The 109,955-nt window shown below is 68.8% G+C and carries 106 protein-coding genes, 1 tRNA gene and 1 riboswitch (2 of these 108 cut by a window edge); of the genes, 57 read left to right on the top strand and 50 right to left on the bottom strand.

Features of this window, described 5'->3' with window-relative positions; all coding sequences use genetic code 11:
• The 14 genes from EJO66_RS10185 to EJO66_RS32530 form a co-directional block, all read left to right on the top strand.
• On the top strand, positions 1 to 601 hold the 3' portion of the coding sequence (locus EJO66_RS10185) for an IclR family transcriptional regulator (RefSeq protein ID WP_027730328.1). 137 nt of this gene lie to the left of the window's left edge; only the last 601 of its 738 coding nucleotides appear in the window; its start codon lies beyond the left edge, outside the window; the stop codon is at positions 599 to 601.
• A gap of 8 nt (positions 602 to 609) precedes the next feature.
• Positions 610 to 993 (top strand): cupin domain-containing protein, encoded by a 384-nt coding sequence (locus tag EJO66_RS10180; protein WP_015867476.1) that lies wholly within the window; start codon positions 610 to 612, stop codon positions 991 to 993.
• A 26-nt stretch (positions 994 to 1,019) separates the two neighbouring features.
• Entirely contained in the window at positions 1,020 to 2,030 is a 1,011-nt protein-coding gene (locus EJO66_RS10175) for a Bug family tripartite tricarboxylate transporter substrate binding protein (protein ID WP_125965216.1), read from the top strand.
• A 118-nt stretch (positions 2,031 to 2,148) separates the two neighbouring features.
• Positions 2,149 to 3,375: a CaiB/BaiF CoA transferase family protein gene (locus EJO66_RS10170; protein ID WP_125965215.1), complete on the top strand. Its 1,227-nt coding sequence runs from the start codon at positions 2,149 to 2,151 to the stop codon at positions 3,373 to 3,375.
• Complete coding sequence (locus EJO66_RS10165) at positions 3,372 to 4,541, top strand: acyl-CoA dehydrogenase family protein (protein WP_124958760.1); 1,170 nt, start codon at positions 3,372 to 3,374, stop codon at positions 4,539 to 4,541. The genes EJO66_RS10170 and EJO66_RS10165 overlap by 4 nt, the downstream gene beginning before the upstream one ends.
• A 13-nt stretch (positions 4,542 to 4,554) precedes the next feature.
• The gene (locus tag EJO66_RS10160; RefSeq protein WP_125965214.1) at positions 4,555 to 4,848 is read left to right on the top strand and encodes an acylphosphatase; all 294 of its coding nucleotides are present in this window, start codon (positions 4,555 to 4,557) and stop codon (positions 4,846 to 4,848) included.
• A 139-nt stretch (positions 4,849 to 4,987) separates the two neighbouring features.
• Entirely contained in the window at positions 4,988 to 5,908 is a 921-nt protein-coding gene (locus EJO66_RS10155; RefSeq protein WP_124958758.1) for a hydroxymethylglutaryl-CoA lyase, read from the top strand.
• A gap of 3 nt (positions 5,909 to 5,911) precedes the next feature.
• Positions 5,912 to 6,361 (top strand): hypothetical protein, encoded by a 450-nt coding sequence (locus EJO66_RS10150; protein ID WP_124958757.1) that lies wholly within the window; start codon positions 5,912 to 5,914, stop codon positions 6,359 to 6,361.
• The gene (locus EJO66_RS10145; RefSeq protein WP_124958756.1) at positions 6,358 to 6,810 is read left to right on the top strand and encodes a GNAT family N-acetyltransferase; all 453 of its coding nucleotides are present in this window, start codon (positions 6,358 to 6,360) and stop codon (positions 6,808 to 6,810) included. Before EJO66_RS10150 ends, EJO66_RS10145 begins: the two co-directional genes overlap by 4 nt.
• A 36-nt stretch (positions 6,811 to 6,846) precedes the next feature.
• Entirely contained in the window at positions 6,847 to 7,335 is a 489-nt protein-coding gene (locus EJO66_RS10140; protein ID WP_124958755.1) for a YbaK/EbsC family protein, read from the top strand.
• A gap of 1 nt (position 7,336) precedes the next feature.
• Entirely contained in the window at positions 7,337 to 7,615 is a 279-nt protein-coding gene (locus EJO66_RS10135) for a DUF1289 domain-containing protein (protein WP_223262259.1), read from the top strand.
• Positions 7,612 to 8,256, top strand: a complete 645-nt coding sequence (locus EJO66_RS10130; protein WP_124958753.1) for a 2-hydroxychromene-2-carboxylate isomerase — start codon at positions 7,612 to 7,614, stop codon at positions 8,254 to 8,256. The genes EJO66_RS10135 and EJO66_RS10130 overlap by 4 nt, the downstream gene beginning before the upstream one ends.
• Before the next feature lie 166 nt (positions 8,257 to 8,422).
• Complete coding sequence (locus EJO66_RS10125) at positions 8,423 to 10,117, top strand: MFS transporter (protein ID WP_125965213.1); 1,695 nt, start codon at positions 8,423 to 8,425, stop codon at positions 10,115 to 10,117.
• A 123-nt stretch (positions 10,118 to 10,240) separates the two neighbouring features.
• Positions 10,241 to 10,387 (top strand): hypothetical protein, encoded by a 147-nt coding sequence (locus EJO66_RS32530; RefSeq protein ID WP_164547807.1) that lies wholly within the window; start codon positions 10,241 to 10,243, stop codon positions 10,385 to 10,387.
• Between the two features lie 32 nt (positions 10,388 to 10,419).
• Here the strand turns inward: EJO66_RS32530 and EJO66_RS10120 are convergent, their stop codons facing one another.
• Together EJO66_RS10120 and EJO66_RS10115 are read right to left on the bottom strand one after the other, a co-directional pair.
• Positions 10,420 to 11,535: an ABC transporter substrate-binding protein gene (locus EJO66_RS10120; RefSeq protein WP_124958751.1), complete on the bottom strand. Its 1,116-nt coding sequence runs from the start codon at positions 11,533 to 11,535 to the stop codon at positions 10,420 to 10,422.
• Between the two features lie 137 nt (positions 11,536 to 11,672).
• A complete protein-coding gene (locus EJO66_RS10115) occupies positions 11,673 to 12,779 on the bottom strand; it encodes an ABC transporter substrate-binding protein (protein WP_124958750.1) in 1,107 nt (368 codons plus the stop codon).
• A gap of 171 nt (positions 12,780 to 12,950) precedes the next feature.
• Between EJO66_RS10115 and uvrA the strand changes: the two genes are divergently transcribed.
• Complete coding sequence (gene uvrA / locus EJO66_RS10110; RefSeq protein WP_125965212.1) at positions 12,951 to 18,704, top strand: excinuclease ABC subunit UvrA; 5,754 nt, start codon at positions 12,951 to 12,953, stop codon at positions 18,702 to 18,704.
• Between the two features lie 39 nt (positions 18,705 to 18,743).
• Here the strand turns inward: uvrA and EJO66_RS10105 are convergent, their stop codons facing one another.
• The 7 genes from EJO66_RS10105 to gabT form a co-directional block, all read right to left on the bottom strand.
• Positions 18,744 to 20,222, bottom strand: coding sequence for an NAD-dependent succinate-semialdehyde dehydrogenase (locus tag EJO66_RS10105; protein WP_125965211.1), 1,479 nt, complete (start codon positions 20,220 to 20,222; stop codon positions 18,744 to 18,746).
• A gap of 37 nt (positions 20,223 to 20,259) precedes the next feature.
• Positions 20,260 to 21,216: an agmatinase gene (speB, locus tag EJO66_RS10100; RefSeq protein WP_125965210.1), complete on the bottom strand. Its 957-nt coding sequence runs from the start codon at positions 21,214 to 21,216 to the stop codon at positions 20,260 to 20,262.
• 15 nt (positions 21,217 to 21,231) lie between these two features.
• Positions 21,232 to 22,050, bottom strand: coding sequence for an ABC transporter permease (locus tag EJO66_RS10095; RefSeq protein ID WP_125965209.1), 819 nt, complete (start codon positions 22,048 to 22,050; stop codon positions 21,232 to 21,234).
• A 22-nt stretch (positions 22,051 to 22,072) separates the two neighbouring features.
• The gene (locus tag EJO66_RS10090) at positions 22,073 to 23,329 is read right to left on the bottom strand and encodes an ABC transporter permease (RefSeq protein WP_125965208.1); all 1,257 of its coding nucleotides are present in this window, start codon (positions 23,327 to 23,329) and stop codon (positions 22,073 to 22,075) included.
• Positions 23,330 to 23,348: 19 nt separating this feature from the next.
• Entirely contained in the window at positions 23,349 to 24,377 is a 1,029-nt protein-coding gene (locus tag EJO66_RS10085) for an ABC transporter substrate-binding protein (RefSeq protein WP_125965207.1), read from the bottom strand.
• Between the two features lie 61 nt (positions 24,378 to 24,438).
• Positions 24,439 to 25,533 (bottom strand): ABC transporter ATP-binding protein, encoded by a 1,095-nt coding sequence (locus EJO66_RS10080; protein ID WP_125965206.1) that lies wholly within the window; start codon positions 25,531 to 25,533, stop codon positions 24,439 to 24,441.
• A gap of 23 nt (positions 25,534 to 25,556) precedes the next feature.
• Positions 25,557 to 26,849 carry a 4-aminobutyrate--2-oxoglutarate transaminase gene (gene gabT / locus EJO66_RS10075; RefSeq protein WP_125965205.1) on the bottom strand — a complete coding sequence of 431 codons (1,293 nt, stop codon included), beginning with the start codon at positions 26,847 to 26,849 and terminating at the stop codon, positions 25,557 to 25,559.
• Positions 26,850 to 27,011: 162 nt separating this feature from the next.
• On the opposite strand from gabT, the gene EJO66_RS10070 reads away from it, so the two are divergent.
• The 4 genes from EJO66_RS10070 (at position 27,012) to EJO66_RS10055 (ending at position 31,766) form a co-directional block, all read left to right on the top strand.
• Positions 27,012 to 28,421, top strand: a complete 1,410-nt coding sequence (locus tag EJO66_RS10070) for an aminotransferase-like domain-containing protein (protein ID WP_125965204.1) — start codon at positions 27,012 to 27,014, stop codon at positions 28,419 to 28,421.
• Between the two features lie 161 nt (positions 28,422 to 28,582).
• Positions 28,583 to 29,632 carry an ornithine cyclodeaminase gene (locus EJO66_RS10065; protein WP_125965203.1) on the top strand — a complete coding sequence of 350 codons (1,050 nt, stop codon included), beginning with the start codon at positions 28,583 to 28,585 and terminating at the stop codon, positions 29,630 to 29,632.
• An 8-nt stretch (positions 29,633 to 29,640) separates the two neighbouring features.
• Positions 29,641 to 30,690, top strand: coding sequence for a histone deacetylase family protein (locus EJO66_RS10060; protein WP_206168843.1), 1,050 nt, complete (start codon positions 29,641 to 29,643; stop codon positions 30,688 to 30,690).
• Positions 30,691 to 30,791: 101 nt separating this feature from the next.
• A complete protein-coding gene (locus EJO66_RS10055; RefSeq protein WP_124958746.1) occupies positions 30,792 to 31,766 on the top strand; it encodes a tripartite tricarboxylate transporter substrate binding protein in 975 nt (324 codons plus the stop codon).
• 30 nt (positions 31,767 to 31,796) lie between these two features.
• On the opposite strand, the gene EJO66_RS10050 is transcribed toward EJO66_RS10055, so the two are convergent.
• Positions 31,797 to 32,624 (bottom strand): HAD-IIB family hydrolase, encoded by an 828-nt coding sequence (locus EJO66_RS10050; protein WP_124958745.1) that lies wholly within the window; start codon positions 32,622 to 32,624, stop codon positions 31,797 to 31,799.
• Between the two features lie 97 nt (positions 32,625 to 32,721).
• Between EJO66_RS10050 and EJO66_RS10045 the strand changes: the two genes are divergently transcribed.
• From EJO66_RS10045 to EJO66_RS10025, 5 genes are all read left to right on the top strand, one after another.
• Positions 32,722 to 33,717 carry an ABC transporter ATP-binding protein gene (locus EJO66_RS10045; protein ID WP_124958744.1) on the top strand — a complete coding sequence of 332 codons (996 nt, stop codon included), beginning with the start codon at positions 32,722 to 32,724 and terminating at the stop codon, positions 33,715 to 33,717.
• On the top strand, positions 33,714 to 34,556 hold the full coding sequence (locus tag EJO66_RS10040; RefSeq protein ID WP_125965201.1) for an ABC transporter permease: 843 nt from the start codon (positions 33,714 to 33,716) through the stop codon (positions 34,554 to 34,556). Before EJO66_RS10045 ends, EJO66_RS10040 begins: the two co-directional genes overlap by 4 nt.
• A 190-nt stretch (positions 34,557 to 34,746) precedes the next feature.
• Complete coding sequence (locus EJO66_RS10035; RefSeq protein ID WP_124958742.1) at positions 34,747 to 35,880, top strand: hypothetical protein; 1,134 nt, start codon at positions 34,747 to 34,749, stop codon at positions 35,878 to 35,880.
• Positions 35,877 to 36,917 (top strand): DNA methyltransferase, encoded by a 1,041-nt coding sequence (locus EJO66_RS10030; protein ID WP_124958741.1) that lies wholly within the window; start codon positions 35,877 to 35,879, stop codon positions 36,915 to 36,917. The genes EJO66_RS10035 and EJO66_RS10030 overlap by 4 nt, the downstream gene beginning before the upstream one ends.
• Positions 36,918 to 36,996: 79 nt before the next feature.
• On the top strand, positions 36,997 to 37,800 hold the full coding sequence (locus EJO66_RS10025) for an ABC transporter permease (protein ID WP_125965200.1): 804 nt from the start codon (positions 36,997 to 36,999) through the stop codon (positions 37,798 to 37,800).
• Positions 37,801 to 37,807: 7 nt separating this feature from the next.
• Here the strand turns inward: EJO66_RS10025 and EJO66_RS10020 are convergent, their stop codons facing one another.
• Positions 37,808 to 39,436 carry a peptide chain release factor 3 gene (locus EJO66_RS10020; RefSeq protein WP_125965199.1) on the bottom strand — a complete coding sequence of 543 codons (1,629 nt, stop codon included), beginning with the start codon at positions 39,434 to 39,436 and terminating at the stop codon, positions 37,808 to 37,810.
• A gap of 77 nt (positions 39,437 to 39,513) precedes the next feature.
• Positions 39,514 to 40,005, bottom strand: a complete 492-nt coding sequence (gene phaP, locus EJO66_RS10015) for a TIGR01841 family phasin (RefSeq protein WP_124958738.1) — start codon at positions 40,003 to 40,005, stop codon at positions 39,514 to 39,516.
• A 283-nt stretch (positions 40,006 to 40,288) separates the two neighbouring features.
• Positions 40,289 to 40,357: riboswitch (S-adenosyl-L-homocysteine riboswitch) on the top strand.
• Between the two features lie 66 nt (positions 40,358 to 40,423).
• Between phaP and ahcY the strand changes: the two genes are divergently transcribed.
• The 4 genes from ahcY to EJO66_RS09995 all read left to right on the top strand — a co-directional run bounded on the left by ahcY (position 40,424) and on the right by EJO66_RS09995 (position 44,189).
• Positions 40,424 to 41,863, top strand: a complete 1,440-nt coding sequence (gene ahcY / locus EJO66_RS10010; RefSeq protein WP_124958737.1) for an adenosylhomocysteinase — start codon at positions 40,424 to 40,426, stop codon at positions 41,861 to 41,863.
• Positions 41,863 to 42,654, top strand: coding sequence for a TlyA family RNA methyltransferase (locus tag EJO66_RS10005; RefSeq protein ID WP_124958736.1), 792 nt, complete (start codon positions 41,863 to 41,865; stop codon positions 42,652 to 42,654). Before ahcY ends, EJO66_RS10005 begins: the two co-directional genes overlap by 1 nt.
• A 9-nt stretch (positions 42,655 to 42,663) precedes the next feature.
• Entirely contained in the window at positions 42,664 to 43,488 is an 825-nt protein-coding gene (metF, locus tag EJO66_RS10000) for a methylenetetrahydrofolate reductase [NAD(P)H] (RefSeq protein ID WP_124958735.1), read from the top strand.
• Between the two features lie 89 nt (positions 43,489 to 43,577).
• A complete protein-coding gene (locus EJO66_RS09995) occupies positions 43,578 to 44,189 on the top strand; it encodes a septal ring lytic transglycosylase RlpA family protein (RefSeq protein ID WP_124958961.1) in 612 nt (203 codons plus the stop codon).
• A gap of 30 nt (positions 44,190 to 44,219) precedes the next feature.
• Here EJO66_RS09995 and EJO66_RS09990 read toward each other — a convergent pair whose 3' ends face one another.
• Positions 44,220 to 45,170 carry a 23S rRNA (adenine(2030)-N(6))-methyltransferase RlmJ gene (locus EJO66_RS09990; protein WP_125965198.1) on the bottom strand — a complete coding sequence of 317 codons (951 nt, stop codon included), beginning with the start codon at positions 45,168 to 45,170 and terminating at the stop codon, positions 44,220 to 44,222.
• A gap of 194 nt (positions 45,171 to 45,364) precedes the next feature.
• Here EJO66_RS09990 and rplM point away from each other — a divergent pair, with 194 nt between their 5' ends.
• The 3 genes from rplM to erpA all read left to right on the top strand — a co-directional run bounded on the left by rplM (position 45,365) and on the right by erpA (position 46,746).
• On the top strand, positions 45,365 to 45,796 hold the full coding sequence (gene rplM, locus EJO66_RS09985) for a 50S ribosomal protein L13 (RefSeq protein ID WP_015867439.1): 432 nt from the start codon (positions 45,365 to 45,367) through the stop codon (positions 45,794 to 45,796).
• A gap of 12 nt (positions 45,797 to 45,808) precedes the next feature.
• Entirely contained in the window at positions 45,809 to 46,201 is a 393-nt protein-coding gene (gene rpsI / locus EJO66_RS09980) for a 30S ribosomal protein S9 (protein ID WP_021012545.1), read from the top strand.
• Positions 46,202 to 46,380: 179 nt separating this feature from the next.
• Positions 46,381 to 46,746, top strand: a complete 366-nt coding sequence (erpA, locus tag EJO66_RS09975; RefSeq protein WP_007827949.1) for an iron-sulfur cluster insertion protein ErpA — start codon at positions 46,381 to 46,383, stop codon at positions 46,744 to 46,746.
• Between the two features lie 106 nt (positions 46,747 to 46,852).
• Here erpA and EJO66_RS09970 read toward each other — a convergent pair whose 3' ends face one another.
• Together EJO66_RS09970 and EJO66_RS09965 are read right to left on the bottom strand one after the other, a co-directional pair.
• A complete protein-coding gene (locus EJO66_RS09970; RefSeq protein ID WP_125965197.1) occupies positions 46,853 to 47,980 on the bottom strand; it encodes an anhydro-N-acetylmuramic acid kinase in 1,128 nt (375 codons plus the stop codon).
• Positions 47,981 to 48,023: 43 nt separating this feature from the next.
• Positions 48,024 to 49,364 carry a M23 family metallopeptidase gene (locus EJO66_RS09965; RefSeq protein ID WP_124958732.1) on the bottom strand — a complete coding sequence of 447 codons (1,341 nt, stop codon included), beginning with the start codon at positions 49,362 to 49,364 and terminating at the stop codon, positions 48,024 to 48,026.
• Positions 49,365 to 49,521: 157 nt separating this feature from the next.
• Between EJO66_RS09965 and tyrS the strand changes: the two genes are divergently transcribed.
• Complete coding sequence (tyrS, locus tag EJO66_RS09960) at positions 49,522 to 50,754, top strand: tyrosine--tRNA ligase (RefSeq protein WP_125965196.1); 1,233 nt, start codon at positions 49,522 to 49,524, stop codon at positions 50,752 to 50,754.
• A gap of 40 nt (positions 50,755 to 50,794) precedes the next feature.
• On the opposite strand, the gene EJO66_RS09955 is transcribed toward tyrS, so the two are convergent.
• Together EJO66_RS09955 and EJO66_RS09950 are read right to left on the bottom strand one after the other, a co-directional pair.
• Positions 50,795 to 51,412, bottom strand: coding sequence for an OmpA family protein (locus EJO66_RS09955; RefSeq protein WP_124958730.1), 618 nt, complete (start codon positions 51,410 to 51,412; stop codon positions 50,795 to 50,797).
• On the bottom strand, positions 51,409 to 51,903 hold the full coding sequence (locus EJO66_RS09950; RefSeq protein ID WP_125965195.1) for a FecR family protein: 495 nt from the start codon (positions 51,901 to 51,903) through the stop codon (positions 51,409 to 51,411). Before EJO66_RS09950 ends, EJO66_RS09955 begins: the two co-directional genes overlap by 4 nt.
• Before the next feature lie 140 nt (positions 51,904 to 52,043).
• Here EJO66_RS09950 and EJO66_RS09945 point away from each other — a divergent pair, with 140 nt between their 5' ends.
• Both EJO66_RS09945 and dtd read left to right on the top strand, forming a co-directional pair.
• Entirely contained in the window at positions 52,044 to 52,958 is a 915-nt protein-coding gene (locus EJO66_RS09945) for a cation diffusion facilitator family transporter (RefSeq protein WP_185738308.1), read from the top strand.
• Positions 52,955 to 53,395: a D-aminoacyl-tRNA deacylase gene (gene dtd / locus EJO66_RS09940; protein WP_125965194.1), complete on the top strand. Its 441-nt coding sequence runs from the start codon at positions 52,955 to 52,957 to the stop codon at positions 53,393 to 53,395. Before EJO66_RS09945 ends, dtd begins: the two co-directional genes overlap by 4 nt.
• 30 nt (positions 53,396 to 53,425) lie before the next feature.
• Here the strand turns inward: dtd and ybeY are convergent, their stop codons facing one another.
• Positions 53,426 to 53,884, bottom strand: a complete 459-nt coding sequence (gene ybeY, locus EJO66_RS09935; protein ID WP_047783972.1) for an rRNA maturation RNase YbeY — start codon at positions 53,882 to 53,884, stop codon at positions 53,426 to 53,428.
• Position 53,885: 1 nt separating this feature from the next.
• Positions 53,886 to 54,836 carry a PhoH family protein gene (locus EJO66_RS09930; RefSeq protein WP_196232525.1) on the bottom strand — a complete coding sequence of 317 codons (951 nt, stop codon included), beginning with the start codon at positions 54,834 to 54,836 and terminating at the stop codon, positions 53,886 to 53,888.
• 20 nt (positions 54,837 to 54,856) lie between these two features.
• On the opposite strand from EJO66_RS09930, the gene ruvA reads away from it, so the two are divergent.
• Complete coding sequence (gene ruvA, locus EJO66_RS09925; protein ID WP_124958725.1) at positions 54,857 to 55,429, top strand: Holliday junction branch migration protein RuvA; 573 nt, start codon at positions 54,857 to 54,859, stop codon at positions 55,427 to 55,429.
• Between the two features lie 22 nt (positions 55,430 to 55,451).
• Here ruvA and EJO66_RS09920 read toward each other — a convergent pair whose 3' ends face one another.
• From EJO66_RS09920 to EJO66_RS09890, 7 genes are all read right to left on the bottom strand, one after another.
• Entirely contained in the window at positions 55,452 to 56,444 is a 993-nt protein-coding gene (locus EJO66_RS09920) for a Bug family tripartite tricarboxylate transporter substrate binding protein (protein WP_240648562.1), read from the bottom strand.
• A 25-nt stretch (positions 56,445 to 56,469) separates the two neighbouring features.
• Positions 56,470 to 57,741: an alkyl sulfatase dimerization domain-containing protein gene (locus EJO66_RS09915; RefSeq protein ID WP_125965193.1), complete on the bottom strand. Its 1,272-nt coding sequence runs from the start codon at positions 57,739 to 57,741 to the stop codon at positions 56,470 to 56,472.
• Positions 57,738 to 59,078 carry a DUF1254 domain-containing protein gene (locus EJO66_RS09910; protein WP_125965192.1) on the bottom strand — a complete coding sequence of 447 codons (1,341 nt, stop codon included), beginning with the start codon at positions 59,076 to 59,078 and terminating at the stop codon, positions 57,738 to 57,740. The genes EJO66_RS09915 and EJO66_RS09910 overlap by 4 nt, the downstream gene beginning before the upstream one ends.
• Positions 59,079 to 59,082: 4 nt before the next feature.
• Entirely contained in the window at positions 59,083 to 60,471 is a 1,389-nt protein-coding gene (locus EJO66_RS09905; protein WP_125965191.1) for a DUF1254 domain-containing protein, read from the bottom strand.
• 49 nt (positions 60,472 to 60,520) lie between these two features.
• Positions 60,521 to 61,480 (bottom strand): Bug family tripartite tricarboxylate transporter substrate binding protein, encoded by a 960-nt coding sequence (locus tag EJO66_RS09900; protein WP_240648569.1) that lies wholly within the window; start codon positions 61,478 to 61,480, stop codon positions 60,521 to 60,523.
• Between the two features lie 71 nt (positions 61,481 to 61,551).
• Positions 61,552 to 63,669 (bottom strand): acetate--CoA ligase family protein, encoded by a 2,118-nt coding sequence (locus tag EJO66_RS09895; protein ID WP_125965189.1) that lies wholly within the window; start codon positions 63,667 to 63,669, stop codon positions 61,552 to 61,554.
• A gap of 8 nt (positions 63,670 to 63,677) precedes the next feature.
• Positions 63,678 to 64,739: a porin gene (locus EJO66_RS09890; RefSeq protein ID WP_125965188.1), complete on the bottom strand. Its 1,062-nt coding sequence runs from the start codon at positions 64,737 to 64,739 to the stop codon at positions 63,678 to 63,680.
• A gap of 283 nt (positions 64,740 to 65,022) precedes the next feature.
• On the opposite strand from EJO66_RS09890, the gene EJO66_RS09885 reads away from it, so the two are divergent.
• Positions 65,023 to 65,646 (top strand): Crp/Fnr family transcriptional regulator, encoded by a 624-nt coding sequence (locus tag EJO66_RS09885; RefSeq protein WP_240648561.1) that lies wholly within the window; start codon positions 65,023 to 65,025, stop codon positions 65,644 to 65,646.
• Positions 65,647 to 65,661: 15 nt separating this feature from the next.
• On the opposite strand, the gene EJO66_RS09880 is transcribed toward EJO66_RS09885, so the two are convergent.
• From EJO66_RS09880 to EJO66_RS09850, 7 genes are read right to left on the bottom strand one after another with little or no spacing between them, the layout of a single operon-like run.
• Positions 65,662 to 66,291 (bottom strand): YdeI/OmpD-associated family protein, encoded by a 630-nt coding sequence (locus tag EJO66_RS09880; RefSeq protein ID WP_125965186.1) that lies wholly within the window; start codon positions 66,289 to 66,291, stop codon positions 65,662 to 65,664.
• A complete protein-coding gene (locus EJO66_RS09875) occupies positions 66,279 to 67,232 on the bottom strand; it encodes a phosphatidate cytidylyltransferase (protein WP_125965185.1) in 954 nt (317 codons plus the stop codon). The genes EJO66_RS09880 and EJO66_RS09875 overlap by 13 nt, the downstream gene beginning before the upstream one ends.
• Complete coding sequence (locus EJO66_RS09870; protein WP_223262257.1) at positions 67,229 to 67,948, bottom strand: lysophospholipid acyltransferase family protein; 720 nt, start codon at positions 67,946 to 67,948, stop codon at positions 67,229 to 67,231. The genes EJO66_RS09875 and EJO66_RS09870 overlap by 4 nt, the downstream gene beginning before the upstream one ends.
• Positions 67,945 to 68,385 (bottom strand): hypothetical protein, encoded by a 441-nt coding sequence (locus EJO66_RS09865; protein ID WP_124958723.1) that lies wholly within the window; start codon positions 68,383 to 68,385, stop codon positions 67,945 to 67,947. Before EJO66_RS09865 ends, EJO66_RS09870 begins: the two co-directional genes overlap by 4 nt.
• On the bottom strand, positions 68,378 to 69,727 hold the full coding sequence (locus EJO66_RS09860; RefSeq protein WP_125965184.1) for a phosphatase PAP2/dual specificity phosphatase family protein: 1,350 nt from the start codon (positions 69,725 to 69,727) through the stop codon (positions 68,378 to 68,380). The genes EJO66_RS09865 and EJO66_RS09860 overlap by 8 nt, the downstream gene beginning before the upstream one ends.
• 19 nt (positions 69,728 to 69,746) lie before the next feature.
• Positions 69,747 to 71,519, bottom strand: a complete 1,773-nt coding sequence (locus EJO66_RS09855; RefSeq protein WP_125965183.1) for a bifunctional alpha/beta hydrolase/class I SAM-dependent methyltransferase — start codon at positions 71,517 to 71,519, stop codon at positions 69,747 to 69,749.
• Positions 71,520 to 71,549: 30 nt separating this feature from the next.
• The gene (locus EJO66_RS09850; protein ID WP_125965182.1) at positions 71,550 to 72,164 is read right to left on the bottom strand and encodes a CDP-alcohol phosphatidyltransferase family protein; all 615 of its coding nucleotides are present in this window, start codon (positions 72,162 to 72,164) and stop codon (positions 71,550 to 71,552) included.
• Positions 72,165 to 72,249: 85 nt separating this feature from the next.
• Here EJO66_RS09850 and ruvB point away from each other — a divergent pair, with 85 nt between their 5' ends.
• The 3 genes from ruvB to EJO66_RS09835 all read left to right on the top strand — a co-directional run bounded on the left by ruvB (position 72,250) and on the right by EJO66_RS09835 (position 75,321).
• Positions 72,250 to 73,314, top strand: coding sequence for a Holliday junction branch migration DNA helicase RuvB (gene ruvB, locus EJO66_RS09845; RefSeq protein WP_124958719.1), 1,065 nt, complete (start codon positions 72,250 to 72,252; stop codon positions 73,312 to 73,314).
• A gap of 6 nt (positions 73,315 to 73,320) precedes the next feature.
• Positions 73,321 to 74,277: a CDF family Co(II)/Ni(II) efflux transporter DmeF gene (gene dmeF / locus EJO66_RS09840; protein WP_124958718.1), complete on the top strand. Its 957-nt coding sequence runs from the start codon at positions 73,321 to 73,323 to the stop codon at positions 74,275 to 74,277.
• A gap of 174 nt (positions 74,278 to 74,451) precedes the next feature.
• Positions 74,452 to 75,321, top strand: coding sequence for a UDP-2,3-diacylglucosamine diphosphatase (locus EJO66_RS09835; protein ID WP_124958717.1), 870 nt, complete (start codon positions 74,452 to 74,454; stop codon positions 75,319 to 75,321).
• Between the two features lie 28 nt (positions 75,322 to 75,349).
• On the opposite strand, the gene EJO66_RS09830 is transcribed toward EJO66_RS09835, so the two are convergent.
• Genes EJO66_RS09830 through EJO66_RS09820 form a run of 3 tightly spaced genes read right to left on the bottom strand, consistent with a single transcriptional unit; the run spans position 75,350 to position 77,554 of the window.
• Complete coding sequence (locus EJO66_RS09830) at positions 75,350 to 76,639, bottom strand: c-type cytochrome (protein ID WP_124958716.1); 1,290 nt, start codon at positions 76,637 to 76,639, stop codon at positions 75,350 to 75,352.
• A gap of 7 nt (positions 76,640 to 76,646) precedes the next feature.
• A complete protein-coding gene (locus tag EJO66_RS09825) occupies positions 76,647 to 77,369 on the bottom strand; it encodes a c-type cytochrome (RefSeq protein WP_124958715.1) in 723 nt (240 codons plus the stop codon).
• Positions 77,366 to 77,554 (bottom strand): DUF2970 domain-containing protein, encoded by a 189-nt coding sequence (locus tag EJO66_RS09820; protein WP_124958714.1) that lies wholly within the window; start codon positions 77,552 to 77,554, stop codon positions 77,366 to 77,368. The genes EJO66_RS09825 and EJO66_RS09820 overlap by 4 nt, the downstream gene beginning before the upstream one ends.
• A gap of 101 nt (positions 77,555 to 77,655) precedes the next feature.
• Here EJO66_RS09820 and EJO66_RS09815 point away from each other — a divergent pair, with 101 nt between their 5' ends.
• Together EJO66_RS09815 and alkB are read left to right on the top strand one after the other, a co-directional pair.
• Complete coding sequence (locus tag EJO66_RS09815; RefSeq protein WP_124958713.1) at positions 77,656 to 79,110, top strand: aminotransferase-like domain-containing protein; 1,455 nt, start codon at positions 77,656 to 77,658, stop codon at positions 79,108 to 79,110.
• Positions 79,107 to 79,769, top strand: coding sequence for a DNA oxidative demethylase AlkB (gene alkB, locus EJO66_RS09810; protein WP_124958712.1), 663 nt, complete (start codon positions 79,107 to 79,109; stop codon positions 79,767 to 79,769). Before EJO66_RS09815 ends, alkB begins: the two co-directional genes overlap by 4 nt.
• A gap of 236 nt (positions 79,770 to 80,005) precedes the next feature.
• On the opposite strand, the gene EJO66_RS09805 is transcribed toward alkB, so the two are convergent.
• Positions 80,006 to 80,082: transfer RNA gene (locus EJO66_RS09805), tRNA-Met, on the bottom strand.
• A 148-nt stretch (positions 80,083 to 80,230) separates the two neighbouring features.
• Between EJO66_RS09805 and EJO66_RS09800 the strand changes: the two genes are divergently transcribed.
• Complete coding sequence (locus tag EJO66_RS09800; protein WP_124958711.1) at positions 80,231 to 80,902, top strand: sigma-70 family RNA polymerase sigma factor; 672 nt, start codon at positions 80,231 to 80,233, stop codon at positions 80,900 to 80,902.
• Positions 80,899 to 82,107, top strand: a complete 1,209-nt coding sequence (locus EJO66_RS32950; protein ID WP_223262256.1) for a hypothetical protein — start codon at positions 80,899 to 80,901, stop codon at positions 82,105 to 82,107. Before EJO66_RS09800 ends, EJO66_RS32950 begins: the two co-directional genes overlap by 4 nt.
• Positions 82,108 to 82,158: 51 nt before the next feature.
• On the opposite strand, the gene EJO66_RS09790 is transcribed toward EJO66_RS32950, so the two are convergent.
• On the bottom strand, positions 82,159 to 82,938 hold the full coding sequence (locus EJO66_RS09790) for an enoyl-CoA hydratase (RefSeq protein WP_124958710.1): 780 nt from the start codon (positions 82,936 to 82,938) through the stop codon (positions 82,159 to 82,161).
• Positions 82,939 to 83,106: 168 nt separating this feature from the next.
• On the opposite strand from EJO66_RS09790, the gene EJO66_RS09785 reads away from it, so the two are divergent.
• The gene (locus tag EJO66_RS09785) at positions 83,107 to 83,712 is read left to right on the top strand and encodes a DUF2325 domain-containing protein (RefSeq protein ID WP_124958709.1); all 606 of its coding nucleotides are present in this window, start codon (positions 83,107 to 83,109) and stop codon (positions 83,710 to 83,712) included.
• A gap of 9 nt (positions 83,713 to 83,721) precedes the next feature.
• On the opposite strand, the gene EJO66_RS09780 is transcribed toward EJO66_RS09785, so the two are convergent.
• Genes EJO66_RS09780 through EJO66_RS09770 form a run of 3 tightly spaced genes read right to left on the bottom strand, consistent with a single transcriptional unit; the run spans position 83,722 to position 87,457 of the window.
• Positions 83,722 to 85,578 carry a M61 family metallopeptidase gene (locus EJO66_RS09780; protein ID WP_124958708.1) on the bottom strand — a complete coding sequence of 619 codons (1,857 nt, stop codon included), beginning with the start codon at positions 85,576 to 85,578 and terminating at the stop codon, positions 83,722 to 83,724.
• Entirely contained in the window at positions 85,578 to 86,300 is a 723-nt protein-coding gene (locus EJO66_RS09775) for a DsbC family protein (protein ID WP_124958707.1), read from the bottom strand. The genes EJO66_RS09780 and EJO66_RS09775 overlap by 1 nt, the downstream gene beginning before the upstream one ends.
• 20 nt (positions 86,301 to 86,320) lie before the next feature.
• Positions 86,321 to 87,457: an FAD-dependent monooxygenase gene (locus EJO66_RS09770; protein ID WP_124958706.1), complete on the bottom strand. Its 1,137-nt coding sequence runs from the start codon at positions 87,455 to 87,457 to the stop codon at positions 86,321 to 86,323.
• Positions 87,458 to 87,555: 98 nt separating this feature from the next.
• On the opposite strand from EJO66_RS09770, the gene EJO66_RS09765 reads away from it, so the two are divergent.
• The gene (locus EJO66_RS09765) at positions 87,556 to 88,437 is read left to right on the top strand and encodes an MOSC domain-containing protein (RefSeq protein WP_124958705.1); all 882 of its coding nucleotides are present in this window, start codon (positions 87,556 to 87,558) and stop codon (positions 88,435 to 88,437) included.
• On the top strand, positions 88,434 to 89,447 hold the full coding sequence (locus EJO66_RS09760) for a glycerophosphodiester phosphodiesterase family protein (protein WP_124958704.1): 1,014 nt from the start codon (positions 88,434 to 88,436) through the stop codon (positions 89,445 to 89,447). The genes EJO66_RS09765 and EJO66_RS09760 overlap by 4 nt, the downstream gene beginning before the upstream one ends.
• A gap of 12 nt (positions 89,448 to 89,459) precedes the next feature.
• On the opposite strand, the gene rbsD is transcribed toward EJO66_RS09760, so the two are convergent.
• Genes rbsD through EJO66_RS09730 form a run of 6 tightly spaced genes read right to left on the bottom strand, consistent with a single transcriptional unit; the run spans position 89,460 to position 95,548 of the window.
• Positions 89,460 to 89,852 carry a D-ribose pyranase gene (rbsD, locus tag EJO66_RS09755; protein ID WP_124958703.1) on the bottom strand — a complete coding sequence of 131 codons (393 nt, stop codon included), beginning with the start codon at positions 89,850 to 89,852 and terminating at the stop codon, positions 89,460 to 89,462.
• A complete protein-coding gene (rbsK, locus tag EJO66_RS09750; protein WP_125965181.1) occupies positions 89,849 to 90,817 on the bottom strand; it encodes a ribokinase in 969 nt (322 codons plus the stop codon). The genes rbsD and rbsK overlap by 4 nt, the downstream gene beginning before the upstream one ends.
• Positions 90,814 to 91,932: a LacI family DNA-binding transcriptional regulator gene (locus tag EJO66_RS09745; RefSeq protein ID WP_125965180.1), complete on the bottom strand. Its 1,119-nt coding sequence runs from the start codon at positions 91,930 to 91,932 to the stop codon at positions 90,814 to 90,816. The genes rbsK and EJO66_RS09745 overlap by 4 nt, the downstream gene beginning before the upstream one ends.
• A gap of 24 nt (positions 91,933 to 91,956) precedes the next feature.
• Positions 91,957 to 92,940, bottom strand: a complete 984-nt coding sequence (locus EJO66_RS09740) for an ABC transporter permease (protein ID WP_124958700.1) — start codon at positions 92,938 to 92,940, stop codon at positions 91,957 to 91,959.
• The gene (locus tag EJO66_RS09735) at positions 92,937 to 94,556 is read right to left on the bottom strand and encodes a sugar ABC transporter ATP-binding protein (RefSeq protein WP_125965304.1); all 1,620 of its coding nucleotides are present in this window, start codon (positions 94,554 to 94,556) and stop codon (positions 92,937 to 92,939) included. Before EJO66_RS09735 ends, EJO66_RS09740 begins: the two co-directional genes overlap by 4 nt.
• A 35-nt stretch (positions 94,557 to 94,591) precedes the next feature.
• A complete protein-coding gene (locus tag EJO66_RS09730) occupies positions 94,592 to 95,548 on the bottom strand; it encodes a sugar ABC transporter substrate-binding protein (protein WP_125965179.1) in 957 nt (318 codons plus the stop codon).
• Positions 95,549 to 95,751: 203 nt separating this feature from the next.
• Between EJO66_RS09730 and ychF the strand changes: the two genes are divergently transcribed.
• Entirely contained in the window at positions 95,752 to 96,843 is a 1,092-nt protein-coding gene (gene ychF, locus EJO66_RS09725; RefSeq protein ID WP_125965178.1) for a redox-regulated ATPase YchF, read from the top strand.
• A 138-nt stretch (positions 96,844 to 96,981) separates the two neighbouring features.
• Complete coding sequence (locus EJO66_RS09720) at positions 96,982 to 97,656, top strand: glutathione S-transferase (protein WP_125965177.1); 675 nt, start codon at positions 96,982 to 96,984, stop codon at positions 97,654 to 97,656.
• A 10-nt stretch (positions 97,657 to 97,666) separates the two neighbouring features.
• On the opposite strand, the gene EJO66_RS09715 is transcribed toward EJO66_RS09720, so the two are convergent.
• Positions 97,667 to 98,137, bottom strand: a complete 471-nt coding sequence (locus EJO66_RS09715; RefSeq protein WP_124958696.1) for a YqaA family protein — start codon at positions 98,135 to 98,137, stop codon at positions 97,667 to 97,669.
• Between the two features lie 181 nt (positions 98,138 to 98,318).
• On the opposite strand from EJO66_RS09715, the gene dusB reads away from it, so the two are divergent.
• Genes dusB through purH form a run of 3 tightly spaced genes read left to right on the top strand, consistent with a single transcriptional unit; the run spans position 98,319 to position 101,262 of the window.
• On the top strand, positions 98,319 to 99,377 hold the full coding sequence (dusB, locus tag EJO66_RS09710; RefSeq protein ID WP_124958695.1) for a tRNA dihydrouridine synthase DusB: 1,059 nt from the start codon (positions 98,319 to 98,321) through the stop codon (positions 99,375 to 99,377).
• Positions 99,378 to 99,397: 20 nt separating this feature from the next.
• Positions 99,398 to 99,634, top strand: coding sequence for a Fis family transcriptional regulator (locus tag EJO66_RS09705; protein ID WP_007838304.1), 237 nt, complete (start codon positions 99,398 to 99,400; stop codon positions 99,632 to 99,634).
• Between the two features lie 20 nt (positions 99,635 to 99,654).
• Positions 99,655 to 101,262, top strand: a complete 1,608-nt coding sequence (gene purH / locus EJO66_RS09700; protein WP_124958694.1) for a bifunctional phosphoribosylaminoimidazolecarboxamide formyltransferase/IMP cyclohydrolase — start codon at positions 99,655 to 99,657, stop codon at positions 101,260 to 101,262.
• Between the two features lie 48 nt (positions 101,263 to 101,310).
• Here purH and hemL read toward each other — a convergent pair whose 3' ends face one another.
• Both hemL and thiD read right to left on the bottom strand, forming a co-directional pair.
• Complete coding sequence (gene hemL, locus EJO66_RS09695) at positions 101,311 to 102,606, bottom strand: glutamate-1-semialdehyde 2,1-aminomutase (protein WP_124958693.1); 1,296 nt, start codon at positions 102,604 to 102,606, stop codon at positions 101,311 to 101,313.
• The gene (gene thiD, locus EJO66_RS09690; RefSeq protein WP_124958692.1) at positions 102,606 to 103,571 is read right to left on the bottom strand and encodes a bifunctional hydroxymethylpyrimidine kinase/phosphomethylpyrimidine kinase; all 966 of its coding nucleotides are present in this window, start codon (positions 103,569 to 103,571) and stop codon (positions 102,606 to 102,608) included. The genes hemL and thiD overlap by 1 nt, the downstream gene beginning before the upstream one ends.
• Before the next feature lie 111 nt (positions 103,572 to 103,682).
• Here thiD and EJO66_RS09685 point away from each other — a divergent pair, with 111 nt between their 5' ends.
• From EJO66_RS09685 to EJO66_RS09660, 6 genes are all read left to right on the top strand, one after another.
• Positions 103,683 to 103,853, top strand: a complete 171-nt coding sequence (locus EJO66_RS09685) for a rubredoxin (RefSeq protein WP_007838397.1) — start codon at positions 103,683 to 103,685, stop codon at positions 103,851 to 103,853.
• An 81-nt stretch (positions 103,854 to 103,934) separates the two neighbouring features.
• Positions 103,935 to 104,333, top strand: a complete 399-nt coding sequence (locus EJO66_RS09680; RefSeq protein WP_015867390.1) for a response regulator — start codon at positions 103,935 to 103,937, stop codon at positions 104,331 to 104,333.
• Positions 104,334 to 104,699: a response regulator gene (locus EJO66_RS09675; RefSeq protein ID WP_015867389.1), complete on the top strand. Its 366-nt coding sequence runs from the start codon at positions 104,334 to 104,336 to the stop codon at positions 104,697 to 104,699.
• Positions 104,700 to 104,718: 19 nt separating this feature from the next.
• Positions 104,719 to 105,252: a chemotaxis protein CheW gene (locus EJO66_RS09670; protein WP_124958691.1), complete on the top strand. Its 534-nt coding sequence runs from the start codon at positions 104,719 to 104,721 to the stop codon at positions 105,250 to 105,252.
• Between the two features lie 42 nt (positions 105,253 to 105,294).
• The gene (locus EJO66_RS09665) at positions 105,295 to 107,601 is read left to right on the top strand and encodes a methyl-accepting chemotaxis protein (RefSeq protein ID WP_124958690.1); all 2,307 of its coding nucleotides are present in this window, start codon (positions 105,295 to 105,297) and stop codon (positions 107,599 to 107,601) included.
• A gap of 185 nt (positions 107,602 to 107,786) precedes the next feature.
• Positions 107,787 to 109,955: the 5' portion of a hybrid sensor histidine kinase/response regulator gene (locus EJO66_RS09660; RefSeq protein ID WP_125965176.1), read on the top strand. Its footprint extends 3,903 nt past the window's final position; only the first 2,169 of its 6,072 coding nucleotides appear in the window; the start codon lies at positions 107,787 to 107,789; the stop codon falls past the right edge of the window.

Genomic DNA, 109,955 nt, shown 5'->3' with positions numbered 1-109,955 from the left:
CGAAGAGCAGGGCTACATGTACGAGACCGGCCGCCGCCAGGGCTACTACCCGACCGGCCGGCTGCTGGCCATGGCGCAGGTCATTGCGGCGCACGACCCGGTGCTCGACCGCGTGCGGCCCGCGCTCGAAGAGCTGCGCGACGGCGCGCGCGAAACCGTGCTGTTCGGCAAGTTCCGCGACCCGAACACTGTCGTCTACCTCGAGGTGCTGAGCGCGCCGCAGAGCATCCGCTATTCCGCCGAAGCGGGCGAGACGCGCCCGGCCTACGCCAATTCGATGGGCCGCGCGCTGCTTTCCACGCTCGCGCCCGAGGCGCGCCGCAAGCTGCTGGCCGCCACGCCGCTGGCGCCGCTGACCGACGCCACGCTGACCACGCCCGAGGCCATCGAGCAGGAGCTCGAACGCTCGCCCGCGCGCGGCTGGTACGGCAACCTCGGCGAAAGCATTCCCGACCTTGTCGGCCTCGCGTGGCCGCTGCGCATCGGGGGCGAGGCCTACGCCATTTCGGTGGCGGGCCCGCGCTACCGGCTCGAGCCGCGCATCGACGAGGTGGCGGCCATGCTGCGCTCCGCCTGCCTGGCCATCGAACACAAGGGCTGATTGAAAAAATGACCTCTCCACGCTACTTCGTCCGCGAAAGCGACATTGCCGGCTACCACCCGGCGAACCACACCGGCACCCTCAACAAGCGGCTGATCGGCCCCGAGACCGTGGGTGCGAAGCAGCTCGAGGTACTGGTCGGCCACATCCAGAAGGGCAAGGGCGCGCTGCCCCATGCGCACCCGGGCATCGAGCAGGTCTGCTACATGCTCGAAGGCCGCGCCGTGGCAGAGGTGGGCGGCCAGCGGCAGGAGCTGCACCCGGGCGACAGCTGCTTCTTTCCGGCCGATGCGATGCACACCTTCACGGTGGTGAGCGACGAGCCGGTGCGCGTGCTGGTCATCTACAGCCCGCCGTACGAGGAATCGCCGGAGCGCGTGATCCGGCCCTGAACGACAACCACCCGGAGACAAGAACCATGCAGACGAAGAACGCGACAACAACGGTCGCGGTGGCAAGCCGCCGCCGCTTCATTTCCATCGGCGCCGCCGCGGGCCTGGCCGGCGCGGCGCCCTGGGCCTTTGCGCAGGAGGGCTACCCGAAGCAGCCGATCAAGCTGATCGTGCCCTTCGCGGCCGGCAGCGGCACCGACGCGGTGGCGCGCATCACGGCGCAGATGCTGGGCGAGGCGCTCAAGGCCTCGGTCATCGTGGACAACCGCGCGGGCGCCAACGGCGTGATCGCCGCCGAGTTCGTGGCCAAGGCGCCGCCCGACGGCTACACGCTCTTCATGACCACCAACACCACGCACTCGGCCAACCCGAGCCTGATGAAGTCGCTGCCCTACGACCCGGTGAAGGACTTCGCGCCCGTGAGCCGCATGGGCAACCTGCCTTTCATGCTGGTGGTCAACAACGACCTGCCGGTGAAGAGCGTGGCCGAGCTGCTGGCCTGGGGCCGGGCGCATCCGGGCAAGCTGACCTATGCGAGCGGCAACAGCACCGGCATCGTGAGCGGCGCCACGCTCTCGCGCATGAGCGGCGTGCCGATGTTGCACGTGCCCTACAAGAGCACGCCGCCCGCGATTGCCGACCTGATCGGCGGACAGGTGTCGATGATGGTGGTCGACCTCGCCGCGGGGCTCGCCACGGTGAAGGCCGGCAAGATGCGCGCGATTGCCGTCACCACGCAGGAGCGCACCAAGCTCTTCCCCGAACTGCCGCCGCTGGCCGAGACGCACGAGCTCAGGGGCTTCGACATCACCTCGTGGAACGGCGTGTTCGCGCCGGCCGGCACGCCGCGCGATGTGGTGCTGAAGCTCAACAAGGTGCTGTCGGAGATGGCGAACGGCGCGGCCTTCCGCGAGCGGGTGGCGAAGCTGGGCTTCGATGCGTTCGGCAGCACGCCGCAAGAGCTGGGGGCGTTCACCGTGGCGGAGCTGGCCAAGTGGAAGAAGCTGATCCAGGCCGCAGGCATCCAGCCCGAATGAAAGCAGGCTTGACTTTCTCCCTCCCCTTCCGGGGGAGGGCCGGGGTGGGGGCCGGCGGCGCCGCCATCGCGCGCCCTGCCTGCCCCCATCCCAGCCTTCCCCCGGAAGGAGCAAAGACATGAAGACCACGGGACCTCTCGACGGCATCCGCATCCTCGACCTCACGGCCGTGGTGATGGGGCCCTATGCCACGCAGACGCTCGGCGACCTTGGTGCCGACATCGTCAAGGTCGAGCCGCCCTCCGGCGACAACCTGCGCGCCGTCGGCCCGATGCGCCATGCCGGCATGGGCGCGATGGCGCTGCACCTGAACCGCAACAAGCGCTCGATCGTGCTCGACCTCAAGCAGCCCGAAGGCCGCGAAGCGTGCCTGCGGCTCGCGGCGGGCTGCGATGCGCTGATCTACAACACGCGCCCTCAGGCGATGGCGCGGCTCGGGCTCGGCTACGAGGCCGTGGCAGCCGCCAATCCGAAGATCGTCTACCTCGGCGCCTTCGGCTATGGCGAAGAGGGCCCCTATGCCGGCAAGCCCGCCTACGACGACCTGATCCAGGGCGCGGCCGGCGTGGCCTCGCTGTTCGCGCAGCAAAGCGGCGATGCGCCGCGCTACGCGCCCGTCACGCTGGCCGACCGCGCCGTGGGGCTGCAGGCGGCCATCGCGCTGCTCGCGGCCGTGCTGCACGCGCAGCGCACGGGCCGCGGCCAGGCGGTCGAGGTGCCGATGTTCGAGGCGCTCTCGCAGTTCGTGATGGGCGACCACCTGGGCGGTCACAGCTTCGAGCCGCCGCTCGGCCCCACCGGCTATGCGCGCCTGCTCGCGCCGCATCGCAAGCCCTACGCCACGGCCGACGGCTACCTCAGCGTGCTGATCTACAACGACAAGCACTGGCAGGCCTTCTTCGACCTGATCGGCCGGCCCGAACTGCGCAGCTCGCCGATGTTCGGCACGCACACGGCGCGCGCCGCGAACATCGGCGCGGTCTATGCGTTCGTGGCCGAGGTGATGGCCACGCGCGGCAGCGACGAATGGATGGCGCTGCTGGAGGCGGCCGACATCCCGGTCGCGCGGCTGCACAGCACCGAGAGCCTGATCGACGACCCGCATTTGCGTGCGGTCGATTTCTTTCCGGAGTTCGACCATCCGAGCGAAGGCCGCATCCGCACGCTCGCGCCGGTCGGCCGCTACAGCGCCACGCCCGCGGGCATCCGCCGCATGGCGCCGCGCATCGGCGAGCAGAGCGTCGAGCTGCTGCGCGAAGCGGGCTACGGCGATGAAGAGATCGACCGCCTGCTCGCACGCGGCATCACGCTGCAACCGGCTCCACCCAAGGACAACGACGAATGAACTTCTCCCTTAACGAAGACCAGCGCTCGCTGGTGGCCGCCATCGAACGGCTGTGCGAAGACTTCTCCGCCGACTACTGGCGCGACCACGACGACCGCGCCGCGTTCCCGCACGCGTTCCACCGCGCCGTGGCCGACAGCGGCTGGCTCGGCATCGCGATGCCCGAGGCGCAGGGCGGGGCGGGCCTGGGCATCACCGAGGCGGCGCTGATGATGCGCGCCATCAGCGCATCGGGTGCGGGCATGTCGGGCGCGTCGTCGGTGCACATGAACATCTTCGGGCTCAACCCCGTGGTGGTGTTCGGCAGCGAGGCACAGCGCCAGCGCTTCCTGCCGCCGCTGATCGCGGGCACCGAGAAGGCCTGCTTCGCCGTGACCGAGCCCGACGCGGGGCTCGACACCACCCGCCTCAAGACGCAGGCGGTGCGCCAGCCCAATGGCAGCTACCTGCTGCACGGCCGCAAGATCTGGATCTCGACCGCGCAGGTGGCCGACCGCATGCTGATCCTCACGCGCACCACGCCGCTCGATCAGGTGAAGAAGCCCACGCAGGGCCTCACGCTGTTCTACACGCCGCTGGACCGCGGCAAGGTCGAGGTGCGCGAGATCCACAAGCTCGGCCGCGCGGCCGTCGACTCGAACATGCTCTTCATCGACGGGCTCGAAGTGCCGGAAGCGGACCGCATCGGCGAGGAAGGGCGCGGCTTCGAATACATCCTGCACGGGCTCAACCCCGAGCGCATATTGATTGCGGCCGAAGCCATCGGCATCGGCCGCGCCGCACTGCGCATCGCCTCGCAGTACGCGCAGGAGCGCATCGTGTTCGGCCGGCCGATCGGCCAGAACCAGGGCGTGGCGCATCCTCTGGCGCGCGCCTGGGCCAACCTGGAGGCGGCCGACCTGATGGTGTTCAAGGCCGCCACGCTGTACGACGCGGACGAGCCCTGCGGCATCGAGGCCAACGCCGCCAAGTACCTCGCGGCCGAGGCGGCGCACGACGCCTGCCAGAACGCGGTTCTCACGCTCGGCGGCATGGGCTATGCGAAGGAATACCATGTCGAGCGGCTGCTGCGCGAGAGCTACATTCCGCGCATTGCGCCGGTCAGTCCGCAGATGATCCTGAACTTCATCGCGGAAAAGGCGCTCGGCCTGCCCAAGTCGTACTGATGCTGTCCATGCCATGAATCCATCCGCCGTCACCCGCCATCTCGTCGTTCGCGGCCTGGTGCAGGGCGTGGGCTATCGATGGTCGATGGTGCAGGCCGCGCGGCGCCTGGGCGTGCGCGGCTGGGTGCGCAACCGCCTCGATGGCAGCGTGGAGGCGCTGGCCTGCGGCCCGGCCGCGGCGGTCGATGCGCTCGTCGCCTGGGCCCGCAGCGGACCGGACGGCGCGCGCGTGGATGCGCTGCAAGCGGTGCAGGCCGCTGCGCCGGCCGAGCCGCCGAGGGATTTCGTGCAGCGCGAAACGGCGTGAACCGCAGCGCTGGCGCGATCTGCAACGCCGCTGGCAGGCATTGCAACCCCTGGCGCAGGCGCGGCCGAGCACGCCGGACGCAGACGGCCGACAATTGACGCACGTTTTTTCCTTTCCCCAGCGAACCCAGAGACATCCCATGAAACTCCCCGCCAAGGTCAAGATCGTCGACGTCGGTCCGCGCGACGGACTGCAGAACGAGAAGCAACCGGTCTGCGCCGAAGTCAAGATCGGCCTCGTGCACCGCCTGCAGGACGCCGGCCTGAAGGAGATCGAGGTCACCAGCTTCGTGAGCCCCAAGTGGGTGCCGCAGATGGCCGACAACGCCGAGGTGATGCACGGCATAAAGCGCAAGCCCGGCGTGCGCTACTCGGTGCTCACGCCCAACATGAAGGGCTTCGAGGCCGCCATTGCCGCCCCGCGCGAGGAGTGGCCCGACGAGATCGTGGTGTTCGGCGCCGCGAGCGAGGCCTTCAGCCAGAAGAACATCAACTGCTCCATTGCCGAGAGCATCGAGCGCTTCGCGCCCGTGGTGGCCGCGGCGCGCGAGAAGGGCATCGATGTGCGCGGCGCCATGTCGTGCACCGTCGGCTGCCCCTACGAAGGCGAGGTCGCACCCGAGCGCGTGGGCATGCTGGCAAAGCTGATGAAGGACATCGGCGTGCAGCGCGTGGACGTGGCCGACACCATCGGCGTGGGCACGCCGCGCAAGGTGCAGGCCGCCATCGAGGCCACGCTGGCGCATTTCGGCGTGGACCACATCTCGGGCCACTTCCACGACACCTACGGCCAGGCGCTGGTCAACACGCTGGCCTCGCTGGAACTGGGGGTCTGGAACTTCCAGTCGTCCTCCGCCGGGCTGGGCGGCTGTCCCTACGCCAAGGGCGCGACCGGCAACGTGGCGACCGAGGACGTGGTCTACATGCTGCACGGCATGGGCATCGAGACCGGTATCGACCTGGACAGGCTGATCGACGCGGGCGCCTACATCAGCGAGGCGCTGGGGCGCGAGCCGAACTCGCGCGCGTCGAAGGCGCTGCGCATCAAGCGCGCAGGCTGAATCATGAATGCCGCTCTGGACCAACTGGCCTCCGATCTGGGGCTGGCTGCGCCGGAGCATGAGGCGCTGCGCCTGGTCTTCGCGCATGCCTGCGTGGCGCGCGTGCGGCATCTGCTGGAGGACCCCGAGGTCGTGCAGTGCCTCGATGGCCTCGGCGCCTTCGTCGAAGGCCGTGCCGACCGTGCCGCGCTCGATGGCTGGCGCACGTGCGCGGCGCAGCTGGCCAATCATCATCCCGGCTCCAAATCCATCGACGGCTGCGGCCATGCCGCCGTGTCCGCCTCCTACGCCGTGGCCAAGGCGCTGGAAGGCAAGGCCCTGGAGGCCGCCAGCTACGCGGCCTACGCGACGGTCTATGCGCAGGGCGGTCCGGGCGCGGTGGCCGACGTGGAATCCTTCGACACCGAATGGGTATGGCAGCGCGACCGCCTGGCCGCGCTGGCGCAACGATGAGCCTCCTGTGCCGCCGCGCCGTCCCCGAGGACGCTGCAGCCTGCATCACCCTGCGCGCACGCACGCGCGAGAACGCCTTCACCGAATCCGAACTGGCGGCCCTCGGCATCACGCGCGAGAGCTGGGCCGCCCAGATCCGCGACGGCACGTTGCCCGGCCATGTCGCGATGGTCGATGGCGACATGGCGGGCTACTGCTTCGGCGAGCGCGACAGCGGCGAGGTCGTGGTGCTGGCGCTGCTGCCCGAGCACGAAGGCCGGGGCATCGGCCGCGCGCTGCTGCAGAAGGTGGTGGGCGACCTGCATGCGCTGGGCTTCGCGCGCCTGTTCCTGGGCTGCTCGGCCGACCCCGCATCGCGCTCCCATGGCTTCTACCGGCACCTGGGCTGGCGCTCCACCGGTACTTTCGACGCGGCGGGCGACGAGGTCCTCGAGTATTTCCCGGGCTGACGCGCACGCCGCGCAATGGGGTATCGTCTGCGTCCCATGTGCGGCTCCGAACTCCATACCTTTCCCGATACCGTGCAGCGCGTCGCGCGCGTGCTGCAGGACGCCGGCCACCCCCATGCGCCGCGCATGCTCGACGACGCCTGCCGCACCGCGCAGCAGGCGGCCGACGCGCTTGGCATCCTGGTGGGGCAGATCGCCAAGAGCATCATCTTCCGGCGCAAGAGCGACGACGCGGCGGTGCTGGTCATCACCTCGGGCGACAAGCGCGTCGACGAGAAGAAAGTCGATGCGCTGATCGGCAAGACCGGCCGCGCCGACGCGGAGTTCGTGAAGGCGCGCACCGGCTTCACGATCGGCGGCGTGTCGCCGGTGGCGCATGCCACGCCGCCGGTGGTGCTGATCGACCGCGAGCTGTTCCGCTTCGAGGAGATCTGGGCCGCCGCGGGCCATCCGCATGCGGTGTTCCAGCTGCGTCCGCAAGACCTCGAGAAGCTCACCGGCGCGCCGGTGGCGGACGTGGTGTGACGTGAATCCAGGCGACGCGCAAACGCTGGCCGAACGCGCCGAGGCCGTGCGGCGTTCGGCCGGCAACGATGCGCCCGATGTGCCATCGCCCTGCACCTCGGTCTGCCGCATGGACAGCCAGAGCGGCTTCTGCGAAGGGTGCCTGCGCACCCTCCCCGAGATCGCGGGCTGGAGCAGGATGGAAGACGCGGCGCGGCGCGGCGTGTGGCGCGCGATAGAGCTGCGGGCACGGGCCGGACTCTGGCGCATCCCGGAACCCTCAGGAGACAAGCACGCATGAAGCACATCGACTTCTACCTCGACTTCATCTCGCCCTATGCGCACCTTGCGTTCGAGCACCTGCCCCAGGCGCTCGAGGGCCTCAGCTGCAGCGTGGCCTACAAGCCGGTGCTGCTCGGCGCGATCCTCAAGCACCACGGCCAGCTCGGCCCGGCCGAGATTCCCGCCAAGCGCAGCTGGACCTACCGCCATGTGCTCTGGCTCGGCCATGCGAACGGCATTCACATCGAAATGCCGGCCTCGCACCCGTACAACCCGCTGCCGCACCTGCGGCTCGCGCTGTCGACGTCGGACGACGGCAGCATCAGCCGCCTGGTGGCCGAGACCATCCTGCGCAACGTGTGGCGCGGCGGCGAAGAAGCCGGCGATGCCGCGCGCCTGGCTGCGCTGGCGGCGCAGCTGGAACCGAAGCGCGACATGAACGGCGACGAGAACAAGGCGCTGCTCAAGCGCAACACCGACGAAGCCCTGCAAGCCGGCGTGTTCGGCACGCCGGCCTTCGTGGTCGACGGCCGCCTGTTCTGGGGCTTCGACGGCCTCGCGATGCTGCGTGCCTGCCTGGCCGGCGATGCATGGTTCGACGGCCCGCAATGGGCCGCGGCCGACCAGCGGCCGTCCTTGCTGCGAAGCAGCAAAAGCTGAGAAAGCGGCCGATTTCTTACAGGCTGAAACGGACCCCGCGGGTTTCACCTTAATCCGTAAGCGTCGGTTCAGTTTCGCGAAAGGCTCGGGTCAGTCGCGCCTCCAAGAATGCTTCACGGTCTCGAATGCCGGGGCCGACCGAACGCATACACAGGAGACGACGCAAATGGCAGCAACACTGGATTCGAGGGGGGTGCCGCATCCGGCCCCCCGGCCCATGTCCTCGGAGGAAAAGAAGGTCATCTTCGCTTCCTCCCTTGGCACGGTGTTCGAGTGGTACGACTTCTACCTTTACGGTTCGCTGGCCGCGATCATCGCGAAGCAGTTCTTCAGCGGCCTGGATGCAGGCGCAGCCTTCATCTTCGCGCTGCTGGCGTTTGCCGCGGGCTTCCTGGTGCGGCCGTTCGGCGCCATCGTGTTCGGCCGGCTCGGCGACATGATCGGGCGCAAGTACACCTTCCTGGTCACGATCCTGATCATGGGCCTGTCGACCTTCATCGTCGGCCTCTTGCCCAGCTACGCGACCATCGGCGTCGCGGCGCCGGTGATCCTGATCGCGCTGCGCATGCTGCAGGGCCTCGCGCTCGGCGGCGAGTACGGCGGTGCCGCCACCTACGTGGCCGAGCACTCGCCGCACGGCAAGCGCGGCGCCTACACCTCGTGGATCCAGACCACCGCCACGCTCGGGCTGTTCCTGAGCCTGCTGGTGATCCTGGGCGTGCGCACCTGGCTCGGCGAGCAGGCGTTCGGCGACTGGGGCTGGCGCGTTCCGTTCCTGGTGTCGATCGCATTGCTCGGCATCTCGGTGTGGATCCGCCTCTCGCTGAGCGAATCGCCCGCCTTCCAGAAGATGAAGGCCGAGGGCAAGACCTCGAAGGCGCCGCTGTCCGAATCCTTCGGCCAGTGGAAGAACCTCAAGATCGTGATCCTGGCCCTGATCGGCCTGACCGCCGGCCAGGCCGTGGTCTGGTACACGGGACAGTTCTACGCGCTGTTCTTCCTGACGCAGCAACTGAAGGTCGACGGCACCACCGCCAACCTGATGATCGCCGCCTCGCTGCTGATCGGCACGCCGTTCTTCGTGGTGTTCGGCACGCTCTCGGACAAGATCGGCCGCAAGCCGATCATCATGGCGGGCTGCCTGCTGGCCGTGGTGACCTACTTCCCGGTCTTCAAGATGATCACGGAATACGCCAACCCCGACCTGGCCCGCGCGCAGGCAACCGCCGGCGTCACGGTGACGGCGGATCCGAAGTCGTGCTCGTTCCAGGGCAACCCGGTGGCGCGCGAGATCGACTTCAGAAGCTCGTGCGACATCGCCAAGCGCTACCTGGTGCAGAACTCGGTGAGCTACGACAACGTCGAAGGCGCGCCCGGCTCCAAGGCCATCGTCAAGATCGGCGACAAGACCATCGAGGCACCGGTCGGCAACGTGGTCAACCTGAAATTCGACGAAGCCTCCGCCAAGGAGATTGCCGCCTTCAAGAAGGGTGTGGCCGAAGACCTGAAGGTGGCCGGCTATCCCGCCAAGGCCGACCCCGCCAAGATGAACAAGGTGATGGTCGTCGCGCTGCTGTTCTGGCTGGTGCTGCTGGTCACGATGGTCTACGGCCCCATCGCCGCGATGCTGGTCGAACTGTTCCCCACGCGCATCCGCTACACCTCGATGAGCCTGCCGTACCACATCGGCAACGGCTGGTTCGGCGGATTGCTGCCGACCACCGCGTTCGCGATCGTGGCGACCACCGGCAACATGTACAACGGCCTCTGGTACCCGATCATCATCGCGGCCATGACCCTGGTCATCGGTACGCTGTTCATCCGCGAAACCAAGGACGTCGACATCTACGCGAACGACTGACGCGTGTTCCGGACAGGAGGGTGGCGACAAGCCGGCCCTCCGTTCAACAAAGGGGCTTCATGCCGTCGGCATGAGGCCCTTTTCTTGAACCCTCGCAATCCCCCCCATCAGGAGACAGAACCCATGTGGAAACTCGTTGTCGGCTTCGTCATCTTTGCCGCCATTGCCCTGTACGTCATCTCGCAAGCCGGCGACAAGATCGACATGTCGGGCGAGAAGCACGGCGGCGACACGACGCACGAGCCCGCGCCCGCTGCCGCACCCAAGTAACCAAGTAAGTCAAGGCGCCCGCGCGGCGGCGATCAGCGCTTGAAGCGGCCTTCGCTGACGATCGACAGGTCGACGTAGTCGATGCCCGTGTGGTCCGTCGGCGAGTAGCTCACGTCGATGTTGCCGCCCAGGTCGTACTGGAGGCTGTTGAGCGTGGCAATCAGCCGGGCGCGCGTGGGCTTGGGGCCCGTGCGGCGCAGCGCCTCCACCATCACCTTGGTGGCGACGAAGCCTTCGAGCAGCGCGGGCGACAGCTCGGTCTGCCCCTTGGCCTTGGCGAGCGCCATCGCTTCCTTGATCAGCGGATGGCCGAACGAGCGCTCGTAGGGCAGCACCTGCGTGACGATCACGCCGGCGCTGGCCGAGCCGAGTTCCTTGATGAAGCCCGAGGCCGCGTTGTTCGACAGCGTGATGATCTGCGCCGCCGAGCCCGCGGCCCGCAGCGCCTTCACGCCTTCGGTCACCGCGGTGCCCGATCCGATCCACAGCACGGCCTGCGCATTGGCCCTGACCAGCTGCGGCACGATCGTCGAATAGTCGGGCTTGCTGCGGTCGGCCAGCGCCAGCACGGCCGGTGCGAGCCCGGCCTTCTCGAAGCCCTTGCTCGCGCCTTCCATCGCGTCCTTGCCGAACGAGTCGTCGGCCTGCACCACGGCAATGCGCTGGATGCCCGTGGTGTGCAGGTGCTGCACCGCCTTTTCAGCCTCGCGCTGGTAGGTCGAGCGTACGTTGAAGATGTTCTTCTGCAGCGGCTTGTGCAGCGCCATCGCGCCGGTGGAGGGGCCCACCAGCGCCACGCCGTGCTTGTCGAGCAGCGGAATGACAGCCAGGGTGTTGGGCGTGCCGCGGTTGAGCAGCAGCGCCAGCACCTTCTTGTCCTCGATCAGGATGCGCGTGTTCTCGAGCGAGCGCTTGGCGTCCAGGCCGTCGTCCAGCCGGATCACCTCGACCTGCTCGCCGTTGATGCCGCCCTGGGCGTTGACCTGGTCGATGACCAGCTGCGAGCCCATGATGGTTTCCTTCACGCTGGCGGCCACGGGCCCCGACAGGTCGGCCGACTGGCCGATCACGATCTGCGCCGACGCGCCGAGGGCGGACAGGGCGAAGAGCAGCGCAACAGCACGGGACGTGGACAACATCTTCATCATCGAACAGGCCTTTGGGCGAAGCGGATGCTTCTGTCAGAAGATGTGTAATGTGTTGCCGCAAGTGACATTCACTCGCTCGTGGAAACCCTGTCAAACCATAGTTCCCAGCGCCCTGGCGCTGCCGCCAGCGCCCGCGCTCAGCGCTTGAAACGGCCGTCGCTGATGATCGCCAGGTCGGCGAAGTCGATGCCCGAATGGTCCTGCGGCGAATAGCTGATCTCGAGCCCGCCGAGGTCGTAGCCGCGCAGGCTCTCGAGCGCCGCCAGCACCTTGGCGCGCGTGGGCTTGGGGCCGGCGCGGCGCAGCGCCTCGACCAGCACCTTGGCCGAGGCAAAGCCCTCGAGCGCGGCCGGCGACAGCTCGGCCTGGCCCTTGGCGCGTGCCAGCGCCAGCGCTTCCTTGACCATGGGGTAGCTGATGGAGCGCTCGTTCGGGAACACCTGGGTCACGATCACGCCCTTGCTCGCATCGCCCAGCTGCTTGATGAAACCCGACGAGGCGTTGTTCGACAGGGTGACCACCTGCGCGGCCGAGCCGGAGGCGCGCAGCGCCTTGATGCCCTCGACCACGGCAACGCCCGAGCCGATCCACAGCACCGCCTGCGCATTGGCGTCCCTGATGGCCGGCACGATGACCTTGTAGTCGGGCTTTTCGCGGTCGGCCGGCACGGTCACGATGGGTTTGGCCTGCGCCTTGGCGAAGCCGGTCATGGCGCCCTCGAGCGCGTCCTGCCCGAACGAATCGGTCACGTGGACCACGGCGATGCGCGCGATGCCGGTGGTGAGCAGGTGCTGGATCGCCTTCTCGGCTTCGCGCTGGTAGGTGGCGCGCACGTTGAACACGTGCTTTTGCACCGGCTTGTGCAGCACCATGGCCCCGGTGGAGGGGCCGATCAGGGGCACGTCGTGCTTGTCGAGCCACGGGATGATGGCCTGCGAATGCGGCGTGCCGCGGCTCATGAAGAGCGCCGCCACCTTCTTCTCCTCGATCAGCACGCGGGCGTTCTCGCTGGCGCGCTTGACGTCGAAGCCGTCGTCCATGCGCAGCACCTCGATCTTCTCGCCGTGGATGCCGCCCTGGGCGTTCGCGGCGTCGATCACCAGCTGGGCGCCGCCGATGGTTTCATTCACGCTGGCGGCCACCGAGCCGGTCATGCCCGCCGTCTGGCCGATCAGGATCTGGGCCGGCGCGGACGTCGCGGCCACTGCAAGCAGGGCGGCGCAAAGAACGTGCAGCTTGTTCATGGAATAACTTTCAAGTGCGGATAGGAACGTAAACGAAGGTGCTATTTGTTACATGAAGTGACAATCACTGAATCGGTACAAACCCCTGCACGGGCGCGGACCATGTGACGGAGTGCACGAATACGTCATCGGCCACTCCCTAGAATGTTTGCCCCACCCCCCAAGGCATTCATGACACAGGGCTCCATCCGGATTCGCGGCGCGCGCCAGCACAACCTCCAGAACCTCGACCTCGACATCCGCACCGGCGAGATGACCGTGGTCACCGGGCCCAGCGGCTCGGGCAAATCGAGCCTCGTTTTCGACACCCTCTATGCCGAGGGCCAGCGGCGCTACGTGGAGACCTTTTCCGCCTACGCGCGCCAGTTCCTGGACCGCATGGACAAGCCCGCCGTCGACAGGGTGGAGGGCGTGCCGCCCGCCATCGCCATCGACCAGACCAACCCGGTGCGTTCCTCGCGCTCCACGGTCGGCACGATGACCGAGCTCAACGACCACCTGAAGCTGCTCTACGCGCGCGCGGCCCAGCTGTTCGACCGCGAGACCGCGCTGCCCGTGCGCCACGACTCGCCCGACAGCATCTATGCGCAGATCGCCGAGCGGGCGGCCGCGGCGGGCGATCCGCGGCTGGTGGTCACGTTTCCGGTCGAGTTGCCCGCGGGCACCTCTGCGGACGAGGTGACGCAATGGCTCTCGGCCAGCGGCTTCACGCGCGTGCAGGCCGAGCGCGAGGTGGCCACGCCCACCGGCCCGCGCAAGATGCTCGACGTGGTGGCCGACCGCTTCCGCATCTCGAGCGCCGAGCGTTCGCGCGTGGTCGAGGCCATCGAGGTCGCGCTCAAGCGCGGCAGCGGGCGGGTCACGGTGCATGCCACGGGTGCCGAGGAGAACGCCGCGGCCGACGTCTGGAAGTTCTCCACCGGCCTGCACTGCCCCGAGAGCGACATCCGCTACGCCGACCCGATCCCGTCGATGTTCTCGTTCAACTCGGCCGTCGGCGCCTGCGACACCTGCCGCGGCTTCGGCCGCGTGATCGGCGTCGACCTGGGCCTCGTGATCCCCAACGACAAGCTCACGCTGCGCGCCGGCGCCATCAAGACCATCCAGACGCCGGCCTGGAAGGAAGCGCAGGACGACCTCATGCGCCACGCCGAGGCGGCCGGCGTTCCGCGCGACACGCCGTGGAACAAGCTCACCGACGAGCAGAAGCACTGGGTGATCGAGGGCACGCCCAACTACAAGGAAGGCAACTGGAACAAGCAGTGGTACGGTGTGCGCCGCTTCTTCGGCTACCTGGAGAGCAAGGCCTACAAGATGCACATCCGCGTGCTCTTGTCGAAGTACCGCAGCTACACGCCGTGCCCCGTGTGCAGCGGCGCGCGCCTGAAGCTCGACCCGCTGCTGTGGCGCATCGGCAGCAAGGACGACGCCGACGCCGTGCTCGAACCCGCCAAGCGCTTCCTGCCCACCGGCGCGAAGTGGAGCCGCGCCCAGCTCGAGGCATTGCCCGGCCTGTGCCTGCACGACCTGATGCTGCTGCCCATCGAGCGGCTGCGCAAGTTCTTCGACCGCGTGGAGCACCACGGCAACGGCAGCCCCGCGAGCGAAGGCGAGGCGCAGGCGCTGAAGCTGCTGTTCGAGGAGATCACCACCCGCCTGCGCTACCTGCACGACGTCGGCATCGGCTACCTCACGCTCGATCGGCAGAGCCGCACGCTGTCGGGCGGCGAGGTGCAGCGCATCAACCTCACCACGGCGCTCGGCACCTCGCTGGTCAACACGCTGTTCGTGCTCGACGAGCCCAGCATCGGCCTGCATCCGCGCGACATGAACCGCATCACCGAGGCCATGCTGCGGCTGCGCGACGCCGGCAACACGCTGGTGGTGGTCGAGCACGATCCGGCCGTGATGCTCGCGGCCGACCGCGTGATCGACATGGGCCCCGGCCCCGGCATCCGCGGTGGGCAGATCGTGTTCGACGGCAGCACCGACCAGCTGCGCGATGCCGACACGCTCACCGGCCAGTACCTGGGCGGGCGCAAGAAGATCGGCATGGGCTTCAAGCGGCTCGTGAGCGAGAACACGCACCGGCTCATCCTCGAAGGCGTGCGCGAGCACAACCTCAAGAACATCACGGTCGAGTTTCCGCTTGCGCGGCTGGTGTGCGTGACCGGCGTCAGCGGCTCGGGCAAGTCGACGCTGATCCAGGACGTGCTGGCACCCGCGCTCATGCGCCACTTCGGCAAGGCCACCGAAACGCCGGGCGCGCACGACCGCCTGCTGGGCGCCGATCACCTGGGCGACGTGGTCTTCGTCGACCAGTCGCCGATCGGCAAGACCGCGCGGTCGAACCCTGCGAGCTACGTGGGCGCGTGGGACGCGATCCGCGAGATCTTCGCCACCGCCGCGCTCTCGCGCCAGCGCGGCTACACCGCGAGCAAGTTCAGCTTCAACTCCGGCGACGGCCGCTGCCCGACCTGCGGCGGCTCGGGCTTCGAGCACGTCGAGATGCAGTTCCTGTCGGACGTGTACCTGCGCTGCCCCGATTGCGACGGCAAGCGCTACCGCCCCGAGATCCTCGAGGTGAAGGTCGAGCGCAAGGGCCGGAGCTACAACGTGGCCGACGTGCTCGACCTCACCGTGGCCGAAGCCACGGCGGTGTTCGAGGCCGACCGCGACGTGCTGCGCGTGCTGCAGCCGATCTCCGACGTGGGGCTCGACTACGTCAAGCTCGGCCAGCCCGTGCCCACATTGAGCGGCGGCGAGGCCCAGCGCCTCAAGCTCGCGGGCTTCCTGGCCGAGGCGGCCAAGAGCGCAACGGCCAGCAAGCAGTCGGTCGCGCGCAGGGGCACGCTGTTCCTGTTCGACGAGCCCACCACCGGCCTGCACTTCGACGACATCGCGCGGCTGATGCGCGCGCTGCGCAAGCTGCTCGACGCCGGCCATTCGCTGATCGTCATCGAGCACAACCTCGACGTGATCCGCGCGAGCGACTGGTGCATCGACCTCGGCCCCGAAGGCGGCGAGGGCGGCGGCCGGGTGGTGGCCGAGGGCACGCCGGAGCAGCTGCGCGAGAACCGCGCCTCGCTCACCGGCGCGGCGCTGGCCGACTACGACCTGGCCATCGGCCCCGAGGCCTACAAGGTGGCCGAGCGCGCCGCGCGGCGCTACATCGCCAACGCCAAGACGGCGCCCGGCAGCCATGCGATCGAGATCGTGAACGCGCGCGAGCACAACCTGAAGAACCTCAGCGTGAACATTCCGCGCGGCAAGTTCAGCGTGGTGACGGGCGTGAGCGGCTCGGGCAAGTCGACGCTGGCCTTCGACATCCTGTTCAACGAAGGGCAGCGCCGCTACCTCGAATCGCTCAACGCCTATGCGCGCAGCATCGTGCAGCCCGCGGGCCGGCCCGAGGTCGACGCGGTCTACGGCATTCCGCCCACGGTGGCCATCGAGCAGCGCCTGTCGCGTGGCGGCCGCAAGAGCACGGTGGGCACCACCACCGAGGTCTGGCACTTCCTGCGCCTCCTGTACGTGAAGCTCGGCATCCAGCACTGCATCCACGATGGTGCGGCGGTGCAGCCGCAGACGCCCGACAGCATCGCCGCGCAGCTGATGCGCAACTTCAAGGGCCAGCACATCGGCCTGCTCGCGCCGCTGGTGAGCAACCGCAAGGGCGTGTACACCGAACTGGCCGACTGGGCGCGGCCGCGCGGCTTCACGCACCTGCGCGTGGACGGCGAGTTCCTGCCGACCACCGGCTTTCCGCGCATCGACCGCTTCAAGGAGCACAGCATCGAGCTGCCGGTGGCCAGCCTCGACGTGCTGCCTTCGAAGGAAACCGAACTGCGCGAGGCGCTGACCAAGGCGCTCGAGCACGGCAAGGGCGTGGTGCATGTGCTGAGCCAGCTCGACGGCCTCAAGGCCGCGATGATGGCCGGCGTGTCGGCCTCGGGCATCGGCCGCGTCAACGTGTTCTCCACGCTGCGCGCCTGCCCGGTCTGCAGCACCAGCTATGCGGAGCTCGATCCGCGCCTGTTCAGCTACAACAGCAAGCACGGCTGGTGCCCCGACTGCGTGGGCACCGGCGTCAAGCTCAGCAAGGACCAGCGCAAGGTCTTCGACGATTCGATCCGCGACGACGACAACAAGGGCCGCGAGCAGACCTTCGCCGAGCCCGAGATCGAAGACCTGGCCGATACCGCCTGCCCGACCTGCGAAGGCACGCGGCTCAATGCGACGGCGCGCGCGGTGGGCTTCGGCGCCTCGCCGGCCGACGGCATGGGCGGCATCGGCATCACCGAGCTCGCGCGCATGAGCGTGACCGAGGTGCGGCAGTGGTTCGAAGGCCTGGCGCTCACCGGGCGCGAAGCCGAGATCGCACGCGACCTGGTGCCCGAGATCAAGAGCCGCCTCGAATTCCTCGAGGAGGTGGGCCTGGGCTACCTCACGCTCGACCGAGGCGCGCCCACACTGAGCGGCGGCGAGGCGCAGCGCATCCGGCTGGCGGCGCAGCTCGGCAGCAACCTGCAGGGCGTGTGCTACGTGCTCGACGAGCCGACCATCGGCCTGCATGCGCGCGACAACCAGATCCTGCTGGACGCGCTGCACAAGCTCGGCGACAAGGGCAACACGCTGGTGGTGGTGGAGCACGACGAGGACACCATCCGCCGCGCCGACCACATCATCGACATCGGCCCGAGCGCCGGCAAGCGCGGCGGCCGCCTCGTGGCCGAGGGCTCGGTGGCCGACATCCAGAAGGCGGGCGATTCGCAGACCGGGCGCTACCTGCGCGATGCCATCAAGCACCCGCTGCAGGCGCGCCGTCTGATTCCCTCGCCCGACCCGAAGGCGCAAGACAGCGGCCAATGGCTCACCGTGCACGGCGCCGGCCTGCACAACCTGCAGGACGTGACCGCCACGCTGCCGCTGCACCGCCTGGTGGTGGTCACGGGCGTGAGCGGCTCGGGCAAGTCGACGCTCGCGCGCGACGTGCTGCTGGCCAGCGTGCATGGCATCGTGGTCCAGCGCATGACCAAGGCCGGCCGCGACGCGGACGCCGCAGGCAAGCGTCCGGCCTGGTCCGGCTGCGAGCGCGTCGAAGGCTACGAGACCATCGACCGCGTGCTCGAGGTCGACCAGACCCCCATCGGCAAGACGCCGCGCAGCTGCCCGGCCACCTACATCGGCTTCTGGGACACCATCCGCAAGCTGTTCGCCGACACGCTCGAAGCCAAGGCCCGCGGCTACGGCCCGGCGCGCTTCAGCTTCAACACCGGCGAAGGCCGCTGCCCCGGCTGCGACGGCGCCGGCGTGCGCACCATCGAGATGAGCTTCCTGCCCGACGTGAAGGTGCCCTGCGAGGTCTGCCACGGCGCGCGCTTCAACCCCGAGACGCTGGCCGTGAGCTGGCGCGGCAAGAGCATCGGCGAGGTGCTGCAGATGGAGGTGGACGAGGCGGTCGAGTTCTTCGCGGCCATGCCCAGCATCAGCCATCCGCTGCAGCTGCTGAAGGACGTGGGGCTGGGCTATCTCACGCTGGGCCAGCCCTCGCCCACGCTCTCGGGCGGCGAGGCGCAGCGCATCAAGCTGGTGACCGAACTCAGCAAGGTGCGCGACGACGTCACGCGCCGCGGCCAGAAGGCGCCGCACACGCTGTACGTGCTCGACGAGCCGACCGTGGGCCTGCACATGGCCGACGTCGAGAAGCTGATCCACGTGCTGCACCGCCTGGTGAACGGCGGCCACAGCGTGGTGGTGATCGAGCACGACCTCGACCTGATCGCCGAGGCCGACTGGATCATCGACCTCGGGCCCGAGGGCGGCAACGCCGGCGGGCGCATCGTGGCCGCGGCGCCGCCGGAGGAAGTGGTGCGGCTCGGCACGCACACCGGCGTGGCCCTGGCGCCGGTGCTGGCGAGATAGCGGGCAGGGCGGGGCGCCGCGCCCGCCCTTGCTCGTTTCCTATTTCTGGATGTCGCCGAGGCAGAGGTACTTGATCTCGACGTAGTCGTCCATGCCGTGGTGCGAGCCCTCGCGCCCCAGGCCCGACTGCTTCACGCCGCCGAAGGGCACATGCTCGGTGGCGATCACGCCGGCGTTGATGCCCACCATGCCGTATTCCAGCGCTTCCGCCACGCGGAAGATCCGGCCCACGTCGCGGGTGTAGAAGTAGCTCGCGAGGCCGAACTCGGTGTTGTTCGCCGCGTCGATGCCGTCCTGCTCGGTCTTGAAGCGGAACACCGGCGCGAACGGCCCGAAGGTTTCTTCGCGCGCACACAGCATGTCGGCGGTGGCGTTGGCAATCACGGTGGGCTCGAAGAACTGGCCCTGCATCCTGTGGCCGCCCGCCAGCACCTTGCCGCCCTTGGCGACGGCGTCGGCGACATGGCGCTGCACCTTGTCGATGGCCGCTTCCTCGATCAGCGGGCCCTGCACCACGCCATCTTCAAAGCCGTTGCCGACCTTGAGCGCCCTGACCTTGGCCGCGAACTTTTCGACGAAGGCGTCATAGATGCCTTCCTGCACATACAGCCGGTTCGCGCACACGCAGGTCTGGCCGGCGTTGCGGTACTTGCTGGCCATGGCACCCTCGACCGCCGAATCCACGTCCGCATCGTCGAACACCAGGAAGGGCGCATTGCCGCCGAGTTCGAGCGACAGCTTCTTGACCGTCGGCGCGCACTGGCTCATCAAGATGCGGCCCACTTCGGTGGAGCCCGTGAAGCTCAGGTGGCGCACCACGCCGCTCTCGCACAGCTCCTTGCCGATCGCGATGCTGTTGCCGCTGTCGGCCGTGAGCACGTTGAGCACGCCTGCCGGAATGCCGGCGCGCATGGCCAGTTCGGCGGCGGCCAGCGCGGTGAGCGGCGTGAGCTCGGCCGGCTTGATGACCACCGTGCAGCCCGCGGCCAGCGCCGGCGCCACCTTGCGCGTGATCATGGCCAGCGGAAAATTCCACGGCGTGATCGCCGCGCACACGCCGATGGGCTGCTTCATCACCAGCAAGCGGCGGTTGTTGTCGAACTGCGGCAGCACCTCGCCGTTCACGCGCTTGGCTTCCTCGGCAAACCACTCGACGAAGCTCGCGCCGTAGACGACCTCGCCCTTGGCCTCGGCAAAGGGCTTGCCCTGCTCGGCGGTCATCAGGCGGCCGAGGTCTTCGGTGTTGGCGATCAGCAGGTCGAACCACCTGCGCAGCACGATGCTGCGCTCCTTGCCGGTCTTGCCGCGCCAGGCGGCCAGCGCCTTGTCGGCGGCGGCAATGGCGAGTGCGGCATCCGCGCGCGAGAGGTTGGCCACGTCGGCCAGCTTGCGGCCGGTGGCCGGGTCGTCCACGTCGAAGCGGCTCTTGCCTTGAATCCATTCGCCGGCGATCAGCGCGTCTGTCTTCAGGAGGGTCGGGTCGTTCAGCAATGCGAGGGGGGAAGTCCTGGTGTCCATGGTGTCGTGTGGTCTCGAAGCAAAAGAGTCGCCGGTGTCAGCGGAAGGGCACGCCCGGCAGTACGCAGAGCATTTCGTAGAGCAGGTTGGCGCCGAGCAGCGCGGTGTTTCCGCTCGTGTCGTAGGGCGGGCTGACCTCGACCAGGTCGGCGCCCACCACGTTCAGCCCGCGGCAGCCGCGCACGATCTCCAGCGCCTGCGGCACGGTGAGCCCGCCGATCTCGGGCGTGCCGGTGCCGCCGGCAAACGACGGGTCGATGCCGTCGATGTCGAAGCTGATGTAGACCGGGTGCGCCGGCCCGATGCGCTCGCGCACCTGCGCCATCAGCGGCGCCAGCGACTGGTACCAGACCTCGTGCGCCTGCACCACGGTGAAGCCCTGCTTGCGCGGCCAGTCGAAATCGTCCGCCGCATAGCCGGTGCCGCGCAGGCCGATCTGCCAGACCTTGTCGCAGGCCAGCAGGCCTTCCTCGACCGCGCGCCGGAACGGCGTGCCGTGGGCAATGCGTTCGCCGAACATGTCGTCGTTCACGTCCGCATGCGCATCGACGTGCACCAGCGCGACCGGGCCGTGCCTGCCCGCCACCGCGCGCAGGATCGGCAGCGCGATGGTGTGGTCGCCGCCGAGCGTCAGCGGCGCGCAGCCGGCGGCCAGCACCGCGCCGTAGAAGTCCGAGACGATGGCGAGCGACTTGTCGAGCGAATAGGTGTTGATCGGCACGTCGCCCAGGTCGGCCACGTTCAGCTTGTCGAAAGGCGCCGCGCCGGTGGCCATGTTGTAGGGCCGCAGCAGCGCCGACTCGGCGCGGATCTGGCGCGGCCCGAAGCGCGCGCCCGGCCGGTTGGAGGTGCCGATGTCCAGCGGCACGCCGATGAAGGCCGCGTCCAGCCCCTCAGGCGAAGTTGCGCACGGCAGCCGCATCATCGTGCCCGGGCCGGCGAAGCGCGGCATCGTGTTGCCGCCGAGCGGCTGGTTCGGTGAGGCGCTGGGCATCTTGCGTGCGAAAGATTAGCGCCGCCGGCCGCGCAGCCATTCGAGCGCGAGCAGCAGCGTGGTGGTGAAGACGATCAGCAGCGTTGCCACGGCGGCAATGGTGGGCGAGATGTTCTCGCGGATGCCGGTGAACATCTGGCGCGGCAGCGTGACCTGGTCGGGCCCCGCGAGGAACAAGGTGACCACCACTTCGTCGAACGAGGTGGCAAAGGCGAACAGCGCGCCCGAGATCACGCCCGGCGCGATCACCGGCAGCGTGACGCGCATGAAGGTTCTGAAAGGCGTTTCGCCCAGGCTCAGCGATGCGCGCACCAGGTTGTGGTTGAAGCCGGCCAGCGTGGCAAGCACGGTGGTCAGCACGAAAGGCGCACCCAGCGCCGCATGCACCACGATCAGCCCGATGTAGGTGTCGGCCAGCCCGAGGGGCGCGAAGTAGAGGTAGGTGGCGACGCCCACCACCACGATCGGCACCACCATCGGCGAGATCAGCACGCTCATGAGCAGACCCTTGAAGGCGAAGCTCGTGCGTGACAGCCCTACTGCCGCCAGCGTGCCCAGCACGGTGGCCAGCACCGTGGCGGCCGGCGCGACGATGAAGCTGTTGCGCGCCGCGCGCGACCACTCGGGCGATTCGAACAGGTGGCGGTACCACTGCAGCGACCAGCCCCGGATCGGGTAGGCCAGGAACGAGCTGTCGGAGAACGACAGCGGAATCACCACCAGGATCGGCGCCAGCAGGAAGGCCAGCACCGCGACGCAGCCGGCGCGCACCAGCCACCAGCCGAGCTTGTCGGCGAAGGTGGCATAGGCCGGGAATTGAGGGGGCTTGAACATGCTTGTCGGTCCTTCGTGCCGCTCAGCCGAGGCTGAGCTCGGCCTTGCCGATGCGGCGGTACACGGCATACAGCACCAGCGTGGCGACCAGCAGCACGGCGCCCAGCGCACAGGCCATGCCCCAGTTGATTTCCACGTTGGTGTAGCGCGCGATGTAGTAGCTCAGCATCTGGTCGTCCGCGCCGCCGAGCAGCGCCGGCGTCACGTAGTAGCCGATGGCCAGGATGAACACCAGCAGCGCGCCGGCACCGATGCCCGGATAGGTCTGCGGCACGTACACGCGGAAGAAGGCCGCCAGCGGCGAACTGCCCAGCGAGACGGCCGCGCGCAGGTAGGTGGGCGGCACGCTCTTCATCACGCTGTAGAGCGGCAAAATCATGAAGGGCAGCAGGATGTGCACCATCGCGATGATCACGCCGGTGCGGTTGAACAGCAGCGCCAGCGGATGGTCGATCAGGCCGATGCCCATGAGGCCGCGGTTGACCAGCCCCTCGGACTGCAGCAGCACGATCCACGCCGCCACGCGCACCAGGATGGAGGTCCAGAACGGCACCAGCACCAGGATCATCAGCACGTTGGCCTTGCGCGCCGGCAGCGTCGACAGCCACCAGGCCAGCGGATAGGCCAGCAGCAGGCAGAAGAGGGTGACCACGGCGCTGATGTTGAAGGTGCGCAGCAGGATGCCGGCAAAGGCGCGCTGGTCGGCGGGCATGCGCTCCACCTCGCCGGCCACGTCGCGCCGCAGGTCGACCGAGGCGAGCAGGTAGTCGGGCGTCCAGCGCGAACCGTTCTTGGCAATCGCCTGCCAGAACGGCAGCTCGCCCCAGCGCGGATCGATCTCCAGCATGCGCGCCTTGACCTCTTCCGGCGTGCCGGCGATCGGCAATGCCCGGAAGGTGCCCATCACCAGCGAGCGGGCGCCTGCGATCTCGGTGTTGAGGCGGCGCGCCAGGGCGCCCGCGTCGGAGCTGTCGGGCAGCTGGGCGAGGTCGGCCGCGATGGCGGCATAGGCCGCGGGCGCAGGCGCCTCCTTGCGGTTCCAGCCGTCGAGCGCGCGCACGGTGCGCGGCAGCGCATTGGCAACCTCGGGGTTCTCGACCGCGCGCTGCAGCAGCGCCACGATCGGCACCAGCAGCGTCAGCAGCAGGAACACCAGGAGCGGCGCCGTGAGCGCGAAGGCGCGCCACTTGCGGCGCGACTCGGCGCGCGCCAGCGCACGCCGGAGCTCGCCCGGCGGCGCCTCTGCAGAAGCCAGGGGGACAGGCATTGCCGCTTGCATGGCCTCTTGCCTTGCCCGCTTACTGCGTGGCCCAGGATGCGAAGCGCTTCTCGAGCGCCTCGCCCTGGTCGGCCCAGAAGCCGACGTTGAACTGCAGCGCATCCTTGGCGTTGGTGGCCGAGGTCGGCAGGTCGGCCAGCACCTTGGGGCTCAGCGAAGCCAGTGCCTTGGTGTTGGTGGGGCCGTAGGCGATGTTCTGGGCATAGACCGCCTGGTTGGCCGGCTGCATCGCGAACTGGATGTACTTGAGCGCGGCCTCCTTGTTCGGCGCGCCCTTCGGGATCACCAGGTAGTCGAGGTCGTAGATGCCGCCGGGCCAGTAGATCTTGAGGTCGCGGCCTTCGCGGTTGGCCGCGTCGATGCGGCCGTTGTACACGGTGGTCAGCACCACGTCGCCGGCCACCAGGAACTGCGGCGGCTGTGCGCCGGCCTCCCACCACTGGATGTTGGGCTTGAGTTCGGTGAGCTTCTTGAACGCGCGCTCGGCGCCGTCCTTGGTGGCCAGTACCTTGTAGACATCGGCCGGCTTCACGCCGTCGGCCATGAGCGCGAACTCGAGGTTGTAGCGCGCGCCCTTGCGCATGCCGCGCTTGCCCGGGATCTTCTTCACGTCCCAGAAGTCGGCCCAGCTGGTGGGCGCGGTCTTGAGCTTCTCGCCGTTGTAGGCCATCACGGTCGACCACACGAACAGGCCGACGCCGCAGTCGGTGACCGCGGCCGGCAGGAAGTCGGCCTTGCTGCCGATCTTGGAATAGTCGAGCTTCTCGAACAGGCCCTCGTCGCAGCCGCGCGCGGCGTCGGGCGACTCGACCTCGACCACGTCCCAGGTGACCTTCTTGGTCTCGACCATGGCCTTGATCTTGGCCTGCTCGCCGTTGTATTCGACCGGGATGATCTTGGTGCCGGTCTTCTCGTAGGGCTCGTAATAGGCCTTCTTCTGGGCGTTGGCGTTGGCACCGCCGAAGTTGACCACGGTGAGCTGCTGCTGGGCCAAGGCCGGCAGCGCGAAGCCGGCGGCGGCGATGCAGGCGAGAAGGGTCTTTTTCATGGTGGGAATCTTCCTGGGTGATGAACGAAAAGAAGGGAAACGAAGGGACAGCGGACCGGCTTCAGTGGGCATAGATGCGCGCATGCGCCATCGGGAATTCGAGCACCACCGCTTCGCCGGCCTGCGGTGCGGCGGCACCGCCCGCGCCATCGAGCGGCAGCTTCACGGTGGCGTCGGCCTGGCCGTCGCCCACGCTGCACAGCAGCCGCAGGTGGTCGCCGAAGTAGATGACGCGCGACACCTGCGCGGCGAGCATGTTGGCGCCCTGTGCGGCCGGACCGCGGTGCAGCACCACGCGCTCGGGGCGGATGCAGGCCTCGACCGCCGCGCCCGCAGCCGCACCGCCGACGTTGAGCCCGTGCAGCACGCGGCCGTCGGGCAGCGTCATCTCGGTGTGTTCGCCGCCGCGGCCCAACTGGCCCTTGAGTACCGTGTTGTCGCCGACGAAGCCGGCCACGAAGCGGTTGGACGGCGTTTCGTACAGCCCGTCGACCGTGTCCAGCTGCTGGATCACGCCTTCGTTGAACACCGCGACGCGGTCGCTCATGGTGAGCGCCTCGCCCTGGTCGTGCGTCACGTAGACGAAGGTCACGCCCAGCTGGCGGTGCAGGTCCTTGAGCTCGAGCTGCATGTGCTCGCGCAGCTGCTTGTCGAGCGCGCCGAGCGGCTCGTCCATCAGCACCAGCTGGGGCTCGAACACCAGCGCGCGCGCCAGCGCCACGCGCTGCTGCTGGCCGCCCGAAAGCTGGCCGGGCAGGCGGTCGGTCATGCCGCGCAGCTGCACCATGTCGAGCGCGCGCTGCACGCGGCGCTGCTGCTCGGCCTTGGGCACCTTGCGCACGGTGAGCGGATAGGCCACGTTCTGGCCCACGCTCAGGTGCGGAAACAGCGCGTAGTTCTGGAACACCATGCCGAAGTTCCGCTTGTGCGGCGGCGTGCCGGTGATCGGCTTGCCGTCGAGCAGGATCTCGCCCGAGGTCGGCGATTCGAAGCCCGCCAGCATCATCAGCGTGGTGGTCTTGCCCGAGCCCGAAGGCCCGAGCAGGCTCAGGAACTCGCCGCGGTGGATGTCCAGGTCGAGCTTGCGCACCACCAGGTGCTCGCCGTCGTAGGTTTTCTGGACGCGCTGGAAGCGCACCAAGGGTTCTGCTGTCATGGAGGATTTCAGGAAAGGATCGATCAGCGCAGCGCGGCGAAGCTGGCCGCGAGAAGCGCCAGGCCTTCGTCCACAAGCAAGTCGGATGCCGTGAGCGGCACCAGCACGCGAATTACATTGCCATAGGTGCCGCATGACAGCAGGATTAACCCGCGCCGCGCCGCCTCCGCGACCACCCGGCGGGTCAGCGCAGCATCGGGCCGCGCGGTGTCGCCCTCTTCGAACAGCTCGATGGCCACCATGGCGCCGAGCCCGCGCACGTCGCCGATGGCCGGCACCTCGGCCGCGATGCGGCGCAGGCCGGCCGTGAGCCGCTCGCCCAGCGCCCGGCTGCGCGCCAGCAATTGCTCGTCGTCGAACACCTTGAGCACCGCGAGCGCCGCGGCGCAGCCGATGGGGCTGCCGGCATAGGTGCCGCCCAGGCCGCCCGGCGCGGGCGCATCCATCACCTCGGCGCGGCCCACCACGCCGGAGATCGGAAAGCCGCCCGCCATCGACTTGGCTGTGGTGATCAGGTCCGGTGCCACCGGCCACTGCTCGCTGGCAAACCAGGTGCCGGTACGCCCCGCACCGGTTTGCACCTCGTCGGCAATGATCAGGATGCCGTGCCGGTCCGCGAGCGCGCGCAGGCCCTCGACGAAGTCGTTGGGCGCTACATAGAAGCCGCCCTCGCCCTGCACCGGCTCCAGGATGAAGGCCGCCACGCGCTCGGGCTCGATGTCGTTCTTGAACAGCAGCTCGACCGAATGCAGTGCATCGTCCACGCTCACGCCGTGCAGCGCGTTCGGGTACAGCGCATGGAACACCTCGCCCGGAAACGGGCCGAAGCCGAGCTTGTAGGGCGCCACCTTGCCGGTCAGGCCGAGCGTCATCATGGTGCGGCCGTGGTAGCCGCCGTTGAAGGCAATGACGCCGGGCCGACGGGTGTGGGCGCGGGCGATCTTGACCGCGTTCTCGACCGCCTCGGCGCCGGTGCTCAGGAAGATCGACTTCTTCGCGAACTGGCCCGGCGCCAGTGCGTTCAGGCGCTCGGCCAGCTCCACGTAGGGCTCGTAGGCCAGCACCTGGAAGCAGGTGTGCGAATAAAGATCGACCTGCGCCTTCACGGCGGCGCTGATTTCCGGATGGCAGTGGCCGGTGTTCAGCACCGCGATGCCGCCGGCGAAGTCGATGTAGCGGCGGCCCTCGACGTCCCACACTTCCGCGTTGGCGGCGCGGCTGACGAAGATCTCATGGGCCTGGCCAACGCCGCGGGCCACGGCCGCATTGCGGCGGGCCATGAGGGCGGCATTGCTGAGGTGGGGTTCGCGTTGCATGGGTACGGCCTGTGCTTTGAAGAAGGAATGCCGGCACTCTAGGTCGCACGAATCGATCCGGCCATGTACACCGGAAGTGATCGCCCGGAAGACTGTACTGGTCTTGTATCCTGTACATACTTTCCTCAATATGGTGCAGGCCGGTCTGCCGGAGACGCCCCGATGCTCATTCTTCGCCCCGAACAGCCAACGCCGCTGGTCAGCCAGATCGTGGAAGGGTTGCGCGGACTGATCGGCGCCCAGAAGCTCAAGGCCGACAGCAAGCTGCCGTCGATCCGCGCCTTCGCCGCCGCCCATGGCGTCAGTGTCTTCACGGTGGTCGAGGCCTACGACCGGCTGGTGGCGCAGGGCCTCTTGGTCTCGCGCGCCAACGCCGGCTTCTTCGTCAAGCGGCGCATCGAGGACAGCGCCGCCGGCGCGGCCAGCGTGCCCCGCCCGGATCCCCGTTTCGATGCCCGCTGGTACCTGCAACAGATCTTCGAGAACCGCAACCTGCCGCTCAAGCCCGGCTGCGGCTGGCTGCCGCACGACTGGCTGTTCGAGGACGGCATGCGCCGCAGCCTCCGCCACCTGGCCTCCGAAGGCGCCGATATCGGCGGCTACGGCCTGCCCTTCGGCCACATGGCGCTGCGCATGGCGACGGCCGAGGCGCTCTCGGAGCAGCAGATCGTGGTCGACGCCGCCCAGGTGCTGCTGACCCAGGGTTCCAGCCAGGCGCTGGACCTGGTGGCGCGCCGCCTGCTCAAGCCGGGCGATTCGGTGCTGGTGGACGACCCGGGCTATCCCAACCTGATGTTCATGCTCCGCTTCCTGGGCGTGGAGATTGTCGGCGTGCCGCGCATCCCCACGGGCTACGACATGCCGGCGCTCGAGGCGCTGCTCGCGGCGCATCGGCCCAAGGCCTTCTTCACCCAGCCCCGGCTGCAGAGCCCGACCTGCTCGATGGCATCGCTGCCGCAGCTGGTGCAACTGCTCCAGCTGGCCCAGGCACACGACTTCACGCTGGTCGAGAACGACATCTATGCCGAGATGGACGCATCGATGCGCCCCTCGCTCGCCAGCCTGGGACAGCTGCGCCGCGTGGTCTACGTGGGCAGCTACTCGAAGACCATTTCGCCCAACATCCGCGTCGGCTACGTGGTCGCCCAGCCGGAGCTGCTCGAAGAGCTGGCGCAGCTCAAGATGATCTCGGGCCTGACCTCGTCCGACATCACCGAGCGGCTGGCCTTCGGCATCGTGACCGACGGCCGCTGGCGCAAGCATCTCAAGTCGCTGCGCGAGCGCCTCGCGCAGGCGCAGGGCAGCGTCGCGCGGCGGCTGGACGGGCTGGGCTTCGAGCTGTTCCACGAAGCCGCGGCCGGCATGTACCTGTGGGCCCGGCACCCGGACATTGCCGACAGCGCCGAGCTCTCGCGCCGCGCCGCGGCCGAGGGCATCATGCTCGGGCCGGGCCAGCTGTTCCTGGTCAACCCGCATCCCACCGGCTGGCTGCGCTTCAACGTGGCCTTCAGCGAAGACGAGCGGCTCTGGCGCTTCCTGGAGCGCAGCATCGAAGAGCACAGGCACGACTGAAGCTGTGCTTCCAGCAGGGGCGCGGCGGGGGCTCGCCATGGCCTGCAAGCAGGCGCACAATGGCTCCAACCCCTGGCGCAGGCGCATCCTGGATCAGCCATGGTGGAGTGAACACTTGAAGGAATGAAGCGCCGCGTCCGGGCTACGCAAGGAGCCGCGCCATGACCCGCTTCATCGATGTTCACAGCCTGGTTCGCCTGGTGGACGAAACCGGCGTTCCGGAATTCCTCAAGGCCCTGGCCGACGCGCTGCGCGACGACTTCCTGCGCTGGCGCGAGTTCGACAAGAAGGCGCGCGTGGCCAGCCACTCGCACCTGGGCGTGATCGAGCTGATGCCGGTGGCCGACGACGGCGCCTATGCCTTCAAGTACGTCAACGGCCATCCGCACAACACGGCGCTCGGGCTGCCCACGGTCATGGCCTTCGGCGTGCTGGCCGAGGTCGACACGGGCTACCCCGTGCTGCTGTCCGAGCTCACGCTCACCACCGCGCTGCGTACCGCCGCCACCTCGGCCATGGCGGCGCAGGCGCTGGCGCGGCCCGGTTCGCGCAGCATGGCGCTCATCGGCAACGGCTCGCAGAGCGAGTTCCAGGCGCTGGCCTTCCATGCGCTGCTGGGCATCGAGGAAGTGCGCGTCTTCGACATCGATCCGCGCGCCACCGACAAGCTGGTGCGCCACCTGTCGGCCTGCACGCCGCTCGAGGTGGTGCGCGCGGCGTCGGTCGCCGATGCGGTGCGCAGCGCCGACATCGTGACCACGGTCACGGCCCACCAGGGCCACGCGGTCGTGCTCGCGCCCGGGATGATCGAGCCGGGCATGCACATCAATGCGGTGGGCGGCGATTCCCCCGGCAAGACCGAGCTGCATCCCGATGTGCTGCGCCTCGCGCGCGTGTTCGTCGAGTACGAAGCCCAGACCCGCATCGAGGGCGAGATCCAGCAGCTGCCGGCCGACTTCCCGGTGCACGAGCTCTGGAAGGTGCTGCTCGGCAGCGTGCCCGGGCGCGAGAGCGCCGGGCAGGTCACGGTGTTCGACTCGGTCGGCTTTGCGCTCGAAGACTACACGGCGCTGCGCTACATCCACCAGCTGTCGCTCGAGCGCGGCATCGGCCAGCAGATCGCGCTGGTGCCGGAACTTGACGATCCGAAGGACCTGTTCGGGCTGACGGCGTCGGGCCGGCGCCGGGCGGTGCTGCGGCGTGCGGCATGATGGGCGGCATGCTCACCATCTACAACGACCAGCACGCACTGCACCAGGGCAAAGTCGAGATGTTCCGCGGCGAACTGGTGCCGTGCTTCGAGGTGCCCGCCCGTGTCGACCATGTGAAACATGAACTGGAGCGCCGCGGCCTCGGCCCGCTGCAAGTGCCCGATGCCTTCGACGAGGCGCTGCTGGCCAAGGTGCATGCGCCGCGCTACCTGGACTTCATCGCCCATGCCTGGGACGAGTGGGTGGCGCTCGATCCGTCCAACGCATCGCGCGATGCCCTGCCTTCGTACTGGCCCACGCGCGGCATGCGTACCGATGTGCTGCCGAAGAGCTTTCCCGCGCGCATGGGGCTGTTCTCTTTCGACGCGGGCACGCCGCTCATGGCCGGCAGCTGGGCCGCCGCGCGCCACGGCGCGGCCTGCGCCTGGACCGCGGCGCAGCGCGTCGCCGGCGGCGAGCGCGCCGCCTTCGCGCTCACGCGGCCGCCCGGCCACCATGCGGGCGCCGATTTCTTCGGTGGCTATTGCTTCGTCAACAACGCCGCCGTGGCCGCGCAGGCGCTGCGCGATGCGGGCGTGGAGCGGGTGGCGGTGCTCGACGTGGACTACCACCATGGCAACGGCACGCAGGCCATCTTCTACGAGCGCGGCGACGTGCATTTCGCGAGCCTGCATGGCGATCCGCTCACGGACTATCCCTACTACCTGGGCCATGCCGACGAGCGCGGCGCGGGCGCCGGGCTCGGCTTCAACCACAACCTGCCGCTCGCGCGCGGCACCGACTTCGCCACCTGGCGCGCGGCGCTGAAGGCCGCGCTCGACGGCATCGGCGCGGTGCGCGCAGGCGCGCTGGTGGTGTCGCTCGGCGTCGACACCTTCGAAGGCGACCCGGTCGCGGGCTTTCGGCTCCGGAGCGACGACTACCTGCGCATGGGCGAAGATCTGGCGCGCGCCGGCCTGCCCACGGTGTTCGTTTTCGAGGGCGGCTACGCGGTGGCCGAGGTGGGTGTCAATGCCGTCAACGTGCTGCAGGGGTTCGAGCAGCAGGCCGCGGGCTGAGCCGCAGGCGACACCAGTCGGGTGAGCACCGATTGCCGCCGCGCAAAGGGCAGGGCCCAATGCGCCCTTTTCCTTTTTTCCCGTTTCAGGAACCTGCCACCATGTCCCGCCGATCCCTTTTCCGTGCCGCCACGCTCGCCGCAGCCTGCGGGCTTCTTCTTTCACCGCTGGCGGCGCTCGCGCAGGCCTTTCCCGCCAAGCCGATCAAGCTGGTCATCGCGTTCCCGGCGGGCGGTCCTACCGACATCACGATGCGCCAGCTGGCCGACAACGCGAGCAAGATCCTCGGCCAGCCCGTCATCGTCGACAACAAGCCCGGCGCCGGCGGCACCCTGCCCGCGCAGGCGCTGCAGACCGCGCAGCCCGACGGCTACACCGTCGCGCAGATCCCGCTCGGCGTGTTCCGCCTCGGCTACACCACCAAGATCAACTGGGATCCGCTCAAGGACATCAGCTACGTGCTCAACGTCACGGGCTATGCCTTCGGCATCGTGGTGCCGGCCGACAGCCCGTTCAAGACCTGGGCCGACTTCGTCGCCTACGCCAAGGCCAACCCCGGCAAGCTCACCTACGGCTCCACCGGCAACCTGACGAGCCCGCATCTCACGACCGAGATCATTGCGCAGAAGGCTGGCATCCAGTTGCAGCACGTGCCCTACAAGGGCAGCGCCGACCTGATGCTCGCGGTGGTCAGCGGCCAGCTGATGGCGGCCGCCGACAGCACCGGCTTTGCGCCGCAGGTGGAGGCCGGCAAGCTGCGCGTGCTCAACACCTGGGGCGAGAAGCGCCTCGCCAAGTTCCCCGATGCGCCGACGCTGAAGGAACTGGGCTACGACATCGTGCAGAACTCGCCCTTCGGCATCGGCGCCCCCAAGGGCACGCCGCCCGAGGTGGTGAAGAAGCTGCACGACGCCTTCAAGCAGGCGATGGAAGAGCCGAGCTATGTGGCGTCGCTCGGCCGCTACGACATGCTGCCGAACTACATGAGCTCGGCAACGTACACCAAGTTTGCGCAGGACACGGTGGTGCGCGAGAAGGCGGTGATCGAGAAGCTGGGGCTGGCGAAGGAGAAGTGAGCTGGCGGCAGGGATGGCGCGACGGGCCGGTCAGCGGACCGAGAGCACGGCGCGCGCCGCCTCGGCAAAGCCCGCGCCGCGCTGGCCCCCGGTCACGTAGCGCGGCAGGTGCTCCAGCTGCGGCACGAAGCGCGCGACGTTCGCCACGCCGATGCTGCTCGCGAAGGTGCGGAACATCAGCTGGTCGTTGGTGGAGTCGCCCACATAGGCCCAGCGGTCGAGTTCGTCGTCGAGCGTGCGGCCCCAGAGCTCGTGCACGATCCAGCGTGCGCCCTCGAGCTTGTCGTTGTCGCCGTACCAGCCGTTGATGTGGATGCTGCTCACGGTGGCGTGCATGCCTTCGCTGCGCATCAGCGCGACGACCTGCGCGATGGTCTCTTCGCCCAGCTGCACGAACTCGCTGTGGTCGATGGCGATGTCGGTCTCGCGGCCCGGCGAATCGGTGGCGCGCTGCGCGCCCGGGATCTCGCGCTCGATGCGCGCCAGCACGGCCTGCATGCGCTCGAAGTTGGCGGTGCGCGTGGGCGCATCCTGCATGTAGCGTTTCTCGATCTGGCCCTCGGCTGCAGGCAGCAGCGCCACCGCGCCGTTCTCCGCCACGATGGCATCGACCGGCCAGGTGTTGACGAAGGGCAGGCTCCAGCCGACGGGCCGGCCCGTGATCGCCACGATGGAAAGGCCCGCGGCCTTGAGATCGCCGAGGGCCTGCAGCGCATCGGGCGTGATCGCGCCCTCGGTGGTGAGCGTGTCGTCGATGTCCGTGAACACGCCGGCGAGCGCGCGGCGCGTGGGCGCGGCCCAGCGCTCCAGCGGCAGCAGATGGGTGGGCGAGGGCGGAAGGGAAGTCGGCGAAGGCATGGCGGGCGGGCAATCTCTGCAGAGCCAGTGATCGTACCGGCGGTTTCGTGTAGCATCCCGCCCCCGCCGCGCGTTCCACGCCGGCGCGGCGCTTTCCATGCCCCACATCCTCGTCGACCACCTCCTCAAGAGCTACCGCATCTCCGAGCACGGCCCGGGCGTGATGGGCGCGCTGCGCGGCCTCGTGCAGCGGCGCCACCGCACAGTGCAGGCGCTGTCGGGCGTGTCGTTCTCGCTCGAGCGCGGCGAGCTGCTGGGCTTCATCGGGCCGAACGGCGCGGGCAAGTCGACCACCATCAAGATCCTCTCGGGCATCCTGCGGGCCGACGGCGGGCGCGTGGAGATCGACGGACGCGACCCCTTTGCCGACCGCGAGCGCCACGTGGCGCGCATCGGCGTGGTCTTCGGCCAGCGCACGCAGCTGTGGTGGGACCTGCCGGTGGGCGACGGCTTCGATCTGCTGCGCGACATCTACCGTGTCGAGCCGGCGCGCTATCGGCGCACGCGCGACGAACTGGTCGCGCTGCTGCACCTGGAGCGCGTGCTCGGCCAGCCGGTGCGCCAGCTCTCGCTGGGCCAGCGCATGCGCGCCGAGATCGCGGCGGCGCTGCTGCACGAGCCGGACATTCTGTTTCTCGACGAGCCGACCATCGGCCTCGATGCGCCCTCGAAGCTCGCGGTGCGCGACTTCGTGCGCCGCGCCAACCGCGAGCGCGGCACCACCGTGCTGCTGACCACGCACGACATGCACGACATCGAGGCGCTGGCCCAGCGCGTGATCGTCATCGGCCATGGCCGCGTGCTGGCCGACAGCCCGGTCGAGGCGCTGCGCGCGCAGGTGATGGCCGAGCGCCGGCTGGTGGTCGACTTCGCGCAGGACGCGGCGCTGCCCGAACAGGTGCCCGGCGCCACGGTGCACGCGCGGGACGGCCAGACGCTGGTGCTCGATTTCGATCCCGCGGTCACCTCGGCGCCCGCGCTGATCGCGCGCATCGCGGCCGGACACGCGGTGGAAGACATCCGCCTCGAAGGCCTGGCCATCGAGGCGGTGATCGCGCGCTTCTATGCCATGCACGGAGCGGCCGAAGCGTGAGCCCGCGCGAGCTGCTGCGCCCCTATGCCGCGGCCTTCGTGTCGCGCTTCATGCAGATGCTGCAGTACCGCACCGCGGCGCTCGCCGGTTTTGCAACCCAGTGCTGGTGGGGCGGCATCAAGGTGATGGTGTTCGCCGCGTTCTACGGCGGCAGCGCCGTCGCGGGTGCGGCTTCGCCGATGTCGCTCGCCCAGGCCATCAGCTACACCTGGCTCGCGCAGGGCCTGCTGGTGCTGCTGCCCTGGCTCGGCGACCCGGAGGTGGCGCAGGCCGTGCGCACCGGCGCGGTCGCCTACGACCGTTTGCGGCCGGTGGATGCGTACGCGCTGTGGTTCGCGCGCAGCGCCGGCTGGATCGCGGCGCGGCTGCTGCCGCGCGTGGCGCTGATGGCGGCCTTCGCGGCGGCCGTGCTGCCGCTGGCGGGGCTTGGCGAATGGGCCTGGCAACCGCCCGCGAGCGCAGTGGCCGGCATGGCGTTCCTGCTGTCGGTCGGGCTTGCGCTGCTGCTGTCGACCGCGATGGTGATGCTGCTCAACGTGGCGGCCACGGCGGCGCTCAACGAGCGCGGCATCAGCGCGGTGGTCACCCCCGTGGTCATCGTGTTCTCGGGCAACCTGCTGCCGCTGGCGCTGCTGCCCGACGCCTGGCAGACCGCCCTGCTGGTGCAGCCGCTGGCGGGGCTGTTCGACATTCCGGCGCGGCTGTATTTCGGGCAACTGGGCGGCTGGCATGCGCTGGGCGCGCTGGGGCTGCAGTGCTTCTGGATCGCCCTGCTGGTCGCGTTCGGGCGGATGGCGATGGGGCGCACGATGCGCAGTCTGCAGGTGCAGGGTGGCTAGGGTGACGGGCCTGGACCGCGTCAACGCTTCTCGTGCGGAAATGCGCATGGCGCGGCTCCAGCCGCGGTGGGCCAACGCCACCGCGGAGGCAACGCCGGCGTATGGTCGTGGTTGCGACCACTCCGCCCCTGCCATGCGCCCCGTCATTCCCCTTGAAGCCGATACGCCGGTACCCCTCGCTACGCGGGCCGTGACTTGCGCGATCGACCAGATCGCCGTGGCCGATCTGCCGCGCAGCGCGAGTTCCCCGCTCTTCGAACGCCTTCGCCGCTCCGTGCGCGGGGTGACCCTTCGCACGCCGTCTTCGAACGAGGCCGCGCGCTGGCACACGCACGCGATCGGCGGCGTCGCGCGGCGCTTTGCGCAGCCCCTCACGTTCACGCCGTACGCCTCCGTGAAGCCTTGTTCGGCACGTTGCGGCTTCTGCTCGGAAAACCTGCGCAGGACCGACGGCGGAACCTCGGCGTCCCGGCTGCGTCCGGCACCCGACTACTTCGACGGCCTGTCCCGCGCGCTGCGCGCCTTGCGCGGCGTGCCGCTGTCGTGGTCGCTCTCGGGTCTGGAAACGAGCGACGACGCCGACTGGATGCTCCGGCTGCTGCACACGCTGGCCGCGGGCGAAAGCGAGGGCCCGGTGGTCGAAGACCGTGTGCTTTACACCAACGGCGCAGGCTTTGCCGGCCCGCAGGGCGAGGTACTGCGGCGCGCGCTGCAACGTTTCGAAATGAGCTGGCTGGAGCTGTCCCGCCACCACCACGACGGCGCGGTCAACCAGGCCATCATGCGATTCCGGCCCGAGGTGGCCATCGGTGACCCCGTCGTGTTCGAACGCACCGCGCGCCAGCTCGCCGATGCGGTGGCGCTGCGGCTCGTGTGCATCCTCCAGCGCGGGGGCATCGCGCAGCCGACCGACGTGGCCGCGTACCTCGCGTGGGCACGGCGATGCGGCGCCGGGACCGTCGTCTTCCGGGAGTTCTCGCGGCTCGACGACGGCTATCGCGACAACGCCACCGCGCGCTATCTGCGCACGCAGCGGGTCTCGATGGACGCGCTGGTGACAGCCTGCCTCGACGACCCCGAAATCTCGCGCGGGTGGACCCTCGAAAGCCTCACCGAGGGCTACTACTTCTGGAACCTGCGCCTGCGCACCGACAGCGGCCTGAGGGTCGTCTTCGAAAGTGCCGACTACGGCGCCATGCACGCGCGCCACGCGACCGGCGACGTCTACAAGCTCGTCTACTTTGCCGACGGACAGCTCTGCGCCGGCTGGGAGCCGGGGCACGACGTGCTGCTCGACACGCGCACCGCACAGGCCTGCCCATGACCAGTCACAGCTGGCTGATGCTCGACCATGAATCGCCGCGTTACCGGCTGCCGGACGACCTGCGCGCGCGGGACCCGATGGGCGGGCGCGATTGCGGATGGGTCGAGCAGATGCTGCCCTTCGTGCGCAGGTTTTCGCAACCGGGCGACACGGTCTTCGACCCGTTCGCCGGCTTCGGCACGACGCTGCTCGCGGCGCGCCTCGAGGGCCGACGGGCTTCGGGCTGCGAAGTCGATGCCGGCCGCATCGACCTCATCCGCGAGCGGCTGGCACGCCACGGCCTCGCCCACGGCACGACGCTCCTGCACGCCTCGTGCGATGCGCTCGAAGACGCCGCGCTCCCGCCCTTCGACCTGTGCCTGACGAACGTGCCCTACTTCGGTTGCCGCTGGACCGGTGCGCAAGCGACCTCCCAGCTCTACGACAGCCCGAGCTATGCGCAGTACCTAGACGGCCTGCGCAACGTCTTCCACCGCGTCCGCGCCGGATTGTGCGAGGGCGGCGCCTGCATCGCGATGGTGGAGAACCTCCGGATCGGCGATCGCGTGCTGCCGCTGGCCTTCGATCTCGCGCGCATCCTGGAGGCGCTCTTCACGATGGAGGGGGAGCGCGTGCTGGTCTATCCGCACGACGCGGAAGACAACGACGCCGATACCCGCACCGACCGGCGCCACGAACACGCGCTGGTCTTTCGCAAGCAGCGCGAGCGCATCGACCTGCCGGCCACGGCGGCGCTGCTCGATGCCATGCGCGCAGCAGGACACGACTTCACGCTGTTCGGAAGCTTCGCGCGCTGGCAGCAGGACCCACAAGGCATGCCGCCCGCAGACGCCGACATCCACGTCGACGCCGACCCGCAGCGCCTGGACACCCTGCTGCGATGGCTGCAAGGGCGGGGCTTCTCGGTGACGAGCTGGGGCGATCCGGTCACCGTGCCCCTTCACCTCGACAGCTACCGCGGCCGCTTCTACTTCCGAGCCGATCGCATCGATGCCCGCGGCGCATTGGTCCGGCTCGACATCTGCTACGAGCAATGAGTGGCATGACGCAATCCGCACAGCGGTGGACCGACCAGCACAAGGACCGCGCCCTGAACAGCGGCGAGGGGCATTGAAGATGGGCGCCCTCCCTCTCTTCTTCCGCCTCATGGCCGCCTCCATCAGCGGCCAGGCCAGGTACCCCGCGTCCGCCTTGCTGCTGACCTTGGGCCAATTCCTGGGCACAGGCATCGAGGTCGTCGCCGTCTGGGCGCTGTTCCATCGCTTCGGCGAAGTGCAGGGCTGGGGCATTGGCGAAGTGGCGCTGTTCTACGGCCTGGTCAACTGCATGTTCGCCATCGCCGACGCGCTGGGGCGCGGCTTCGATGTGCTGGGCACCGAGTTCCTGCGCACCGGCACCTTCGACCGGCTGCTGCTGCGCCCGCGCCCGCTGGCACTGCAGCTCATGGGACACGACGTGCGAATCAGCCGCCTGGGCCGGCTGCTGCAGGGCCTGGGCGTGCTGGCGTTCGCGACCGTCCAGGCCCACATCGCATGGGCCCCGGGCGCCGTGGCCATCTTCCTGTTCGCGCTGGCCGGCGGCATCGCACTGTTCCTCGGCATCCTGGTGCTGCAGGGCACGCTGTCATTCTGGACTGTCGAAAGCCTGGAGATCGCCAACGTGCTCACCTACGGCGGCGTGCAGGCGGCGCAGTACCCGCTGGCGCTCTACGCGCAGTGGTTCCGCCGCGTGCTGACCTTCATCGTGCCGCTGGCCTGCGTGGCGTACTACCCGGCGCTCGCGATCCTCGGCAAGCCGGATCCGCTGGGCGCGCCGGACTGGGTGGGCATGGTGTCGCCGCTCGCGGGCTTCGTTTTCCTCGCGGCGGCTTTCGGCGCATGGCGCATCGGGCTGCGCCACTACGCCTCGACGGGCAGCTGAGCCCGCGTCAGCCCGCGTTCTGCAGCGCCAGCCCCGCGTGCTCCCGCAGCGGATGGAAGTGGATCTTCGGAAAGCGCTCCTGCGCCAGCCGCACGTCGTAGGGTGAAGTGCACAGGAAGGCCAGCGTATCGGCCGCGTCCTTTGCCATGCGCTGCGGGTACGCGTTGACGAACTCGCGCAGCTCGGCCGGCGAATCGGCCGTGATCCAGCGAGCGCCCGTGTACTGGCAGCCTTCGAGCCGCACGTCGGCGTCGTACTCGGCCTTCAGGCGGTGCTGCACCACCTCGAACTGCAGCTGCCCGACGGCACCCAGCAGCATCGGCCCGCCGATCTCGGGGCGGAACACTTGAATGGCACCTTCCTCGCCGAGCTGGGCCAGGCCCTGCTGCAGCTGCTTGGTGCGCAGCGGGTTCTTCAGGATCACCGTCATGAACAGCTCGGGCGCAAAGAAGGGCAGGCCGGTGAACTGCAGGCTCGCGCCGTCGGTGATGGTGTCGCCCAGCTGCACGCCGCCATGCGTGGTGAAGCCCACGATATCGCCCGCGTAGGCCTCCTCGACCGCCTCGCGGCGCTGGCTCATGAAGGTGACGACGCTGGTGGGGCGCAGCTCCTTCGCGGTGCGCTGCACCTTGAGCTTCATGCCCGGCGTGTACTTGCCCGAGGCCATGCGCACGAAGGCGATGCGGTCGCGGTGGTTGGCGTCCATGTTGGCCTGCACCTTGAACACCACGCCCGCGAAGTCCTTGTCCTCGGGCTGGATTTCCTTCACCACCGGCTGGCGGTTGACCACCGTGGTGCTGGTGCGCGACCGCGGCGAGGGCGCGAGGTCGACCAGCGCGTCGAGCACTTCCATCACGCCGAAGTTGTTCACGCCCGAGCCGAAGAACACCGGCGTCTGCTTGCCGGCCAGGAAAGCCTCGCGGTCCCAGGTGGGCGAGGCGCCGGTGGCCAGTTCCATGCTGTCCATGGCGGATTCGAAGTCGGCGCCGAAGCGCTTGGCGAGCGTGTCGCGCTCCGTGAGGGCGATGGTCTCGAAATCCTGCGGCAGCCGCTCGCTGCCCGACTCGAAAACCGTCATCGCCTGCGTGCGCAGGTTCATGATCCCGCGAAAGCTCTTGCCCTGGCCCACGGGCCAGGTCATCGGCACGCAGGGCATGCCGAGCTCGCGCTCCACCTCGTCGAGGATGTCGAGCGGCTCGCGCACCTCGCGGTCCATCTTGTTGACGAAGGTGATGATGGGCGTGTCGCGCTGGCGGCAGACCTCGATCAGCCGGCGCGTCTGCGCCTCCACGCCGTTGGCCGCGTCGATCACCATCAGGGCCGAGTCGACCGCCGTGAGCACGCGGTAGGTGTCTTCCGAGAAGTCCTTGTGGCCGGGCGTGTCGAGCAGGTTGATGACGTGGTCGCGGTACAGCATCTGCATGACCGACGAGGCCACCGAGATGCCGCGCTGTTTCTCGATTTCCATCCAGTCGGAGGTGGCGTGGCGCGAGGCCTTGCGCGCCTTCACCGAACCGGCGATCTGGATCGCGCCGGAGAAAAGCAGCAGCTTCTCGGTCAGCGTGGTCTTGCCGGCGTCGGGGTGGGAAATGATCGCGAAGGTGCGACGGCGGCGGGTTTCGGAGAGAAAAGACAAGATGGGGCAATCTGCAGGGGGATGGCCCGATTTTAGAAGGCGGCCCCGAGCCGCCTGCCCGACTCGCCGAAAACGCCTTACTTGCGCTGCAGCAGCTTCGTCACTTCATCCACATTGGCCTGGATCCGCTGGCGCACCAGCTCGAACGCATCGGCCTGCGACTTGGCGGCAAGATTGGCCAGCTCCTTGATGTCGTCGATGGCGCGCTGGAACGACTGGCGGCCGAGTTCGTCGAGCTTGGCGAGGTTGGCCTTGGCATCCTTGCCGGGCATTTCCTTGGCGGCCGTCTGCCACTCGGCGATGGCGCTCTTGATCATTTCCGTCTGCCGCTGCACCACGGTCTGCAGGCCCTGGTAGGACTTCTGGTTCGCCTGCATCAGCGCCTGGAGGTCCTTTTGCCCGCTCTCGAGCAGCTTGCTCGCGCCGCCGGTCAGGTTGAGATCCTGCAGGCGGTCGGTCATGGCCTTGAGATTCTTCAGGGGGTCGAGCATGTCGGCGGCGTCGGGAGCCGCCCTGGTGCTGCTGCTGGCGGTGGTCTTCTTCGCGGCGGCTTTCTTGGCAGTGGCCATGGTGCGGTATCTCCTGTGTCGGGTGAGGAACGGGTGAGCGGCAAGGACCGGCCGGACGGCCGACTGTCCCTCGCCACGATACGCCGCGGCAGCCCGCCCGCGGCGCCGCTGCGGCAGGAATTGCCTGCGGGATTTCCCTTGGGCTGCATCGGCGGCGCGAAGCCGCTGCGCCCGGCGGTGACGCGCAGCGCCGTGGGCTGTACGCCCCGGGTGCGAAATGCGCTTTCCGGCATGTGGGATGCCCCGGCGGTTGGCTCGCCTTGGCGCCCCGTCTACAATCCGCGGTTCCGAGGAGCGTTGCAGCGCCGCCAGGCGTGAGGCTCGGACCACATCGCAACCACGCTCACCCGCTGTTCTCGCGGTGAGTCTTTTCCCCGAACGCAGTGGCACCTTTCAAACTAGCTTTGTTGGAGTTCTCATGAGCGCTGTTCTCAAGCCCACCCCCGTTTCCACCGCCGACCAGGCAATTGCCGACCTCTCGCTGGCCGCCTGGGGCCGCAAGGAAATCCGCATCGCGGAAACCGAAATGCCCGGCCTGATGGCCATCCGCGAGGAGTTCTCGAAGGCGCAGCCGCTCAAGGGCGCGCGCATCACGGGCTCGCTGCACATGACGATCCAGACGGCCGTGCTGATCGAGACGCTGCAGGCGCTCGGCGCCACCGTGCGCTGGGCCTCGTGCAACATCTTCTCGACGCAGGACCATGCCGCCGCCGCGATTGCCGCCGCCGGCACGCCGGTGTTCGCGATCAAGGGCGAGTCGCTGAAGGACTACTGGGACTACACGCACGCCATCTTCGACTTCGGCCCCAAGGGCTCGCAGGGCGAAGGCCCGAACATGATCCTGGACGACGGCGGCGATGCCACGCTGCTGATGCACCTGGGCCAGCGCGCCGAGAAGGATCTGGGCGTGCTCGCCAAGCCCACCAGCGAGGAAGAACGCATCCTCTACGCCGCCATCAAGGCCAAGCTGGCGGTCGATCCGACCTGGTACACCCGCAAGTCGGCCGAGATCATCGGCGTGACTGAAGAGACGACCACCGGCGTGCACCGCCTGAACGAGATGAGCGCCAAGGGCACGCTGCTGTTCCGCGCCATCAACGTGAACGACTCGGTCACCAAGAGCAAGTTCGACAACCTCTACGGCTGCCGCGAATCGCTGGTGGACGGCATCAAGCGCGCGACCGACGTGATGATCGCCGGCAAGGTGGCCTGCGTGGCCGGCTACGGCGACGTGGGCAAGGGCTCGGCCCAGGCGCTGCGCGCGCTGAGCGCCCAGGTGTGGGTCACCGAGATCGACCCCATCAACGCGCTGCAGGCCGCCATGGAAGGCTACAAGGTCGTCACCATGGAATACGCCGCCGACAAGGCCGACATCTTCGTGACCACCACCGGCAACCGCGACGTGATCCGCCACGAGCACATGGCCGCCATGAAGGACCAGGCCATCGTCTGCAACATCGGCCACTTCGACAACGAGATCGACGTCGCGTCGATCGAGAAGTACGAGTGGGAAGAGATCAAGCCGCAGGTCGACCACATCACCTTCCCCGACGGCAAGAAGATCATCCTGCTGGCCAAGGGCCGCCTCGTGAACCTGGGCTGCGGCACGGGCCATCCGAGCTTCGTGATGTCGTCGTCGTTCGCCAACCAGACCATCGCCCAGATCGAGCTCTTCACCAAGCCCGACGCCTACCAGGCCGGCAAGGTCTACGTGCTGCCCAAGCACCTCGACGAGAAGGTGGCGCGCCTGCACCTGAAGAAGGTCGGCGCGATGCTGACCGAACTGACGGACGAGCAGGCCGCCTACATCGGCGTGAGCAAGAACGGCCCCTACAAGCCGGACACGTACCGGTACTGATGCGCGCCGACCAATTGCTGGTGGAGCGCGGCCTGGCCGCGTCGCGTTCGCAGGCCGTGCGGCTGATTGCCGGCGGCATGCGCTGGCGCGATGCGGGCAGCGCGGACGCGTGGCGCTCGGTGGTGAAGAACCGCGACGAGGTGCCCGAGTCCGCCGAGGTCGAGCTCGACGACGCCGCCGAGGCGCGCTACGTCTCGCGCGGCGGGCTCAAGCTCGAAGGCGCGCTGGCGGCGAGCGGCGTCAGCGCCGACGGCAAGCTGTGCCTCGACGTGGGCCAGTCGACCGGCGGCTTCACCGACTGCCTGCTGCAAGGCGGCGCGGCGAAGGTGGTGGGTGTCGACGTCGGCCATGGACAGCTGCATCCGAAGCTGCGCGAGGACGAGCGCGTGGTCGCCATCGAAGGCGTCAATGCGCGTGCGCTGTCCCCGGACGACCTGCAGGAAGAAGAAGGCGAGGAGCCTTCGGACCTGCGCTTCGACCTGATCGTCGGCGACCTGTCGTTTATCTCGCTCACGCTGGTGCTGCCGGCTGTGGTGCCGTTCCTGGCCGGTGATGGCCAGCTGCTGATGCTCGTCAAGCCGCAGTTCGAGCTGCAGCCGGGACAGGTCGGCAAGGGCGGCATCGTGCGCGACGCGTCGATGTACGCGGTGGTCGAGAAGCGCCTGCGCGACGCCTGCGAGGCGCTCGGACTGCGCGTGCTGCGGTGGTTCGACAGCCCGATTGCGGGCGGCGACGGCAACCGCGAGTTTTTCATTCACGCCGTTCGCGCGGACACTGCGAACGGTTCCTAGGAGACGCAAGTGCGCCTTCCATTGAGTTTCGAGTTCTTTCCGACCAAGACGCCCGAAGGCGCGGTCAAGCTGCGCGCGGTGCGCCAGCAGCTGTATGCGCGCAAGCCGGAGTTCTGCTCGGTGACCTACGGCGCGGGCGGCTCCACGCACCAGGGCACTTTCGGCGCGGTGCAGGAGATCCTGTCCGAGGGCGTCGATGCCGCCAGCCACTTCTCGTGCATCGGCGCCACGCGCGCCACCGTGCGCGAGCAGCTGGCCGAACTCAAGGCGATGGGCGTGAAGCGCCTGGTCGCCCTGCGCGGCGACCTGCCGAGCGGCTACGGCATCGGTGGCGAGTTCCTGTATGCGAGCGACCTTGTGGCCTTCATCCGCGAGGAGACCGGGCGCGACTTCCACATCGAGGTGGCCTGCTACCCCGAGGTGCATCCGCAGGCACGTTCGCCCGAGGCCGACCTGCAGGCCTTCGCCGCCAAGGTGAAGGCCGGCGCCGATTCCGCGATCACGCAGTATTTCTTCAGCCCCGAGGCGTATTTCCGCTTTGTCGACGACACCCGCAAGCTCGGGCTCGACGTGCCGATCGTGCCGGGCATCATGCCGATCACCAGCTCGACGCAACTCATGCGCTTCTCGGATGCCTGCGGCGCCGAGATCCCGCGCTGGATCCGCCTGCGGCTGCAAGGTTTCGGCGACGACACGGCCTCCATCAAGGCGTTCGGCCTCGACGTGGTGACCGACCTCTGCGCGCGCCTGCAGGGTGGCGGTGCACCGGCGCTGCACTTCTACACGATGAACCAGTCGGTGGCCACGCTGGCTGTACTGGAGCGCCTCGGTTGAAGGGGTGGCGTCCTGGAGCGGGCCATCGCCTGCTCACTTCGCTTCGCATCGCGCTCGTCGCGGCAACCTGCGTGCTGGCCGGCTGCGCCATGCCGCCGGCCACCGAGGGCGCAGCAACGGCGGACGCGCAGAAGGACAAGGACGCCAATGCAAAGCTGCTGCCCCTGCCGCGCAAGCTGGCGGTGCCGCCGGGCGCCCCGGCCCGCTCGAGCGTGCCTTCGGTGCGCTATGACCTCGCGGTATCGGGTACCGGCGAGGCCGACGACGGCGTGCCCGGAGACGGCGGCCCGCGCGAGATCTTCGAGCGCGGCGGGGCTTCGTGGTACGGCATCCAGTTCCACCAGCGCAAGACCGCGAGCGGCGAGCGCTTCGACATGATGGCCATGACGGCGGCCCACAAGACCCTGCCGTTCAATACCCGCGTTTGCGTGCGCAGCCTCGTCAACGGCAGCGAGGTGCTCGTGCGCATCACCGACCGGGGGCCTTATGCGCAGGGCCGAATCATCGACCTGAGCCGTGCCGCGGCCGAGCGCATCGGCCTGATCGGTCTCGGCATCAAGCAGGTGGCGCTGACGATCATCGACCGCGAGGGCATGCGCTGCGGCGGCTCCGAGGTGGAGGAGGGCGAGGCGCAAGCTCCGGCGGCCTCTCCCGCACCTGCACGGCGCCAGGTGAAAGTGCCGCCGCGCCGCCGCCGATAAGTCTGGACGAAGACCCGCAGGGGGAGGCTGCTAGCCGCCCGCGTCGAGCGAGAAGGTGGCGTTCCGGTCTTGCCCCAGCCGCTCCGCCAACTGGGGCAGGGCGGCAGCCAGCAGCGGCTTCAGCGTGTAGGGCGGGTTGATCAGGAACATGCCGCTGGCCGGCAGGCCCGGACGCTGGGTTTCACCCGTCGGCGTGGTGGTCAGCTTGCTCGACTTGACCGTGAGCGTGGCGTGCAGCCAGGGCTTGCCGGCCTTGGTGGCCAGGGTCTTGAGCCGGCGCGGGAGGTCGTGCGCCTCGGGACGCGGAATGATCGGGTACCAGATGGCGTAGGTGCCGGTGGCGAAGCGCTTGAGTGCCTCGGCCGCGAAGTCGAGCACGCGGCCGTAGTCGCTCTTGATCTCGTAGCTCGGGTCCATCAGCACCAGCGCGCGGCGCGAGGGCGGCGGCAGGAACTTGGTGGCGCTGCCGAAGCCGTCTTCGCGCAGCACCGCGATCTGCCGGCCCGCCTCGAGCTGGGCGATGTTGGCGTCCAGCGTGCGGGCATCGGTCGGGTGCAGCTCGAACAGCTTGAGCTTGTCGTGGTCGCGCAGCAGGTGATGCACGATGAAAGGCGAGCCGGGATAGATGCGGGCGCCGCCCTTGGGGTTGAAATCGTGGATCACGCTCAGGTAGCGTGCAATCGCATCGGCCAGGGGCGCCTCGGCTTCGGGTGCTGCCTTTTTGGTGGCTGACTTGGCGGCAGGAGCTGGTGAGACGGGGGCCTTCTTGTCCGCCAGCAGGCGCAGCACGCCTTCGGCGGCCTCGCCGCTGGTGCCGGCGTAGTCGCCGTCCAGGCGGTACAGGCCGGCGCCGGCGTGGGTGTCGACCACGGTCAGCGCGGCTTCTTTTTCGAGCAGGTGGTCGAGCGTGGCAATCAGCACCGTGTGCTTGAGCACGTCGGCGTGGTTGCCGGCGTGGAAGGCGTGGCGGTAACTGAACATGGGGTCGATGGTAACGGCTTGGGCGGCCGCTGGGCCCAAATTTGCCCCGATTGGCCGATTCTTCGTATAATCGCGGGCTTCGCAGCGTTTTTGCAGCCCCGCGGCGGAGATTATCCCCACCTAAGAGATTCCCGTCAGAGGAACGCCGACCGTGGAAAAGGGCTCGCCAAACCCTCTTTTCTAGAGAAAAACTCATGACCAAAACGTTCAGCGCCAAACCCGCTGACGTGACGCACGAGTGGTTTGTGATTGACGCGACCGACAAGGTCCTCGGACGAGTAGCCAGCGAAGTTGCTCTCCGTTTGCGCGGCAAACACAAGGCCATTTACACGCCTCACGTCGATACCGGTGACTTCATCGTCATCATCAACGCAGCCCAGCTGCGCGTCACCGGCGCCAAGCCGATCGACAAGGTCTACTACCGTCACTCGGGCTACCCGGGCGGTATCACGGCCACGAACTTCCGCGACATGCAAGCCAAGCACCCGGGCCGCGCCCTGGAAAAGGCCGTCAAGGGCATGCTGCCCAAGGGCCCGCTCGGCTACGCGATGATCAAGAAACTCAAGGTGTACGGTGGTGCAGAGCACCCGCACACCGCCCAACAGCCCAAAGTGCTGGAACTGTAAGGAGCCTTGAGAATGATTGGTGAATGGAACAATGGCACCGGCCGTCGCAAATCGAGCGTCGCCCGTGTGTTTCTGAAAAAGGGCACCGGCAAGATCACGGTCAACGGCAAGGACATCCAAGAGTTCTTCGGCCGCGAAACCTCGATCATGATTGCCAAGCAGCCCCTGGTGCTGACCAACAACACCGAAGCGTTCGACGTCATGGTCAACGTGGCAGGTGGCGGCGAGTCGGGCCAGGCCGGCGCAACGCGCCACGGCATCACCCGTGCGCTGATCGACTACGACGCAAGCCTCAAGCCGGTGCTGAGCCAGGCCGGCTACGTCACGCGCGATGCACGTGAAGTCGAGCGCAAGAAGGTCGGTCTGCACTCTGCACGCCGCCGCAAGCAGTTCAGCAAGCGCTGATACTGTTCACTGCGAACAAAAGCCGCCTTCGGGCGGCTTTTTCATTGCCACGGCCTTGGCGGACGTGTGTTCGACCCCACTTGCGTTGGGTGCTCGCTGCCTCCCGCCAGCCAGGAATGCGGCATTGCAGTAGCATTGGTCCATTGGCCGCATGTACGGCCCCCAAGGAGTTATCCCCCATGAGCGCTGTTGCCGAAAATATCCAGACCCAGATGCCCGAACCGATCGTCTTCACCGACAGTGCGGCCGCCAAGGTGGCCGACCTGATCGCCGAAGAGGGCAATCCCGACCTCAAGCTGCGCGTGTTTGTGCAGGGCGGCGGGTGCTCGGGCTTTCAGTATGGTTTCACTTTCGATGAAATCACGAACGAAGACGACACCACCATGACCAAGAACGGCGTGTCGCTGCTGATCGATGCCATGAGCTACCAGTACCTGGTCGGCGCCGAGATCGACTACAAGGAAGACCTGCAAGGCGCCCAGTTCGTGATCAAGAACCCGAATGCCACCAGCACCTGCGGCTGCGGATCGAGCTTCTCGGCTTGATGCCCGGTTGATGCTGTCGCCAGCATTCGTTCTTTAAGAAAGCCGCCTTCGGGCGGCTTTTTGCTGCCCGCTGCAACGGCCATGAACACCCATGAGCCCGGCCCGGTCAGGCGGGGTAGATCGCCCCGAGCACGCGGCCACCCCTTGCGCCGGTCACGCTGGCCAGGTTGCCGGCTTCGCGGCGAACCGTGCTGCGGGCCAGCCAGGCAAAGGCCGCGGCCTCGACTTGCAGCGGGGGCAGGCCGTGTGCCGTGGAGGCGGCCACTTCCACGCCGGGCAAGTGCGCGCGCAGGCGCTCGAGCAGATGATCGTTCAGCGCCCCGCCGCCGCAGACGATCAGCAGCTTGCTATCACTTCCGTAGCGAAGGACGTCGGCTGCACAAACGCTGGCAGTGAACTCGGTCAGGGTGGCCTGCACGTCGGCAGGCGCCGCGCCGGTGGCCGGGCCGAGGCAGGCGGAAAGCCACGCGGGATTGAACAGGTCGCGCCCGGTGCTCTTGGGAGGTGCCTTCGCAAAATATGGATCGGCCTGCAGCCGCGCGAGCAGCTCGGGCAGCACCTGGCCACTGGCGGCCCATTGCCCGCCGTGGTCGAAGGGCTGGCCGGTATGGAAGTGGCTCCAGTGGTCCATCAGGGCATTGCCGGGGCCGCAGTCGAAGCCAAGCACCACCGGCTCTCCCGGCGCATCGGCCGCGGGCAGCAGGCTCAGGTTGGAAATGCCGCCGATGTTCAGCACCGCCACGGGTTCGCCCGCGCGCGCGAACAGCGCGCGGTGGAAGGCCGGCACCAGCGGCGCGCCCTGTCCACCCGCCGCCAGGTCGCGGCTGCGGAAGTCCGCCACCACGTCGATGCCGGTCAGCTCGGCCAGCAGCGAGGGGTTGTTGATCTGCAGGGTGTAGCCGACGCCGTCGAACTCGGTGGGCCGGTGGCGCACCGTCTGCCCGTGCGCGCCGAGGGCCGTCACCTGGCTGGCGGGAGTGCCGCTGTCCGCCAGCAGTTGGCTGGCGACGCCGGCGTAGATCCGGGCCAGGCCGCTGCCGGCCAGCGCGGCGCGGTGGAGTTCGTTGTCGCCGGGGGTGTTGAGCGCCATCAGCTCGGCGCGCAAGGCGGCAGGAAAGGGCGCCGTGGCATAGGCCCGCACGGCAATGCGGCCATCCGCGAAATCGGCCAGCACGCCGTCGACGCCGTCGAGCGAGGTGCCGGACATCAGGCCGATGAACAGCTCGGCGGCCATTTCGATAGGGAAGGCGAGCCGCGCGACGGGTGCCCGCCCGGGCTCAGTCTGCGCTGGCCTGGATGACCGAGAAGGCGGCCGCCAGTTCGGTACGCGCGCCGACCGCAATGCGCTCGAAGGCCGGGCGCAGGGACGCAGTGATGGGGGCGCCGCCCTCCTGTGCAATGGAGGTCGGATCCTGGTACTCGCCGTTCACGCGGAACTCGAAGTGCAGGTGCGGGCCCGTGGCCCAGCCGGTAGAGCCCACGGCGCCGATCGTTTGGCCCTGGGTGATGCTCTCGCCGGCCTTGACATTGATGCGGCTCAGGTGGGCGTAGGCCGTCTGCTGGTTGTTGCGGTGCTTGATGATGACGATGTTGCCGTAGCCGCTTTGCGTACCGGCGAAATCGACCGTGCCGTCGCCGACGCTGCGCACCGCGGTGCCCGTGGGGGCTGCGAAGTCGATGCCGTTGTGCTGGCGCCAGCTGTTGAGGATCGGATGCATGCGCATCGCGAAGCCGCTCGACACGCGCGAGAACTCGACCGGCGAGCTCAGGTAGGCCTTGCGCAGGCTATCGCCGTTCGGGCGGTAATAGCTGCCCTTTTGGCCCGGGGGCTGGAACCACACGGCCTGGTGCACCTTGCCGCCGCTCTCGAACTCGGCCGAGAGCACGCGGCCGCTGCGCAGCGCCTGGCCGTCGGCCTCGAAGGTCTCGTAGACCACGGCGAAGCGGTCACCCTTGCGCAGCGCGCGCACGTCGACGTCGCCCGCGAAGATGTCGGCCAACTGGCTGGCCACCGCGTCGGGCACGCGGGAGTCGTCGGTGGCGGCGAACAGCGAGGTGCGGATGGTGCCGCTGGCCAGGCGCGTGCCCGGCGTGAGCGTGTCGCGCTCGGTGAGCGCCACGAAGCCGACCGGCGTGCGCTCGATGACGAAGCGCTTGAAGCCGCCGTCGCCGTCGGGAATCCAGCGGGCGCTCAGCTTCTTGAGCTGGTTTTCCTGCGTGGCTTCGGCCGTGACGGTGCGCCCGGCGCGGGCGAACAGGGCATTGCGGGCTTCGCTGCTGCCGCGCACGAAGGCGGTGGCGGCAGGATCGGAAATGCCCAGGCGCTTCAGCAGGGCCTCGGCCGTGTCGCTGGAGCGCGTGATGTCGGTGCGAAACAGCGTGAAGCTGAAGTTCTCCAGCGATTCGCTCTGTTCGGCGAAAGACAGCGGAGCGGTCGCTTCGAGGACCTGCTGCACCGGGAGGTCGGAGGCGTCGGGGCCCAGGGAGGCCACTGCCAGGGTTCCGGCGCTCAGCAAGGCAGCCGCGATGAGCGCGGTGATCTGCTTGGGATAGGTCCGGAATGTATAGGCCACGCGAGAAGCCAGTAGCTCCTCGGCGGCGAGAATGCCGTTGATCAAACTATGAATTCCAGCTCAGGTTCTGCAAATCCGCGCTGCAAAGCCCAGGACGGACAGGGCGGCAGGGCGGTGCGGAAAAAGCGCCGCTTAGAATTCGGCGCTAGAAAAGTCGGGCTGAGTATAGCTTCGGCAACCTGAAAATCAGCAAAAAAAGCCTATGAATGCCGAATCTGTTACATCCACAAGCCTCTCGGATGGTGTAAGACGAGCGCTCGAAATATCGCTCCGGGGCACTGACGAGCTGCTGCCGCAGGATGAATGGGTGCACAAGCTGCAGCGCTCGGAAGCCAGCGGGACGCCGCTGCGCATCAAATTGGGGCTCGACCCGACCGCCCCGGACATTCACATCGGCCACACGGTGGTGCTCAACAAGATGCGGCAGCTGCAGGATCTGGGGCACCGGGTCATCTTCCTGATCGGCGACTTCACGACCACCATCGGCGATCCCTCGGGCCGCAACAGCACCCGCCCGCCGCTCACCCGCGAGCAGATCGAGGCCAACGCCCAGACCTACTACCGGCAGGCCAGCCTGGTGCTCGACCCCGAAAAGACCGAGATCCGCTACAACTCCGAGTGGAGCGACCCGCTGGGCGCCCGCGGCATGATCCAGCTCGCCGCCAAGTACACGGTGGCGCGGATGATGGAGCGCGACGACTTCAACAAGCGCTTCAAGTCCGGCCAGTCGATCTCGGTGCACGAATTCCTTTACCCGCTGATGCAGGGCTACGACTCGGTGGCCCTGAAGAGCGACCTCGAGCTGGGCGGCACCGACCAGAAGTTCAACCTGCTCGTCGGCCGGCATCTCCAGCAGGAATACGGCCAAGAACCGCAGTGCATACTCACTATGCCGCTGCTGGAAGGGCTCGATGGCGTCGAGAAGATGTCCAAGAGCAAGAACAACTACATCGGCATCAGCGAAGACGCCAACACCATGTTCGCCAAGGTGCTGTCGATCTCCGACGAGCTGATGTGGCGCTGGTACACGCTGCTGAGCTTCCAGTCGCTCGCACAGATCGAGGCGCTCAAGGCCGAGATCGCGGCCGGCCGCAACCCCAAGGATGCGAAGGTGGCGCTGGCCAAGGAAATCACCGCGCGCTTCCATAGCGCGGCCGCGGCCGAGACAGCGGAACAGGATTTCATCAACCGCAGCAAGGGCGGCGTGCCCGACGACATTCCGGAGCTGTCGCTGGGCGGTGCGCCGCTGGGCATCGCCCAGCTGCTCAAGCAGGCGGGCCTTGCGCCTTCGGCCTCCGAAGGCAGCCGGCTGATCGACGGCGGCGGCGTGCGCGTCGACTCCGTGGTGATCAGCGACAAGGCGCTCAAGCTGCCCGCGGGCAGCTACGTGGTGCAGGTCGGCAAGCGCAAGTTCGCGCGCGTGACCCTCGGCTGAGAGCGCCGGTCGAGGGCGGCGGGCGCCGCGAGCCTCGCCGTCAGCGGACTTCGATGGTGACGCGCCGGTTGCGCGGCTCGTCCACCTCGTCGGCGGTGGGCACCGCGAGTTCGCGCTCGCCGCGGCCCACAGCCTCGATGCGCTTGGCCGGGAACTGCCGCTCCACGAAAAGCTGCACCACTTCCTGCGCCCGCCGCTGCGAGAGCATGTCGTTCTGCTCGAGCGCGCCCTTGGTGTCGGTGTGCCCGGTCACGACGATGTCGCTGCCGCTGCGGGTTTGCGCGGCCATCAGCGCTTCGTTCATGACCTGTTGCGACGCAGGCGTGAGCGTGGTGCCGCCCACTTCGAAATACACCGTATAGCGCTGCGGGGCAGGCGGCCGCATGTCGAACAGGATCTTGTGGTCCGCCTGCACCTTGGCGGGGTCGGCCTGGTCGACCACCGGCGCGCCGGAAGCGCCGACCGCGGCGGTTGCGCGCTGGTAGGGCCGGGAAAGAACTTCCTCGCCGTCCTTCGCGCGCACGATCACGGCAGAAGGCTTGTCATCCGCCTGGGGCAGCAGCACCACGCGGGTGCCCGGCGTCGAACATGCGGCAAGCAGTGCAGTGGCCAGCACGGCAGTGAAAAGAAAGGCCCGGTCCGTCGTCGTCTTCCTCATGGCTGGCCGTCGGTCTGCACGATGAAGTCGGTTCCGCGAATGCCGATGGTGGCGGTTTGCGTCTCCACCCGTATCGCGTCGGGATTGGTCTTGCCGATCAGGCCGGTGATCATGCGCATGGAGCCCCGCAGCAGCGAAACGAGCACGCCGCCTTCGTGCGTGGTGGCGTTGAAATGGAATTCCTTCAGGTCCAGCCGTGACGAAGGCCCGACCACCAGCGTGGTGTCGTCGCGCAAGACCACGGAAGCGGAAGAGTCGGGGCCGGTCAGGATGCGGTCCACGGCGGCCAGCGCGTCGCCCGCGTTGGCCGGGCGCGGCGTGCCAGCGGTGCTGAGCAGCTGCACGTTGCCCCGCACCGATTTCACGAACCCCGCCTGTGGTTCTGCGGCAGGGATGGAGCCTGCAGGACGCGAGGGCGCCTGCGCCTGCGCCAACGCCGCTGCGCCCCAGAAGGCGAGGCCTCCCACGGCGATCAGGAATTTTTTCATCATCATTCTTCTGCGAATGTCTCGCGGTGCCACAAATATTAAATACATCGAGTCGGCAGATGGAGGCCGCGCTCGATAATTCGATCGCGGATGCGGACCTTTGCCGCATTCTTGCCGACTTTTACCGCTTACGCCTTCCCCGCATGACTTTCACGCCCAAGACGCTGCTTCGTGTTTCCGTTGCGGTTGCGCTCATCACGATCCTGCTCAAGGGCCTGGCGGGCTATGTGACCAACTCGATGGGCTTGATCTCCGATGCGATGGAGTCGTTCGTCAACCTTGCCAGCGCGATGTTCGCATTGGGCATGGTGACCATCGCCTCGCGGCCGGCCGATGAAGACCATCCCTACGGCCACCACAAGGCCGAGTACTTTTCGTCGGGCTTCGAGGGCATCCTGATCGTCGGCGCCGCGGCCGCCATCCTCTGGGTGTCGGTGCAGCGGCTGCTCGCGCCGCAGCCGCTGGAGCAGCTGGGCTGGGGGCTCGGGCTCTCGGTGATCAGCTCGGGCTTCAACGCGGCCCTGGCTTTTGCGCTGTTCCGCGCCGCGCGAACGCACCGCTCGATTGCGCTCGAAGCCGATGCGCGGCACCTGATGACCGATGTGTGGACCTCGGCCGGGGTGGTGGTCGGCATCGCGGCCGTGCACTTCAGCGGCTGGCTCTGGCTCGATCCGGTGCTGGCCATCGGCGTTGCGCTCAACATCGTGCGCGAAGGCGTCAGGCTGGTGTGGCGCTCGTCGCAGGGGCTGATGGACGAGGCCCTCGACCCCGAGACCATCGCCACGCTGCGCGCCACGCTCGACCAGTTTGCCGCACGCATGCCGGAAGGCACGCGCATGCGCTTCGACGACATGGTGACGCGGCGCGCGGGCCAGCGCCGCTTCGCCGACCTGCACATGCATGTGCCCGGCGAATGGACGCTGCAGCATGCCGCCGCGATGCGCGACGAGCTGGAACAGACGCTGATGGATGCCGTGCCGGGCCTGCGCGTGACCATACAGCTGCTGCCCCTGGGCATGGAAGCCCGCGGCCCGCGGATCGAGGAAGAAACAGCATGAAGGCCGTCGTCCAGCGCGTGGCCAGCGCGCGTGTCGACATCGCCGGGCAGACCGTCGGAGCGATCGACGCCGGCCTGCTCGTCCTGCTGTGCGCCGAGCGCGGCGATGCGGACGCGATGGCCGACCGCATGCTTGCCAAGCTGTTGAAGCTGCGCATCTTTTCCGACGAGGCGGGCAAGATGAACCGCAGCGTGCAGGACATCGGCGGCGGCCTGCTCGTGGTGAGCCAGTTCACGCTGGCCGCCGACGTGAGCGGCGGCAACCGGCCCAGCTTCACGCAGGCGGCGGCGCCCGACGAGGGGCGGCGGCTCTACGACTATTTCGTGGACCAGGCCCGCGCCGCGCATCCGGTGGTGGCAACGGGCGAGTTCGGCGCCGACATGCAGGTGTACCTGGTCAACGACGGGCCGGTCACCATTCCGCTGCAGATGGCGTAGCGCCGCTGTCGGCGCGGCGCTCGGGCAGCCTCACCGCCCGTACGGATTGCGGATGCCGAGGCCCGCCAATATCTCGATCTCGCGCGCCTCCATGGCCTCGGCGTCGGCTTCGCCGGTCTCGTGATCCCAGCCCTGCGCGTGCAGCGTGCCGTGAACGAGCAGGTGCGCGTAGTGGGCGGCCAGAGTCTTGCGGTGCTCCTTCGCCTCGCTGGCGACCACCGGCGCGCACAGCACCAGGTCGGCCATCACCATCGGGCTCTGGGCATAGTCGAAGGTCAGCACGTTGGTCGCGTAGTCCTTGCCGCGGAACTCGCGGTTCAGGCGCTGGCCTTCTTCGGCATCGACGATGCGCACCGTGATCTCCGCGTCGATCTCGAGCGCATGGCGGATCCAGCGCGTGACGCTGTGGCGCGGCAGCGCGGCGCGGTGCCGTTCGACGCCCTTGAAGCGCGCGAACTGCAGCGAAAGGGAAAGTGCGGGCAGCGCCATCTCAATGCGCGCCGCTGCGTTTGCGTTGCCCGTCGTAGGCATCGACGATCTTGGCCACCAGCGGATGCCGCACCACGTCGGCGCTGGTGAAGTGCGTGATCGAAATGCCGTTCACGCGCCTGAGCACGCGCTCGGCATCGATCAGCCCGCTCAGCTGCTGCTTGGGCAGGTCGATCTGGCTCACATCGCCCGTCACCACCGCCTTGGCACCGAAGCCGATGCGCGTGAGGAACATCTTCATCTGCTCGACCGTGGTGTTCTGCGCCTCGTCCAGGATGACGAACGCATTGTTCAGCGTGCGCCCGCGCATGAAGGCCAGCGGCGCAATTTCGAGCGCGTTGCGCTCGAAGGCCTTCTGCACCTTCTCGTAGCCCATCAGGTCGTAGAGCGCGTCGTAGAGCGGACGCAGGTACGGGTCGACCTTCTGCGTCAGGTCGCCCGGGAGAAAGCCGAGGCGCTCGCCGGCCTCCACCGCCGGGCGCGTGAGCACGATGCGCTGCACCGCGGCGCGCTCCAGCGCGTCGACCGCGCAGGCCACCGCGAGGTACGTCTTGCCGGTGCCGGCCGGGCCGATGCCGAAGGTGATGTCGTGCCTGGCGATGTTGTCGAGGTACAGCGCCTGCGTGGGCGTGCGTGCGCGCAGGTCGGCGCGGCGGGTGACGAGCATGGCCGAGTCCTCGTCGCTCATCGAGCCGTCGCCCGCGAGCGTGAGCTGCACCACCGCCGCATCGATCGGGCGCTGCGCGATCTCGTACAGCGCCTGCAGCACGTCCATCGCTCGCTGTGCGGAGGCCTTGGGGCCGTCGACCTTGAACTGCTCGTGGCGGTGCGCGATCTTCACGCCCAGGGCCTCCTCGATGCGGCGCAGGTGCGCGTCCAGCGGGCCGCACAGGTGGCCGAGGCGCGAGTTGTTGGGAGGAGCAAAGGTGTGTCGCAGAATCACGCCGGACATTTCAAGGAAAAAGGGCACCCATGATAGGCAAACTCACCGGCATCCTGGCCGAGCGCAACCCACCGCAGGTGGTGGTGGACTGCAACGGCGTCGGCTACGAGGTCGATGTGCCGATGAGCACGTTCTACAACCTGCCCGGCACCGGAGAGCGCGTTTCGCTGCTCACGCACTTCGTGGTGCGCGAGGACGCGCAGATTCTCTACGGTTTCGGCACCGCCGAGGAGCGTGCGGCTTTCCGCCAGCTCATCAAGATCACGGGCGTGGGCCCGCGCACCGCGCTCGGCCTGCTGTCGGGCATGAGCGTGGGCGAGCTGTCGCAGGCGATCACCACGCAGGAACTCGGCCGGCTCGTGAAGATTCCCGGCATCGGAAAGAAGACCGCCGAGCGGCTGCTGCTCGAGCTCAAGGGCAAGCTGGGCGCCGACATCGGCCTGCCCGCCCATGCGGCCACCGACGCGCAGGCCGACATCCTGCAGGCGCTGGTCGCGCTGGGCTACAGCGACAAGGAAGCCGCGCTGGCGCTCAAGGCGCTGCCCAAGGACGCGACGGTGAGCGAGGGGATCAAGCTGGCGCTGAAGGCATTGGCGAAATAACCGGGCGCGTGCGCGGCGCCGGTCACTCGGGCGTCAGCCCGATGTCCTTCACCAGCGCGCCCCAGTCGCGCATGTCCTTCTGGATCGTCGCCGCGAACTGCTCGGGCGTGTTCTGCGGCAGGTCGGTGAAGTTGAGTTCGCGCAGGCGCTGCACCACGACGGGATCCTTCAGCGCCTGGTTCACTGCCTCGTTGAGCCTTCTCACGACGGCCGGCGGCGTTTTCGCGGGAGCGAGCAATCCATACCACGCATAGGTCGTGAAGGGGTAGCCGGCCTCGGTCATCGTGGGCACGTCGGGCAGCATCGGGATGCGCGAGGGGCCGCTGTTGGCCAGCGCCTTGAGGCGGCCGGCGCGCACGATCTCGACCGTGGACGACATGTCGGCAAAGGCGGCGTCGACCTGGCCGCCGAGCAGGTCCTGCACGCACGGCCCGCTGCCCTTGTAGGGCACATGCGTCATCACCAGACCGGCCTGCTTCTTCAGGCTTTCCATGGCCAGGTGACCGCCGGAGCCGTTGCCCCAGGAGCAGTAGCTCAGCTTGTCGGGCCGCGCCTTGGCATAGGCGACGAACTCCTTGAGCGTGCCGACCGGCAGGTCCTTGCGCACCAGCAGCAGGTTGCCGCCGCGCCCGATCTGCGCCACCGGCGCAAAGTCCCTCACCGGGTCGTAGGGCAGCTTCCTGTACAGGCTGGGGTTCACCACCATGGCCGCGGCATAGGTGAACAGCAGCCGGTAGCCGTCGGGCGTTGCCCGCGCTGCGAGGTCGGTGCCGAGGATGCCGTTGGCGCCGGGGCGGTTGTCGACGATGAAGGGCTGCTTCAGCGTCTTGCCGAGCGCGTCGGCGATCAGGCGCGCGATGGTATCGGTGCCGCCGGCCGGCGCGGTAGGCACCACCAGCGTCACTGGCTTGTCGGGGTAGCTGTCGGCCTGCGCATGGCTGGCGGCGGCCAGTGCGGCCAGGCAGCAGGCGGCGAGCGTGCGCAGGCCGAGGCGCAAGGATGTTGTGGTTGTCATGGTCCGTGTCTCCGATGGAAAGGCTTCAGCGGATGCCGAAGCGCGTCTGCGTGCCTTGTTCGATCATGTCCGCGCCGACCCGGTACAGGTTGCGCGAGACGTAACTGGGCACTTCGCGCGCACGCTCGCGCAGCCATTCGGCCTTGAGCGAGCGCGCCTCGGCGATCTCGGGGGCATCGCCCTCGGCAGTGGCGAGCAGGTCGATCACGTGCAGCGCGAGCTGCCAATGCTTGCTCGCGGCCAGATGGCGCGCCTGGTCGACCACGCCGCGCTTGTCGGTGATGGCGTCGGCCACCGCGCGGCCGATGGCCTCGGGCGCGGCCGGGTGCAGCGAGGTCGGGTTGCGGTCCCACCAGCCGTTCTCCGAGCGGTAGATGTCGCGCACGATGTAGCCGGGGTCGCCGTAGGTGGGCTTCATCCAGTCGACTGCGAACAGTTCGTCGGGAAAGCGGATGCGCGCCAGGATGTCGCGCTCGTTGAGCCCTTCGTTCATGAGCCGCACCACCTCGGCGCGCAGCCAGCGCAGCGCGCGGGCCGTGTGCGTGAGCACGTGCCGCACCTGCTCCTCGCCCTCGAGCGTGGCGCCGAATTCGCGCACGGCCTTGCGTGCGTTGAGCGCCGCCAGCGCCTCCAGCGTGTCGGCCCACCGCACCGTGTCGCGCATCGTGCGAAAGGGCGTGCCGATGTTGGGAATCGAATCGATCAGCGCCGCGCCGCCGTACAGCACGTGCTGCGCCGGGCTCCACAGCGCGATCGCGTCGTCGGTTTCCGAAGGCGCCCAGCGCAGCACGATGCGGCGCTCCCCTTGGCCGATCTGCAGCAGGTCGTCGAAGGTCTCGGTGGGCGCGTGCATCACGAGCCGATGGTCGAAGAAGCCTGCGGGGCGGTTGAACTGGATCTCGGCCATGCGGTGCTGCAGGGCCAGCGTCTCGCGGTAGCGCGCGAGGCGGCGCGGCAGGTTGCGGTGCGCAATGATCCGCGGCGGCGCGTCGCCGCGCGCGGCGGCATGGGCCAGCCACATTGGCACGCCGGCGTTGTAGCCGATGTGGCCGTGGCTGAAGCACAGCGCATGCACCGGCGCGTCGCTGAGTTGGCGCAGCGAATCGATCATGCCCTCGGTCACCGAGCTGCCCGGGCCGGCGTCGACCACGACCAGGCCCACGTCGGTCTCGGCCACGAAGGACTGCCCCTGCCCGCGCAGGATGTGCAGGCCCGGCGCCACGGTCTCGGCGCCGGTGCCGACGATGAGGAACGGCCTTTCTTCTCCTGCTTGCGGTTTTTCAACGGTGGAGGTCATGCGGTTTCCTTGGAGGTGAGGGGCGTCAGGGACGGCAGCAGGTAGCGGCCGTCGAGCAGTTCGGCGCGCGGCACATAGGCGCGCAGACAGAGGTAGAAAGGGCCTTCGGGCGCCGGCAGCCAGTTGGCCTGCGCAGCCTCGCGCTCCGGCCGGGCGTGCTGGATGTGCAGCGTGAGCCCGCCGTCCGCATCGCGCTGCAGCCCCGGCGTGCGGTCGCCGATGGCGTAGCGGTCGATCGGGTTGTCCACCAGCATGTAGTCGCGCGTGTCGTACATCGTGAGCGACCAGAAGGCCTCGACCGGCGGCAGCGCGCCGGGCGCGAAGCGCAGCGTGTAGCGGCGCTGGCCGGCGAGCGCTTCGCCTGCGGCGTCATGCCAGGCCATCGGGTAGGTGGCCTCGCGGCTTTCGAGCATGCCGATGTACTTGAGCGCGACCAGCGCGCGCGCCAGGTGGTCGTCGCCGAAGGAACCTTCCACCAGCGGCATCTGCACCCAGCCCGTGGCCGTGGTGCGGCCCGACTGCGCCTCGCGCAGCCGCGGCAGCACGGTGTCGAGCGCGGCCTGCAGTGCGGCGCGCTGGCCGTCGTCGAGCGCGCCCGCGCCGGGCCCGACTCCGAGCGCCGCGTAGCGTGCGAGCCGCGCCGCATCGCCGGCGGGCGGGGCGTTGTCGCGCAGCGCCGCGTTCACCTGCGCGGCAAAGTGCTCGGCCGTGAGCGGTGCCTTCGGGTCGCAGGCCGGGTCGAAGGCGCGCGGCGCCGAGGCGCGGCCGGCCTGCCAGTCGGCCAGCGTGCGCACGAGAAAGCCGTCTTGCAGCGCGTTGACGGCGGGCACGTCCTGCGGGCCGTCGACCAGCAGGCGCCCGATGATCCACAGCCAGCGCGTGGGCGCCTCGATGCGCGCGCCTGGCGTGTCGAAGGCCGCGGGCAGCGTGCCGCGCCATCCCGGCGGCGTGACCACGAAGGAGCGTGCCGCCGTGCCCGTGAGGCGCTGCCCGAGGTGGGCAAAGGGGTTGGTGAAGAAGTCGAGCAGGCCCAGCACGTAGTAGCGCCCGGCCGTGTCGGGCACGTCGATCACGAGCGGGCCCTCGCCCAGGTCGAGCCAGGCGTTGGTGTAGAGCGTGTCGTTGTTCGGGGTGACGACGCGGCTCTTGCCCGCGCGCAGCAGCTGGCGCGCGTGCGTGAACACGTTGCACCAGCGCTGCGGCCGCGGCGCCTCGCCGGCGGCGTCGGTGCGCTGCGGCGAGGTGGCCGCGCGCATGCGGCACATCTCGTAGAGTGGGTAGGTGTAGACCACGGCCTCTTCGGCCAGGGCTTGAAGGGTGTCGGTGCGCGATGGCATGGGCTCAGTTCTCTTGGGCCTGCAGCGCCGGGATGCGCCAGCTCTGCACGCCCTCGCGCGGGCAGTACATGCGCAGGATCAGGTAGAAGCGTCCGGCCGGTGCCGGCAGCCAGTTGGCGGCGTCGGCGGGGCGCGCGTGGCTCACCACGAGTTCGAGGCTGCCGTCGGCGCCGCGCTTCAGGCCGGGCGTGCGGTCGCCGATCGCGTGGCGGCGGATCTCGTTGGGGTAGAGGAACCGGTCGGTGTCGTACAGCGTGACCGACCAGAAGGCGTCCGCGGGCGGCAGGTCGCCGGCTTCGAAACGCATCGCATAGCGGTGCTGGCCGTCCAGCGGCTCCTGGTTCGCGTCGTGGTGCGCGGCGGCGTACACCGCCTCGCTGGTGGCCAGCGCGCCCAGGCCCAGGTAGGCGGTGCGCGCGCGGCCGAGGAACTCGTTGCCGTAGCGGCCGGTGGCCGGCGTCATCGACCAGGGCTTGGGCCGGCGGTTGCGGCCCACCGCGCCGACCAGCTGCACGCCCTCGGCGAAGCCTTCGATGAGGCCTTCGCGCAGCGGTTCTTCGAGTGCGTCCCACGAGAACGCGGCGTTCGCCAGCAGCCCGCCCTGGCCGAACCACGCCACGAGGCCGCGGTCTTCCATGCGGCCCGGCGCTTCGGCCAGCGCGTGGCACACGTTGGTGAAGAAGCGCGGCGCCACTTCTGCGGCGGGCTCACCGTGCTCGAAGGAGGCGGCCATGGCGTCCTCGTGCGGACCGGCCCACTGCTCGATGGCGGCCGGGCGGCCCTGCGGCACGGTGCCGGGGGCGGGCGAAAGCTGGATCTCCGACTGCAGGGCGCGCGCGGCCGGCCAGTCGCTTTCATCACCCACCAGGATGCGACCGATGAGCCAGACCAGATGGGTCGGGCAGCGCACCACGCGGTGGGCGGCGAGTGATTCCGGCACGGTGCCGCCGGGGCCCACGAGCACCACCGTCTCGCCGTCGGGGTTGCAGTTGCGCGGGCCCAGGTTCTCGAAGTTCTCGGTGTAGGCGTCGTACAGCGGCAGCACGAAGTAGCGCCCCGGGTGGCGCGATGACGCGGGCACCGTGAGCAGCATCGGCCCGTCGGCCAGGTGCAGCCAGGCCATGGTGTAGAGCAGGTCGTTGGCGGGCGTGACCACGTCGCGGTCCTGGTCGGTGGAGGGGCGCGGCGCGTGGTGCAGCGTGTTCATCGGCGCACGCACGTCCGAGCCGGCCGAGGCGCCGCTGCGGCGTTCGGCGCGAGGCGCGGTCTGCATGGCGCAGGTGCGGTAGGTCTCGGTGAGCGGATAGCCGTAGACGAAGGCGGCCAGGCCGATGGAGCGGGCGAGCGCCTTGCGGGCGACGGCGATGTCGGGAACGGAGACGGGAGCGTTCATGGGAAAGACCTCGGAGCTGGGGTTCGAAAGGGAGATGTGGGGAGACGGTTCAATCGAGCTTCACGCCCGTGGCCTGCGTGAGCTTCAGCGTCACGGGCAGGAAGGCCTCGTAGGCCGCGGTGGCTTCGGGTGGCAGGTTGCCCACGGGCTCGGCGCCGAGTTCCTCGATGCGCCGGCTCACCTCGGGCTGGCGCACCACCGCGCTGACCTCGCGGCCCAGGCGCTCGATGACGGCGTCGGGCGTCTTGGCCGGCGCCATCAGGGAGGTCGGGCCGGTCATGGCGTAGACCTCGTCGGGGTAGCCCTGCTCGGCGAAGGTCGGCACGTCGGGCAGCGCACGGGCGCGCCGGGTGCCGGCCACGGCCAGCGGGCGCAGCTTGCCGGCCTTGATGTACGGCTGCAGCGTGGTGATGGAGCCCACGGTCATCTGGATCACACCGCCGATCAGGTCGATCGCCATCGGGCTCTCGCCCTTGTAGGGCACGTGCATCGTCTGCAGGCCGTAGGCCTTGTCCATGTAGACCTGCACCTGCTGCGGCTGCGTGCCGGGGCCCCACGAGCCCATCGAATACTTGCCGGGCGTGGCCTTCACGGTGGCGATCAGGCTCTTGAAGTCGGTGGCCTGAACCGAAGGGTGCACCGCCAGCACGGTGCGCGTGGTGGCGATGTCCGACACCATGCGCAGGTCGGTGCGCGGGTCGTAGGGCAGCTTGCTGTAGAGCACCAGGTTCGCGGTGACGGGCCCCGGCACCGTGAGCAGCAGCGTGTAGCCGTCGGGCGGGCTCTTGGCGACGTAGTCGGTGCCGATGATCCCGCCCGCGCCGCTGCGGTTCTCGACCACCACCGGCTGGCCCAGCCGCTTCGACAGTCCTTCCGCCAGGAGCCGCGCGAGGATGTCGGTCGAGCCGCCCGCTTGGTACTGCACGATGATGCGCACGGGCTTGGAGGGGAAGGGCGCCTCCGTGGCTGCCGCTGCCGCGCCTGCCGCGAGGGCCAGCGCCGCGCCCATGCCGAGTGCGCGCGAAAGGTCGTTCTTCGATGTCGTCGTCATGCGATGTCTCCGGTGGTTGTTGTGGTTCGTCAGGGCGCGCGGCCGACGACGAGCGCGTCGACCGCCACGCAGCCGCCCTCGGCCTGCGGGCGTGCGATCAGCGGGTTGATCTCGGCGCTGTCGAGCGAGTCGCCCGCGCGCTGCGCAAAGTCGGCGAGCGCGCACAGCGCATCGGCGATCGAATCGAGGTCGACCGGCGGCCTGCCGCGTGCGCCGTTCAGGATCGCGAAGGCGCGCAGTTCGCGCACCATCGCCAGCGCGTCGTCGCGCGTGATCGGCAATGCGCGCAGCGACACGTCGCGCAGCGTCTCGACGTGGATGCCGCCCAGGCCGAACATCAGCACCGGTCCGAACACCGGGTCGCGGTGCACGCCCGCGATGCACTCGACGCCGCCTGTCAGCATGCGCGCCACCAGCGCGCCGTCGAGCCGCGCGCCGGGCCGGGCCGTGAGTGCGTGGTCGCGTGTGCGTTCGAAGGCCGCGCGCGCCTGCGCCGCACCGCGCAGCCCGAGCGCCACGCCGCCGACGTCCGACTTGTGCGGAATGTCGGCGCTGACGATCTTCACCACCACCGCATCGCCGAGCGCCTCGGCTGCGGCTGCGGCCTCGTCGGCGCTGCGCACCACGCGGTGCGCGACCACGGGCACGCCGGCGTCGGCGAGCAGTACGAGCGCGTCGGGCTCGGACATCGTGCCGGGCGCGAGGGTCAACGACGGGGCCATCGATGCGGGGGCTGCAGCCACCGCCGCTGCAGGCTTCGGCCCCGCCAGCGCGGCGATCGTGCGGATGCCGTCCGACGGATCGGCGAACACCAGGCAGCGCATCGCCTCGAGCTCGGCACGGTGCTCCGGCGACAGCAGCGTGCTCACCGCCAGCAGCGTGTCGGGGTAGGCCTCGCGCAGCGAAGTCACGAGCGAGCGCAGCACGGGCCAGAACGCGTCCGACGCGCCCGCTGCCGCGAGGAAGCCCATCCACGATGCGAAGCCGCGGTCGTCCAGCATCACGCGCGCCGTGCGCTCGATCAGCGTCACGTCGTTGGTGACCTGCCCGGTGATGTCGACCGGGTTGCGCGGCGCTGCGAAGGGCACCCAACTGCGCAGCGTGTCCTGCGCGGCCTCGCTCAACGGCCGCACGTCCAGGCCCTGTGCCGAAGCCTCGTCGGCCATCAGCGCGCCGACACCGCCCGAGAGCGTGAACAGGCCGATCGAGCGGTCGCGCGGGCGGCCCGCCACGGCCGCGCTGTGGGCCAGGTCGAAGAACTCCGTGAGGTTGCGCGCGCGCAGCACGCCGTACTGGCGGAACACCGCGTCGTACACCGCGTCGTCGCCTGCCAGCGCGGCGGTGTGCGAGGCGGCGGCCTCGGCGCCGAGCGCGGTGCGCCCGACCTTGACCATCACCACCGGCTTGCCGTTGGCCTGCGCGAGGGCCAGCGCCGCGCGCAGCCGGGGGCCGTCGCGGCAGCCCTCCATGTAGGCCATGATCACGTCGGTGCCGGGGTCCTGCGCGAGCCAGGCCAGGCAGTCGGCGACCTGCACGTCGGCCTCGTTGCCGGTGGTGGCCCACAGCGACAGGCCGACGCCGCGCGCCCGCGCCATCGCGTACGCATAGGCGCCGAACGCGCCCGACTGGCTCACCAACCCGATGTGCCCCGGCATCACGCGGCCCACGCCGGGCGCCGGGGAGAAGGTCGCATACACATGGCGTGCGACGTTCATGAAGCCCAGGCAGTTGGGGCCGACCAGCCGCACGCCCGCGGCACGCGCCTTGTCGCCGAGCCGCACCTGCGCTGCGGCGCCTTCGGCGCCCACTTCCGCGAAGCCCGAGGAAAACAGCACCACGCCCTTCACGCCCGCCGCGATGGCATCGTCGAGCGCGCCGTCGACCAGCGCCGACGGCACCGCGAGGATGGCCAGGTCCACCGGCTGGCCGATGGCGCGCAGGCTGGGAAAAGCCGGCAGCTCCTGGATGCGCTCGGCGTTCGGGTTGACGGGGTAGAGCGCTCCTTCGAAGCCGAAGCGGCGCTGGTAGTCGACCGGGATGCCGCCGATCTTCTGCGCGTTGGACGAGGCGCCGACCACCGCGATGGCGCGCGGCGCGAACAGGGCCGACAGGGATTCGGCTTGCGAGGAGAAGAAGTCCGTGGGCATGGCAGGTGTCAGAAGTTGTGGCGGATGCCGGTGGCGAGCACGCGCACGTCCTTGCCGCTGTTGGGTGTGACGGCGATGGTCGCGAGCGAGGCCGAGGCGCCGTGCCGGTTCAGCAGGCGCAGCCAGCGCGCGTAGACCACGGTGCGCTTGCTCAGGTGGTAGTCGTAGCCCAGCGTCCAGGCCAGCTGCGAACGGTCGCTCTCGGCCACCTTGCGCTGCGTGGCGCCGAAGATCAGGTTCGAGGCTGGCGTCACGTTGTAGGTGAGGCCCAGGTTGGTGAGCTTCGCGGTCGGCACGCCGGGCAGGCTCGATGCGTTGCGCACGTGGCTGGCGTACAGCTGCAGGCCGATCGACGGCAGCTCGTAGGCGCCGGTCAGGGCCTGCTGGGTCGTGGTGGCCGGCGAGGCCACGGGCGCCGCGGCCGAGCCCGAGCGTGCGCGCTGGAAGGCATAGGCGATGTAGTAGGGCTTGCGCGACCAGCCGAAGTTGCCGCCATAGACGTTGCCGCTCTGGTGGCTCGGCGCGCTCGATTCGCCCGGCGCATAGGCGATGTCGGCGAAGAATTCCATGCTGGCCGGCGTGCGGTAGCGCAGCATGTTGCTGGCGCGCGCCGCGAAGGGCGTGAGGCCGGGCTGCGCGTCGGTCGCGGCCACCAGGTTGATGGGCGAGAACACCGAGTTCAGGCCGTAGGGGTCGGCCTTGAACAGCGCGTAGAACATCGGTGTGTACATGCGGCCCGCGTCGATCTGCCCCCACGGCGCCGAGAACCCGACGAACGACTGCCGGCTGAACGACATCGCGGGGCCGGGCAGCGTTCCGTTGCCGGTGTCGGGCGCGAAGCCGCTCTCGAGCGTGAAGTGCGCGCCCAGGCCGCCGCCCAGGTCTTCGGTGCCGCGAAAGCCGATGCGCGAGGCCGTCTGGCCGCCGTCCTCTAGCCGCGTCGAAGACGCGGCGCCCGACTTGGCGTGCGCCACGTACAGGTCGACCGTGCCGTAGACGGTCACGGTGCTTTGCGCGAGCGCAAGGGCGCAGGCCGTCAGCGCGAGGCCGGCGGTGGTTGTCTTCTTCATGTGGTGTTGTCTCCGGGTGTGGCGTGCCGCCTGCGGATGCAGGGCGGTGCCGCATGTGTGCTTGTCGATGTCCGGGGCTTACGATAGAAATGAAGGCCCCCTGAATCTGTCAACGCTTTGACAGATTCGTGAACATCAAGGCAGGGAGAACCCGCTGGCCCGATCGTCCGTTTCCATCGCCAAAGACGCCCTAGACGCCGAACAGAGCGCCGAGCTGCTCGATCGCGCGCTGCGCTGGAACGAGCTGTTCTCGCGCTGGCCCGACGCGCGCCGCGCCGAGCTCATGAAGTCGGCGAGGCTGGTGCGCTACCGCCGCCGCACGCAGGTGCTGGCGCGCGACCGCCACAAGCGCGAGCTGCTGGCGGTGGTGTCAGGCTGCCTGGAAATCAGCAGCATGAGTTCGCAAGGGCGCAAGTACGTCAATGCGCTGCTGGGTCCCGGGCAGGTGGCGCCGCTGGTGCGCCTGCTCGCGGACGTGCCTCTGCCCTACGACTACCACGCGCACGAAGACTCGGTGATCGTCCACCTGCCCTGCGATGCCGTGATCGCGGTGCTCGACACCGAACCCGTGCTGTGGCGCGACGTAGCAAAGCTGGCACTGCAGCGCCAGCGGCTGAGCGTCGTGCTGCTGCAGAACCAGATGCTGAACTCGGTGCGCGGGCGCGTGGCCGCCACGCTGATGAGCGTGATCCACTTCTATGGCAAGCAGGTGGAGGCCGCCGCGAGCCTGCCCGTGCGCCTGTCGCAGAACGACCTTGCGGCAATGCTCGGGCTGTCGCGCCAGACGATCAACAAGGAGCTGGGGCGGTTGGTCGCAGAAGGGGTGATCGACATGAGCTACAAGTGCATCCGCATCGTGGATCCGGACAAGCTCGCGCGCGTCGCGGCCGGCACCGGGCCGCAATGAACTGCGCCGACCCGCTCAGGGATGGATCTTCTCGCCCTTCGCAAGCATTTCCACGAACTGCGCAATGCGCTTCGCCCGTGTCTCGGGCTTCTTCGCCCCCTGCGTGCGGAACAGCACCGAATAGCGGTTGCGCGAATCGAGCTTGGCGAAGAAGGTCGCGGCCTCGCGGTTCGCATCGAGCGCGGCCTGCAGATCGGGCGGCACGGTGGCGATGCTCTGGGCATCGTAGGCCGCGTCCCAGCGGCCGTCGGCGCGGGCGCGTGCCACTTCGGCCAGGCCAGCGGGCTGCATGCGGCCCTCGTCGATCAGCTTCAGGGCCTTGTCGCGGTTGATCCTCGACCAGATGCTGCGCGCCGTGCGCGGCGTGAAGCGCTGCAGGAAATACTGCGCGTCCTCGCTCTTGCGCTGGCCGTCGATCCAGCCGTAGCACAGGGCGACTTCGAGCACCTCGGCGTAGCTCACGGTGGGAAAGCCGCTGTCCTTCTTCGCCATCCGCAGCCACACGCCCGACGCGGTGGGGTGATGGCGCTTGAGCCAGCGCGCCCAGCCGGCGACGGTGGGGCAGTCGACCGGCGTGTCGTGCGCGACACGCCCGGCGGCCGCGGGTTTCTTCGCGCTTGAGCGGGCTGTGCTCACGGCACCCACCAGTAACGCAACGCGTGGAAGAAGATCGGCGCCGCGAAGATCACCGAGTCGAGCCGGTCGAGCATGCCGCCGTGGCCCTCGATCATCGAGCCCCAGTCCTTCACGCCGCGGTCGCGCTTGATCGCCGACATCACAAGCCCGCCGAAGAAGCCCATGAGGCAGATGGTGAGCGCCATCAGCGCGGCCTGCCACGGGTTGAATGGCGTCGCCCAGTAGAGTGCCGCGCCCAGCGCCGTGGCACTGGCCACGCCGCCGACCAGGCCCTCCCAGGTTTTCGAAGGCGAGAGCTCGGGCGCCACCTTGCGCCGGCCGAAGAGCTTGCCCCATACGTACTGCAGCACGTCGCTGCCCTGCACCACGATCACGAGGAAGGCGATCAGCAGCAGGTTGCGGCCTTCGAAACCGGGGATCTGCAGCGTGAGCAGCGCGGGCACGTGGCTGATGCAGAACACGCAGACCATCAGGCCCCACTGGATCTTCGAGGTGCGCTCCAGGAAGCGCTGCGTGTCGCCGCCCACGGCCGCGAGGATCGGCAGCACGAGAAAGGCGTAGACCGGGATGAAGATCGAATAGAGCCCGTACCAGTCGATCCACACCAGGAAGTACTGCACCGGCAGCCCGATGTAGAAGGCCGCCGCAATCGCATGATGGTCGCCGCGCCGCGTGTAGGCCAGGCTGATGAACTCGCGCAGCGCGTAGAACGAGATCAGGTAGAACAGCACGATCACGCCGCCCTTGCCGAACGCGAAGGCCAGGCCGATCACCGCAACCATCACCCACCATGCATTGACGCGCGCGATCAGGTTGTCGATCACCGAGTTCGGCTGCCCTTGCGCCACGCGCCACTTGAGCAACGCGCCGATGGCCGAGGCGAGGATCAGCACGCCGGCCACGCCGCCGAACAACTGCAGCGTGGTCTGGGTGGAAGGGGAGATGTTCATGGCGTGGCTGCTGCTGCTTTTTCTTGTTCGGGCAGGCGGTCGTACTCGGGGCGCAGGTCGAGCATGGCGGCGCGCGCGCGGGCGATGAAGGCATTCTTGTCTTCGCCTTCTTCGAGCCGCATCGGCGTGCCGTAGCGCACCGTGCAGGCCAGCGGAATCGGCACCAGCGTGCCCTTGGGCAGCACGCGCTTGAGGTTCTCGATCCACACCGGCACCAGCCGCACATTGGGGCAGGCGCGCGCCAGGTGATAGAGGCCGCTCTTGAGCGGCAGCAGGATCTCGTCGCCGGTGTTGCGCGTGCCTTCGGGGAACATGATGAGCGAGTCGCCGCCGTCCAGCGCCTCCTTCATCTGCTCGACCGGGTTCTCGCCCTGGCCCGAGCCGTCGCGCCGGATCATGAGCGCGTTGAACACGTCGGCGCCGATGAACTGGCGCACCTTGGAAGCCATCCAGTAGTCCTGCCCGGCCACCGGCCGCGTGAGCGCGCGCAGGTCGGGCGGCAGCGTGGCCCACAGCAGCACGAAGTCGCCGTGGCTCGTGTGGTTGGCGAAGTAGAGCGTCTGCTCGGCCCTGGGCGTGGTGCCGCTCCAGATGGCGCGCACGCCGGTCAGGAGGCCGGCGGCGCCGATGATGAGCTTGCCCGCGACCACGGCCAGCGCGCGGCGCAGCACCGTGCTTTCGGGGCGGCGGTCTTTGTTGTCGTCTTCTTCGGTCAAGAGAGATCCTGTGTCATCAAGGCAAGGAGAAACATCGCGCTCTGGCAGGCGACCACGATGGCATGCCGCTGCATGAGCTGGCGCGTGCCCTGCACGCGGTCGTCGAGCGGCCGGACAGCCTTCGACGCCTCGGCGCTGCGCAGGCCGAGCCGGTCGAGCGCGGTGTCGAGCGCGTCCAGCGAAGCGATGGCGCCGCGCGCCAGGTCGGCGAACAGCGCCTGGTCCAAGCGCAGCCTGAACGCGAAATAGCGCTCGAGCGCGCCCAGCACCAGCACCGCGCCAAACCCCATGGCGGCCGTGCTCGACAGCGAGCGCAGCGTGAGTGCGAGCACCAGCGCTGCAATGCATGTGAACGCAAAGCCCCAGATCGCGAGCACCGCCGCGGCGCGCAGCAGTGCGGCCAGCGAGGCGCAGGTGGCGCGTTCGCTGTCAGTCATGGGGCGGTGCTCCCGAAGCGGGGGTGCCCAAGGGCTCGAGCGACATCCGCCACGCATGCCGCAGCACGACCTGCGGACGTGCAAGCCGCACGGCATCCTCGGCCTGCGCCAGTCCGCCCACAGCGCCGTAGCGGCCCAGCCAGGCAATCACGGCCGCGGCACTGCGCGAAAAGCCCAGTGCGCAGCACACCCACACGGGCGCGCCTTCCGCATTGCGGCGCTGTCCTTCGATGACCGCGGCCGCGCGCTGCAGCCGCACGGTCGGCGGCACGGTCAGGTCGAGGATCGGCACGCAGCGCGCATGCGGCACGCCGGCCGGCATCTGCAGTTCGGCGCACAGGCTCACCAGCCGGGGCCGGCCGGCGGCCATCCATTCGGCGCGCGTGGGCCGCCGCCCGAGCAGCAGGCCCGGCACCACTTCGACGAAAGCCGGCAGCCTGCGCGTCCAGAGCCATGCGTTGACGGCCGCGCCGAGGCGATAGGGCGCGAGCAGCCAGCGCGCCGCCCATCCCATGCGGCCTCGGCCGTTCATCTGGAAGCCGCGGGCGCCGAAGCCGATGTAGTTGAGCGCCACCAGCGCCAGCGAGGCCGAAGGCCAGGCGAGCCACAGCGCAACGCCGCCCAGCTGCATGGCCGCCGCGAGAAGCAGCGCCGCGCCCATGGCGTAGAAGCCCGCGAGCTTCCAGCGCTGCGCATCGCGCGTGCAGCGCCAGGCGCGCGGCATCGAAACCGTGCGCTCCAGCGGCCACAGCCACACGCAGAACAGCCCGAGCAGCGCGCCGGTCGGAATGTCGATGAAGTGGTGCTGCCAGGTCGTGAGCACCGAGGCGCAGATGGCGAACGCCCACACGTGCAGCACCAGCCTTGCCCACGCGGCGCGCAGGAACTGCCGGTACCAGTCCCACAGGATCACCGCCAGCGCGATGTGCAGCGAAGGCGCCTGGTTGTAGGGCTGGTCGAAGCCGCGCAGCGCGTTGAACAGGAAGGCCGGCGCGCCCTCGACCGCCGGCTGCCCGAAGCTGAAATGCAGCGGCCAGATGACGAAGCAGGTGCAGGCGATGAGCGTGGCGCTCACGAGCCGCAGCGCATGCCGGTCGAGCGTGTGCCTGCTGCGCGCCAAAAAGAGCGAGAGCGCATAGAAGACGTTGATCGTCCAGTACGGAAAGATCGTCCAGGCCCAGAACGGCAACTGCCGCTCCCACTCGAAGGCCATCGAGGGCACCTGCGCGCGCGTGGTGGCCCACCAGTTGGCCAGGCCGTAGGTCGCGTAGAACAGCGGCCCCAGGAACACGAGCCAGGCGGCGGCGCGCTTCCAGGGCCGTTGTGCGGGCCAGTGCTTCATTTGGCGCGAAGCCCGCAGCTCACGCGACCCTCACCGCGAGCGAGACGGTGAAGATGCCCCACTCGTCGATGCGCTGGTCGATCTTGCGGAAGCCCGCTTCCTCCACCAGCTGGTCCATCTCGGCCTGCGTGCGGCGGCGCATCACCCAGGCTTCGCCCTGGCGGTGGCTGGTGAGCGCGCGCGCAATCATCTCGAGCTGCGGATGCCAGGGCTGGCCGGTATAGACCAGGTAACCGCGGTCTTCCACCGCGTCGCCCACGCCCGCGAGCGAACGCCGCACCATCTCGTTGTCGGGAAACAGCTCGTAGAGGCCCGATACCACCGCCAGCGTGGGGCGCGGCGTCACGGTGGCCAGGCTGATGCGGTCGAAGGCGTCGGCCTGCACGAACTGCGCCACGTCTTCCAGGCCCTTCTCGGCAATGAGCGCGCGGCCGTCGCGCACGTTGATGTCGCTGTAGTCGCGCAGCAGGATCGAGCTGGCCTTGACGGGGCTCGCAAGCACCGCGTCGAGCACGTAGCGGCCATGGCCGGCCGCGATGTCCATCACGCGCACCTCGCGGTGCATCTCGGCCAGGCGCTCCATGGCGATGCGGATCAGCTCCTCGACGTGGATCTTGCGCTGCCGGATGCCGCGCCAGCCGATCGAGTTCAGGTAGGTCCTGTCGACGGAGCGGCCCAGCGCGCCCTTGCCCTTCGGCTCGTTGCGGTAGACGTAGTCGAGCGTGCTGCCCGAATCGAAGCCGGTGTCGTGCCCGAGCTTCACGCCGCGCGAGAGCACACCGCCCAGGCGCAGGCCGGCGCGCGTCATCCCCCAGTAGGCGCCGCGCAGCGAGAGCGGTGCGAGCGGCTCGGCCAGCGCGCGCGATTCGTCGGCGGTGTTGCCATTCAGGTGCGCGGCGCGCAGGTCAACCGGCGCGGGCGGCTGGTCGAACAGCTGCAGGATGAATTCGCGGATGGCCTGCACGGCCGGCGCGCGGTCCTTCTCGCCCAGCGTGTCGTGGAAGAAGCCCGGCAGTTCGAGCTTGGTCTTGACGGCGCTGCCCAGCCGCTCGAAGAACTGGTGCTGCGGCTTGTGGTGCACCACCCAGTCCGATCCCGAGATCAGCAGCTGCACCGGCAGCGTGATGGCATTGGCATCGGCCACCACGCGGTCGGCCGCTTCGTAGAGGCCGAGCAGGATGTTCACCGCGATGGGCCGCGAGATCAGCGGATCGCTCTCGTAGCTTGCGATGCGCTCGGGGTCGTGCGTGAGGAACTTCGCCTTCACATAGCTGTTGACGAAGAACAGGCCGCGCAGCTTGTGCATCAGCCCCAGACCGGCGCGCGCAAACGGCACGTAGAGCTTCACCTTGAAGGCCGGCGAGGCCAGCGTGAGCCCGCGCACCTTGGGCGCGTAGTCGTGCGCCCAGGTGGAGACCAGCACGGCGCCCACGCTCTGCGCAATCACGTGGATGTCGTGCTCCGCCACGCCGTGCGCGCTGCCGATGTGCTGGACGAAGGTCTGCACGTCGCGCACCGACGTGGCAAAGCTCGGGCTGTAGCCGCGCTGGCCGGGGGAGCGGCCGTGGCCGCGCGCGTCCCAGGCGAAGAAGTCGAAGTCGGGCAGGCCGAGCTCGTCGACCAGGTGCGCCATGCGCGCGCCGTGCTCGTGGCCGCGGTGGAACAGCACGATCGCGCCGCGGCGCGCGCTGCCGGCGGCCGGCCAGTGCCGGTAGAAGAGCGATTCGCCGTCGTGCGTGCGGAACTGGCGCTCCTGCGGAATGCGTTGTGGATGGGGGCTTGTATCGGTCATCGGATCCCTGTCGCTATTTATGTTTGTTCGCTATGTGCGGACCTGTGCCGCCTCGGCCAGCGCGCGGCGGACGCGGTTGGCCACCGTCCAGGCCACGAGCGCCGCGGCCAGGGGCATCAGCCAGCCGGTCCAGCCCGGCAGCGGCCAGCCCAGCGCCACATAGAGGCCGAGCGCGCCGAACACGAAGGCGCGGTCGCTCTTGCCCAGCGGCCCGTCGTAGCGGCGCGAGGCGCCCACCGTGGGGCCCAGCGCGCCCGCGAATTCGCTCAGCCCCGCCAGCACGATCACCGTGCCGACCCAGAACGGGCTGAACGGCTGCACCAGCGCAAACGGCAGGTACAGCGCGGCGTCGGACACCACGTCGGTCAGTTCGTTGAGGAAGGCGCCGAGCCGGCTTTGCTGGCCGTGCTCGCGCGCCAGCATGCCGTCGATGGCGTTGAACGCCATGCGCACGAACATCCACGCCGGGATCAGCCCGAAGGCGGCCAGCGACGGCGCCGCAAAGAAAAGCCAGAGCCCGAGCGCGACCGAAACCGCGCACGCGGCCAGCGTGACCTGGTTCGCGGTGACGCCCAAGGCATGCAGGCGGCCGACGAGCGGCCGCAGCAGTCCCTGGAACCGGGGTTTCAGTTCGTAGATCGACACCCTTGGCTTCCCCTCGTTTGTTATATGGCCGAAGCATTCTGCCAGTGTGGCAGGCACTAAACTTGCCCTTGCAGCCTCTCATTCCATGACCATCCAGACCGACGATTTCGCCCCTGCCCCGCCCCGCGTGGTGTCCGCCGCCCCCGCTTCGCCCCAGGAAGAGGCCATCGAGCGGGCGCTGCGCCCCAAGCTGCTGGACGAATACGTCGGCCAGGCCAAGGTGCGCGAGCAGCTCGAGATCTTCATCGGCGCGGCGCGCAAGCGCAAGGAAGCGCTCGACCACGTGCTGCTGTTCGGCCCGCCGGGCCTGGGCAAGACCACGCTGTCGCACATCATCGCGGCCGAGCTGGGCGTGAACCTGCGCCAGACCTCCGGACCGGTGCTCGAGAAGCCCAAGGACCTGGCGGCGCTGCTGACCAACCTGGAACCCAACGATGTGCTCTTCATCGACGAGATCCATCGCCTGAGCCCGGTGGTCGAGGAAATCCTCTACCCAGCGCTGGAGGACTACCAGATCGACATCATGATCGGCGAAGGCCCCGCGGCGCGCAGCATCAAGCTCGACCTGCAGCCCTTCACGCTGGTGGGCGCCACCACCCGCGCCGGCATGCTCACCAACCCGCTGCGCGACCGCTTCGGCATCGTGGCGCGGCTGGAGTTCTACACGCCCGAGGAACTGGCGCTCATCGTGCGGCGCAGCGCCGGCCTGCTCAAGGTCGACACCGACGCGGCCGGCGGCTTCGAGATTGCGCGCCGTTCGCGCGGCACGCCCCGCATCGCCAACCGCCTGCTGCGGCGCGTGCGCGACTACGCCGAGGTGAAGGGCAACGGCCGCATCACCGAGGACATCGCGCACAAGGCGCTTGCCATGCTCGACGTCGATCCGCAGGGCTTCGACCTGATGGACCGCAAGCTGCTCGAAGCCGTCATCCATCGCTTCGACGGCGGCCCCGTGGGGCTGGACAACGTGGCGGCCAGCATCGGCGAAGAACGGGACACCATCGAGGACGTGATCGAGCCCTACCTCATCCAGCAGGGCTACCTGCAGCGCACCCCGCGCGGGCGCATCGCCACGCTGGCGGCCTACCGCCACCTGGGCGTGACGCCGCCTTCGAGCCGCTCCGACGGACAGGACCTCTTCGGAATCTGACAACCCATGCATACCCATGACCTGAGTGCCTGGCAGCACGACCATCATTTCGGCGCAGGCAACGAATCGGCCGAGCGCAGCACCCGCCTCGTGATGTGGATCACCGCCGCCGCGATGGTGGTCGAGATCGGCGCCGGCTGGTGGTTCAACTCCATGGCGCTCCTGGCCGACGGCTGGCACATGAGCTCGCATGCGCTGGCCATCGGCCTGAGCGCCTTCGCCTATGCGGCGGCGCGGCGCTATGCGCGCGATCCGCGCTTTGCCTTCGGCACCTGGAAGATCGAGGTGCTGGGCGGCTTTGCGAGCGCGCTGATGCTGCTCGGCGTTGCGGCGCTGATGGTGGTGGGCTCGATCGAGCGGCTCCTCTCGCCCTCGGTCATCCACTACCGCGAAGCCGTGGCGGTGGCCGTGCTCGGTCTGGCGGTCAACCTGGTCTGCGCGCGGCTGCTGGGGTCGGCGCACCCTCACGGGCATGGGCACGACCATGGGCATGCGCACCATCACCACGACGATCATGGCCACGCGCACGGCCACGACCTGAACCTGCGCTCCGCCTACCTGCACGTGGTGGCCGATGCCGCCACCTCGGTGCTGGCCATCGGCGCGCTGCTCGGCGGCTGGTTCTTCGGCTGGTCCTGGCTCGACCCGGCAATGGGCATCGTCGGCGCGGTGCTGGTGGCCGTGTGGGCCAAGGGCCTGCTCAAGGAAACCGGCAAGGTGCTGCTCGACCGCGAGATGGACCACCCCGTGACGGCCGAGATCCGCGAAGGCGTGGAAACGATGCTGGCCGATTCGGAAACCCGCGTGGCCGATCTGCACGTGTGGCGCGTGGGCCGCGAGGCCTATGCCTGCGCGCTCACGGTGGTGACGCACTCGCCCGCGCTCACGGCCGACGAGGTGCGCGCCTGCTTCTCCATGCACGAGGAAATCCGCCACTCCACCGTCGAAATCCAGCGCTGTTAAGGACGCCCCCCGAAGCGCCTTCGGCGCCTCCCCCCACTGGGGGGCGCACCCAGCGGCCGGGCAAAGCCCGATCCGCGGGTGCACTGGCATGGCCTGCTCCGCGGCCCTTTGCGTCATTGGAATGTCATGCGAGTGCCATCGCCCGGTCACGCGTTGGTGGGAGCCTACCCGTCCATGCAACGCGACGATGCTTTCCTGCGCGCATGGCGCGACACCGCGACCCGGGCCCCCGAGCCGGAGGACGAGGAGCTTGCGCGCCCGCCGCTGCGCTGCCGCACCCTCTGGATCTCCGACCTGCACCTGGGCACGCCCGGCTGCCAGGCCCGCGCGCTGCTCGACTTTCTCAAGCACACCGAGTGCGAAACCCTGTTCCTGGTCGGCGACATCATCGACGGCTGGCAGCTCAAGCGGAACTGGTACTGGCCGCAGGCGCACAACGACGTGATCCAGAAGCTGCTGCGCAAGGCGCGCAAGGGCACCCGCGTGATCTTCATCCCGGGCAACCATGACGAATTCGCGCGCAAGTACCTGAACCACAACTTCGGCGGCATCGACGTGGCCGAGGAATGGATCCACGAGACCGCCGACGGCCGCAAGCTCTGGATCATCCACGGCGACCTGTTCGACGGCGTGATCCAGTGCGCCAAGTGGCTCGCGCACGTGGGCGATTCGCTCTACGAATTCACGCTCAAGCTCAACCGCCACCTCAACTCGCTGCGCGCGCGCATGGGGCTGCCGTACTGGTCGCTTTCCAAGTACCTCAAGGGCAAGGTCAAGCGCGCCGTGAGCTACGTGGGCGACTTCGAGAACGCCGTGGCGCGCGAGGCCCGCAAGCGCGGCGTGCAGGGCGTGGTCTGCGGCCACATCCACCATGCCGAGATGCGCGACATCGACGGCATCCTCTACTGCAACGACGGCGATTGGGTCGAGAGCCTCACGGCGCTGGCCGAGCATGCCGACGGCACGCTGGAGATCATCGACTGGGCGCAGCACATGCCGGTGACGGCGAAAGCGGGCGCGCCGCGCGAGGCCGTGGCGGCCTGAGCCTGAGCGGGGCCTGCCTGCCGGCTCTTCAGCGCCGCATCGTGTCGAGCTGCGTCACCGGCGCGCTGTCGTTGCCCCACGACCCGCGAATGAAGGTGAGCACCGCGGCCACGTCGCCCGCATCGAGCACCTGCCCGAACGGCGGCATGCCGTAGGGCCGCGGATTGCCCGCGGTGGAGGGCAGGTAGCCGCCGTGCGCGATCACCTGGATCAGGTTCGTCGTCTGCGCCATGTTCACGGCGCGGTTGCCTGCCAGCGGCGGAAAGGCGCCGGGCGCGCCCTGGCCCTGGTCGCCGTGGCAATAGGCGCATTGCTGGTCGTAGATCCTGGCGCCGCGGGCCATGGTGCCGGCATCGCGGCGCGCCGGTGCGGCTGCCGTGCGCACGGAGGGCGCGGCTTGCGCCGGCACGCCAGGCAGGTCCTTCAGGTAGCTGGCCATCGCGGCCAGGTCGGCCTCGCTCAGGTACTGCGTGCTGCGAAAGACCACGTCGGCCATCGGTCCCATGACCGAGCCGCGCGGCGCAACGCCGTTCTTGAGCAGCGCCACCACATCGGCCGTCGGCCAGTCGGCCACGCCGGCCTGGTGCGGATCGGCAAGCGACGGCGCATACCAGTTCTCCACCGCGATCAGCCCGCCCGAAAGGCCCAGCTTCGCCTGCGTTGCGCCGAGCGAATCGCGGCTGCCGTGGCAGGCGATGCAATGGCCCAGCCCGCCGACCAGGTAGGCGCCGCGGTTCCATTCGGCCGGCTTGGCCGCATTGGCCACGAAAGCCTCGGGCTGGAAGGAGAGCGCCCGCCAGACCGCCAGCGCGGCCTGCGTGTCGTAGGGAAAGCGCAGCCGGTGCGCCAGGTTGGGCGCCGGCGCGGGCGGCACGCTGCGCAGGTAGGCGTAGATCGCGTCCGAGTCCTCGCGCGTCACCTGCGTGAAGTTCGGATACGGGAACGCAGGGTACAGCAGCCGGCCATCCTTGCTGCGGCCGTTGTGCATCGCGCGCCAGAAATGCGCGCTGCTCCAGGCGCCGATGCCGTTCTGCGCGTCGGGCGTGAGATTGCTCGAATACACGGTGCCGAAGGGCGTCTCGATCGGCAGCCCGCCGGCATAAGGCTGGCCGCCGCGCGTGGTGTGGCAGCCGGCGCAGTTGCCGGCCAGCGCGAGGTAGCGCCCGCGCTCGACCAGCTGCGGCGTGGCATCGAAGGCTTCGGCTTGCTCGGGCAGGGGGTCTTCGCCGCGCAGGTTCAGCGCCACGATGCCGCCGGCCGCGGCGCCCAGCAGCAGCACCAGAACCAGCAGCGTCCAGCCGAGGTGTCGCATCTTCATCGGCGCCTCACTTCGGCATGCCGCCGCAGCGCATCGGCAGTGCGGCGGGCAGCGAGGCAGCGGGCTTCGGGTCGGCCGGCATCGGCTGCACCGCGAGCCAGCTGGCCACGGCGTTGATGTCGGCCGTGGTCATGCGTCGGCCGATGTCGGCCATGCAGTCGGGTGCGAGCGCATGCCGCTCGCTGGTGAGCCAGGCGCCGAGCTGCGAAGACACGTAGAGGCGGGGCAGGCCCAGCAGCCCCGGAATGGCCGGCTGCACGCCGGTGAGCGCGGCGCCGTGGCATTGCACGCAGGCCGGAATTTGCCGCGCTGCATCGCCTTCGAGCGCCAGCTGGCGGCCGCGCGCCAGCTGCGCGGGGGGCGCGTCGCTCGCGGGCGAGACGGGCGGGTAGGGCAGGTCCAGGCCCGCGAAGTATTCGGCCATTTCCATCAGGTAGGCATCGGAGAGGTGCTGCACCATGTAGCTCATGTCGGCGTTGAAGCGCCGGCCGTCGCGAAAGCTCCGCAGCTGGTTGAACAGGTAGCCCGCGGGCTTGCCCGAGAGGCGCGGAAAGTAGCCGGCATTGGTGGTCGCGCCTTCGCGCCCGTGGCAGGCGATGCAGGCGGCCACGCGCTGCTCGATGCCGCTGGTGGAAGAGGCTGGCGGTGTGGCCGCCATGGCGACGATGCCGTGGCCGAGCAGCAGCAATGCAATGGCGGCGAACCGGCGGGCGGTCTTGTTCTTCTTCATGTGCCGGCCGCGAAATGCGCCAGCGCCAGCAGCCCCCCGATGAGCAGCAGCACCGTGGCCAGCGCGACGCCGACGAGTGGCAGCAGCCCCACCTGCGCGGTGCGCCGGTCGGCATCCGCGCGGCGGCCACCCAGCCCGATGAAACTCCAGAGAACCGCGCGTACCGCGCGCATGAGATTGGACATGCACCGACTGTGCCGCAAGCGCAGCCAAAAAAACAGATGCAGATCCGAACCAAATCACCGGAGCAGATAAAGTCCCACCACCGAATGAAGACCGCCCCGCCATGAAGCGCTACGAAGCCCTTGCCGCCGACATCGAGGCGTCGATCCGCCACGGCACGCTCAAGACCGGCGACCGGCTGCCCTCGGTGCGGCACACCGGCGAGAGCCGCGGCGTGAGCGCCTCCACCGTGTTCCAGGCGTACTACCTGCTGGAGGCGCGCGGCCTGGTGCGCGCGCGGGACCGCTCGGGCTACTACGTCACCGGCGGCGGGCTGCGCGATGCGCCGCCCGAGGCCAATCTCACGTCGCGCCCGGCCGAGGGGCCCAGGTCGCTCGACGTGAGCGACCACGTGTTCGACATCCTCGAAGCCAGCATGTCGCGCAAGGTGGTTCCCTTCGGCTCGGCCTTTCCGAGCCCGCTCCTGTTTCCGCTGGCACGGCTGGGCCAGTTCATGGCCGCGAGCGCCAAGTCGCTCGACCCGTGGAGCACCGTGGACGACCTCACGCCCGGCAGCGCGGCCCTGCGCCGGCAGATTGCGCTGCGCTACCTGGGCGACGGCATGCAGGTGGCGGCCGACGAGATCGTCGTCACCAACGGTGCGCTCGAGGCGCTCAACCTGTGCCTCGCGGCGGTCACGCGCCCCGGCGATTCGGTGATCGTCGAATCGCCCACCTTCTATGCGGCCCTGCAGGCGCTCGAGCGCATGGGCCTGCGCGCGATCGAGGTGCCGACGCATCCCGGCGAAGGCATCGACCTGGGGGCGCTGGAGCTCGCCATTGCGGCCCACCGGCCCAAGGCCTGCTGGCTGATGACCACCTTCCAGAACCCGCTCGGCAGCCTGATGCCCGACACGAAGAAGAAAGCGCTGGTCGAACTGCTCGCGCGGCATGCGCTGCCGCTGATCGAGGACGACGTGTACGCCGAGCTCTACTTCGGCGACCGCCGCCCGCCGCCGGCCAAGGCCTTCGACACGCAGGGGCTGGTGCTGCATTGCTCGTCGTTCTCGAAATGCCTGGCACCGGGCTACCGCATCGGATGGGCATCGGCCGGGCGCTTTGCACGCAACGTGGCGCGGCTGAAGCTGACGACCACGCTCAGCACCTCGGTGCCCGCGCAGCTCGCGCTCGCAAGCTACCTGGAAAAAGGCGGCCTCGACAAGCACCTGCGCAAGCTGCGCCAGGTCCTGGCCGTGCAGCAGGCGAGCTTCGCGCAGGCAGTGGGCCACTACTTTCCTGCGGGCACGCGTGCCACGCGGCCGCTGGGCGGCTACTTCATGTGGGTCGAGCTGCCGGCCCAGGTCGATGCGCTCGCCATCCACGCGCAGGCGCTGGAGCGCGGCATCAGCGTGGCGCCGGGGCCAATTTTTTCGGCCACGCGCGGCTTCGCGCACTGCCTGCGCCTGAACTACGGACATGCCTGGGATGCGCAGAGCGAAAAGGCGATGCAGACCCTGGGGCAATTGGTGGCAGCGGCGGCGGCAGGCAGCCCGCCGCGCGAGAAAATCGTGCGGCCGTGACCTTCGACCTTTTCGCAGATGCCCTCGAAGACGCCGCACTGCCGCACGGCAAGGAGGCGATCGGGCCCAGCGCATTCGTGCTGCGCGGATTCGCGCTGCCTTGTGTGGACGAACTGCTGTCCGGCCTGCGCGAGGTCGAGCAGCGCGCCGCCTTCCGCCACCTGGTGACCCCCGGCGGCTTCACGATGTCGGTCGCCATGACCAACTGCGGCCGGCTCGGCTGGATCTCGGACCGGCGCGGCTACCGCTATGGCGAACACGATCCCGAAACGGGCCTGCCCTGGCCCGCCATGCCGGCGGCCTTTGCGCGCCTGGCCCAGGCGTCGGCCGCCGAGGCCGGGTTTGCGGGCTTCCAGCCCGACGCCTGCCTGGTGAACCGCTACGAGCCCGGCACGCGGCTGTCGCTGCACCAGGACAAGGACGAGCGCGACTACGGCGCGCCCATCGTCTCGGTGTCGCTCGGCATGCCGGCCACTTTCCTCTTCGGCGGACTCGCCCGCAGCGGCAAGGCCGCGCGCATTCCGCTGGTGCACGGCGACGTGGTGGTGTGGGGCGGGCCCGACCGGCTGCGCTACCACGGCGTGCTGCCGCTGGAAGACCGGCCGCACGCGCTGCTGGGCAGCCGGCGCATCAACCTGACTTTCCGCAAAGCGGGGTGAAGCGGCCGCTCAAGTCAAATTGATGACTTGTTCCTTTTTTCTGTGCACAACTCTGTGGGTTGTCTGAGGACCGGAGTCACCAGAGCCAGCATTGACGGGGGTTGGCGCTAGGTTGCCTGCGGAATGGGCACCGGGTTCGACGGTGGAAAAAACAGGCATGGCGTGGGACTGGAACGGGCGTCCCGAAAAACAAAAAAGCCTTGCAAGTCGTTGACTTGCAAGGCTTTCAATGATGTTGGTGGCTCTTCACGGACTCGAACCGCGGACCTGTGGATTATGATTCCATCGCTCTAACCGACTGAGCTAAAGAGCCGTTCGGCGCAGTTTTGTGCCGAGCCCAAGATTATAGCGCAGGCTGCGGGCCCCGAATCAAGCCCGCCAAGCAGCACGCGGTGTCTTTTTTGCGATGGCCAACCCCGAAGCCGGTCGCCGCCCGTACAACCTCGGGTGAAAATCCGCCGATGTCTGCGCTGCCCCGCGCCCCTTCCGCCAAAGCCGCCACCGAGCGCGACGCCATGCCCGACGACCAGTTGATGCTGGCCTACGCGCGCGGCGACGGCGCGGCGTTCGACGTGCTCTATGCGCGCCACGAGGGCGGGCTGTTCCGCTTCGTCAAGCGGCTGCTGGGCACCCGGCTGGCCGCGCAGGCGGACGAGGTGTTCCAGGACACCTGGGTTCGCATCATCTCCGCGCGCGACAGCTTCTCGCCGCAGGGCGCCGCCTGGCGCACCTGGGCCTTCACGATCGCGCACAACCTGGCGATGGACCGGCTGCGCGTGAGCGGGCGCGAGGTGGCGCTCGATGCGCATCCGGACGATGGCGACGACACCGCTGCCTTTCCCACGCTCGACCGCGGCGTGCGCGGCGCGATGGATGCCGCGGCGCATCCATCGGCCGAGGAGCTTGCGTTCTGGCGCGCCGCCGGCCGCCGCCTGCTGGCCTGCCTCGACGAACTGCCGGCCGAGCAGCGCGCCGCGTTCCTGCTGCACCATGAAGACGGGCTGACGGTCGAAGCGCTCGCGGCCAGCCTGCAGATCGGCTTCGAAACCGTGCGCAGCCGCCTGCGCTATGGGCTGCAGAAACTGCGCGGCTGCATGGAACGCTACCTGTCGGTGCTGGAGCAGCGCGCATGAACAGCAACGGCACCCCCGGCCTTGGCGATGGTGGCGAGGACGGCGCACTGCGCGATCCCGCGCTGCGCCGCGCGCTCGACCATGCACCCGACAGCGACGCGCTGCCCGATCCGCGCACCCGCGAAGCCATCCGGAAGATGGCGCACAACCTCGCACCCGTTCCCGCGGCGGCGCCGGCGGCCGAAGACAAGAGTGCCGCGCCGTGGTGGCGCCGGCTGTTCGGCGGCGGCGGGGGATCGCATGCCCGCATGCCGTGGAACGCCGCCTTTGCGACCGTGCTGCTGGCCACCTTCGTGACCGTGCTCTGGCATCGCGAACCGGTGCCCGATGCGCGGCTGGATGGAGAGGCGGGAGTTGCCTCCGCGCCTGCGACAGCTCCGGAGGCGACGCCATCTGTCGCCACGGTTCCGGCACCAACCACGGCTCCGGCACCAGCGCCCGCGCCAGCTGCCGCACCGCCATCGCCGCAGCCGCAGGCCGAAGCGGCGCGAGACGCGGTGAGCGAAGAGTCCATGCGAAGCAGGGATATCGCGGTGCGCCGATCGGCGCCGCCGCCCTCCGGCAAGCAGGCTGCTGCACCAGTGCCCGAGCCCCAGGTCAGCCAGGCCGCGCCAGAGCCGCCGCCGCCCCTGCCAACGCCGCTTCCCGCACCAGCGTCACCAGCAGCAGCGATCGCACCAGCGCCGCCTCCCGCGGCCATGGCTCCCGCGGCGCCGCCCGCCACCCGCGAGGCCGCCAGTGGCGGCGCTTTTGGTTCTTCTCCGGCCCTGTCGGCACCGCAGCGCAGCCCCGATGCCGAGGCCTCCGGCATGTTGCGCTCAGCCCCCGCGCCGCGCGCGGCCGCGGCAGCCAAGGCCGCAGCAGGTCCGGCTGAAGGTGCGCCCGCGTTCTCGGCGCTCGACCAATGGACCTCGCTGAACGCAACAAGCGCCGGCCAGAGCGTGCGCCATGCACGCGGCGATACCGAGGGGCTGGCCGCGCTGGTCAACACGCTGGCCCGTTCGGCCACCGCGCCGGGCGCCGAGCTGGCCGCGCCGCTCGAGGCGCGGCTGGAGCTCTATCGCGGCGCCACCTTGCTCGCGGTGCTCGAGATCGCGGGCGACCAGGTGCGCTGGACGCCGCAGGGCGCGGCAGCCGGCGCCTCGGTCGGCACGCCGCCGGCACAGGCGCTGGCCGAGTTGAAGGCGCTGCTCGCGCGCCGGTAGCGCAGCAAGCAGCCGTAGCGGCGCAGTACGCGACCGAGCGCGCGCTGCCGCTCAGGCGTTCTTGAAGTCCGGCTGACGCTTGGCGAGGAAGGCGTCCATGCCTTCCTTCTGGTCCTGCGTGGCAAACAGCGCATGGAACAGCCGGCGCTCGAACATCACGCCGTCGGAGAGGCCGCTCTCGAACGCACGGTTGACCGACTCCTTGGCCGCCATCACCGCGATCTGCGAGTAGCCCGCAATGACCAGCGCGGCGCCCAGTGCCTCGTCGGCCAGCTTTTCGTACGGCACCACGCGGCTCACGAGGCCCGCGCGCTCGGCTTCGGCGGCGTCCATCATGCGGGCGGTGAGCGCCATGTCCATCGCCTTGCTCTTGCCCACCGCGCGCGGCAGGCGCTGCGTGCCGCCGGCGCCGGGGATCACGCCGATCTTGATCTCGGGCTGGCCGAACTTGGCGTTGTCGGCTGCAATGATGAAGTCGCACATCATCGCGAGCTCGCAGCCGCCGCCCAGTGCGAAGCCGCTCACGGCCGCGATCACGGGCTTGCGGATCGCGCGGATGGTTTCCCAGTTGCGCGTGATGTAGTCGCCCTTGTAGGTGTCGATGAAGCTGTACTTGGCCATGGCGGCAATGTCGGCGCCGGCCGCGAAGGCGCGCTCGCTGCCGGTCAGGATGATGCAGCCGATGGCGTCGTCGGCATCGAAGGCCTTGAGCGCGGTGCCCAGCTCGGTCATGAGCGCGTCGTTGAGCGCGTTGAGCGCCTTGGGCCGGTGGAGGGTGATGATGCCGACCTTGCCTGCTTCGGTCCGCACTTCGATGTTTTCGTAGCTCATGGTGTCTCCGGGAGAGGGGAAAAAACGCGCTTCACTATACCCAGCATCCGGCGCAGGCGCGCTGGCGGCGCTTTGTGCGCACGGCCCCTTGCCACCGCCGAGTCCACTTCGCCTTCGGTGTCCAATTGAGAATTGATCTCATCTAGAATGCCCGCCATGGAGTTCCCGATGCAAGAACATGCCGTGCTGCTGCGGGCCTATGCCCGGGTCCAGGAACGCTGCTCGCGAGTGATGGCCGGGCAGGCCGCGCGCATCGCGCAACTCGAGGCGCAGGTCGTGCGGCTGCACGGCGCGCTGGTGGCGCGCGATTCCGCCATTGCCATCGTGCGCGAGGAACTCGCGGCGCGCGCCGCCGTGGGCAGTGCGCTGCCCAAGCGCCTCGATGCGCTGCTGGCACCGGCGGCAAGCCGGCGCCGCGCCGTGCCGCGGCCCCATGGCGCTGCTCCGGCCGACCTGCGCGAAAAGGCGGTGCTGTGCGTCGGCCGCGAGGAAGAGGCACCATCGCTCGCACGCCAGCTGGTGGAGATTGCCGGCGGCCGCTATCTGCACCACGACGGCGGCGACGATGCCGACGAGCTGGCACTCGAAGCCGGGCTGCGCGCCGCCGACCTTGTCATCTGCCAGACCGGCTGCGTGAGCCACGGTGCCTACTGGCGCGTGCAGGACCACTGCCGGCGAACCGGCAAGCCCTGCGTACTGGTGGGCGAGCCGCAGCCGATCCAGTTCGTGCGGCCGCCGCCGGCCACCGCTGCCACCACGGACAGCGAACGCTAGCGGGTTCTCTCAGCGCCGCGCGCCCGGCGCGAGCCAGGCCGCGATCCTTGCCGCGTCGTGCGAGAACAGGCGCCAGGTGGTTGCGCCCTCCGGCAGCACCAGCGGCAGCCTCAGCAGCTTGCGGTCGCGCGCCACCAGCGCGGTGCAGCGGGTGGCGTCGCCGAGGTACAGCGCCAGGTCGTCGAGCTTGGCGATGCGCCAGGCCTGCGCGGGGCGCTGCTGGCCCTTGCGGCCGACGGCAGGCAGCTCGATGCCGATCCATTCGTCGTTGGCCGAGAAGCCGGCCTTTTCGGCCGCGCCGCCGCGCAGCACCACCTTGACCTGAACGCTGCCGTTGGCCTCGGCCACGCGCAGGCCCAGCGCCTGCGCCTGCTGCGACGGATCTTCGAGTGCGGCCACGCCATGCGCGCGCAGCAGTTCGGCCAGCGGCAGTTCGTCGGTGGAGTGAATCCACTGCGCGATCTCGGCCGCATAGGAGCGGCCGCCCACGGCCTGGAGCGCCGCGGCCACGTCGGCTTCGCTGATCGGGCCGCCGCCGCCTTGGGTCCACAGGTGGCGCATCACGTCGTCGAGCGTGCCCTTGCCTTCGCGGCGCAAGGTGAGGTCGAAGCACAGCGCCACCAGCGCGCCCTTGGTGTAGTAGCTGACGGTGCCGTTGGGCGTTTGCTCGTCCTGCCGGTAGTACTTGACCCAGGCATCGAAGCTCGCCTCGGCCACCGACTGCACGAGACGGCCCGGCGTCTGCAGCACCTGGTTCACGGTCTTGTTGAGCAGGCGCAGGTAGCCCGCATCGTCGATGCGGCCGGCGCGGCGCAGCAGCAGGTCGTCGTAGTAGCTGGTGAAGCCCTCGAAGAACCACAGCATCTGCGTGTAGTTCTCGCGACCGTAGTCGTAGTGCGCGAACTCGGCCGGGCGCATGCGCTTGACGTTCCAGGTGTGGAAGTACTCGTGGCTGATCAGGCCCATCAGCGTGGTGTAGCCCTCGGGCTGCTTCTTCGCCCCGCGCTGCGGCAGGTCGCGCCGGTTGCAGATCAGCGCGGTGGAGTGCCGGTGCTCGAGCCCGCCGTAGCCGTCGTCCACCGCGTTGAGCATGAACACGTAGCGGTCGATCGGCAGCTTGGGGCCGCCGCGCTTGCCGGCCTTGTCGCCATGCCAGAAGCGGATCTCGGCTTCGCAGATGGCCTGGGTGTCGGCGATCAGGCGCTCGCCGTCGAACGAGGCGGCGGCACCCGCGATGACGAAGCGGTGCGGCACGCCGCAGGCCTCGAATTCGGCGCTCCAGAAGGGGCCCATCTCGACCGGGCTGTCGGCCAGCTCGTCGTAGCCGGCGGCCAGGTAGCGGCCGAAGCCGTGCTTGTCGGTCTTCTCGGGCACGAGCGCGGTGGCGCACGACCAGCGCGCATCGTCGCCGGACGACAAGGTGGGTGCGCTGATTTCAAGCGCATGCGGCGCATCGGTCTGGCCCTCGACGCGCAGGCACAGGCTGGTGCCGTTGAAGAAGCCGCGGCCGGCGTCGAGCCAGGCGGTGCGCACCGAGTTGTCGTAGGCGCAGACCTGGTAGTGCAGCACCAGCGGCTGGCCCGGCACGCAGTCGACCTGCCAGCTGCACTTGTCGAGCTGCGTCAGCGCGGGCTTGCGGCGTCCCTGGGTGGCGCGCAGGCCCTGCAGGTTCTTGGCGAACTCGCGCACCAGGTAGCTGCCCGGAATCCACACCGGCAGCGCCACGCGCTGCTGCGCGGCGGGGGCCTCGATGGTCAGGGTGACGGCGAAGAGATGCGCATGCAGGTCGGCGCACTCGATGCGGTAGTGCACCGCGGCGGCCGGCGCAGCCGCTCGCGCGCGCCGGGAAACGGTCGGCGCGGCCATCAGTTGATGGAGGCGGCGAGTTGCTTCTCGACCTGGTCCGCGGGAATGGCGCCCGGCGCGCGGGTGCCGTCGCTGAAGATCAGCGTGGGCGTGCCGGTGATGTTGTACTTGCGGCCGAACTCGACGTTGCGCTGCAGGGCCGCGACGTCGCAGCTGGATGCCGCGGTGGCGGGCTTGACGCTGGCTTCCATCCAGTCGGCCCAGGCCTTGCCCTTGTCCTTGCTGCACCAGATGTCGCGCGACTTGACGGCCGAATCGGGGCCGAGCACGGGGTAGAGGAACAGGTAGACGGTGACGTTGTCGACCGCCTTCATGTCTTTCTCGAAGCGCTTGCAGTAGCCGCAGTTCGGGTCTTCGAACACCGCGAGCTTGCGCTTGCCGCTGCCGCGCACGATCTTGATGGCGTCTTTCACCGGCAGCTTGTCGAACGAGACCTGGCTGAGCTTCTCGATGCGCTCCTCGGTCAGGTTCTTGCGCGCATTCACATCGATCAGGTTGCCCTGCAGCAGGTAGTTGCCCTGCTCGTCGGTGTAGTAGATCTGGAAGCCGTTCACGCGCACTTCGTAGAGGCCCGGCAGCGGCGACTTGGTGACTTCGTCGATGGCCGGGAACTGCGGAATGCGCGCCGGAAGGTTCTTGCGGATCTCGGCTTCACCGGCCAGGGCCGTGGCGGCCGCAGCCAGCGTGCAGGCGGCGAGAAGAAGGTTGCGTGCGAGTTTCATTGGAAGTCCGGTCGATGGATTCATGCCTTCAAGCCCATCGCCTGGTTGGCGATCCAGTGCTTGAGGAGGCGCGTGCGGTCGAAGCCGCGCATGCCCCAGTTGCGCAGCGCGGGCAGGGGCCCCACGCTGTGCGAGAACAGCTGCTGCAGGCCGTCGGTGGCCAGGCTCATCTGCAGCACGTCGGCGCGGCGCGCGCGCTCGTAACGGCGCAGCAGGCGCGGGTCGCCCACGCTGCGCCAATATTCGCGCTGCCTGATCACGTCGGCCAGCATGGCCGCATCGGCCAGGCCGAGGTTGAGGCCCTGGCCAGCGAGCGGATGCACCGTGTGGGCCGCGTCGCCGGCCAATGCCCACGATTGCGCGGCCGCGCCCTGCGCCTGCGGCATGGTGCCGGTCCAGCGGTCGGCAATGGCGCGCGCGAGTGGCCAGGCGGCGCGCTCGCTCGTGAGCCGAAGCGGGCCGAGCGCGCCATGGCTGGCTTCGCTCACCGCGGCGTTGAATTCCTCGTCGCCTTGCGCCAGCAGCGCGGGCGCGCGGAGCTGGTCGACCGACCACACCAGCGCCAGCGAACGGCCCTGCACGCCGCCCATCGGCAGCAGCGCCAGCACCTCGCCCGCGTCGTTGAACCACTGGCGCGCCACGCCGTCGTGCGGCTGCGCGGCTTCGAGCCGCGCCGCAATCGCATGCTGGGGATAGCGCGTGACCGCGTAGCTCACGCCGAGGGCGTCGCGTGTGGCGCTGGCCTTGCCTTCGCACACCACGGTGAGCGGCGCGGACGCGGGCTCGGACACGACTTCGACCTGGGGCTGGAAGCGCACCGCATCGGCCAGCTGCTGCTCGAGTGCCGGCACGTCGACGATCCAGGCCAGCGCATCGACCTTCTGCCGCACGGCGCTGAACTGCACGCGCCCGCCTTCGTCGCCGTGCACGAGCATCTCGCGCACCGGCGTGGCATGCGCCGGGTCGGGCCAGGCGCGCAGCGATTCGAGCAAGGTGCGGGAGGCGGTGTTGAGCGCATAGGCCCGGATGTCCTGCTTGCCGGCTGCGGCGGGCGGAACCACCAGCGCGACGCGCACGCGCTCGCGTGCGAGCAGCAGGGCCAGCGTGCGGCCCACGATGCCGGCGCCGCGAATGCAAACTTCAGGAGGGAGGGCCATCCGGCCATTGTAAGAACAAGCCCGTTCCCGGGCTGCGCCCCCGGTGGGCCGATGCGGGACAATCGCTGCCCAATTCCAAGGAATCCAAGGAACCCCACGTGCCACAGCCCGCCTTCGACATTGAAGCCACCATTGCGCGCCTGTTCGTCTACCCCGTCAAATCGTGCGCAGGGGTCGAGCTTCCCGAGGCGTTGCTGACCGAGACCGGCCTGGAATTCGACCGCGCCTGGATGGTGGTCGATGCGCAGGGCGAGTTCGTGACCCAGCGGCAATTGCCGCGCATGGCGCTGATCCGCCCGCAGATGAAGCACATGGAAGCGGTGCTGCGCGCGCCGGGCATGCTGGCCCTGCACCTGGCGTTCGACCGGGTCGAGAAGCCGGTGCGCGTGCGCGTCTGGAAGGATGAGGTGGCGGCCTACGACATGGGCGACATCGCCGCCCAGTGGTTCAGCGACTTTCTCTCCGAGCCGGGCAAGCCGCAGGCGCTGCGGCTGGTGCGCTTCGACCCCGAGCACAAGCGCCTGTCGAGCCTGCAGTGGACCGATGGCGTCGAGGCGACGAACCAGTTCGCCGACGGCTATCCGCTGCTGGTGGCCAGCGAGGGCTCGCTGGCCGAGCTCAACGAGCGGCTGGCCGCCGCGGGCCACGATGCGGTCGGCATCGAGCGCTTCCGGCCGAACATCGTGCTGGCCGGCATCGAGTCGCACGACGAGGACCGGGTCGATGCGCTGCACGTCGCCACCGGCGAGGGCGAGGCCGAGCTCAAGCCGGTCAAGCCCTGCACCCGCTGCCCGATTCCCGACATCGACCCGGCCACCGCCACGAGCAGCCCCGAGGTCGGCGACACGCTGCGCACCTACCGCGCCGATCCGCGCGTCGACGGACGCATCACCTTCGGCATGAACTGCATCGTGCTGCAGGGCGTGGAGCACATGCTCAAGGTGGGGCAGGCCGTGGGCGCGAACTACCGCTTCGAATGAGAAAACGCGGCCGCTGGCGCCGCACGCTGCGCGGCCTCGCGGGGTTTCTGGCCGTTGCCGCAACGGGCTCGATGCTGCTCTTTGCCGGCAACCAGTCGCGCTGGCTCGAGCCGCCTGCTGCGCGACCCTTCCTGCTGTCGCACCGCGGCGTGCACCAGACCTTCGACACGCACGGCCTGCGCAACGACACCTGCACCGCCGCGCGCATCCATGCGCCGACGCATGCGCTGATCGAGAACACGCTGGACTCGATGCGGGCCGCTTTCGACGCGGGCGCGGACATGGTGGAATTCGACGTCCACCCTACGCGCGACGGCGCCTTTGCGGTGTTCCACGACTGGAGGCTCGAATGCCGCACCGACGGACGAGGCGTCGTGCGCGACCATACGCTGGCGCAGCTGCAGGCGCTGGACGTCGGCCACGGCTATACCGCCGACGGCGGCAGGACCTATCCGCTGCGGGGCAAGGGCATCGGGCTGATGCCGAGCCTGGCGCAGGTGCTGGATGCATTCCCGGCACGGCGCTTTCTCATCCACATGAAGAGCCGCGATCCCGAAGAAGGCCGGCTGCTTGCAGGCCATCTCGCCGCGCTTGATGCGGCGCAGCGGGATCGGCTTGCGGTGTACGGCAGCGACGAGCCGGTCGGCGCGCTCGAACAGGCGCTGCCGGGCATCCGGGTTGCACCGCGCCGTGCGCTGGTGCAGTGCCTGCTGCGCTACGCGGCGCTCGGCTGGTCGGGCTACATGCCCGAAGCATGCCGAGGCGGCTTGATGCTGGTGCCGGCCAATGTGGCGCCATGGCTCTGGGGCTGGCCGCATCGGCTGCAGCGGCGCCTGGAGGCTGCCGGCACGCAGCTGGTGGTGGTCGGGCCGTATGCCGGCGGCGATTTCAGCAGCGGCATCGACAGTGCCGAGGCGCTCGCAAAGCTGCCGGCCGACTATCGCGGCGGCCTGTGGACCAACCGCATCGAGCGCATCGGTCCGGCCGTGCGCTCGGGCCTGCCGGACTGAACCGGCGGCGCCTCAGAAGCTCACGCCGGCAATCAGCATGATGTTGGCGTAGGGCGTGCATTCGCCCGTGCGCACGACGGCCCGCGCCTTCGCGCTGCGGCGCTTGAACTCCTCGTGCGGGACGCTCTGCGGCGCCACGCCGAGCGACTGCGGGTACCAGGCGGGCAGGGCCTTGGCGCCGTTCAGTGCCTCGTCGGCCACCACCACGCTCTCGACCTGCATCTCCGACAGCACGGCCTGCAGCACGTCGGCCAGCAGCGGCACGCCGCGCGCCACGGCCAGGTCGATGCGTCGCGGGCCGTCGGGAATCGGCAGGCCGGCATCGCCGATCACCAGCATGTCGCCATGGCCGAGCGCGGCAATCACTTGCGAGAGCTCGGCATGCAGCAGGGCGGTACGTTTCACAGCGCGATCCAGTCGGCAGGCATGGGGCTTTGCAGCACGGCATCGCGCTGCGGAATGGAGGGCTGGGCGCCGGGCTGCTGGATGCACAGCGCGGCGGCGCGGATGCCCAGGCGCACGGCTTCGTCGAAGGACTGGCCCTCGCCCAGCGCCACGGCCAGCGCGCCCAGGAAGGTGTCGCCCGCGGCCGTGGTGTCGACCGCCTGCACCTTGGGCGCGGGATGGTGGCGCGCGCCATCGGCATCGATGGCCACGGCGCCGCGCGCGCCGAGCGTGACGACCACGCGCGCAATGCCCTTGGCGCGCAAGGCCTGGCCGGCCAGCGCGGCTTCCTGCGGGCTGTCCGCGGCCTGGCCGCACAGCGCCTCGGCCTCGATCTCGTTGACGACCAGCGTGTCGATGCGCGGCCACAGCGGCTCGGCGATCGGCTGCACCGGCGACGGGTTGAGCAGCACCTTGCAGCCGGCCTCGTGCGCCACCGAAATGGCGCGCGCGACCTGGTCCATCGGTATCTCGAACTGCGTCACCAGGAAGGCCGCGCCCTGCAGCTGCTGCCGCAGCGCCGCCTGGTCGATCTCGGCCTGCGCGTTGGCGCCGGGAATCATCACGATGCGGTTCTGGCCGCCGTCTTCCACCAGGATCAGCGCGGTGCCCGTGGGCTCGCTGGGGCTGGTGCGCAGCGCGGCGGTGTCGATGCCGTCGCGCTCGAGCGCATCGCGCAGCGCCTGGCCGTGCGCGTCGTTGCCGACGCAGCCGATCATGCCGACGCGGCCGCCTTCGCGCGCGCAGCTCACGGCCTGGTTGGCGCCCTTGCCGCCCGGAATATGGGCGATCGAATGGCCCAGCAGGGTTTCGCCCGCGGCCGGCGCATGCGGCACGCGCAGCACGATGTCCATGTTCAGGCTGCCGAGCACCACGATGCGCGGCGGCGGGGCGGCGCTGGAAGAGGAAGAAGGCTTCGAACTCACGGGGTGCGGGACTTTCGGCTTGGCGTGGCTGCCGCTTCGGACGCGGGTGCCGAAGAGGATGAGGAAGAGGAAGACGGCGCGGCCGCCTCGCGGAAGCTTGCGTGCCGCGCGGTCGAGGCGCGCACGCGCAGCTCGGGCTGCAGCACCACCTTGCGCGCATCGCGCCGCTTGCCGCCCACGCGCTCCAGCAGCATGTCGACCGCGAGCGCGCCGATGCGCTCCTTGGGCTGTGCCACGGTGGTGAGCGGCGGGCTGGTGTAGGCCGAGAGTTCGATGTCGTCGAAGCCCACGATCGAGAGTTCGTCGGGCACGTGCACGCCGCTTTCATGCGCGGCGCGCAGGGCGCCGATGGCCATCAGGTCGTTGCAGACGAAGACGGCCGAGGGCGCCTCTTCGGTGCGCAGGATCGCGTGCATCGCCTCGTAGCCGCCCTGGCTCGTGAAGCCGCCGCGCCACAGCAGGGCGTCGGCATTCGCGATGTCGGGTGTGGCGCCGCTCTCGGCCAGCGCCATGCGCCAGCCCTCGATGCGCTGCTCGCTCGGCATCACGCCCACCGGCCCGCCGATGCAGGCAATGCGCTTGTGGCCGAGCGACAGCAGGTGCCGCACTGCGAGCAGGCCGCCCTGCATGTGGGCGGTTTCCACCAGGTCGCAGGCCGGGTCGGCAATCTCGCGGTCGACCAGCACGGTGGGAATGCGCAGGCCGTGCAACTGAGTGACGAGCGAATCGTCGTCGCCGGCGCCCGTCGACACCACGATCAGCCCGTCGATGCGGCGCTCGGCCAGCACCTGCAGGTAGACGCTCTGGCGGCGCGGTTCGTCGTCGGTATTGCAGAGCACCAGCGTGTAGCCGGCGCCGAAGCAGCGGTCTTCGACGATGCGCACGATCTCGGCAAAGTAGGGGTTCGAGCTGTTCGGAATCAGCATGCCGAGCGTCGAGGTGGTGTTGCTCTTGAGGCTGCGCGCCATGGCGTTGGGCACGTAGCCCAGCTCGCGGATGGCCTCTTCCACGCGCTCGCGGCCCTTGGCGCTCACGTGGCGCGTGTCGTTGACCACGTGCGAGACGGTGGTGACCGAAACTCCCGCGCGCAGCGCGACGTCCTTGATGGTGGCCATGGTTGCTTCCCCTTTTATGCAGCGTCAGGCCAGGCGGCGATCGGCCCGGCGCTGGCGCAAGGTGTCGATGATCACCGCAACCACGATGACCGCGCCGGTGATGATGCGTTTGCTCGGCTCGCTGGCGCCCACCTGCGCGAGTCCGGCCTCGAGCACCGCGATGATCAGCACGCCGAAGAAGGTGTTGACCACCGAGCCGCGCCCGCCCATGAGGCTGGTGCCGCCGATCACCACGGCCGCGATCACCTGCAGCTCGATGCCGACGCCGGCATTGGGGTCGGCCGCTTCGAGCCGCGCCGACTGCATGAGTCCGGCCAGGCCCGCCAGCAGGCCGGTGGCGGCAAACACGAGGATGCGGATCGGCCGCGGATCGATGCCCGCGAGCCGCATGGCTTCTTCGTTGGTGCCGATGCCCACCACGTGCCGGCCGAACACCGTGCGCGTGAGCACCAGCTGGCCGGCGGCCACCAGCACCACCGCGAGCACGAAGGCGGCGGAAATGCCGCCGACCCAGGGCGCGGCCAGGCCCGAGATGGCGTCGCCCACGTACTGCGTGCGCGAATCGGTCACCAGGTAGGCGCCGCCGCGCACCGCCTCCAGCATGCCCAGCGAGACGATGAAGCTCGGCAGCCGCCATGCGACCGACACCGCGCCCGTCACGCTGCCGCATACCAGCCCGGTGGCCAGGCCCAGCGCGGCGGCCACCGGCACCGAGAGCTTCCACTGGAGGATGGCGGCGGCCGTGACGGCCGCGCTCAGCGCAAGCACCGAGCCCACCGACAGGTCGATGCCCGCGATGATCAGCACGAAGGTCATGCCGACCGCCATCACCGCGAGCGCGGGAATCTCGTTGGCAATGGAGATGAAGGTTTCGCGCGTGAGGAAATATTCGCTCAGCGTGCCGAAGAGCGCGACCATGCCCACGAGCACGACGGTCAGGCCCACGTAGGTGCCCAGCTGGCCCTTCAAGGCGGAGGGCGGGGCGGAGGTGGCAGCGGCTGCAGTCATGGTGTGTCGGCGGTGGCCGGTTGGCCAGGATTCGAATCGGAAATGGCGGAGCCCGCCGTGGGGGTTGCCGAGGCGGCAGTGCGGCCTGCCGCATCGCTGAAGGCGGCGGCCAGCAGCGATTGCTCGCTCCAGTGACCGCGCTCGAACACCGCGACCAGCCGGCCGGCGCTCATCACGCCGATGCGGTCGCACATGGCCATGAGTTCGCGCAGGTCGCTCGACACCATCAAGAGTGCCTTGCCGGCGTCGGTCATGCGGTCGAGCTCGGCATACAGGTCGGCGCGCGCGCCGACGTCCACGCCGCGCGTGGGCTCGTCGAGCAGCAGCACCTTGCATTCGCGGTGCAGCCAGCGCGCGAACACCACCTTCTGCTGGTTGCCGCCGCTCAGGGTGGCCACTGGCTGTTCGATGCTGCGCGAGCGGATGCGCAGCAGCTCCACCAGGCGCCTCGCAATGCCGCGCTCCTTGGCACGCTGCAGCCAGCCGGCGTGCGAGATGGCGCCCAGGTCGCTCAGCGTGGCGTTGACGCGGATCGATTGCGTGAGCAGAAGCCCCTGCGACTTGCGGTCTTCGGTCACCAGGCCGATGCCGGCGCGGATGGCCTGCATCGGCGAGCGCCAGCCCTTGCGCACGCGCAGCACCGGCTGCGTGGCGGCAATGCCGTCGTAGAGAAGAATTTCGCCGCGGTCGGCACGGTCGGCGCCGAACAGCAGGCGCACGAGTTCGGTCCGGCCGGAGCCGACCAGGCCCGCCAGGCCCATGACTTCGCCCGCGTGCAGGTCAATGTCGATGTCCTTCACGGCCTCGGCCCGGCCGATGCCGCGCGCGCTCAGCAGCACCGGCCCGGCCACGCGGCGGTCGCGGCCTTCGTGCTCGTGCACCGCGCGGCCCACCATGCGCTGCACCAGTTCGGCTTCGCGCACGCCGGCCATGGCGCGCACGTCCACCAGTCGGCCGTCGCGCAGCACCGCCACACGGTCGGCAATGCGCTGCAGTTCCTCGAGCCGGTGCGACACGTAGACGATGGCCACGCCGCGCGCCTTCAGCAGCTCGATCTGCTCGAACAGGTGCGAGGTCTCGCGCGGCGTGAGCATGGCGGTGGGCTCGTCGAGCACCAGCACGCGCGTGTCGTCCTGCAGGTTGCGCGCGATCTCGACCATCTGCTGCTGGCCGATGCCCAGCCGCGCCACGGGCGTGGCCGGGTCGATGTGCTCCATGCCGATCTTCGCGAGCTGGCGCGCGGCCAGCTTGTGCAGCTTGCCGCGGCGGATCCAGCCGGTCTGGTTGGGCAACCGGTCGAGCAGCAGGTTCTCGGCCACCGACAGCGTGGTGACCAGCCCCAGCTCCTGCATGACCATGCGCACGCCCAGCCGCTCGGCGTCGCGGCGGGAAGCAGGCTGGAACGCCACGCCGCCCAGCAGCATCTGTCCGCGCGTGGGCTGCACCAGGCCGCAGACGATCTTCGAGAGCGTGCTCTTGCCGGCACCGTTCTCGCCCGTGAGCGCGAGCACTTCGCCGGCGTTCAGCACCAGCGAGACGTCGTCGAGCACGGGCGCCGCATAGTCCTTGCCGAGCGCGCTCAGCGAGAGCACGGGGACGGCAAGGCCGGCATTCATGGCGGCGGCAGGGGCGTTCAACGTCGGCCTTTTTCTTACTTTGCGGAAGTCTTGGTGACCAGCACCACGTCGGTCTTCACTTCGGCAGGCATGCTCGACTGCGGCTTCTTCTCGGCCAGCGCCTTGAGCGCGGTCTCGATGCCGAACACCGCCTGCTTGGCCGCGAACTGGTCGGCCGTGGCCAGCACGCGGCCGTCGGCCAGCATCGGCTTGATGGCGCCGATGTTGTCGTAGCCCACCACCAGCACCTTGCCGGTCTTGCCCGCGGCCTTGACGGCGGCCACGGCGCCCAGCGCCATGCTGTCGTTGCCCGCCAGCAGCGCCTTCAGGTCGGGGTGCTCGCGCATCATGCCGGCGGCCACCGTGTTGCCCTTGTCGATTTCCCACTGGCCCGACTGCACGCCCACCACGGTGGCGCCGGCGGCCTTCATGGCGTCCTGGTAGCCGAGGGTGCGCTGCTGCGCATTGAAGGTGGTCGACACGCCTTCGATGATGCCGACCTTGTCGCCGGCCTTCAGGCTCTTGGCGAGCTCGTCGCCCACCAGCTTGGCGCCGGCGCGGTTGTCGGGGCCGACGAAGGGCACCTGGATGCCCTTTTCCTTCAGGGCGGCGGCGTCGAACTGGTTGTCGATGTTGACGACGAGGATGCCCTTGTCGATGGCCGCCTTGACCACCGGCACCAGCGCCTTCGAATCGGCCGGCGCGATGACCAGCGCATTGATCTTCTGCGCCATCATCTGCTCGACCATCTTGATCTGGGCGGCCGTGTCGGTCTCGTCCTTGATGCCGTTGGCCACCAGCGTGTACTGCGCGGCATGCGCCTTCTGGTGCGCCTTGGCGCCGTCTTCCATGGTGCGGAAGAATTCGTTGGCCAGCGACTTCATGACCAGCGCGACCTTGGGCTTGTCCTGGGCAAGGGCGGGCGAGGCGGCGAAGGCGCCCAGCAGCGCCAGGGCGGCTGCGCCTTGCAGCGTGCGGCGGGTGAACTTCATGGGTGATGTCTCCTGAGGTGGTTGAGCGGTGCGCCGGTCTGTGGCCGGGGCACCGATGTTAACCAACGAAAACGTTTGCGCAAACGTTTGCTAATCCGGTTTAACCCTGAGCCGGAATGCGGCTTTCCGGCCGCCAAAGTACGCGCAGGCCGGGGGAGAGCCGGCCTCCGCCTAAAATCCCCGGTTACCCAAGAGGACCCCCCATGAGTTTGCAATGCGGCATCGTCGGCCTGCCCAACGTCGGTAAATCCACTCTTTTCAATGCGTTGACCAAGGCCGGCATCGCGGCGGAAAACTATCCGTTCTGCACCATCGAGCCCAACGTGGGCGTGGTGGAAGTGCCTGATCCGCGGCTCGCGCAACTGAGCGAGATCGTCCAGCCCGAGCGCGTGGTGCCCGCCATCGTCGAGTTCGTCGACATTGCCGGCCTGGTGGCCGGCGCCAGCACGGGCGAGGGCCTGGGCAACAAGTTTCTCGCGCACATCCGCGAAACCGATGCCACCGTGAACGTGGTGCGCTGCTTCGACGACGAGAACGTGATCCACGTGGCCGGCAAGGTCGACCCGATCTCCGACATCGAGGTGATCCAGACCGAACTCTGCCTGGCCGACCTCGCCACCGTCGAGAAAGCGCTGCACCGTCACACCAAGGTGGCGCGTTCGGGTGACAAGGACGCGCAGAAGCTGGTCGGCCTGCTCGAGCGCTGCCAGGCCGCGCTGAACGAGAACACGCCGGTGCGCGCGCTCGAGTTCACGAAGGAAGAGCAGCCGCTGGTGAAGTCGTTCACGCTGATCACCGCCAAGCCCGCGATGTTCGTCGGCAACGTGGCCGAAGACGGCTTCGAGAACAACCCCTACCTCGACCGCCTGCGCGAATACGCGGCCAAGCAGGGCGCACCCGTGGTCGCCATCTGCGCCAAGATCGAAGCCGAACTCGCCGAGATGGACGACGAGGACAAGAAGATGTTCCTCGCCGAAATCGGCCAGGAGGAGCCGGGCCTCAACCGCCTGATCCGCGCGGCCTACAAGCTGCTGGGCCTGCAAACCTACTTCACCGCCGGCGTGAAGGAAGTGCGCGCCTGGACCATCCACATCGGCGACACCGGCCCCCAGGCCGCCGGCGTGATCCACGGCGACTTCGAAAAAGGCTACATCCGCGCCCAGACCATTTCGTTCGAGGACTACATCGCCTACAAGGGCGAACAGGGTGCGAAGGACGCGGGCAAGATGCGTTCGGAAGGCAAGGAGTACGTCGTCAAGGACGGCGACGTGATGAACTTCCTCTTCAGTTCATAACTGGCTCACCCCCAGTCTTCGCGCACTTCGTGTCGCTACGCCAACCCCCTCGCCGGGGCAACACCAGCGGCCCGGCAAAGCCGGTTCCGCGGTGTTCCACGAAAAGGCACGCCCCTTCCTCCAAGCACCTGTCGCCGTATGCTCACCGTCCATCACCTCAATAATTCGCGCTCGCAGCGCGTGCTGTGGCTGCTCGAAGAACTCGGCCTGCCCTACGAGATCGTCCACTACCAGCGCGATCCGCAGACCATGTTGGCGCCCGCTTCGCTGCGGGCCGTGCATCCGCTGGGCAAGTCGCCGGTGGTGACCGCCGGCGACGGCCTCACGCTCGCGGAATCGGGCGCGATCATCGAAACGCTGATCGAGCGCCATGGCCGCGGCCGACTTGCGCCCGCGGCGGGCACGCCCGAGGCGGTGCGCTATCGCTACTGGCTGCACTTCGCGGAAGGCTCGGCGATGTCGCCGCTGCTGCTCAAGCTGGTGTTCGACAGGATCGAGAACAGCAAGATGCCCTTCTTCGTGAAGCCGATCGCGAAGATGATTTCGGGCAAGGCGAAGGCGGCCATCGTCATGCCCAACATCGAGAGCCACCTGAATTTCATGGAAGCCGAACTCGGCAAGAGCGAGTGGTTTGCCGGCAGCGAATTCACGGGCGCCGACATCCAGATGAGTTTTCCGGTCGAAGCCGCGCAGGCGCGCGGCGGCCTCGACGCGAAGCGGCCCAGGCTGATGGCGTACCTGGAGCGCATCCATGCGCGCCCGGCCTACCAGCGCGCGCTCGAACGCGGCGGCCCCTACGGCCTGCTGAACTGAAGCGGCCGCCTCAGGACGGAAACACGTAGAGCAGCGCGACCGTCATGCAGACATAGCGCAGGAACTTCCCGATGGCCATGTACCCGAGGCATGGCCAGAAGGGCAGCTTGAGCCAGCCCGCCACCGCGCACAGCGGATCGCCCACCAGCGGCAGCCAGCTCAGCAGGCAGGCCTTGGGCCCGAGCCGCTCCAGCCAGCCCAAGACCCGCACATGATGTTTCGAGTGCGAATATTTGTCTGCCACCTTGTGCGCGCCGTAGCCCATCCACCAGTCGACCGCGCCGCCCAGCGTGTTGCCCACCGTCGCGACCAGGATGGCCGGCCAGAACATGTCGGGGTTGAGCTTGAGCAGGCCGAAAAGAATGGGCTCCGAGCCCACCGGCAGCAGCGTGGCCGAAACGAAGGCCGCGATGAACACCGTGGAGAGTCCGTATTGCGGAAGCGCAAGAAGCGCCAGGAGTGCGTCGAGCCAAGCTTGCATAAAGTGAAATGAGTCGACGCAGTATAGGCAGCGGCCCTTCTGCGGCAGGTCGGAGAACGCGCCGTGCATGGCAGGCGTCGCCGCGGTACCGCGCGCGCAAATCGTTTCAGCGCGTGGAATCGCGCGTGGCTACAATCGTGCCTCATTTTTCAGCAGCCGCTCTCGCGACGCTTTCCACTTCATGACCTTGCAGATCGGCATCCACACGCTGGAAAACCGCCTGTTCGTTGCGCCCATGGCCGGCGTGACGGACCGGCCGTTCCGCATGCTGTGCCGCGAACTCGGCGCGGGCTATGCGGTCAGCGAGATGGTCACCTCGCGCAAGGAACTCTGGAACACGCTCAAGACCTCGCGCCGCGCCAACCACGACGGCGAGCCGGGTCCCATTGCGGTGCAGATCGCCGGCACCGATGCGGCCATGATGGCCGAGGCCGCGGTCTACAACATCGAGCGTGGTGCGCAGATCATCGACATCAACATGGGCTGCCCGGCCAAGAAGGTCTGCAACAAGTGGGCCGGTTCGGCGCTGATGCGCGACGAGCCGCTGGCGCTGGAGATCGTGCAGGCCGTGGTCGATGCGGCAGAGCCGTTCAACGTGCCGGTCACGCTCAAGATGCGCACCGGCTGGAGCGAAGAGCACCGCAACGCGGTGAAGCTCGCGCGCGATTTCGAATCGGCCGGCGTGCAGATGATCACCGTGCATGGGCGCACCCGCGAGCAAGGCTACAAGGGCAGTGCCGAATACGACACCATTGCCGCAGTGAAGGCCGCGGTGCGCGTGCCGGTGGTGGCCAACGGCGACATCCGCTCGCCCGAGAAGGCGCGCGAGGTGCTCGCGGCCACCGGCGCCGACGCAGTGATGATCGGCCGCGCCGCGCAGGGGCGGCCCTGGATCTTCCGCGAGATCTCCCATTTCCTGGCCACGGGCACGCACCTTGCACCGCCGCTGGTCGCCGAAGTGCGCCGCCTGCTGCTCGACCACCTGGTGGAGCACTACGCGCTCTACGGCGAGTTCAGCGGCGTGCGCACCGCGCGCAAGCACATCGGCTGGTATGTGCGCACGCTGCCGGACGGCGAAGCCTTCCGCGCGCGGATGAACACCATCGAAGACTCTGCCGCGCAGCTGCGCGCGGTCGGCGATTATTTCGACGGGTTGGCGGACCGCATGGACCGCATGCCCGTGCACCAGGCGGCCGAAGAGCTGTCCGGTGAAGAGGAGGCGGCCTGCGCCGCCGATTGAGAGGAAGAGAAGAAAAAAACATGAGCAAGAAACACATCGAGGACTGCGTGCGCACCAGTCTGGACAGCTACTTTCGTGATCTGCGCGGCACCGAACCCGACGGCATGTACGAGATGCTCGTGCGCGTGGTCGAGAAGCCCCTGCTCGACGTCGTGATGACACGCGCCGAGGGCAACCAGTCGAAAGCCGCGCAATGGTTGGGCCTGAATCGCAACACGCTTCGCAAGAAGCTGGTTGAACACAAACTTCTGAAATAAATAACTCCACGGCATATTCCATGGCCCAGACCGCACTCATCTCCGTCTCCGACAAAACCGGCATCCTCGAATTCGCGCAGGCGCTGCATGCGCTGGGCATCAAGCTGCTGTCCACGGGCGGCACCGCCAAGCTGCTGGCCGATGCCGGCCTGCCCGTGACCGAAGTGGCCGACCACACCGGCTTTCCCGAAATGCTCGACGGCCGCGTGAAGACGCTGCATCCCAAGATCCACGGCGGCCTGCTCGCGCGGCGCGACCTGCCCTCGCACGTGGCGGCCATCAAGGAACACGGCATCGACACCATCGACCTGCTGGTGGTCAATCTTTATCCTTTCGAAACCACGGTGGCCAAGGCCGGCTGCACGCTGGAAGACGCCATCGAGAACATCGACATCGGCGGCCCGGCCATGGTGCGCAGCGCGGCCAAGAACTGGAAAGACGTGGGCGTGCTGACCGACGCTTCGCAATACTCCGTGGCGCTGGCCGAGCTCCAGGCCGGCGGCAAGCTCAGCGACAAGACCAAGTTCGCGTTCTCGGTGGCCGCGTTCAACCGCATCGCCGACTACGACGGCGCCATCAGCGACTACCTCTCGGCCATCGACTTCGACGCCAGCATCGGCCAGCCTTCGCCCACGCGCTCGATGTTCCCGGCGCAGAGCAATGGCCGCTTCGTGAAGGTGCAGGACCTGCGCTATGGCGAGAACCCGCACCAGCAGGCCGCGTTCTACCGCGACCTGCATCCGGCGCCCGGCTCGCTCGTGTCGGCCAGGCAACTGCAGGGCAAGGAGCTCAGCTACAACAACATCGCCGATGCCGACGCCGCATGGGAATGCGTGAAGAGCTTCGACGTGCCTGCGTGCGTGATCGTCAAGCACGCCAACCCCTGCGGCGTGGCCGTCGGCAAGGACGCGGCCGAAGCCTACGGCAAGGCCTTCAAGACCGACCCGACCTCGGCCTTCGGCGGCATCATCGCCTTCAACCGCCCGGTCGATGGCGAGACCGCGCAGGCCATTGCCAAGCAGTTCGTCGAAGTGCTGATGGCGCCGGGCTACACGCCCGAGGCGCTCGCGGTGTTCCAGGCCACCAAGGTCAAGCAGAACGTGCGCGTGCTCGAGATCGCGCTGCCGCCGGGCGGCACCACCGACTGGGACAACGGCCGCAACCTCATGGACGTGAAGCGCGTCGGTTCGGGCCTGTTGATGCAGACCGCCGACAACCACGAGCTCGCGGCGAGCGACCTCAAGGTGGTCACGAAGAAGCAGCCCACGCCCGAGCAGCTGCAGGACCTGCTGTTCGCATGGAAGGTCGCCAAGTACGTGAAGAGCAACGCCATCGTGTTCTGCGCCGGCGGCATGACCATGGGCGTGGGCGCGGGCCAGATGAGCCGCCTCGACTCGGCGCGCATCGCGAGCATCAAGGCCGAGCATGCGGGCCTCTCGCTCAAAGGCACGGCGGTGGCGAGCGATGCCTTCTTCCCGTTCCGCGACGGGCTCGACGTGGTGGTCGATGCCGGCGCGAGCTGCGTGATCCAGCCGGGCGGCTCGATGCGCGACCAGGAAGTGATCGATGCCGCCGACGAGCGCGGCGTGGTCATGGTGCTCTCGGGCGTGCGCCACTTCCGCCACTGAGCCTGCGCGCTCGGGCGGGGCGCGCTTCGGCGCCCCGCAGCAAACAGATCAGAGCGAGCGCAACGTCCTGAAAACCTGCCGTGCCGCCTCGATGGTGGCCGCAATGTCGTCGTCGCCATGCGCGGCGCTCACGAAGCCGGCCTCGTAGAGCGCCGGTGCGATGTACACGCCGCGCTCCAGCAGGCCGTGGAACAGCGCGTTGAACTTCGCGTTGTCGGTGGTCATCACGGTGGCGTAGTTCTGCGGCAGCTCGCTCATCAGGAAGAAGCCGAACATGCCGCCTTCGCTGTCGGCATTGAAGGGCAGTCCCTCGGCCGCGGCGGCGGCCTTGAGGCCGTCGACCAGTGAGCGGGTCTTCGTGCCCAGCGCTTCATAGAAGCCGGGCCTCGAAATCTCCTTCAGCGTGGCGAGGCCGCAGGCCGTGGCCACCGGATTGCCCGACAGCGTGCCGGCCTGGTAGACCGGCCCGAGCGGCGCGAGCTGCTCCATGATGGCGCGCGGCCCGCCGAAGGCCGCCAGCGGCATGCCGCCGCCGATGACCTTGCCGAGCACCGTGAGGTCGGGCGTGATGCCCAGCACGCCCTGCGCGCCGTGCAGGCCGACGCGAAAGCCGGTCATCACTTCGTCGAACACCAGCAGCGCGCCGTGCTGCGTGCACAGCTCGCGGCAGCGGGCGGCGAAGGCGGGCGTGGCGCGCACGAAGTTCATGTTGCCGGCAATCGCCTCGATCATCAGGCAGGCGATGTCGTTGCCATGCAGCGCGAAGGCTTCCTCGAGCTGCGCGATGTTGTTGTACTCGAGCACCAGCGTGTGCTGCGTGACCTCGGGCGGCACGCCGGCCGAGGTGGGATGGCCGAAGGTGGCGAGGCCGGAGCCGGCCTTCACCAGCAGCGCATCGGCATGTCCGTGGTAGCAGCCCTCGAACTTGATGATGTGCTTGCGGCCGGTGGCGCCGCGCGCCAGGCGCAGCGCGCTCATGGCGGCCTCGGTGCCCGAGCTCACCAGCCGCACCATCTCCATCGACGGCATCAGCGCCAGGATGGCTTCGGCCAGCTCGATCTCGCGCTCGGTCGGCGCGCCGTAGGAGAAGCCCTCGAGCACGGCCTTCTGCACCGCTTCGACCACCGCGGGGTGGCCGTGGCCCAGGATCATCGGGCCCCAGGAGCCGATGTAGTCGATGTAGCGCTTGTCGTTGGCGTCCCAGAAATAGGCGCCCTCGGCCCGGCGGATGAAGCGCGGCGTGCCGCCCACGGCCTTGAAGGCGCGCACCGGCGAATTGACGCCGCCGGGAATGACGGCGCGGGCGCGCTCGAAAAGAGTGTCGTTTTGGTCAGCGTTTGGCATCAGTGTCGGGTGTCGTGAGGGGGCAGGGCAAAGTCTTGCGGCGCGTCGGGGTCTTCGTCGTCGTCCTCGTCGTCTTCCGGCTCGGCCCAGAACAGGCGGTCCGGCAGCACGTGGCCCATGCCGGGCCGGAAGCCCGCATCGAGGCAGCGGTCCATGTAGGCCAGGGCCTCGGTGGTGGCGGCCACCAGGTCGGTGCCGCTCGCGAGCAGGGCGGCCAGCGCCGCCGACAGGGTGTCGCCCGCGCCGGCGAAGACGGCTTCGAGCCGCTCGTATTTCTCGCTGGCGAGCACCGACTGCGGGGAGGCCAGCACGTTGTCGATGAACTGGTCGGGCAGCACCATGCCGGTCACCAGCGTGTAGGGCACGCCGAACTCGCCGGCGGCCTTGGCGATGTCGCGCGCGCCGGGCGGACGCTCGCCGCTCCAGTCGGGCAGCAGCCAGCGCCACAGCGTACTGTGGTTTCCAACCAACACTGTGGCCTGGGGCAGCAGCAGCTCGCGGAAGGCGTCGAGATAGCCCTCGATGAGGTTTTCGTCCCACCAGGAAAGGTTGGGCATGTAGGCCACCAGCGGCACCTCGGGGTAGTCGGAGGCGGTCTCGGCGATGGTGCTCAGGGCTTCGGGGGTTCCGACGAAGCCCACCTTGATGAGCTGGACCTCCACGTCCTCGAGGATGGCGCGTGCCTGCTCGGCAATGGCCTCTTCCTCGAAGGCGAAATGGTCGAAGATCTCGGCCGTGTCGCGCGCGTAGGCGCCCGTGACCACCGGCAGCATGTGCGCGCCGACCGAGGCCATGGCCAGGGCATCGGCGCCCAGGCCGCCTGCGCCGCTCGGATCGCTGGCGTTGAAGACCAGCACGCAGGGCGGATTCAGGTCGCGCTCGGCCACCTCTTCGGCGTCCGGCGGGGGGTCGTTAAGATTGCCCGGTTTGCGGGCGTGGTCTGCTGGATGTAAGTAGATGGTCATACGCCGGGCGGAATCCCCTGGATGGTGGCATAGGCGCGACGTTTACCGTCCGCCAGTGAGATACGCATAGATACACTCGTTGCATTTAATGAACAAGGACTTTAAGCTCCGATGAATACGAAAACTTGGATGTGCCTGATTTGTGGGTGGATCTATGACGAAGCGGTTGGTGTACCGGAAGACGGCATCGCGGCGGGCACGGCCTGGGCCGATGTCCCGATGAACTGGACCTGTCCTGAGTGCGGTGCGCGCAAGGAAGACTTCGAAATGGTTGAAATCTGAAGCATGGCATAGGGCTACGCGATTTGCGCCGATGTACGGCGCGGCGGGCATCCAAGTCTCATCTCAGCAGGAGCATGTGCAATGGGGCCGAATGGATCAGGTTACAAGGTGCTCGTCATCGACGACAGCAATACGATCCGGCGCAGTGCCGAAATATTTCTGAAGCAGGGCGGGCACGAGGTTCTTCTCGCGGAAGACGGCTTCGACGCGCTCTCCAAGGTTAACGACCACAAGCCGCATCTGATTTTCTGCGACATCCTCATGCCGCGGCTGGACGGCTACCAGACTTGCGCCATCATCAAGCGCAACGCTCATTTCTCCAATGTTCCGGTCGTGATGCTCTCTTCCAAGGACGGCGTCTTTGACAAGGCTCGCGGCCGCATGGTCGGGTCGCAAGACTACCTGACCAAACCTTTCACCAAAGACCAGCTGCTGCAGGCCGTGCAGCAGTTTGGCACCCTTCAACAGGAAGTGCAGTAAATGCCCATTCGAAAAATCCTCGTCGTCGACGACTCCAAGACGGAACTGGTGTTCCTCTCGGACCTGCTCCAGAAGAACGGCTTTGCGGTCAAGACCGCCGAAAACGCCGAAGACGCCATGCGCCGGCTCGAAGAGGACCAGCCCGACCTGATCCTCATGGATGTCGTCATGCCCGGCCAGAACGGCTTCCAGCTGACGCGCGCCATTGCCCGCGATCCGCAGTACGCCGCCATCCCGATCATCCTGTGCACCAGCAAGAACCAGGAAACCGATCGCGTCTGGGGCATGCGCCAGGGCGCCCGCGATTACATCGTGAAGCCGGTCAACGCGGCCGAGCTGATGTCCAAGATCAGCGCGCTGGCCTGAGCAGGCGCCTGCCGAGTCCATGGCCAATCGCGACGCTCTCCGAGCCTTCCAGTCCCGGCTTGCGAGCCGCCTGCAGGCTGCGCGCACGACCGGCGTCGCCGCCTCGTGGCTCGCGGTCGAGGCGGGAGAGGGCAAGTACCTGTTCCCACTCGGCCACGCGGGAGAAATCTTCCCGTGGACGCCGCCGCAGCCCGTGCCCTACACGCAGCCCTGGTTCCTGGGCGTGGCCAACCTGCGCGGCGGCCTCTATGGCGTGGTGCACCTGTCGGCATTCGCTTCCGGCGCGCCGGACAACACGGCCGCCACCGAGGCGGCCCGCATGCAATCGCGGCTCGTTGCCCTCAACGAGCTGCTCGAAGTGAACTGCGCACTGCTGGTCGACCGGCTGGCGGGATTGCGCGGCGCCGAGGCCTTCACGGCTTCGGAGCCGCCGGATGCGCAAGCACCCGCCTGGCTGGGGCATCTGTACACCGATGCGGCGGGCGAGCGCTGGCAGGAAGTCAACCTGCAGGCGCTTTCGCAGCAACCCGAGTTTTTGAGTATTGGCGCCTAGTGCTTCCGCACAGCCCAAAGACAACCACCTGAAGGACCGACCGTGAGCTCGATCGCCGACAAGTTCAAGAAATTACTGCCCGCGAACAGCGGCAACGACAAGGCCCGCGTCGACGGCTCCGGTTCCATATCGCTCGACGACGTCGACACGGTTCAGGCGCTGGAGGAAAAGACCATTCGGCTGGCCCGCAAGGACGGCGCCCCGGCCGCGCCGCTGCCCGCCGGCTTTGCCGACGAAATGCTCGGCGGCAGCGAGGCGGCCAACGAGGCGGCATCGCCCGAAAGCGCCCAGGCCGCGGGCGGTCGAGCGGGTTCGAACCCGGCGCGCCAGCAGCGCATCCTGGCCATCATGCTCGCGGTGGTGGTGCTGCTGCTGCTCTTGGTGGCCGGCTCCGCCATTCTTCGCGCCGAGCGCCTTGCGCAGCAGGTGGCCGCCACCGGCCAGTCGCTGATGCAGTCGCAGCGGCTCGCAAAATCGATCTCCCAGGCCCTCGTGGGCAGCGCCCCCGCATTCGTCGAAGTGAAGGACAGCGCCGACGACCTCACGCGCCGCGTGCAGGGCCTGACCAACGGCGACGACGCCCTGCGCCTGGAGCGCGTGGGCAACCAGTACGACGAGGACATGGCCAAGATCAACCCCCTGGTTGTCCGTGCCGATGCCAGCGCCAAGGTCGTGCTGGCCCAGCGCCAGATCCTGACCCAGGTGGGCGCCGCTCTGCGCGACATCAACCAGCAGTCGTCCGCGCTGCTCGAAATGACGGAAACCGTCGCTTCGCTGAAGATGCAGCAGAACGCCACGCTGCCTGAAATTTCGGCGGCCGGCCAGCTCGTCATGCTGACCCAGCGCATCGGCAAGTCGACCAACGAATTCTTCACGGTCGAGGGCGTGAACCCCGACGCCGTGTTCCTGCTCGGCAAGGACCTGAACACCTTCCAGGAAACCACGCGCGGCTTGCTCGACGGCAATGCGCAGCAGCGCTTCCCCGGCTCGAAAGACCCGCAGACCCGCGAGCAGCTCGCAGCCATTCTCAAGACCTACGAGCAGATGCGCACGCAGGCCTCGGCCATTCTGGGCAACCTGCAGGGCCTGGTGGCCGCGCGCGAGGCGCAGGCCTCCATCCTGACCGACAGCGAACCGCTGCGCAAATCGCTCGGCGAGCTGCAGGACAAGCTGTCCGCACGCACGGGTCTCGGCGCCGGAACGATCGTGATGCTGTTCGTGCTCTCGCTGGCCGCCCTGGCGCTGGCCGGCGCCATCGGTTTCGTGCAGGTGCGCGAAGGCCGCGAACGTGCTGTCGTGGCCGAGCGCGAGCGTCTCGCGGCCGAGCAGGCCAGCGAAGAGGCCGGCCGCATCAACAATGCCAACCAGGCCGCCATTCTTCGGCTGATGAACGAACTGCAGACGGTGGCCGAAGGCGACCTGACGCAGGAAGCCACCGTGACCGAGGACATCACCGGCGCCATCGCCGACTCGGTGAACTACACGGTGGAAGAACTGCGCCTGCTGGTGGGCAACGTGCAGAACACGGCCACCCGCGTGGCGCAGACCACCTCGCAGGTGGAAAGCACCTCGACCGAACTGCTCGCTGCCTCGACCGAGCAGCTGCGCGAGATTCGCGAAACCGGCCAGTCGGTGGTGACCATGGCCGAGCGGATCAACGGTGTGTCCTCGCAGGCGCAGGAGTCCGCCACGGTGGCGCGCCAGTCGCTGCAGGCTGCGTCCTCGGGCCTGCAGGCCGTGCAGAACGCCATCGGCGGCATGAACTCCATCCGCGACCAGATCCAGGAAACCTCCAAGCGCATCAAGCGCCTGGGCGAGTCGTCGCAGGAGATCGGCGAAATCACCGAGCTGATCTCGGACATTACCGAGCAGACGAACGTGCTGGCGCTGAACGCCGCCATCCAGGCCGCATCGGCCGGTGAAGCCGGCCGCGGCTTCTCGGTGGTGGCCGAAGAAGTGCAGCGCCTGGCTGAACGCTCCGCCGACGCCACGCGCCAGATCTCGGCGCTGGTGAAGGCCATTCAGACCGACACGCAGGATGCGGTGGGCGCCATGGAGCGTTCCACGCAGGGTGTGGTCGAAGGGGCCAAGCTGTCCGACAATGCCGGTACCGCGCTGTCCGAGATCGACCGCGTGTCGCGCCGGCTTGCAGACCTCATCGAGCAGATTTCGCAGTCCGCTTCCCGCGAGGCCGATTCGGCCAACGTGGTGGCCGCCAACATCCAGCACATCTTTGCCGTGACCGAGCAGACCGGAGAAGGTACCCGCAACACCGCCCAGCAGGTGCGCGAGCTGTCCCAGATGGCCGAGGAACTGCGCCGCTCGGTGGCCCGATTCAAGATCGCCTGATGAAGCTCTCCCCCAGTCTTCGCGCACTTCGTGTCGCTTCGCCAACCCCCTTCCGGGGGCAACACCAGCAGCCCGGCAAAGCCGGTTCTGCGGTGTTTCACGAAGTGGCCGCGATGACTTCGTGCATTCGGGGCGCGCAGCGCCCAGTGGAAAACTGACAGTCAAGAAAACGGCGAGCATCCAACGTGTCGACTCAAACCCCTGCCACGGCCCCCCTCGCTGGCAACGTGCCGGCCACCGAAGACCTTGGGCCGCTGGCCTGGGTTCTGGGAGAAATCCAGAAATCCCTCGACAGCGTCGGCAAGTCGCTGCGGCGCTTCGTGCGCGACGTGGGCAATGCCTCGGAGCTCGAAAGCGGCCCGCTGCAGGTGGCCCGCCAGCAGCTGCACCAATCCGTGGGCGCGCTGCAGATGGTGGGCAACACCGCACCTGCGCTGGTGCTCGGCGCCATCGAGTTTGCGGTGCAGGGCTTCATCGCCGAGCCGCAGCGTTGCACCGACAGCGCGGTCCAGAAGATCGAGCGCGCCGGCTTTGCCGTCACCGATTTCCTCAACGCGCTCCTGGCCGGCAAGGCCGTGTCGTCGGTGGCGCTGTTCCCGCAATACCGCGACGTGCTCGAACTGGTCGGCAACGAGCGCGTTCATCCGGCGGACCTGTGGAGCACTGCCTGGCGCTGGGTCGAAGTGCGGCCCGCGCTGACCCAGGCCGCCGTCAGCTATGACCCGGCCGTACGCTCGCGGCTCGACCGAGAGGTGCTGCAGCTGGTCAAGACCGGCGATCCGCAGGCCGCGCGGCGGCTGCATGCACTGTGCCTGGGGCTCGGGCGCGGTGCGCTGCTGCCCCGCGTCGCCAGCTTCTGGACGCTGGCCGCAGGCTTCTTCGAGGCCCTGGCGCTGGGCCTGATTCCCGCCGATTCGTATGTGAAGCGCGCCGCTTCCCGCGTGCTGCTGCAGTACGCCACCCTGGCGCGCGGCGACAGCGCGGTGTCCGACCGCCTGGGCCAGGACCTGCTGTTCTTCTGCGCCCAGGCCGTGCCCGGCGCACAGGACGAAGCCGCCACCCTGCGCACCGTCCGTACCGCCTGGGGCGTGGCCGGCGAGCAGCAGGTCGACTACACGGTCGAGCAGTTCGGCCGCTACGACCCGCTGGTGCTGGCGCAGGCGCGCAAGCGCATCGAAACCGCCAAGGAAATGTGGTCGGCGCTTTCGGGCGGCGACATCACCCGCACGCGCCAGGTGGCCGACACCTTCGCGCAGCTGGGCGAATCGCTGCAGAAGCTCCATCCGCCCATCCTGCCGATGGTGGAGGCGCTCACCCATGCGGTCGACGCCTCGGTGCGCTCCAGCCAGCCGCCCGATACCGAGCTGGCGATGGAAGTCGCCACCTCGGTGCTCTACCTGGAAGCCGCGCTCGAAGACCTGGACCCGAGCGATCCGCAGCTCACTTCCCGCACCCTGCAGCTGGCCGGCCGCATCGAGCGCGTGCGCGCAGGCGGGCATTCGGAGCCGCTCGAGCCCTGGATGGAGGACCTGTACCGGCGCGTGAGCGACCGCCAGACCATGGGCACCGTGGTCGACGAACTGCGCAGCCACCTGAGCGAGCTCGAGAAATCGCTCGACCAGTATTTCCGCCGCCCCGCCGAGAAGGCCTTGCTGCGCACCGTGCCGAGCCAGCTGCTGCAGATGCGCGGCGTGTTCTCGGTGCTGGGGCTCGACCAGGCCGCCAGCACCGTGCAGCGCATGCGCGACGACGTCGAGCAGATGCTGGTGGGCAACGCATCGCCGGTCGAGGAGATGCAGAGCTTCGATGCGCTCGGCAACAACCTGGGCGCGCTGGGCTTCCTGATCGACATGCTGGGCTACCAGCCGACGCTCGCCAAGCGCCTGTTCGTGTTCGACGCCGATGCCGGCGAACTCAAGCCGCTGATGGGCCGCCAGGCCGCCGACAGCACCGCCGCGGAAGCCGCGGCCCCCGGCGCCGCGCCCGCGGCCGCCGAAGCGGTGCTCAGCATCGAGGAGGTCGATGCCCAGATCGCCTCCAAGCTCGCCGCGCTCGCCACGCCCAACCGCAAGGCGAAGGTCTCGCCGATCGAGGAGTTCAGCCGCAAGGCCGACAGCTGGACCCACAAGATCGCCGGTCCCGCGGCCCTGCCCGATACCGAGGTGACCGAGCTCGAAGAAGACGACCTGCAGAACATCTTCCTCGACGAAGCCCGCGAGGTGGTGCAGAACGGCCTGGCCGCCATCGACGAGCTGGGCAGCCACCCCGACGACACCGAGGAACTCACCATCCTGCGGCGCGCGTTCCATACGCTCAAGGGCAGCTCGCGCATGGTCGGCCTGACCGACTTCGGC

The organism is Variovorax beijingensis (assembly GCF_003951285.1).
Taxonomy (GTDB): Bacteria; Pseudomonadota; Gammaproteobacteria; order Burkholderiales; family Burkholderiaceae_C; genus Variovorax; species Variovorax beijingensis.
This window is presented reverse-complemented; position numbering and strand designations above follow the sequence as displayed.

What these genes read in the sequence shown, in the direction of transcription:
- EJO66_RS10180 (WP_015867476.1), top strand. Translation starts at nt 610, where the DNA reads ATGACCTCTCCACGCTACTTCGTCCGCGAAAGCGACATTGCCGGCTAC.
- EJO66_RS10175 (WP_125965216.1), top strand. Translation starts at nt 1,020, where the DNA reads ATGCAGACGAAGAACGCGACAACAACGGTCGCGGTGGCAAGCCGCCGC.
- EJO66_RS10170 (WP_125965215.1), top strand. Translation starts at nt 2,149, where the DNA reads ATGAAGACCACGGGACCTCTCGACGGCATCCGCATCCTCGACCTCACG.
- EJO66_RS10165 (WP_124958760.1), top strand. Translation starts at nt 3,372, where the DNA reads ATGAACTTCTCCCTTAACGAAGACCAGCGCTCGCTGGTGGCCGCCATC.
- EJO66_RS10160 (WP_125965214.1), top strand. Translation starts at nt 4,555, where the DNA reads ATGAATCCATCCGCCGTCACCCGCCATCTCGTCGTTCGCGGCCTGGTG.
- EJO66_RS10155 (WP_124958758.1), top strand. Translation starts at nt 4,988, where the DNA reads ATGAAACTCCCCGCCAAGGTCAAGATCGTCGACGTCGGTCCGCGCGAC.
- EJO66_RS10150 (WP_124958757.1), top strand. Translation starts at nt 5,912, where the DNA reads ATGAATGCCGCTCTGGACCAACTGGCCTCCGATCTGGGGCTGGCTGCG.
- EJO66_RS10145 (WP_124958756.1), top strand. Translation starts at nt 6,358, where the DNA reads ATGAGCCTCCTGTGCCGCCGCGCCGTCCCCGAGGACGCTGCAGCCTGC.
- EJO66_RS10140 (WP_124958755.1), top strand. Translation starts at nt 6,847, where the DNA reads ATGTGCGGCTCCGAACTCCATACCTTTCCCGATACCGTGCAGCGCGTC.
- EJO66_RS10130 (WP_124958753.1), top strand. Translation starts at nt 7,612, where the DNA reads ATGAAGCACATCGACTTCTACCTCGACTTCATCTCGCCCTATGCGCAC.
- EJO66_RS10125 (WP_125965213.1), top strand. Translation starts at nt 8,423, where the DNA reads ATGGCAGCAACACTGGATTCGAGGGGGGTGCCGCATCCGGCCCCCCGG.
- EJO66_RS32530 (WP_164547807.1), top strand. Translation starts at nt 10,241, where the DNA reads ATGTGGAAACTCGTTGTCGGCTTCGTCATCTTTGCCGCCATTGCCCTG.
- EJO66_RS10120 (WP_124958751.1), bottom strand. Translation starts at nt 11,535, where the DNA reads ATGATGAAGATGTTGTCCACGTCCCGTGCTGTTGCGCTGCTCTTCGCC.
- EJO66_RS10115 (WP_124958750.1), bottom strand. Translation starts at nt 12,779, where the DNA reads ATGAACAAGCTGCACGTTCTTTGCGCCGCCCTGCTTGCAGTGGCCGCG.
- uvrA (WP_125965212.1), top strand. Translation starts at nt 12,951, where the DNA reads ATGACACAGGGCTCCATCCGGATTCGCGGCGCGCGCCAGCACAACCTC.
- EJO66_RS10105 (WP_125965211.1), bottom strand. Translation starts at nt 20,222, where the DNA reads ATGGACACCAGGACTTCCCCCCTCGCATTGCTGAACGACCCGACCCTC.
- speB (WP_125965210.1), bottom strand. Translation starts at nt 21,216, where the DNA reads ATGCCCAGCGCCTCACCGAACCAGCCGCTCGGCGGCAACACGATGCCG.
- EJO66_RS10095 (WP_125965209.1), bottom strand. Translation starts at nt 22,050, where the DNA reads ATGTTCAAGCCCCCTCAATTCCCGGCCTATGCCACCTTCGCCGACAAG.
- EJO66_RS10090 (WP_125965208.1), bottom strand. Translation starts at nt 23,329, where the DNA reads ATGCAAGCGGCAATGCCTGTCCCCCTGGCTTCTGCAGAGGCGCCGCCG.
- EJO66_RS10085 (WP_125965207.1), bottom strand. Translation starts at nt 24,377, where the DNA reads ATGAAAAAGACCCTTCTCGCCTGCATCGCCGCCGCCGGCTTCGCGCTG.
- EJO66_RS10080 (WP_125965206.1), bottom strand. Translation starts at nt 25,533, where the DNA reads ATGACAGCAGAACCCTTGGTGCGCTTCCAGCGCGTCCAGAAAACCTAC.
- gabT (WP_125965205.1), bottom strand. Translation starts at nt 26,849, where the DNA reads ATGCAACGCGAACCCCACCTCAGCAATGCCGCCCTCATGGCCCGCCGC.
- EJO66_RS10070 (WP_125965204.1), top strand. Translation starts at nt 27,012, where the DNA reads ATGCTCATTCTTCGCCCCGAACAGCCAACGCCGCTGGTCAGCCAGATC.
- EJO66_RS10065 (WP_125965203.1), top strand. Translation starts at nt 28,583, where the DNA reads ATGACCCGCTTCATCGATGTTCACAGCCTGGTTCGCCTGGTGGACGAA.
- EJO66_RS10060 (WP_206168843.1), top strand. Translation starts at nt 29,641, where the DNA reads ATGCTCACCATCTACAACGACCAGCACGCACTGCACCAGGGCAAAGTC.
- EJO66_RS10055 (WP_124958746.1), top strand. Translation starts at nt 30,792, where the DNA reads ATGTCCCGCCGATCCCTTTTCCGTGCCGCCACGCTCGCCGCAGCCTGC.
- EJO66_RS10050 (WP_124958745.1), bottom strand. Translation starts at nt 32,624, where the DNA reads ATGCCTTCGCCGACTTCCCTTCCGCCCTCGCCCACCCATCTGCTGCCG.
- EJO66_RS10045 (WP_124958744.1), top strand. Translation starts at nt 32,722, where the DNA reads ATGCCCCACATCCTCGTCGACCACCTCCTCAAGAGCTACCGCATCTCC.
- EJO66_RS10030 (WP_124958741.1), top strand. Translation starts at nt 35,877, where the DNA reads ATGACCAGTCACAGCTGGCTGATGCTCGACCATGAATCGCCGCGTTAC.
- EJO66_RS10025 (WP_125965200.1), top strand. Translation starts at nt 36,997, where the DNA reads ATGGGCGCCCTCCCTCTCTTCTTCCGCCTCATGGCCGCCTCCATCAGC.
- phaP (WP_124958738.1), bottom strand. Translation starts at nt 40,005, where the DNA reads ATGGCCACTGCCAAGAAAGCCGCCGCGAAGAAGACCACCGCCAGCAGC.
- ahcY (WP_124958737.1), top strand. Translation starts at nt 40,424, where the DNA reads ATGAGCGCTGTTCTCAAGCCCACCCCCGTTTCCACCGCCGACCAGGCA.
- EJO66_RS10005 (WP_124958736.1), top strand. Translation starts at nt 41,863, where the DNA reads ATGCGCGCCGACCAATTGCTGGTGGAGCGCGGCCTGGCCGCGTCGCGT.
- EJO66_RS09995 (WP_124958961.1), top strand. Translation starts at nt 43,578, where the DNA reads ATGCCGCCGGCCACCGAGGGCGCAGCAACGGCGGACGCGCAGAAGGAC.
- EJO66_RS09990 (WP_125965198.1), bottom strand. Translation starts at nt 45,170, where the DNA reads ATGTTCAGTTACCGCCACGCCTTCCACGCCGGCAACCACGCCGACGTG.
- rplM (WP_015867439.1), top strand. Translation starts at nt 45,365, where the DNA reads ATGACCAAAACGTTCAGCGCCAAACCCGCTGACGTGACGCACGAGTGG.
- rpsI (WP_021012545.1), top strand. Translation starts at nt 45,809, where the DNA reads ATGATTGGTGAATGGAACAATGGCACCGGCCGTCGCAAATCGAGCGTC.
- erpA (WP_007827949.1), top strand. Translation starts at nt 46,381, where the DNA reads ATGAGCGCTGTTGCCGAAAATATCCAGACCCAGATGCCCGAACCGATC.
- EJO66_RS09970 (WP_125965197.1), bottom strand. Translation starts at nt 47,980, where the DNA reads ATGGCCGCCGAGCTGTTCATCGGCCTGATGTCCGGCACCTCGCTCGAC.
- tyrS (WP_125965196.1), top strand. Translation starts at nt 49,522, where the DNA reads ATGAATGCCGAATCTGTTACATCCACAAGCCTCTCGGATGGTGTAAGA.
- EJO66_RS09955 (WP_124958730.1), bottom strand. Translation starts at nt 51,412, where the DNA reads ATGAGGAAGACGACGACGGACCGGGCCTTTCTTTTCACTGCCGTGCTG.
- EJO66_RS09950 (WP_125965195.1), bottom strand. Translation starts at nt 51,903, where the DNA reads ATGATGAAAAAATTCCTGATCGCCGTGGGAGGCCTCGCCTTCTGGGGC.
- EJO66_RS09945 (WP_185738308.1), top strand. Translation starts at nt 52,044, where the DNA reads ATGACTTTCACGCCCAAGACGCTGCTTCGTGTTTCCGTTGCGGTTGCG.
- dtd (WP_125965194.1), top strand. Translation starts at nt 52,955, where the DNA reads ATGAAGGCCGTCGTCCAGCGCGTGGCCAGCGCGCGTGTCGACATCGCC.
- ybeY (WP_047783972.1), bottom strand. Translation starts at nt 53,884, where the DNA reads ATGGCGCTGCCCGCACTTTCCCTTTCGCTGCAGTTCGCGCGCTTCAAG.
- EJO66_RS09930 (WP_196232525.1), bottom strand. Translation starts at nt 54,836, where the DNA reads ATGTCCGGCGTGATTCTGCGACACACCTTTGCTCCTCCCAACAACTCG.
- ruvA (WP_124958725.1), top strand. Translation starts at nt 54,857, where the DNA reads ATGATAGGCAAACTCACCGGCATCCTGGCCGAGCGCAACCCACCGCAG.
- EJO66_RS09920 (WP_240648562.1), bottom strand. Translation starts at nt 56,444, where the DNA reads ATGACAACCACAACATCCTTGCGCCTCGGCCTGCGCACGCTCGCCGCC.
- EJO66_RS09915 (WP_125965193.1), bottom strand. Translation starts at nt 57,741, where the DNA reads ATGACCTCCACCGTTGAAAAACCGCAAGCAGGAGAAGAAAGGCCGTTC.
- EJO66_RS09910 (WP_125965192.1), bottom strand. Translation starts at nt 59,078, where the DNA reads ATGCCATCGCGCACCGACACCCTTCAAGCCCTGGCCGAAGAGGCCGTG.
- EJO66_RS09905 (WP_125965191.1), bottom strand. Translation starts at nt 60,471, where the DNA reads ATGAACGCTCCCGTCTCCGTTCCCGACATCGCCGTCGCCCGCAAGGCG.
- EJO66_RS09900 (WP_240648569.1), bottom strand. Translation starts at nt 61,480, where the DNA reads ATGGGCGCGGCGCTGGCCCTCGCGGCAGGCGCGGCAGCGGCAGCCACG.
- EJO66_RS09895 (WP_125965189.1), bottom strand. Translation starts at nt 63,669, where the DNA reads ATGCCCACGGACTTCTTCTCCTCGCAAGCCGAATCCCTGTCGGCCCTG.
- EJO66_RS09890 (WP_125965188.1), bottom strand. Translation starts at nt 64,739, where the DNA reads ATGAAGAAGACAACCACCGCCGGCCTCGCGCTGACGGCCTGCGCCCTT.
- EJO66_RS09885 (WP_240648561.1), top strand. Translation starts at nt 65,023, where the DNA reads ATGAAGTCGGCGAGGCTGGTGCGCTACCGCCGCCGCACGCAGGTGCTG.
- EJO66_RS09875 (WP_125965185.1), bottom strand. Translation starts at nt 67,232, where the DNA reads ATGAACATCTCCCCTTCCACCCAGACCACGCTGCAGTTGTTCGGCGGC.
- EJO66_RS09865 (WP_124958723.1), bottom strand. Translation starts at nt 68,385, where the DNA reads ATGACTGACAGCGAACGCGCCACCTGCGCCTCGCTGGCCGCACTGCTG.
- EJO66_RS09860 (WP_125965184.1), bottom strand. Translation starts at nt 69,727, where the DNA reads ATGAAGCACTGGCCCGCACAACGGCCCTGGAAGCGCGCCGCCGCCTGG.
- EJO66_RS09855 (WP_125965183.1), bottom strand. Translation starts at nt 71,519, where the DNA reads ATGACCGATACAAGCCCCCATCCACAACGCATTCCGCAGGAGCGCCAG.
- ruvB (WP_124958719.1), top strand. Translation starts at nt 72,250, where the DNA reads ATGACCATCCAGACCGACGATTTCGCCCCTGCCCCGCCCCGCGTGGTG.
- dmeF (WP_124958718.1), top strand. Translation starts at nt 73,321, where the DNA reads ATGCATACCCATGACCTGAGTGCCTGGCAGCACGACCATCATTTCGGC.
- EJO66_RS09835 (WP_124958717.1), top strand. Translation starts at nt 74,452, where the DNA reads ATGCAACGCGACGATGCTTTCCTGCGCGCATGGCGCGACACCGCGACC.
- EJO66_RS09830 (WP_124958716.1), bottom strand. Translation starts at nt 76,639, where the DNA reads ATGAAGATGCGACACCTCGGCTGGACGCTGCTGGTTCTGGTGCTGCTG.
- EJO66_RS09825 (WP_124958715.1), bottom strand. Translation starts at nt 77,369, where the DNA reads ATGAAGAAGAACAAGACCGCCCGCCGGTTCGCCGCCATTGCATTGCTG.
- EJO66_RS09820 (WP_124958714.1), bottom strand. Translation starts at nt 77,554, where the DNA reads ATGTCCAATCTCATGCGCGCGGTACGCGCGGTTCTCTGGAGTTTCATC.
- EJO66_RS09815 (WP_124958713.1), top strand. Translation starts at nt 77,656, where the DNA reads ATGAAGCGCTACGAAGCCCTTGCCGCCGACATCGAGGCGTCGATCCGC.
- EJO66_RS09800 (WP_124958711.1), top strand. Translation starts at nt 80,231, where the DNA reads ATGTCTGCGCTGCCCCGCGCCCCTTCCGCCAAAGCCGCCACCGAGCGC.
- EJO66_RS32950 (WP_223262256.1), top strand. Translation starts at nt 80,899, where the DNA reads ATGAACAGCAACGGCACCCCCGGCCTTGGCGATGGTGGCGAGGACGGC.
- EJO66_RS09790 (WP_124958710.1), bottom strand. Translation starts at nt 82,938, where the DNA reads ATGAGCTACGAAAACATCGAAGTGCGGACCGAAGCAGGCAAGGTCGGC.
- EJO66_RS09785 (WP_124958709.1), top strand. Translation starts at nt 83,107, where the DNA reads ATGCAAGAACATGCCGTGCTGCTGCGGGCCTATGCCCGGGTCCAGGAA.
- EJO66_RS09780 (WP_124958708.1), bottom strand. Translation starts at nt 85,578, where the DNA reads ATGGCCGCGCCGACCGTTTCCCGGCGCGCGCGAGCGGCTGCGCCGGCC.
- EJO66_RS09775 (WP_124958707.1), bottom strand. Translation starts at nt 86,300, where the DNA reads ATGAAACTCGCACGCAACCTTCTTCTCGCCGCCTGCACGCTGGCTGCG.
- EJO66_RS09770 (WP_124958706.1), bottom strand. Translation starts at nt 87,457, where the DNA reads ATGGCCCTCCCTCCTGAAGTTTGCATTCGCGGCGCCGGCATCGTGGGC.
- EJO66_RS09760 (WP_124958704.1), top strand. Translation starts at nt 88,434, where the DNA reads ATGAGAAAACGCGGCCGCTGGCGCCGCACGCTGCGCGGCCTCGCGGGG.
- EJO66_RS09745 (WP_125965180.1), bottom strand. Translation starts at nt 91,932, where the DNA reads ATGGCCACCATCAAGGACGTCGCGCTGCGCGCGGGAGTTTCGGTCACC.
- EJO66_RS09740 (WP_124958700.1), bottom strand. Translation starts at nt 92,940, where the DNA reads ATGACTGCAGCCGCTGCCACCTCCGCCCCGCCCTCCGCCTTGAAGGGC.
- EJO66_RS09735 (WP_125965304.1), bottom strand. Translation starts at nt 94,556, where the DNA reads ATGAATGCCGGCCTTGCCGTCCCCGTGCTCTCGCTGAGCGCGCTCGGC.
- EJO66_RS09730 (WP_125965179.1), bottom strand. Translation starts at nt 95,548, where the DNA reads ATGAAGTTCACCCGCCGCACGCTGCAAGGCGCAGCCGCCCTGGCGCTG.
- ychF (WP_125965178.1), top strand. Translation starts at nt 95,752, where the DNA reads ATGAGTTTGCAATGCGGCATCGTCGGCCTGCCCAACGTCGGTAAATCC.
- EJO66_RS09720 (WP_125965177.1), top strand. Translation starts at nt 96,982, where the DNA reads ATGCTCACCGTCCATCACCTCAATAATTCGCGCTCGCAGCGCGTGCTG.
- EJO66_RS09715 (WP_124958696.1), bottom strand. Translation starts at nt 98,137, where the DNA reads ATGCAAGCTTGGCTCGACGCACTCCTGGCGCTTCTTGCGCTTCCGCAA.
- dusB (WP_124958695.1), top strand. Translation starts at nt 98,319, where the DNA reads ATGACCTTGCAGATCGGCATCCACACGCTGGAAAACCGCCTGTTCGTT.
- EJO66_RS09705 (WP_007838304.1), top strand. Translation starts at nt 99,398, where the DNA reads ATGAGCAAGAAACACATCGAGGACTGCGTGCGCACCAGTCTGGACAGC.
- purH (WP_124958694.1), top strand. Translation starts at nt 99,655, where the DNA reads ATGGCCCAGACCGCACTCATCTCCGTCTCCGACAAAACCGGCATCCTC.
- hemL (WP_124958693.1), bottom strand. Translation starts at nt 102,606, where the DNA reads ATGCCAAACGCTGACCAAAACGACACTCTTTTCGAGCGCGCCCGCGCC.
- thiD (WP_124958692.1), bottom strand. Translation starts at nt 103,571, where the DNA reads ATGACCATCTACTTACATCCAGCAGACCACGCCCGCAAACCGGGCAAT.
- EJO66_RS09685 (WP_007838397.1), top strand. Translation starts at nt 103,683, where the DNA reads ATGAATACGAAAACTTGGATGTGCCTGATTTGTGGGTGGATCTATGAC.
- EJO66_RS09680 (WP_015867390.1), top strand. Translation starts at nt 103,935, where the DNA reads ATGGGGCCGAATGGATCAGGTTACAAGGTGCTCGTCATCGACGACAGC.
- EJO66_RS09675 (WP_015867389.1), top strand. Translation starts at nt 104,334, where the DNA reads ATGCCCATTCGAAAAATCCTCGTCGTCGACGACTCCAAGACGGAACTG.
- EJO66_RS09670 (WP_124958691.1), top strand. Translation starts at nt 104,719, where the DNA reads ATGGCCAATCGCGACGCTCTCCGAGCCTTCCAGTCCCGGCTTGCGAGC.